Origin of the sequence: Flavobacterium suncheonense GH29-5 = DSM 17707 (assembly GCF_000430025.1) — a bacterium.
GTDB lineage: Bacteria > Bacteroidota > Bacteroidia > Flavobacteriales > Flavobacteriaceae > Flavobacterium > Flavobacterium suncheonense.
The window spans coordinates 1-115,343 of sequence record NZ_KE387020.1; the positions used below are offsets into that span (position 1 = coordinate 1).

The following is a 115,343-nucleotide window of genomic DNA, read 5'->3' on the forward strand; positions in this document are numbered from 1 at the left end:
CCTCCACCCAATGTCATCGTAATAGCTGTCATGGCACTGTTCATACAAACTGTTTGATCAGAGCCTGCTGTAATAGTATGTACTGGATTAACAACTACAGTGTTAGTAATTGCCAAAGGTGTTGTACATCCCACAGGAATATAAGTATACTGCACTCCATCTACCCAAACAATACCTCCTGTCCTTGTGATGACAATTGTATTTGTAGCAACTGTAGTTGTAACTGTTATATATTGAAGTACATCATTAGTACCTGAATTAAAAGTTCCAATTGTTGCCGTACCATCTGAAATATTAACTGCACCTGGATTCGTATCTTTTGCTATACTCACAGTTATATTAGTACCAGCCGGAACAGTATGTTGCAGTGTAATTGTTAAAGTTGTTGCCGAACCGTCAACAAAAGCACAATTAGTTGCATTAGCCGCAGCTCCAGAAGCAGATATTGCACCTGTTGCATTAGCAGGCGTATTACCTCCTGTGGCCGAAAGCCCTAAACCGATTAAAGGGGTTCCACTTGATGCTACCGAAGTACCATTAAATGTTGTATTAGCAACTACAGACGGAACAGTCACTGTTGCTGTACCTGCAGCACTCAATACAACTGTTTGAGCAGCTCCTCCGTTGATATTATATGTCACTGTGGCATTAGGAGTTCCAGTTACATTGAATACAGCATTATTTCCCGAACATATTGGCGTAGTCGATGTTACCGAGGCCGTTGGAGTCGCAGAAATTGTAACTGAAGTAGTTGCATTAATAACCGGACACCCTCCGCCTGGAGTTAAACTGTAGGTAACAGTATATGTCCCCGGTGTACTCGCACCTGTATTAATTGCCCCTGTAGTAGTATTTATAGATAATCCCGCAGGAGTAGCACTATAAGTACCACCCGTATAACTTCCAACGCCGGTAAGTGTTACTGCTTGAGAACCAGCAACATTACAGAACGGTGAGCCGGTATAGCTAATAGATGCTGACGGACAAGGACAGGTAACATTAATCGTTACATTTCTTCTGTACTGACAGCCAAATTCATCCGTTACAGTAAAGGAATATACATATGATCCAGCCGTCGGGAAAGGTCCGATTGTAACATTATTCGCCAAACTGTTACCAACACATGGTCCTGGTGGCGGACATGTTGGTCCCGGATTGTTAACAACAGTACTTGTAGTCGTTTGTGCAGGAACCGCTGGCCCTGAACCGGTAGTTGACCATGTAGCAGTAGTTAAATCTGGTGTAGCCGATTGTAAACTGCCATAACATGAGGCCGGAAAAGTTAAAGACCAGTTCGACAAAACACCATCATCTAAAGTTAAATTATCTTTCACCTGTAACGTCCAGACACCATTCATTGTAGCTCCATTAAAAGCAGAAAACGGATTTGTGGAGTTGTATGTTTGAGAAATATAATAATTTCCCGTTTCGCATGCTCCTCCATAAGTACCACACGTTGAAGTTGCCGTGGTTGTTACTCCTGCAGCAGTCCATGCAACACCTCCTGAATTTACAACGGTATACGTCGCAACACAGCCCGGAACACCGTTATCTGCGGCGTTGGCACAAGTACCAAAATGAGTTCCTCCACCATGCTGGTCGTATACCATCACCGATTGACCGGACGGAGCTATTAAAGTAATCTCCAAATCTCCCGAATAAGAATGTTCCAAATTAAAAGTTAAAGTCGGATAACACCCTGCTGTCACAGTCGAACCAGCTGGAAACAATCCCGAAAAATCAAGACTTGATGTATAACTGGACCCTGATCCGTCTGGTAATGATACCGGACTTGAAACGATCGAAGGTGTTGCCTGTACAATTGTCTGCGAAAGCGCCAATCCGTTTAAGGTAACCGAATCTCCACAGTTTACCGGAATTGGGCCGGTGGTAGTTCCGGCAAAACTTGGTTCCGGCATCACCCTGACGACTCTTGTGACCGAATTGGTACTCAAACAGCCTAACGGATCAGTTGTGGTTATATTATTTCTTACCTTCAATCTAACAATGTAGTATCCACCAGTACTAGGAAAGGTATGTGTAGTGTTAGGGCCTGCCGTAATACTTGATGTTCCATCACCCCAATCCCATTCGTAACGAACAATACTTCCGGATGCAGTTGTTGAATTTGAAGCATTAAACGGAACCGTAAAGGAACCCGGCGACAAAGACGTAGAAGGACATAGGTCTACAGTTGCTGTACTCACCATTGCAGCAACCGGAGGTGTACAAGGTGTCACACATGAAATAGTTGCTGACCATCCTGAATATTGAATTAAAGAATCTGAGGTAAAACGAAATGTTAAACAGCCGTCAGGACTTGACGAGGTTACAACAAACGCTCCCAAAGTTCCCATAAAAGTATCGGCTGCAGCTCCAGAAACTGTATTTCCGTTCCATACCTCTAAATAGTCATATCCATCTTCAGTATCAAAAGAAGTAAATGAAACCCGGATTAAACTTCCCGGAGTTGAAGGACAAAACGTAATTGTACTGGATTGATTGCTGGCATAGTTACCATTTCCGCCTCCGTCTTTAAAAGTTCCGGAACACGTACTAATTGTACCGTTAGCACCGCTAGCCATATTATAAGTCTGTCCAAAACTTATGCAGCTAATCAAAAAGAATACAAAACTTAAAAAGTAGTTATTTCTCATAATTACTTATTTTATAGTTGTTAGTTTATTTTTCAACTTCTGATCAAATGCATATATGTACCACAATTCCTCTTTCGAGTATATGGATTTGACTTTGGATGACAGCGAATTAATAAAATCGGTTCCTTTTTTGTAGTAGTTGTAATAGTCCGGAGCCTGATCTTTATATTTTTCCAACTCTTCATCTGAAATCCTTTTTAAGAATTTCAAATCCTCTGAGGTATACTTTTCTTCCGAAAGTTTACCGGTAAGTTTATGGGACAAATCATAAACCTTCATTTTCAAAGGCATGCGATACCCAGGAGGTAGATTAAATTTACCACTATCACTGTTCAAATCTTGCGTTTGCGCAAAAACGACAGAAGAAAATGAAGTAAACAACAAAGCCAGCAAAAAGTACAAATGCTTCATAAAATTTATTTTAAAAAATTGAGAAAAATATTAATAGCCAAAAAACCGCTTCGAGAATGATTTGAAGCGTTAAGAAGAAATATCGGAAAAGGAATAACTGCCAACATAATTATCCCTTTGTAAAATCAGTTAGAAATGTAACACAAATGTAATGTTGAGCCATACGTTTCGGAAATATTAAAATTATGTTAATTAACAAATATGCAAAAATTTATAAAAAACACAAAAAAATATTTACTTATTTCAAAACAACAAACAACAAAAACAATACAAAGCCAGCAAATACAAGGATTCTGACAAATACAATAGTTATTAACAATATAACAAATTAACCTCATTTTATTAAAAACAAAGCTGTTTCACGGCTGTATTTGTCGTTAAAAGATTTCATTTCACCGACAGAACGATGTATAATTTTTATTAATTATCTTTGCTACAATTATTTCATAAATCAAAACCTTTATAATGATTCATAACGACGATTTGAACGATCAATTAGGAGACGACCATATTGCCACAAGTGCCGAAACTCCTTTGCGTTCTGATGCTTTTGAAATGTCTGATGAAGAGAAAATCAACTCTATCAAAAAAGATGTCGAAAACATACTAAATACACTTGGTTTAGACCTTACAGACGACAGCTTAAAAGGCACACCAAACCGAGTGGCCAAAATGTTTGTAAAAGAAATTTTCGGCGGTTTGCATCCTCATAAAAAACCGGGTTCTTCCACTTTCGAAAACAAATACAAATACGGTGAAATGCTGGTGGAAAAAAACATCACGGTTTATTCTACCTGCGAGCACCACTTACTCCCTATAGTTGGTCGCGCCCATGTGGCATACATTTCCAACGGAACGGTTGTAGGTTTATCCAAGATGAACCGAATTGTCGATTATTATGCCAAACGACCTCAGGTTCAGGAACGTCTGACCATTCAGATTGTTCAGGAATTACAGCGTGTTTTAAACACCGAAGATGTGGCGTGTGTAATCGATGCCAAACACCTTTGCGTCAATTCAAGAGGTATCCGCGATATCGAAAGCAGTACGGTAACGGCAGAATTCGGCGGAAAATTCAAAGAAGACAAAGTACGTCGCGAATTTTTGGATTACATTAAACTGGACACTACCTTTTAAATGACAGAGATTTTGAAGTTTTAATTTTTTTTTAATCTTTCAATCTTTAAATTTTTCAATAATTTTCTATGCAACTATATCAAAATCAACCGTTAAAGATTTACAATTCGCTTTCCGGAGAAAAAGAACTTTTCAAACCCATCCATGAAGGACACGTGGGAATGTACGTCTGTGGACCAACAGTTTACAGCAATGTTCACTTGGGAAACTGCAGGACTTTTATTTCGTTTGATTTGGTATACCGCTACCTGAAACATTTGGGGTACAAAGTGCGCTATGTGCGTAACATTACCGATGTAGGTCATATTGTGGATGACGAAGACGAAGGCGAAGACAAAATCGCCAAAAAAGCACGCGTAGAGCAGATTGAACCGATGGAAGTCGTACAGAAATATTCGGTCGATTTCCATCAGATTATGGAACTGTTCAACAATTATCCGCCAAGCATTGAACCCACAGCAACCGGACATATTATCGAACAGATTGAAATCATCAAGCAAATTATCGATAACGGTTTTGCTTACGTTTCGAACGGTTCGGTATATTTTGATGTGGCAAAGTTTAACGAAGCGCACAATTACGGGAAGTTGAGCGGACGCAACATCGAAGACATGATTTCCAACACCCGGGATTTAGACGGTCAATCCGATAAACTAAACTCGTTGGATTTCGCTTTGTGGAAAAATGCCGAACCGCAGCACATCATGCGTTGGCCTTCTCCGTGGGGCGACGGTTTTCCGGGCTGGCACTTGGAATGTACCGCTATGAGTACCAAGTACTTAGGCAAGCATTTCGACATTCACGGTGGCGGTATGGATTTAAAATTCCCGCACCACGAATGTGAAATCGCCCAAAACGAAGCCTGTACAGGCGAAACTCCGGTAAATTACTGGATGCACGCCAACATGCTCACGCTTAACGGAAAGAAAATGGCGAAATCGACCGGAAACAACATTCTTCCGAGAGAACTTTTTACCGGAAACAATTCGGTTCTGAGTAAAGCCTTTTCGCCTTCTGTGGCCCGTTTTTTTATTTTACAGGCGCACTATCGCAGCATTTTGGATTTTTCCGATGAGGCAATTTTAGCTTCCGAGAAAGGTTTCAACCGATTGATGGAAGCTATTGACAGTTTGGATAATGTTGAAGCTTCAGCAAGTTCTTCCCTAAACATTTCCGACTGGAAACAGTCGTGTTATGATGCCATGAACGACGATTTTAACAGTCCGATTTTAATTGCGCAGTTATTTGAAGGCGTTCGTTATATCAACCTGCTGAGAGAAGGAAAAGAAACCTTAACCGCAAGCGATTTGGAACTTTTCAGAAAGAGTCTTCACACCTTTGTATTTGATGTTTTAGGTTTGCAAAGTGAAAAAGAAACCGCAGCCAACAGCAACAAACTCGAAGGCGTGGTAAACATGCTTATCGGGATGCGTGACGAAGCCCGGGCGAACAAAGACTGGAGTTTGTCCGACGAAATACGCGACAAGCTTTTAGCGTTGGGCATTCAGCTGAAGGACGGAAAAGAAGGTACTTCGTTTACAATTCAGTAAATCATTTACATAACAATAATTTTTACAAAATGATGGAGTACCTTTACTTCATCATTTTTTTTGAAACATGCTGAAACAGATTCTTATTTTTCCGTTTATCGTACTCGTACGGTTTTATCAGGTGGCGATTTCTCCCTTCACTCCGGGCGTTTGCCGCTACTCGCCTACCTGTTCGCATTATACGGTGGAAGCGCTGAAAAAACACGGTTTGTTTAAGGGCGGATGGCTGGCCGTGAAGCGAATCAGCAGTTGTCATCCCTGGGGCGGAAGCGGTTACGACCCTGTTCCGTAAAATTTCTGATTAAATTAACCCTTTTTAGTCGTTGTACTATTTTTCATTTCTTATTTTTACCGAAATAAAGCTTACATTTTTAATATGACACAACCGCTATACTTTGTATGGAATCCTTCTGAGGGAATCGATTTAGGATTTTTCATGATTCGTTTTTACAGTTTAATGTTTATTGTCGCTTTTGGTTTAGGGTGGTACATCATGAAACACATTTACCAGAGAGAAGGCGAATCACTTGAAAAATTAGACTCCTTATTCATTTACACGGTCTTTGCAACGCTTTTAGGTGCACGATTGGGGCATGTTTTCTTTTACGACTGGGATTATTTTAAAGATCATAAACTTGAAATTTTGCTGCCGTTCCGGTTCAGTCCGGAATTTGAATTTACCGGGTTTGCCGGATTAGCCAGTCACGGCGCTGCAATTGCCATTATTCTGGTGATGTTTTATTACAGCAAAAAGATTATCCACCGCCCTATTTTATGGATTTTGGACCGTATTGTGATTCCGGTTTCCAGCGGTGCGATTTTTGTGCGTTTGGGTAATTTTTTCAACTCTGAGATTGTGGGTAAAGAGACCACTTCTTCATTAGGAATCAAGTTTATCCGCGACCAATATAACGCGAGAGAAGCCGTTGAAAAAACAGGCATTTCCGATCCTAAAGCCGCTTACAAAGCCATAGAATCTGATCCGCAGTATGTTAACCTGCTGAATGATGTGGTCGTAAAACATCCTGCACAACTTTACGAAGCGTTTGGCTACGTAATCGTGTTTGCGATTTTATTCTATTTGTACTGGAAAACCAACGCCCGGGAAAAACAGGGTTACCTTTTTGGTCTGTTTCTGGTAATGCTTTGGACTATTCGTTTCCTTGTGGAGTTTGTAAAAGAGAGTCAGGGTGGTTTTGAGAGCGCCTTAGGGCTTTTCTCTACCGGACAATGGCTAAGTTTACCTTTTATTGCAATTGGCGCTTATTTGGTCTCCAGAGCTTTAAAAACAACTACAAAATAAATTACAATTGTTTGTATATTATGAAAGCCGGTCTTGTACCGGCTTTTTTATGGCTTACTTTTTATGACTGATTACTCAAAAGTATCATGAAAAAAAAATTCCTTCAGCTTCCGCACAGAATACCCTGCTGGTAAGAAAATGGCTTCCTACTACTCCTGAAAGCAGAGGAAATCCTTTTCAGGGCTTGTTTGCCTGCAAATAAGCCCTGAAAAGATTGCAACGTATGGCAGAATTACCATTCCAAAAAAGCCCAAACAATACTGTACTGAAAACAAAAAAGCCACCCATTACTGAGTGGCTTTTCTTTATCATTAAAGCAATTATGCGTTTGCTTCTTCATGAAGTCTTTCTACTTCATCCTTGTCTGATTTTGGCATTGAATCTACCAACACCGGTGTCGCTAAGAATAAAGAAGAGTAAGTACCTACTGCAATACCGATTAACATCGCAAAGATAAAGCCTCGGATTGATTCCCCGCCGAATATGAACATGATTAACAATACGATAATCATTGTTAAGGAAGTATTGATGGTTCTTGACAATGTTGTATTAACAGAGTCGTTTACAATCTTGTTGAAATCTCCTTTGGTGTTCCCTGCAATAAACTCACGGATACGGTCGAATACGATTACAGTATCATTCATCGAGTAACCGATAACGGTAAGAATCGCAGCAATGAAGTGCTGGTCCATTTCCATGTGGAACGGCATATACTTGTAAAGCAATGAATAAGTACCCAATACAAAGATAACGTCGTGCGCAACCGCAGCAATCGCTCCTAAAGAGTACTGCCATTTGCGGAAGGATACCGCCAAATACAAGCCTACTACCAGCATGGCACCGATAACCGCCCAAAACGAGTTGGTTTTGATATCGTCGGATACTGTAGCACTTACTTTTGATGAAGACACCACGCCCAGTGTTTTTCCTTCAGCAGTATTGATGAAATCCTCATAAGAAATATTGCTGGCTGTATAGTGTTTTTTCAAACCGTTGTACAATTTCTCGTTCACTTCTTTGTCTACACCAACTCCGTCTTCCAATACTTTGTACTTCGTAATGATACGCATTTGGCTTGAATTACCAAATTCTTTTACCTCTACGTTTACTCCAAACTCTTTGGAAAGTTCTTCTGAAATTTCAGATGGCACAACCGGTTTTTCGAATTTCACCTGGAAGGTTCTACCACCGACAAAATCAACCCCCTGATCCAAACCATTCACAAAGAAGGAAACACAACTTACAATTACAACTAAAGAAGAGATCATATACGTCCATTTTTTAGCTTTCAAAAAGTCGAAATGGAAGTTTGTAAACCAGTTTTTAGTAATGTTAGTAGCAAACATTAGCGATCTTCCGGCTGCAATATCTCTGTCGATAAAGATTCTCGCAATAAAAATTGCCGTGAACAAGGAGGTAAAAATACCTATTAACAAAGTAGTGGCGAAACCTTTAATCGGTCCTGTTCCAAAAATGAATAGAATCAAACCGGTTAAGATGTGCGTTACGTTCGCATCAATAATAGAACGCATTGCTCCATGCCAGCTATATGAAGCCACAACGGAATCCGCTAAGGATTTACCATGGCGCAATTCTTCTTTGGCACGCTCATAGATAATGATGTTCGCGTCTACCGCAGTACCCATTGTCAATACGATACCTGCAATACCCGGCAACGTTAATACAGCTCCTAAGCTTGCTAAAATTCCGAATAAGAACAATAAGTTAACAATCAAAGCAACATTGGCATACCAACCAGCTCTTCCGTAATAGAATACCATCCACAAACATACCAGTGCCAATCCTACTAATGATGACATGATACCGTTATCAATAGCCTGTTGTCCTAATGACGGACCTACTACTTCTTTTTGTACAATTTCCGCAGATGCAGGTAATTTACCGGCTCTTAAGATATTGGCTAAGTCTTTAGTTTCAGAAATCTCAAAAGAACCTGAGATTTCACAACTTCCGCCAGGAATTGGTTTTTCAACACGTGGTGCAGAGTGAACCGTGTTGTCTAAAACGATAGCAATAAAACCTACTGTTTTAGCAACTTCTCCTGTGAAATCTTCCCATTTTCTCGCTCCCGCTGCATTAAACTGAATTGTTACACATGGTTTACCTAACTGGTTGAAATCGTCTTTAGCGTTGGTTACCACACCACCACCTACCGGAGGCACACCGTCACGAGTAGTTTTTAAAGCGAAAAGCTCTACCACATCAGGAGTTTTTGGATTTACTTTACCCCACGCAAAACGGGCAAAACGCTGTTCTGCAGGCAATAAAGCTCTGATATCTTCTCTTTTTAAATAACTGTTAACTTTCGCCGTATCTTTTGGACTGAAATAAGCCAAAACCGGACCACCTTGTTGTCCGCCGCCTTTTACCAATCCTAATAACGGGTTATTTGCAGCAGCTGCAGCAGTTGTAGTATCTTTTGCTGTTGATCCTGTTAATAAGGAATCAATTTGTGAAGTTTTCGGTGCTTCTTTTACGGCAACCGGTTTCTCAGTTTTCTTCAAAGCATCGTTAGCCGCCAAAAGGAAACTCCCGATTTCCTCCATTTTATAGGTTTGCCAGAACTCCAATTGAGCTGTACTCTGAAGTAATTTTGTGATACGGTCTACATCTTTCGCACCCGGTAATTCCACTAAAATTCTTCCGGATTCTCCAATCTTCTGGATGTTTGGCTGTGTAACTCCGAATTTATCGATACGCTCTCTCAATACGTTAAAAGCACTTTCAACAGACTCTTTTACTTTTTGCTTGATAATTGGTTTTACCTGAGCATCGGTCATTTTGGAAGTAATCTCGGTAAGATTTCTGTTGGCAAAAATCTCCGGAGATGATAACTTAGTGGTACCGTTGGAAACTTTATCAAAAGCAATGAAGAACGCATCCAGATAATCCTGATTTCCTTCTCTGTTTTTGGTAGCTTCCGATAATGCCTGGTTGAAAACCGGGTTTTTCGAATTATTCGCTAATCCTTTTAAAACGTCTTTAACCGAAATCTGAAGGGTAACATTAATACCTCCTTCAAGGTCAAGACCTTTGTTAATTTGTTTTTCTCTTACTTCATTAAAAGTATGACCTAAAAACACTTTCTCTCTGCCAATTGAATCCAAATAGGCCAACTCTTTTTTGGAATCGCCACCGGAAGCCGCTTTCGCTTTGCTCTCGATATTATTGGTAACAACTGTGAAGGAAAGCTGGTAAATACTTACCAACGCAAACAAAATTGCAAAAAATTTAATGAGTCCTTTATTCTGCATTATTACTAAAAATTAATTATTTTTTTCAAAAACGAGCAAATATATACTTTACAATACTATTTACCAATTTATTTCTTAATTATATCAAAAAAAAGACTGCATGGAGCAGTCTTCCTTATTATTATGTGATTTGGATTACACCAAAACTGATTTCAAATCACCGTTCATCGCGCGGACTGCATCGGCACTTTTTGCAAATAAGGCTTTTTCGGCATCGTTTAATTTGACATCTACTATAGATTCGATTCCGTTTTTCCCAATGATGCACGGCACGCCTAAACAAATATCATTCTGACCGTATTCGCCTTCCAAAAGCACCGAGCAAGGAATCATTTTACGCTGATCGTTTAAGATACTGTCTACTAGATAGGCTACAGATGCACCCGGAGCATACCATGCTGAAGTCCCCAACAATCCTGTTAAAGTCGCACCGCCTACCATCGTATCGGCAGCCACTTTATCCATTTCTTCCTGAGACAAATAGGTTGAAACCGGAGTTCCACAATATGAAGCCAAACGGGTTAAAGGAATCATGGTTGTATCGCCGTGACCTCCGATTACCATACCATCCACATCGTTAGAAGGCTTGTTTAATGCTTTAGACAAGTAATATTTAAAACGCGAACTGTCTAACGCACCACCCATTCCGATGATACGGTTTTTAGGCAATCCGGTTGCTTTTAACGTTAAATAGGTCATGGTATCCATTGGGTTGGAAACCACAACAATAATAGCATCTGGAGAATGTTTCAGCACATTTTCCGCCACACCTTTCACAATTCCGGCATTGATTCCGATTAATTCTTCACGTGTCATGCCCGGTTTTCTCGGAATACCTGAAGTAATCACTACCACATCGCTTCCTGCCGTTTTAGTATAATCATTTGTTGACCCTACTACACGGGTATTAAATCCTGTGGTAGTGGCGCATTGTGAAATATCCATCGCTTTACCTTCGGCAAAACCTTCTTTGATATCCAACAATACAACTTCGCTTGCAATTCCTCTGTAAGAGATAACATCTGCACAAGTGGCCCCTACATTTCCGGCGCCAACTATTGTTACTTTCATGATTAATATATTTTTTTGGGTTGGTTAATTCGGTTCTAAATATAGGAATTAAAATTCATACTGCACAGAAAAATTGGCATTAACAAATTTCCCAAAGGCAACCACCGGCTGCAGGTAAAATTTCTTAATCTGATAACGGCCTGAAATTTCCCCCATTACATTGGTTTTGGTTTTGTAGATTTCCTCCAGTTTCTTGTTCAGGATTTGCTGTAACGGAATTATATTCTCGATTTCACCCCTTTCCCCTCCTACTTTGTATTTAAAGTTACTGGTATTTACAATAATTCCGGCCATCAGTTCAAAGTTTCCGAATTCTTTCGAACCGTTAACCTGAAACTGCCACGTATCCACTAAACCGTTTAGCCGATTGATTCCAAGACTTCCGTATTGTGTTGGGATACTGATAAAATCAAAACTGATATCCTCTTTAGAATACACCGCCAAAGCAGCCAAATTGACTTTTTTAGCTTCAAGTGATTTAAAATACTGACTGAAATTGTGTTTCAGACCGAAACCGTACACCTGATAATCCCCTCTTTTCAATTTGGTTTTAGTCGAATATTTGGCAATAATTTCGATACCGTAAGGCAAAGCGACGGAACCCTGAAGATACGGGTAAAAAATCGTTTCCTGATTAACCCCTTCGGGTGATTTCAGACGGATTTCTTCCCCATCCAAATCTCCGGCAAGATAGATTTGCGAATCATTACCTAAAGCCGTAGGAACCGTAGCTGAAGTTGCACCTTCAATCTGAAAAAACTGAAAATCGGCATTGTTAACTTTAAAACTCCTATCCCGTTTCGGAACAAAAAAAACATTGGAATGAATCCCCAACGTCACATCCCACAACTTCCTTTTTTTAGGTGATGTCATCCAACCTGAGGCTGCCTGATATACTGCCGCATCCGTTGCAGGCGTGATGTACTGATCCGAAAAGAAAAGGGCATCGTTTAACAGATACCCTAAATCTTCAAATGTTTGTGACGATTGTGCCTGTAACCTGTTTCCAAAAAAAAGACAAGTCAGCAACAATCCCGATATTTTAAACACGTTATGCATCGATTTTTGCATACGCCGCGTTTTTCTCGATAAATTCTCTTCGTGGCGGCACTTCATCTCCCATTAACATGGAGAAAATTCTATCCGCTTCCGCAAGGCTATCGATGGATACCTGACGTAAGGTTCTAAACTCAGGATTCATGGTGGTTTCCCACAACTGTTCCGCGTTCATCTCTCCCAAACCTTTGTAACGCTGGATAGACACTCCGCCCCCCATTCGCTCGGAAATCTCGTCACGCTGTACATCGTTCCAGGCGTACTCTTTTTTGTTTCCTTTCTTCACCATATATAAAGGCGGGGTAGCGATATAAACATAACCGTTTTCAATCAGTTCTTTCATGTAACGGAAAAAGAACGTCAAGATTAAGGTAGAAATGTGACTACCATCGACGTCGGCATCACACATGATTACAACCTTATGATAACGTAGTTTTTCAAGATTTAAAGCTTTACTGTCTTCCTCGGTTCCGATGGTAACACCTAGTGCCGTGAAAATATTGCGGATTTCTTCGTTTTCGAATACTTTGTGATGCATCGCTTTTTCCACATTCAGAATCTTACCACGCAAAGGCATAATCGCCTGGAAATTACGATCACGACCTTGTTTTGCCGTTCCGCCCGCGGAGTCTCCCTCAACAAGGAATACTTCACATTTTGCCGGATCCTGCTCGGAACAATCTGACAATTTACCCGGTAAACCTCCGCCCCCCATAACGGTTTTGCGTTGTACCATTTCACGGGCTTTTTTCGCTGCGTGACGTGCCTGAGCCGCTAAGATTACTTTCTGAACAATGATTTTCGCATCGTTTGGATTTTCTTCCAAATAGTTTTCCAACATCTCGGCAACTGCCTGAGAAACCGGTGAAACCACCTCTCTGTTTCCTAATTTGGTTTTGGTCTGTCCTTCGAATTGCGGTTCAGCCACTTTTACGGAAATAATGGCCGTCAAACCTTCACGGAAGTCGTCTCCGGAGATTTCGAATTTCAGTTTATCCAACAATCCGGAAGCATCGGCATACTTTTTAAGGGTACGGGTTAATCCCATACGGAAACCTTGCAAATGCGTCCCTCCTTCATGAGTGTTGATATTATTTACGTAAGAGAAAATGTTTTCCGAGTAACTGTCGTTGTAAATTAACGCCACTTCTACCGGAATTTCCCCTTTTTCGTTTTCCATGCTGATTACGTGACCGATGATTGGCACACGGTTTCCGTCCAGGAATTTAACGAACTCTTTCAATCCTTCTTTGGAATGAAAGGTTTCACCGAGGAAATTTCCGTCTTTGTCCGTTTCTCTTCGGTCGGTTAAAGTGATGGTGATTCCTTTATTCAGGAACGCTAACTCACGCATACGTGCCGCTAACGTATCATACGAATACTCTAGTGTTTGGGTAAAAATCGTCCCGTCAGGTTTGAACCAAACAGTTGTTCCGCGCTTGTCGGTTTCTCCAACCTGCTTTACCGGATACATCGCTTTTCCTCTTTCGTACTCTTGCTCGTATACTTTGCCTTCTCTGAAAACCGTAGCTTTTAAGTGGTCGGACAAAGCGTTAACACACGATACCCCAACCCCGTGCAAACCTCCGGAAACTTTATAGGAATCTTTGTCGAATTTACCTCCGGCACCGATTTTAGTCATTACAACCTCCAGTGCGGAAACGCCTTCTTTCTTGTGAATATCTACCGGAATTCCACGCCCGTTGTCTTCAACCGTAATGGAATTGTCTTCATTTATCGTTACAAAAATAGTATCACAGTGTCCGGCCAACGCTTCGTCGATGGAGTTGTCCACTACCTCGTAAACCAAGTGGTGAAGCCCTCGCACTCCTGTATCACCAATGTACATTGAAGGACGCATCCTTACGTGCTCCATTCCTTCAAGCGCCTGAATACTGTCTGCCGAATAACTGCTCTTTTTTACTTCTTCGCTCATAATTTATTCTTCTGAATGTATAATTTTTGTCTAACGAGCAAATATATGAAATTGAAGCTGATTTACCATCAAACACAACCCTGATTAGGCGGTAAGTTATCAACAAAATGCTAATGTTTTCCACAAAAAAAGCGCCGGTTGACACCGACGCTTTGAACAAACAAACTAATCACATTGTAAATTATGCGACTGCTTTTTCTGCGGAAACCGCTATGCTGGTATCGGCCTGTACGTGTGCTGCATTGGCACGGCCACTCGGATCTTGATTAACCTGCCATTTCGGAATCCATTTTCGAACGGTTTTCGCAGCGCTTTCCTGAGGGAAATGCTTATGAAAGATCGTTCTGTAGAAAAAGGCTTCTTTGGTGGCCGGTGTGTTGTACGGAAACAGAATTTCCGCTTTGGCAAATTCATCATCGGAAACCTGTGACGCACAATGTTCGATTAAGGCATCAATCCAGTGGTAGCCTACGCCATCGGAAAACTGTTCTTTCTGACGCCATAAGATATGTTCCGGTAAATACGGCTGTTCCAGTGTGTCAAAGGCCTTTCTGAGGATGTATTTTTCGATTCCGTCGTAGGTTTTCGGCATTTTCTCTTTCGGCTGGATTTTGATGGCTAATTCCAAAAAGGCTTTGTCTAAAAATGGCACTCTTGCCTCTAAACCATGCGCCATTGTTGACTTATCCGCACGCAACAAATCAGCGGTGGAAAGGAGTTGGACGCGTTCGATGGTTTCTTTCTGAAAATCGGCTACACTTGGCGCGTTTCGGAAGTACAGATATCCGCCGAAAATCTCATCGGAACCTTCGCCGGAAAGCACTACTTTGATGCCCCTGTCGGTAATCGCCTTGGAAAGGAAATACATCGGAGTGCTCGCACGGATGGACGTTACATCATAGGTTTCCAGATGCCAGATCAATTTTTCCAGAATCTGAATACCCTCTTCTATCGTGAAATGTATTTCGTGGTGTTCAGTGCCCAAGAACTTCGCCACTTCCCGTGCCGCGATAGCGTCCGGAGCAGCGGCATCCAAACCGATGGAAAACGAATGCAGTGGTTCTGCTCCCGTTTCTTTTATCAGGCGTGATGCTATGGAGGAAATCAGAGAAGAATCCAGTCCTCCGGAAAGCAAGACACCAATTGGCACATCGCTCATTAGACGTTTGCGGACGGCTTCAGTTAAGGTTTCCCGAATGACTTGTAAATCCAGTTTTTCAACGGCTAAAGTTTCGTCTTCCCATTTGGGCTGATAGTATTTTACAAAACCGGTTTTCGGCGTGTAATAGTGTCCGGGCGGAAAAGCTTCAAAGGTTTCGCATTGGTCTGCAATGGCTTTCATTTCGGATGCAAAATACAGGCGTCCTGCTGCGTCTTTTCCGTAATACAATGGTTTTACTCCCAGCGGATCACGTCCTGCAATAAAATCATCGCCGTCGATGACCATGAAGGCAAAAATTCCGTCTAACCTACCGCAGAAATCATAACCAAATTCTTCGTAAAGGCGCACAATAACTTCAGAATCGGAAGTGGTGCGGAAAGTATGATGTTTTAAAACGGTTTCCCGCAGTTGTTTATGGTTGTAGATTTCGCCGTTGTGTACCATCCAGGCCGAGGACGTTCCCTGAATGGGTTGTTTGCCGCTTTTTAAATCGACGATGGATAAACGTTCGTGGCTTAGGACATGGCCTTTTTCCGTGAAGTGTAAATCGCTTTCGTCGGGTCCGCGGTGGGACATTCTTTTGGATAGTTGTTGGACTAAAGTCGTATCTAGTTTTTGTTCTGTTTCAAGGATTGCTAAAATTCCGCACATAATCGTTTCATTTGAAGTTTTATTATGAAACAAAATTGCGTTTTAAAGTTTTATATTGAAATCTTAAAATTTATTTTAATTACAATTTTAAATTAATAAATCGCTTTATATGATAACAATGCAATTTCAAAGTAATGTATTTATGGTTTTGGATTACAGATTGTAATTTTCAGCTAAAAACTTTACAAAAAACAACATGGTTTCTCCCTAGCCCTGATAGCAGCGGCACGAAGTAAAGCGGATAGCAGGAAAACGGTATCCAAAGAAGCCTGAACCTTTCGCTCCAAAAAACCCCAAACTTTGACTTGGTGTAATTATTATTTCACTTGTTTGCCTTTTATGAACGTATTGACCGGTTTCACATACGGCACGGCATCAATATCCATAGTCATGATATCCACGTCAAAAATCGTGAAATCGGCCCATTTTCCGGGCTCCAGACTTCCTTTTTCGGTTTCTTCAAAATTGGAATAAGCCGCCCAAATCGTCATCCCTTTGAGTGTTTCTTCGCGCGTTAAGGCATTTTCAGGCTGAAAACCGCCTTCCGGATAGTTTTTCAGATCTTTTCGGGCTACAGCCGCGTAAAAGGTGTACATCGGGTTGACTTCTTCGATAGGGAAATCGGTTCCTAAAGCAATCAGGCCGGCGTGGTTCAGTATTTTTTTATAGGCGTAGGCATTTTTGATGCGCTCCTTTCCTACCCGATCCTGCGCCCAATACATATCCGAAGTCGCGTGTGTGGGCTGAACCGAAGGTATAATACCCAATTTGAAATATTCAAAATCCTGTTCCTGCATGATTTGAGCATGTTCGATTTTCCAACGGCGGTTGGGTTTATCGGCTAAAACGTCTTTGTAAATTTTCAGTAAAACAGAATTTGTCGAATCGCCGATGGCATGAGTGTTCATCTGAAAGTCGGAATCGGCGATTTGCCGTGCGATGACACGAATGTCTTTTATAGGGGAAAGTAACGCTCCGAAGTGTTTGGGCTTATCGGAATAGGGCTGATGCAGACACGCGCCACGCGAACCTAAAGCGCCGTCTCCCATGAATTTGAAGGAACGGACATTCAGCTTATCGGTTTTGTAAATGCCTAATTGCGTGTAATAATCGACGTTTTCTTTGGACGCCATCACCATGGCGTAGATGTTGATGTCCAGCTTGTTTTCTTCCTGAAGCTCATTAATTAAATCAATCGTTTCGCGCTCCAGTCCCGCTTCGTTGATGGTGGTTAAACCGTAATCGAACATTACTTTTTCGGCATCCTGCAGGGCTTTTATCTGCGCTTCTTTGGAGGGTTTCGGAATGCTGTTATACACGAGTTCCATTGGGTTGTCGATAAGAATTCCTGTCAGCTGACCGTTTTTGACTTCCACTACACCGCCTTCCACTTTGGTTTTTACCGTGATTCCGGCCAGCTGCAAAGCTTTGGAATTCGCTAACAACGCATGACCGTCTATTCGGGTGATGGCAACCGGGGTGTTGGGAAAAAGTTTGTCGAGTTGTTCCTTATTCGGAAATTCTTTTACCGTCCAGTCGTTTTGGTCCCAACCTCTTCCCTGGATGTAGTCGAGATTGTTTTCTTTTTGGAAAGCTACAATTTTAGCGATAACTTCATCGAAACTTTTGGTGCCGCGCAAATCGACGCGCTGAAGATTTAAACCGTAGCTGTAAAAATGCGCATGGGCATCAAAAAAACCGGGGTAAATGTATTTTCCGGTGGCATTTATGGTTTTAGGTGATGAAAAGCGTTTTAGAATTACGGAATTTGTTCCGACTTCTAAAATTTTACCGTCCTTTACCGCAAGGGCTTGTGTTACTTCAAAATCTTTATTGACCGTATAGATTTTGGCATTGGTCACGATTAAATCTGCCGGTATTTTCTTTTGAATTTTCTGGGCAAAAGCCGAAGTGGTCAGTAAAACTAAAAGATATATTTTAAAATTCATCGCGTTGGTTTTGAAACGCTAAAGTAGTAATTTACTGAATATCTTCAACGGTAAATTTTGAACCGTTTACTTCCACCACGGCGCCGGTTTCTTTTCCGACTAATTGCGAACCCAAAGGTGATTGCGGGGAAAGTGCCAAAACGGAAATGCCGTCGAGGGTAACTTTCGGAAGCGCTGCGCTGATGAACAGGTGCAAACCGTTGGCTTTTACCAAACTGCCTAATACTATTTTTTTGCTTTCGGCAGTGACATCAATTTTCCCCAAAACTTCTTTCAGATGAATGGCTTCCTGTAATTTGGCACTGAGTTTTTCCTGTTCCAGATGCATCATAGACAAAGCCGTTTCATGTTTGTCTCCAGCTGAACTTTTGGCGTCGTTTTGGGCATCATCGGCCAGACCGGAAATCATATCACGGTAGACATCAATTTTGTCCTGCAATAGGGTTAAATGATAGTGCAGTATTTTCTGTTTGAAAGTCATGTTATAAATAAAAGCGCGAAAGAGTTTCTTCCGCGCTTCAAATTTAGTTTTTATAAATCGATTTAGAAATCAAATTTGTAATTCGCTCCGATTAAAAACTGGAAGCCCTGCACCGGATAATTTAACCAACGCTCGTATTGTTGGTTGGCAATATTGTTCAGCTTTAAGAAACCGGTTAGTCTTTCGTTGTGTTTGTAGCCTAAATGGGCGTTTAAATCGAAATAGCTGTCCAGAGTTACTTTATGTGTAGTGAATGTTGGCGGAAATACTGCTGTTGCGTCCTGAATAATCATTCGGTCTTTACGTTCCCCAACAAAGAAAATATTGGTTCCCGCATACCATTTTTTGGTAATATTCACATCCAGATTCGCGCCAACTTTCATGGACGGTAAATTCCAGGCTTCGTCCTGATCGGTGGTATAAGAATTGAACGTTCCGTTGATTCCGAAGGTTGCGTTTTTTGAAAAATCCATTTTCAGTTCGCCGAAAACGCTGATAGTTGTCAGGTTATCGTAAATCACATCGAATGAGTTTCCGTAGGCATAGCCTTCTTCATTAGTGGTTACTGCTAAAGGATTAGCCGCAAAAAAGACTCTGTCGTCTTCCGCCATATACGAACCTCTTACGTTAAAAGTAACCGTATTGGCTAATTTCCCTTTCAGTCCCACATAAATATCATATTGCTGGTTGGTTGGCGCAATGGCTAAGGTTGGGGAAATGAATTTGTTTTCGTCGACAAAATCGGCAAAGGTGTTTTGTTTTAAGGTTCCTTCGGCTCCGGCGTAGGCAATCATGATGTCGCCCACTAACTTGTACGATGCTTTTACCTGCGGAAAAATGTAAAACTTGTTATCACTTCCTTCGTTGTATTTCCCTACACTGTAGAAAAAACCTGCTCCGGCCTGTACCGATAAATCGTCCTGCTGCAGTAAGATAGCCGGTTGTGCTCCGAAATTCAGGTAAGAATATGAAATATCCCCAGTGTCAAAATAATTTTTCTCGAAACTTCCGCCCACGTAATCCACTACAAAACCGGTTTTGAATTTGAAATTGTCCACCTCAAAATTAATGGCCGGTTTTACGAAAAATCGGTTTTCCTGAGAACCATGCGAATCCCAAAAACGTTTGAACTGTAAAGATGTATCGTCCAAAACACTTTCTTTCATGCCTAATTTTGCACCTAAGGTAAGGGTTTGATACGTCTGTTGTTCATCGATTAACTTTATGGCATCGTCTGTAAAAGTTACGAATTCCGTTGGCAAGCCGTACCAGTTGTACATTTGATGCTTGTAACCCAAATCAGCATTCCAGTCCATGTCGCGGGTTCGGCTTCCGTAGGTTAAATCTAAGGACGTATTGTAATATTTATCGTCTAATTTTACGTCATTGATTCCGCCTTGTGACGACAGATGGCGCAACATTCCGCCCACATAATCGGTACTGCTTAAATTTTCGGTGATGAACAATTCGCCGTTGATGGTTCCGTAGTTTCCAACACCTAAAGTGGCATAATTTTTAAAGATTCGCTCTTTGGCTTCTTTATCCACAGCCGCAGCACGGCCTTTTGCGGGTGTAAAGGTCGAAGCTACCGGAAAAGAGAAAATATTGTACTTGATTTCCTCTTTATCGGTATTGGTTTCGTCTTCAATTACCGGGGTTTCTTTTACTTTAAAGGCATCGGAAATCGTTGGCGTATACGGTTTTACCACATTTACTACTTCGGTTCCTATGTTTTCGTCTCTCTTTTGTGCAAAGTTTTTCACTCCTGCAAAAAGCAACGTCATTACGGTTATATATCTGAAAGTCTTACTCATACTTATTTGTTTAGTAAAAAGGGATAAGGGATAAGTAAAAAGTCCCATTCTGTTATTTACCTGTTCTCTTTTATGATTTCTAATTGGTTATCGAGGAATTGCGTTTCGCTTCTTCTCCTTTGATGAAATCCAGTTCGGTTTGTGCTTCGGCTACTACATCTTCAAACTGCGTGAAATTTTTAATTACACTTTCCAGAATGTACGTGGCCTGGAAGCTGTCTTTCAGTCCGTAGAAATTCTTCGCCATGACGATTAAGCCTTTGGCACCGAAATATTTATAACCGGAATAATCTTTGGCTAACTTCTGAACCACCGTGTTGGACGCTTCGAATTTGCCTTCTTTGTTTTTGAAATAGGCGTCGTAATACAGAGCCTCGGCGGCTAATTCGCCTTTGGCTATTTTCTGCAGTTGGGTGTAGGCTTCTTTCGCTTTTACTTCATCGTTGGTTTTAATCGCGGATCGGGCTACGATGATTTGCGCGTCACTCTTTACTTTGTCATCCGTTTTGGAATTGGCTAATACTTTATCGGCGTAAATTACCGCATTCGGATAATCCTGACCTTCGTAGTAGCACTTCATTAAATTCGATTGGGCAAAGGTTACGTTTTGCGGAAAATCGGCTTCGGTTTCCAGACGTTTCAGCACCGGAATTGCTTTGTCGTAGGTTTTGTTTTTCAGATGGATTTCACTCAAACGCGCCAACGACTGTTCGGTATATTCGCTTCTCGATTTGCTGATTACATATTCGTAATTCGGAATCGCGTTGTTGGCCAAACCGTCTGCAAAATATAACTGTGCCAAGTAGAAATTGGCTTTCAGCGCGTGCAATCCATTCGGAAAATTGGCTAAATAACCGCTGAAACCGGAAATGGCCTGTTTGGCATTGTTCTGCAGATATTGTTTTTCGGCTGCGTTGTAGGTATCGTTATCCAAATCGGCATTAGAAACCTCAACAAAATCGAGTGTTTTTACCCAAGCGGCGTATTCGTCCACTTTGTTTTCATCCATGTAGATTAAACGCGCGGTCGCCACGGCTTCATTGGCTTCTTCCGTTCTCGGATATTTCGCCACCACTTCTTTGAATTTCGTAAGCGCTGAAGCATTGTTATCATTGTTGTAATACACCAATCCCTGACGCAAAATTGCTTTCGAAACATACGAACTCGACTTGTATTCGTTTTTCAGGCGGTCGTAGGTTTCAACAGCTTTGCTTACGTTGTTCTGTGTTACATAAGTGTTTCCTAATTCGTATAAAGCATCGTCTGCATATTGGGATTTCGCGTGCAGTTTCATAAACGAATTCAGGTCTTCGATTTTTTTGTCGTTTTTGCCTACGAAGCCGTACGAAATGGCTTTCTGGAAATGCGCGTAATCGGCATCCACGCTTCTTAATTCAATGGCTTTGTTGTAGGCGTCCATTGCCGGCCAGTATTTGGTGGATACAAAATAACTGTCCGCCATTCTTAAATAAGCATCGGTTAAACGGACATTGTCGTCTTTCGTTGCTGTTACATAATCCAGAAAATGTTTCGCCGCACTTTCGTATTCTTTTAATTTAAAATAAGTATATGCGATGTTGTAATCCGCATTTTTCGCTTCGGGAACGTTTTTCGCTTCTGCGGAACCGGCAAATTGCTTGAAACTGATTAAGGCTTCATTAAACTGATCTAAATTGTATTCGGTTTCGCCTTTCCAGAACGTGGCTCGGGCGGTGAATTTCGCATCTCTCGGCTCGGCGATTGATTTTTTGAACAAGGCTAAGGCTTCCTGATAATTGCCGTCTGTGTACAACTCCAAACCTCTGTAAAAAGCCACTTTCTGATACGCCTGACGGTTTTGCGGATTTTTGTTTTTCTCCAACAACGACAACGCTTCTTTATAGTTTTTAGAAGTGATGTACGAATTAATCAACAGGTTTTCGATTTCCTGTTTGTACGGTGTGTTCGGGTATTTGTTCAGGTAGCCCATCAGCACTTCCGGCACACTTTGGTACGGATTTCCGATTTCGTAGCTCAGTTTGGCGTAATTCAGATAGGCGTCTTCCTGGATTTTGGCTTCAAATTCCATTTCGGAGGCATTTTTGAAGGCATTCAGGGCCTCCTGTTTTTTGTTCAGTTTCAGGTAACTTTCTCCCAAATGGTAATAGGCGTTTTGTGCCACACCATCCTGACCGCCAATGATTTTATTGAATTCACCGATGGCATTTTCATAATCCCCGGCTTTGTAATACGCATAGCCCAACTGATAAAAATCGGTGTTGTTCCACTTCCCTTTTTTACCACGATATTCTTTCAGATACGGCAGCGCTTTGTCGTATTGTTTCAGGTTGAAATAACTCTCCCCGATGATTTTGTTCAGCTCGGATTTTTCTTCGGCGTTGGATTTGGACAATTGCGGAACACCTAAATCGATGGCTTTCTGGAAATTGCCCAATTTGAAATTCATATCCGCCTGAAAATAGGACATTTTCTCTTTATACTTATCCTGATCCTGCACCTGATCGAAATATTGGGTGGCTTCTTTATAATTGTCGGTTTCGTATGCCATGTAACCCAAATAGTATTTGGCCTGTGAACCGTATTCTTTTGAGTTCACCACCTTATTGAAGTATTTATCGGCTTCTTTCTTGTTTTTAGCCGAAAAGAAGCAATATCCTTTCTGAAAATTGAACTTTTCTCTTTCGTCGTTGCTCATTGAGCCTTCATCGACTCTGTCAAAATATTTCAACGCCTGCGGATAGTTTCCCTGATCAAAATAGTAATGGGCTACTTCGATGAACGCTTGGTTTTGTTTTGACGATGTCGGATATTTTTCCACGAAATCCTCCATCATGGCATCGGCTCCGGACTGTTCCAGACGAATGGCACAATTGGCGCTGTAATAAGCGCAATCGGATTTTACCTCATCGCTCGAAGCACTGCTTTTTACCTTATCAAACAAAATCTGAGCGGCCTGATACTGCCTGTCTTTATAGAGTGACACCGCCTTATCAAAGTCTGTAAGTTCGTGCGTATAGATGTTAGATTGTTGTGCGGAAAGATTTATAGCACTCAAAATGAGTGATGTACAAAGAAACCTGTTCAGTTTTCGCATAATTTTGGCTTTTAAACTTTCAAATATATCAAATTCCCGTGGTTAATAACGCGCTGTTTTTGGGGTTTATTATATATGTTTTCAACAAATTTCAGGCCAGAAACGGAAAATTCCAAATAACCATGTTAATCCTTTAAGGAAGAATCTTTCAATCTTTTCAAAACAAAAATAATTTTATTTGAAAAAGTTCGTTGTACTTCTTACTTTTACCAAAATTAAAAGCTACAGTATGTCACAAACGATTCTTTCTCTTAAAGATGTAACGATATTTCAGGAAGGTAACGCCATTTTATCCAATGTTAATCTGGATGTTAAACACGGTGATTTTCTGTACATTATTGGTAAAACCGGTTCCGGAAAGAGTAGTTTGATGAAAACACTGTATGCTGATTTGGATTTAAACAACGGCGAAGGTACCATTGTCGATTACGATTTAAGAACCCTGAAAGAGAAAGATATTCCGTATCTGAGACGTAAATTAGGTATTGTTTTCCAAGATTTTAAATTACTGCCGGACCGCAACGTACACGACAATTTAGAGTTCGTATTAAGAGCTACGGGCTGGTCTGAAAAGGAAGAAATTCAGGTAAAAATCGAAGAAGTTTTAGACAAAGTAGGCATGAAATCGATGACGGGAAAAATGCCGCATCAACTGTCCGGAGGAGAACAACAACGCGTTGCCATCGCCAGAGCTCTACTGAACGACCCGGAATTAATTTTAGCCGACGAACCAACAGGAAATTTAGACCCACAAACCAGCGTGGAGGTTATGGAAGTGCTGAAAAGTATCAACCAGAACGGTAAAACCATCATTATGGCGACGCATGATTATGCTTTAATCATGAAATATCCCGCTAAAACACTGAAATGTGAGAACGGGCAGTTGTTTGAGGTGGTGCAGCGTACGGTGTAATGCTTTCCATTCTGATTCCGACATACAATTACAATGTTTATCCGCTGGTTGAAGAATTAAAAAAACAGGCGGATGCACTACAGATAATGTATGAAATTCTGGTTCAGGATGACCACAGTACTTTATTTTTAAAAGAAAATTCCGAAATCAATACTTTAGTAAATTGTTATTATACATTAAACACTAAAAATCTTGGTAGAGGAAACAATATCAATGCATTACAGTTAAAAGCTAAATTTGAGTATGTTTTAATTCTGGAAGCCGATGCACTTCCTAAAGACGGGAATTACTTAGCAAATTTTATAAAGAACATTTTCCCTACTACGGAAGTGATTTTCGGAGGGGTTGTCTATCCTGAAACAAAGCCCCAGCCTAATCAATTATTGCGATGGAAATACGGTTGTAAACGAGAAAGTATCGCCTTACAAACACGTTTGAAAAAACCATTTCATTTTGTTTTCACCTGGAATTTACTTCTTAAAAAGGAGATTTTAAACCAGAATCCGTTTCCAAACTCAGTCCGGGAATACGGCTATGAAGATGTGGTTTTTCTTAAAAAACTGAAAGAAAAGAAAGTTCACATTCAGCATATTGATAATCCATTGATTCATTATAATCAGGAATCTAATCTTGTTTTTATAAATAAAACAGAAACTGCTATCCGTACATTAAAACAACTCATGGAAAACAAAGAACTAGATAGTGATGATACACGAATAGGGAAAACATTTTTTTTACTGAAACAACTGGGTTTTGATACAATTTTAAGGTTTTTATTTCTAAAATTTCATAATAGAATTCTGTCTAATCTTACTTCGACAAATCCTAGTTTACTTCTACTTGATTTGTATAAATTAGGATATTTGTGTAATCTTGATAATCCGCTTCAATCCAAAAAAAAATAACTGTGAAGGTTTTATTAATAAATAATTTTAGTATTGAAAACAATCCGGGAGGAGTGGAAAACTATCTTTTGGAATTGACTGATTATGCGCAAAGAAGTAACACAGATATCACTTTTAAATGGTTCGGAAAAGGGAATAAGAAAACCCATTGGTTCCAAAAATTGCATAACCGGGAGGTTACAAAAGAAATCATAGCCGAAATCGACTCATTTCAGCCCGATTTGATTCATTGTTTCAGTATTGGAGCACCAATTACTCCTCATTTCATGAATTATGCCAAATCAAAGTCAATTCCTGTTCTTCAATCGTTTCGGGATTATTATTACATCTGCCCCAAAAACTATATGTTAACAGATTCAGGTAAAATTATTGAACGACACGAAAATGCTTTGGAATGTATATTTTATCATCACCCTAGAAGAAACATAGTTTTTGACAGTTTGCTGTATTTAAAACAACAATATCATAAGAGAATCATTAATAAAAACATCTGCTATTTCTTATCTCCTTCTGATAATTTAACCCAATTCATCAGAAAGCATTTTAATGTTCCGGGAAGGACTTTACCTAATCCGGTGCTATTATCCAATCCATCGTTGGAAACAGCCTCCGATTACTTACTTTATGTAGGTCGATTGGATAGGGAGAAAGGCGTATTAACCCTTTTAAAAGCTTTTCAAAATGTTGTTTTAAGATTTCCAAACGAAAAATTGCTAATTGCAGGTTCAGGAGCAGAAAAAGATGTACTTCTGAACTATGTTGAGACGAACAAAATCCCTAATGTTCGTTTCTTAGGAGCACAGAATCGTGACCAACTTAAAAAGTTGTATGCTAAAGCAAAATTCACATTGGTACCCAGTGAGTTTTTAGAATCATATGGCAATGTTATCCTGGAAAGTTTTGCATTTCATAAGACAGTGATTATTAGTTCGCTTTTAGGTTTAGTCGATGAAGTAGCATCCAATCATTGTGGGTTGATTTTTCCCTATGGTGATGACACAGAACTGGCAAAAAAAATGGAACTATTACTGGTCGATAAAACACTGAGGTTTGAACTGGAAACTAATGCCTATTCGTATGTTCAGAACAAATCCTTCAGCAATCATTTTAAGGAACTCAGAGCTATTTATATCCAAATACTAAAAGATAATCAACCAACAGTTTCAATAAATTCTTCAAAATCACGGATGTAGTCCGATTCATCAAAAACATCGGAAGCTACCACCAAACAAACAGCTCCAGAAGAAAAATTTTTGAGCTCCCTCCAGATTCCATTGGGTATAAGCAGGCCTTCAAAAGGTTTATTCAAAACAATTTTTTTTTCTTCTTTACCATCGTTAACAATTACATCAAAACTACCGGAAAGTGCCACTAAGAACTCATGCTGCTCTTTATGGGAATGCCCTCCTCGTTCTGCTCCACCTGGCACATCGTATAAATAATACACCCGTTTCATTGCAAAAGGCAGAATGTCTTTTTCGATGACCGAAAGATTACCTCTCGGATCTTCAATTTTGGGTATTTTTATAATCTTAGTTTTCATTTTTCTAATAATTCCAACCATTGTTGGGCTACTTCATTTTTTTCAAACCGGCTTACACTGCTTTTAGCCTTCTCACAACAACTCTGGTATAGGATTTGGTTTTGAGCAAAGGTATTCATTTTGGAAGTCAAAGCTTCAAAATTTTGATTTTCAACCAAAAATCCGTTTTCACCGTCAATTACCATTTCACTAGGACCTGTTGGACAATTAAAAGCAATTACCGGTTTGCCGAAACTTAACGATTCTAAAATAACTAATGGAAATCCTTCATACTGGCTTGATAGGACCAAAAATTTAGCATTCTTAATATAGAAATAAGCATTCTCTTTAAATCCTAATAAATGAACAAATCCTTCAAGATTATTCTCTTTAATCTGCTTATGTAATTTATGTTCCTTTTCCCCTTTTCCTAAAATCACCAAATGAATCCCCTTTTCCGGTAAAAGCGATTTTTGGTAACTTTCAATCAATTTATCAAACTGTTTGAGTTCGGTCAATCTACCGACAGCAATGCAATATTCAAAAGGAAGCGATAATTCATTGTGATTAAAGTTTACATTTAAAACATCAATAAAATTTGGGATTACTATTGCTTTTTCAAAATGATACTTGGTTTTCAGCTTTTCATACAAACCTTTGGAAACCACAACAACGCTATGGGCTTTTCTGAGCAAAAAGTTTGCAACCCACACTTTATCAGTCAGATAAGTTTCCAGGCGACTACTATGAATCGTGTAGATGAATTTCGTCCGAAAGTAAATAAAAAAAACAAATACCAGTTCCATAAACGGATTTATACGATGGCGAAAATCTACTACGTAGTCAAATTTCTCCTGACTAACATACTTTCGCAGACGAAAATATTTCCGGTATTTTGGATAATGTCCAAGGTTAACCAACTTCCCTTTAAAACTATAGGTGACATTATCTTCCAGTACAATAAGGTGAACGTCAAAATTCAGTGACTGAAACATTGCTGATGTCAAACCCAACATCCTTTCTAAACCGCCTTCGGCCAACTTATATCCTACAAGTGCGATTTTAAGATTCTTTTTTTGGGGGATTACCATTCCGTTCTGACTAGGATTCTTATTTTAGCATAAAAATAGATTTAAAATCCTAATATGCAAAATTTCCCACTGGTTAGTGTCATATGTTTAGCATACAATCACGAAGCGTATGTAGAGGAAGCTCTGGAATCGGTACTTAATCAAAATTATCCTAATATTGAACTTTTAATTGCAGACGATAACAGCCAGGATCGTACAGTTTTCGTTATTGAAAAATGGCTACATAAGCATCCAGAAATCCCATTTTTTCGCAATACTGAAAATTTGGGCAACACCAGAACGTTCAATGCTGTGGCAAAACATGCCAAAGGTGAATTTATTATTGATTTAGCGGCGGATGATGTTTTGTTTTCAGATTGTGTTTCCCGTCAGATTAACACCTTTCAGAACACAACATACACAAATTTAGGGGTTGTGTACGGAAATCTTATACAGATGGATGAAAACGGAACCTATTTAAACGATTATTATACAGAAAAGGACAATCCGGAAAGTGGAAACATTTATAAGATGGTCATCGGCCGTACCACTAAAATCTGTTCCGTTTCTTCCATGGTTAAGAAATCTGTTTTTGACACTGTTGGCTATTATGACGAAGATCTGGCTTATGAAGATCTGGATTTTTGGATTCGGGCTTCGCGAATTTTTGATTTCGAATATATCCCGGAGATTTTAGTCAAAAAAAGAGAACTTACCAGTTCTTTAAGCGCCCATTTTACCAGGAAAAACAATCAAAAGTCCAGACATCTTAACGAATCTTCTTACCTGATTTTAAAAAAAGCAGTCCAATTCAACAAAAACAAAGAGGAGCACAAACTATTATTAAACCGTATTCGGTTTGAACTGTACAAATCCATTGCCACTAGAAACTTTGCATTAGCTGCAAAACTAGTTTTACTGCATTTAAAAGTGAGGTTAAAAAGTTTGTAGATGATATACTTTACCCTATTTTATATTTTTTCGAACGGTTAATTGTTGCTAAGGAAAAGTTTGCGAAAAAACAACAACACCACTATAAGAGAAAGAAAATTTGCTATAAAGTATGCTTTTACTACACCTTCAACCTGTTGTGTTTGCATAAGGAAGTACGATAATACTAAATACGATAGATTGAAAACAACTTCTACCGCAATATATTTTTTTGTCATGGTTTTAACCAAAATCTGATACCCGAAAGCCAAAGTTATCATTCTCAAAAAGTCTCCTGTCAGCTGCCAAATCATTAGAGAGTTCACTTCCTTAAACTCATTAGTTAGCGCAACGCTGATAATAAAATCTTTCAACAAATACACCAAAATCAGCACCACCGTAAAAAGTGGAATTAGAGTTTTAAAATAATACCTGAGTTCTTCTCTGAATTCGGCATCGGTTTTAAGTTCCGCCAATTTTGGCATGTAATACAAAGACAATCCTGAAGTAAAAAACATCATGTAAAATCCTGATATTCTATTGATTGCCTCCCAAATTCCTGCTTTTTCCACCGATTGAAAATCTATAATCAAATTCCGGATCAAGATTAAGGTAACAGGTACAATAACTGCGCTCAAAAGCGCCATTTTGGAAAATTCTCCAATTACGGATAAATACGGTTTACTTATGGTTTTTTCTAATTGGAAGCTGAAATCGGATTTATTCCTGTAAACAAAAAGTGCCGTAATAATAAACATTATCAAATCACAAACGGCAATAGAAATCAAGGCTCCCGTCAACTTGCCATAGTAAATCAGGCTTACCGTCAATACAAAAACGATTACCGAGGACATCATCTGAATAATCACTATGTTTTTAAAACACTGCAATCCGTTGTAAATAGCAATCCAAAATGCATTTAAAACGAATAACGGGAGTAAAAGCCCAAATAATTGTACTGCAAAACTGTACTCAGAAGTTGAAAAAAGATAATTGCTTATCGGATTTGAAAACAATAAAATCATTACTCCTACAAAGACTGAGACCAAAGTCAAAAGCCAGAAAAATGTAGAATAAATTTTCGTAAGGGCTTGCTTATCCTCTTTGTTTTCCACAAATAGACGTACAACCGATGCGTTAATTCCTAAAGATGAAAACGATTTGGATAACGCTGTAAAATTCCGGAAACTTCCCATGAGCGCCATTCCGGAAGGTCCAAGAAGTTGAGCAACAATGTTCACTGAAACCAACCCCAAAATAAAATTAAGACCTACTGAAAGCGAATTCAGTGACAAAACTTTGACTAATTTATTTTGAAAAAGTAATTTCAACTTAAAGATTTCGGATTACTTTAGCAGGATTACCGGCAGCCACAACATTCTCAGGAATCGAACCGGTGACAACTGAATTACTGCCAATCACAGAATTTTCGCCTATTACGGCTCCTTTGAGTATTGTTACATTGTTCCCAATAAAAACATTATTCCCAATACTAACCGGACTTGACGGAGGGTTATGAGCTAATCGTTTATCTAGTTCCAAATAATGAAAATCACTGTCTGCTACTGAAAAATGCAACCCTATTAACACATTGTCCCCAATTGTAATGCTCTTATTTGAAACTATAGAAAAACCATTATTCATACGAACATTGTTTCCAAAAACGATTTTACTGTCTGACGTTCTGGCTTCGATGTAACCATAACCAGAGTAAAAATCCGGAGACAATTCCACTCCAATTCGGACTTCGTCACCAAAAACAATGGTACCTTTTCCTTTTAACAAAGTCGGATAAATAAAAAAAGGTTTTCCTGTAATTCGTACATCGGACAACAAGCGGTATTTAAGAATCCGCATCCGAACTAAAATAAAATGATATAACTTACCTATCATAATTTATACGAATTAACAACTTTGATGATGTGATTCAACTCTTCCTCCGTTAAAGCCGAACTCATCGGCAAACTTAGTACCTCCTGGTGTATTTTTTCCGTAACCGGTAACGCTAAATGATGAAAAGCTTTCATGGCTTCCTGTTTATGCGGAGCCACCGGATAATGAATCTGGGTCTGAATGCCGTTATCGGCTAAATACTTTTGAAGAGCTTCCCGGTTTTCGGTACGGATAACAAACAAATGAAACACGTGATCAGCTGAGCAAACAGGCAATGTTATTTTCTCATTCTTAATTTCAGAAAGATAACGCTTGGCAACTGCTTTTCGCTTTTCGTTTTCCAGATTCAAATACGGCAATTTCACCCGTAAAAAAGCCGCCTGAAGTTCGTCTAATCGGGAATTGAAACCCAAATAACCGTTATAATACTTTTGCTGTGAACCGTAATTGGAAAGCGATTTGATGGTTTGGGCCAATTTTTCATCGTTGGTTACCACCGCTCCTGCATCGCCTAAAGCGCCTAAATTTTTTCCGGGATAGAAGCTAAACGTTCGGGTATGACTTCCTTTGAAAGACAACCCGTGTGCCTGTGCCGCGTCTTCCACAATCAGTAAATTATATTTGTAAGCGATGTTCATAACCGCATCCATATCCGCCAGTTGACCGTACAAATGAACCACCATAATTCCTTTGGTTTTTGCTGTGATTTTTGCCTCAATAAGCTTTGGATTGATGTTGAAAGTGTTGGCGTCCGGTTCAACCAAAACGGGTATCAGTCCGGCATGAATGATGCCTAAAATGGAGGCTATGTAAGTATTGGCCGGAACAATGATTTCATCACCTATCTGAAGATTGCCCATTTCAATATAGGCCTTAAACGTTAAAGTGATGGCATCCAAACCATTTCCTACACCAACACAATATTTTGAACCACAATAAACTGCAAATTCTTCTTCAAAAGCTTTGACTTCATCGCCCAAAATGTACCAGCCTTTTTCAAGAAACAGGTCCATTTTTTCACGAAAGGCCTCCTCATAAGGCTTGTTGATGGCTTTTATGTCTAAAAAAGGAATCATAGCAATACGTTTTCCAATAAAGTATAATTTGACGTTTCCACTTCGTAAAAATCCTGAGTGACCATACCGCATCCGAAACTTTCTTTCCAGTAGGACAATCCTGAATTTACATTTTTTCCCTGATTTTCGTTGGAAATTCCGAAATCAAAATACTTTTTACCGGCAAAAACCTCTGAAATCAACTTATAGTGAAGAAAGTCCAGACTTCCCAATTCATTTTTATCCGAATTGGATGAAATATACTGGGAATGAGCCACATAATCGGTTTCAAAAATAGTGGTTCCTGCCACAATTTTCCCCTGATGGTAAACATTAAACTGACGAATGTCTTCTGGAAATTTTGATTTCAGAAAAGTGATTTCCTCCAAACTGTGCACTGGTGAAACTTTATGTTTCTGGGACAAATTCGGAATAAGGATTTCATTCCAGAATTCTGTAAAATCGTGAGTCTCCTGTACCTCAAGATTATTTTTCACGCCTCGTTTGACTCCTTCTTCACGGTTTTTTGACAGTTTCAGCTCTTGTGACAAATCCAAAACAGCAAACAAATCTCTTCGATACAATTTTGAATTGGCAGCAAAAAGCAGGTATTTTAATTCATCTGACAGCTTCCCGGTATAAAAAAAAGGCAATTCTTTAATGTGTAGCTTTTGTATTCCGGCCTGATTCAAAAACATCAAAATTTCTTTCAGTGCGGCAAGTGTTTCTTTAAATTTTACTTTTCCAGAAGTCACAAGGCTTCCGTATGTAAGGCCCTGATGGGAAAAAACAGTTTTTTCATTTCGGTTGGCCGGCAAGACCGCGATGAGCGAATCTTCATCAAAAACCAATAGGGAAAAATCTTCAAACCGGTCTTTATGATACTCCATAAAATCGCGATGAAACAGAAAAGTAGCATTCTTGGCCTGACCTATAAAATCATTCCAAAACGTATAATCGGAGGGTTGGTATTTTCGAACGGTGTATTTTTTCACAAGGCCTTGATAAACTTCGGAAAAGTACTAATTTTTATTGAAAAGCGAGCAATTATTTGCACACGGCAGTCGGTTTATAATCAAATATTTGCTATTTTTAGCCAAACAAACTACCTGTGAAATCAAAATTACTTTGTTTTTTCTGTCTTTTTCTGCTGTTTTTTTCCGGGGAATCAGCAGCTCAGAATGTTGCTTTATACGAGCAGTTTGCAGGGCGTTATGATTTTACATTTGTGGGAAATACTTTGAATCCGGCTGAAAATGGTGTCGAATGGCCAACCTATATTTTAACCAGTTCTTCCGCTGATTTAAACCTAAATCCTGGCGATAGTGTTTTACGTGCTTATTTATATTGGGCAGGTTCCGGAACCGGAGATTTTGACATCAAATTAAACGGTGTCGATATTACCGCACAACGTACTTTCAGCACACAACAATTAAGTAGTGAAAAATTTTTTTTCAGTGCCTTTTGTGATGTAACAGACCTGGTTCTTGCTACCGGAAATGGTATTTATACCGTATCTGATTTTGATCTGAATCATCTGGTAAATGAATACAACGATAACGGGACCAACTTTGCCGGATGGGCTATTTTAATTGTGTACGAAAACAGCAATCTTCCTTTAAATCAGGTTAGTATTTATGATGGGTTACAAAACGTTCCGACCAGTTTAGAAATCAACCTGACGAACTTATATGTTCTGGACAACCAAAATTCAAAAGCAGGCTTTATCGCTTGGGAAGGCGATGCAGGTTTACCAACTGAAACGTTTATAATCAATGACATATACACATTAAGCAATACGCTTAATCCTGCAGATAATGTTTTTAACGGCACCAACAGTGTAACCAATTCTAGTGATCTTTACAATATGGATTTGGACATTTATCCTCTTGATCCATACATTCAGATTGGCGACACCAGCATGAATTTCAAATTAACTTCCTATCAGGATTTTATTATGATTAACACGGTGGTTATTAAGCTTAACAACCAACTTCCCGATGCCACCGTTTCCATCGACAATTTTACTTTAGAATGCAATTCCCGCGAAATTCCAATCGAATACACCGTTTACAACGTAAACAGCACCGATCCTTTACCGGCCGGAACGCAAATCGGGATTTATGCGGATGGCGAACTGATCGCGACGAATCAAACACCAACTATATTACAAATCGGTGAAAGTGTAACCTTATCGCAAATCGTTACAATTCCAGACAGCATTCCAATCGACTTTACTTTAATGATAATGGCCGATTACGATACTGCCGTTACCGAATTAGTAGAAACCAACAATACAGACACGGAAGCTATTAGTTTGTGGGTTTCACCTGCGTTTAACCAGCCACAGGATATCATTAATTGTAATTTAGGACTAACTGCAGCTTATTTCGACTTTTCGGCTTATGAAGAAAGCATCAAAACCGATGCAACACAATTGGTTTCGTTCCATGAAAGTCAATCGGATGCGGAACTTAATCTGAACCCTATTACAAACGCGTTTAACTATTACGCTGCCACAACACCGCATCAGATTTTTGTCCGCATTGAAGGAGAACACGGGTGTTATTCGGTAACGTCTTTCTTTTTGCGTACGCGAAACTGTCCGCCAATCATTTACAATGCCGTTTCTTCCAATGGTGACGGTTTGAATGACACTTTTTTCATTGAAGGCTTGCGCGATATTTTCGTAAACTTCGAATTGTTCGTATACAACCGCTGGGGACGCTTAATCTGGACCGGAAACAACTCTAAACCCGATTGGGACGGTTATGTAAAAGACGGTATCGGCAATAATCTGGCTCCGGATGGTACTTATTTTTATGTACTAAAACTGAATGATGCCGATTATCCGGATGCGCTAACCGGTTATTTATACCTGAATCATTAACTATTTGCGTTCCAGAGCCGGCAACGACCAGTGAAAAATAACTGCCATTAAACGGATACCGATTATCAGTACAGAGGTTAGCAGGTACAAAATATCTTTCGGAACATTCAACCCTTTCATCGCAAAAAAGAAAATCCCGCCCACTATGCAAATGGTGGCATAAATCTCCTTTCGGAAAATCACCGGAATTTCATTGCAGAGAATATCGCGGATTACCCCGCCGAAACAGGCCGTCATCGTTCCTAAAGCGATACAGATTACCGGGTGAAGACTGGTTTCCATGCCTTTTTCCAGTCCGATTAAAGTAAAAACACCCAATCCGATAGTATCAAACAAAAACATCGAGGTGCGGAAACGATCCAATTTTTTTCGGAAAACAACTGCAAGAAAATAGCCCAGAATGATAACGTAAACGTAGTTGAGATTGAGCATCCACCCTACCGGCGTTCTTCCGATGAGAATATCCCGCAACGTTCCGCCGCCAACCGAGGTTACAAAAGCAATGATAAAAACGCCAAAAGGATCCAGTTTTTTGTTCATGGCCGTAAGCGCGCCGGAAACCGCAAACGCCATAGTACCCAATATGTCGAGCAATTCATACATTACATGTTACGGGTATAGTAGTTATAATCTTTTAAAACAGTTCGGATAAAATCCGTGTCATTTCCGGATTGGTTTTTGATGCCGGTTACCGATTCTATTTTCTCCCGAAGTTTGAAAACCAGCTTGTAATCTTTGTTCTTCACGGCCGCTTCAAAAGTTTCCTTGATGATGCGCGCATCGTTATCGGAAAGTTTAATCACCAGCGGATAAGTAGGCACATAATCATCGTTAACTTCCTGAAGAATCGTATGATTGATGCTGATATCGTTTTTGAGTGAAATCACAGCCGTTCCTGCTGCCATATCGCCCAAACGCTGGTTTTTACTGCTTACCACCATCGCTATGAGTCCGACAATTCCGTTTCCGATACTGATTTCAATAAGGCGGAACAACCAGCGAATCAGATAGTCACCAAATCCGGCCTGATAACCGTCCAATTTGATTACTTTAATTTTCGTGAGTTTCTTGCCGAACGTTTGTCCTTCCCACAAACTCTCCTGAACAAGCGAATAAAAAATCACCGGCAGTCCGAACAGCATGATAACAGCCATGACCGACCACTGATCGGCGTCTTTCATATAATCATTAAGGCCTATCCAGTAGAAAAAAAGGAAGTACACGACAATCAGGTAGGCTATTTTTACCAATAAATCAACAAGTTGCGCCACCAATCGCTCGCCTACCGAAGCAGCCTTGAAATTAATGTTCACATTTTGAGTGGTTGTTATTGATAATTCTGACATATTTTATATTTTAGCCTCTTTATGAGAGAAGTTGCGTTTATAAGACAAAATAAAGAAAAATGGCTTGAATTTGAACGAGCTATTTTTGGCAAAGCTAAAAAAAATCCCGATGAATTGGCGAGTTTGTACATTCATTTGGTGAATGATTTGTCGTATGCGCAAACCTACTACCCTAAAAGCAAAACCACGGTTTATTTAAACTATCTGGCCTCTCAGATTTACCAGAAGATTTACAAAACCAAACGCGAAGAAACCAACCGTATTGTTCATTTCTTTAAAACCGAAGTTCCTTTATTGCTTTTTGAATACCGAAGATATTTGCTTTACGCTTTCATCCTGGCCTTTCTGTGTACCGGAATCGGAGTGCTTTCCGCGCATAACGATGCTACTTTTGTGCGCCTGATTATGGGTGATGAATACGTAAACATGACTTTGGAAAACATCGAAAAAGGAAATCCGGTGGCGGTTTACAAAAGCGGCAGCAATTGGGGAAGTTTTATCGGTATTACCCTGAATAACCTTATTGTTGGAGCCAAATGTTACATCTACGGAATTTTTGCCGGAATAGGAACCTTTCTGGTGATGATTCAGAACTTTATCATGTTGGGATCGTTTCAGTACTTTTTTTACAAGGAAAATGTGTTTTGGGAAAGCGTTCGCGGTATCTGGATTCACGGTGCGATGGAGATTTTCGGTATTGTGATTGAATCGGCGGCGGGTTTTGTGCTGGGTGCCAGCATTTTGTTTCCGAAAACCTATTCCCGCATGCATTCCTTTAAAATCGGATTTAAAAACAGTCTGAAAATATTTTTGAGTACAGTTCCTTTTACCATTGCTGCCGGCTTTCTGGAAGGTTTCATCACCCGTTATTCCATCGATATGCCGCGTGTTTTGAACGTTGCCATTATTTTGGGAACTTTAGCACTCATTTCCTATTACTATCTGGTTTATCCGTTTATTGTTAACCGAAAATTTAAAAAGAATCATGTTCCAACTCTATAAAAAAAGAAACTTCAGCGACTTTGTTGGCGATACGTTTGCGTTTTTCAAAACCTACGGAAAACATTATTACCGCAATTATTTCATCATCAACGGAGGATTTCTGTTGGTGCTTTTGGTGCTGATGTACTTTTTGGGAAAAATATTTTATGAAGGGATTTTTTCTAATCTTTCAGGTGGTGCAAACTACAATACCGACAATTCAGCCGATGTATTCATTAACGAGAATCTGCCTATAATTATCGGACTGGGAATATTTGCAGCTATTGCAGCCCTATTTTTAAGTATTTTGAGTTACGCGTATCCGGTTGCCTATTTGAAATTAATCGAAAAGAAAACGGATTTCACTACCGAAGAAATCATAACTGCTATCAAAAGCAAAGTGGGGAAAATCATTGTTTTCTTTCTAGCATCCATTTTCATCATGTTCCCGATTATGGCTATTGTAATGGGATTGAGTTTCTTATTGGTTTTTATCATCATTGGAATTCCGTTGCTGTTTATCGTGATTCCGGCTTTAATGTGCTGGTTTTCCTTAGCCTTTTACGATTATATATCAACAGATAAAGGTTATTTTGATGCCTTAGGCGGCGGTTTTTCCTTATTAAAACAAAAATTCTGGCCTTGTGTGGGTTCTACGGCTGTAATGTACATGATTATGCAGATTGTGGTGGGTTTTGTTTCGATGATTCCTTATCTGATTGGGATTTTTTCCATGTTCACCACTTTGGAAAATCCTGAAAATGCAGGCAATCTTAATAACGAAGGATATTCTTTTTTCCTGATTATGATGGGGGTAACCATGGTTTTATCGCTGTTGCTGAATTTTATTTTTCAGAACTTCCTCCTTATAAATCAAGGGATTATGTATTACAGCATCCGTGAAGAGAATGAAAACAATACATCAAAAAGCGAAATCGATTTAATCGGTACCCAAGGTGAATAAACTTCTTGTTTCCATAGTATTTTTCTTTACGACAACGGTTTTCGGTCAGGCCGATACGCTTGTTGCGGAACCTCCTGCAGCAGAAAATTTTGAGGTTTATGCAGAGGAAGACGATTTTGTATCAAGGTCGTTCCGTGAAAACTTTCAGAAAGACTACACGTCGGAAGATTTCATCTACGAAACCATCGCGCCGAAAGAAACCTCAAAATGGGACAATTTTAAAGCCTGGCTGCAACATTGGTTAGACCGTATTTTTTCGTTTGGCGGCGAAGGCAATGCAACAGCTTTTGAAATCATTCTGAAAACCTTAGCCGTTCTGGTGGTGCTTTTTGTGGTCTATCTTATTGTGAAAGCAATCATCAACAAGGAAGGCGGCTGGATTTTCGGAAAATCGTCTAAAAAGAAAATCAAAATCGCGGAATTTCAGGAAGAAGACATTCACAACATCGACTTCAAAACTATCATCGAAAAAAGCAAATCGGCGAACAATTACCGCCTTTCCATCCGTTATTATTATTTGTGGTTGCTCAAACGGATGTCCGACAGTCATATCATCGAATGGGATATTGAAAAAACGAATTCCGATTATTTGTATGAGATTCAGCGCAATAGCTTAAAAGAAGAGTTCCAGTACCTTTCCTATATCTACGATTACAGTTGGTATGGCGAATTTACCATCGATGAGGCCTTGTTTCAGAAAGCCGAAAAAGCCTTTATTAAAACCATCAATTCCGTATAATGAACAAAACACTGAAAATATACATTGCTATTTTGGTGCTGATCATCGTCGGAATTATCTTCCTTGATGCCAATCGCCCGAAACCCATTAACTGGACGCCAACCTACGCCGTGCAGGACAAAATTCCTTTCGGCATGTATGTATTGGACAAGGAGATGAAACATCTCTTTCCGGGTGAGAAAATCGAGCGGTTCGGCACCACGCCTTACGAATACTTTCTCGACAAATACAACTACGAAGATTCCACCTATACCGTAAAAGGAAATGTGCTGATTATATCCGAAACCAATCAGCTGGATAAAAGTTCACTGGACGAACTCATTTGGTTTACACAGCACGGAAACTCGGTTTTTCTGAGCATGAAGGATTTTCCGCAGGCATTACAGGACTCATTGGGATTTGAGTTTTCCAATCAGTTTTACATGGGTGACAGCATGCATTTTACGTTAACCGACAAAGCGTTGAAAGGTAAAAAATACGTTTTTGAAAAAGGCTACAGTCTTTCCTATTTCAACAAAATCGATACGCTTACGACTACTGTTTTGGGTCATCAGGAAATGGATACAGTAAAGAATGTAAACTTCATAAAAGTACCTTACGGAAGAGGCCATTTTTATCTGCACACCCAACCGGCCGCTTTTTCCAACTATTATCTGCTGAAGAAAAACAATCCGGAATATGCCGCTAATCTTTTGTCGTACATTCCGAAAGGAAACTTATTCTGGCAGGCTAAAAGTTACAGCGACGACAACATTTCCGGCTCGCCGATGCGTTACATTTTGAGCCAGCCTGCTTTAAAATGGGCTTGGTATCTGTCGCTGATTGCCTTATTTGTTTTCATGATTTTCAACGCCAAACGTCGACAGCGTATTATTCCGGTAAAAGTTCCGTTACAAAACACAACCGTCGATTTCACCAAAACCATTGGAAATTTATACCTTCAGGAAGGCAATCATCATACCATCATCGATAAAAAAATCATTTACTTTCTGGAAAAAATACGAACCGATTATTTAATCGATACCTTTAACTTAGACGAAACTTTCGTGAATCGTCTGCATCAGAAAACCGGAAAGGACAAAACCGATATCGAAAATGTCGTCCGCCTGATCAAACGCCACCGGAACCATCTGGATAGTTCTGAAAAAGACGTCATTGAAATCAGTAAAGCAATAGAAAAAATCGCTCAGAAATAAACAAAGTACTATGGAGACTTTTGACAATAACCACACCCCGGAAACGGAAAACGTAAATTTTGAAACGCGCATCGATTTAGCACCGCTGTTGCAAAGTGTAAACGAAATTAAAGCCGAATTGAGCACCGTAATCGTAGGACAGCAAAAAATGATCGACCAGCTTCTGGTGGCTGTTTTATCCAACGGACACGTCCTTTTGGAAGGAGTTCCCGGTGTCGCCAAAACGATTACCGCCAAATTATTATCCAAAACGCTGGCTTTAGACTTCAGCCGGATTCAGTTTACCCCGGATTTGATGCCGTCTGATATCATCGGAACTTCTATCTTTGATTTGGCAAAATCGAAATTTGAATTTAAAAAAGGACCGGTTTTCTCCAATTTTGTCCTGATTGATGAAATCAACCGTGCTCCGGCCAAAACGCAGGCCGCGCTTTTCGAAGTGATGGAAGAACGCCAGATTACCGTGGACGGTCAGGCTTATAAAATGGATACACCGTATTTGGTAATCGCTACACAAAACCCGATTGAACAAGAAGGAACGTACCGTTTACCGGAAGCGCAGTTAGACCGTTTTCTGTTCAAAATCAGCATCGATTATCCTAATCTGGAAGAGGAAATTCATATTTTGCAGAAGGAAAATGCGTTGCAGGATCGTAACAAGCTGGACAACATCCGACAGATTTTATCGAAAAGCGAAATCGGCACCTACCAAAATCTGGTAAAGCAAATCAAAATCGAGCAGCATTTGGTGGAATACATCGCCAAAATTGTGATGAATACCCGTGAAAATGCTTTCTTGTATTTGGGCGCTTCGCCTCGTGCTTCCATCGCGATTTTAAATGCGGCTAAAGGATTTGCAGCTCTTCGCGGTCGTGATTTCGTTACGCCGGAAGACATTAAAGACGCAGCCGTTCCGGTATTACAGCACCGCGTTATGGTTACTCCGGAGCGTGAAATGGAAGGTATTACGTCTTCCGAAATCATCCGTCAGATTATTGATACCGTTGAAATTCCGCGCTAATGCAGTTTTTTAAGAAATTATACCTGAACAACTTCTTTTTCTATGTGCTCATGGGCATCATAGCAGGCTTTGTTCTGGCTTATTTTTTCCCGAGTTTGTATCGTGTCTGCTGGCTTTTGGTAATCATTTTGATTGCTTTTCTGTCGATTGACATCTTATTGTTGTTCGGAACGAAACAATATGTGAAAGCCAGTCGCCAAATGCCGGAAAAACTGTCTAATGGCGACGAAAACCCGATTACGATAAAAATCAAAAATCATTATTCGTTTACCGTTTTTGCCAAAGTTATTGATGAGATTCCGTTTCAGTTTCAGCTGCGGAATTTTGAGATTCACCGCAAATTGGACGCCAACGGAAAAGACCAGTTTGTCTACCACTTACGGCCAACCGAAAGAGGCGAATACAGTTTCGGAAATCTGAACGTTTACATCGCCTCGCCTTTGCGTTTGGTGTCGCGTCGTTTTAAATTTGCCGAAAGTCAGATGGTGCCCACCTACCCGTCTTACATTCAGTTGCGCAAATACGATTTGATGGCGTTTTCCAATAATTTGATGCAATACGGGTTGAAAAGAATCCGCCGCATCGGGCATACCATGGAATTTGAGCAGATTAAAGAGTATGTTCAGGGCGACGACATCCGTACCTTGAACTGGAAAGCTACTGCCAAACGCAATCAGTTGATGGTAAATCAGTTTCAGGACGAAAAATCGCAAACGGTGTACATGCTGATCGACAAAGGCCGTGTGATGAAAATGCCGTTTAACGGACTGAGTTTACTGGATTATGCTATTAATGCCAGTCTGGTTTTATCGAACGTTATTCTGAAAAAAGGCGATAAAGCCGGAATGCTTTCCTTCTCGAAAAAAGTGGAAAACCGGGTGATGGCCGAACGCCGCCAGTCGCAGATGAACCTGATTCTGGAAAATTTATACAACATCAAAACCGATTTTTTCGAAAGTGATTACAGCCGTTTGTATGTGGATGTAAAGAAAAACATCAACCACCGCAGTCTGATTTTGCTGTACACAAATTTCGAAACACTTGACGGATTGCACAGACAATTGCCTTACCTGAAAGGAATCGCCAAAAACCATTTGCTGGTAGTCGTTTTCTTCAACAATACGGAACTGAACGATTTAATCCACAAAAAAGCAACCACCATTCAGGATATTTACGACCAGACCATCGCCGAAAAATTTGCTTTCGAAAAACGTCTGATTGTAAACGAATTGCGCAAATACGGTATTTATTCTGTCTTGACACAACCGGAAAACCTTACATTGGATACCATCAATAAGTATTTGGAGATTAAAGCGAGAGGAATTTTGTAATCGTTTTCAAATTTTACGTGTAATTTTGCTAGATGAAACAAATCACTTCCGTACAGAATCCGTATATAAAATCGTTGGTACAGCTTCAGGAAAAAGCGAAAACCCGAAAACAAACCGGTACGTTCCTCATTGAAGGACAACGCGAAATCATGCTGGCGCAAAAAGGCGGATATGAACTGGAAACGATTTTGTTCTTACCTGATTTAATATCGGAAACCGAAATCCGTCAGCTCACCCGACAAAACGTTGAGTTAATTGAGATTTCAAAAGAAGTATACCAAAAGTTAGCGTACCGTGATACCACGGAAGGAATTCTCGCCGTTGCCAAAACGAAATCGCTGCAATTATCCGATTTACAGCTTTCGGGAAATCCTTTAATTTTAGTAGCCGAAGCAACCGAAAAACCGGGCAATATCGGCGCCATTTTACGCACGGCCGATGCCGCCAATTTGGACGCGGTGATTATCGCCAATCCGAAAAGCGACCTGTACAACCCAAATATTGTGCGTTCCAGCGTGGGCTGTTTGTTTACCCGACAAATCGCAGTCGGTTCAACCGATGACGTAATCGCCTATCTGAAAGAAAAAAATATTGCGATTTACTGTGCCACCTTACAGGATTCGACGTTGTATCACACCCAGAATTATACTACGCCAACCGCATTAGTCGTTGGAACGGAAGCCACCGGTTTAACCGAAGCCTGGAGAACGGCCAGTTCGCAAAACATCATTATCCCAATGCAGGGCGAAATTGATTCGATGAACGTTTCCGTAGCCGCGGCCATTCTGATTTTTGAAGCCAAAAGACAGCGCGGGTTTTAACCATTATAATTTTTTGAATTATGAATTTTAAATTGTTCCTTCTGGCATTTTTAACCTCTTCCGGTTTATATGCGCAAATGACTGCCAATGAAATTGATGCTTTGGTGGAAAAAACCATGAAAACGTTTGATGTACCGGGCATTGCTGTGGCTGTTGTTAAAGACGGAAAAGTGATTCATTCAAAAGGGTATGGCGTTAAATCGATACTTACCAAACAGAAAGTTGATGAAAATACGTTATTTGGCATTGCTTCTAACAGTAAAGCTTTTACCACCGCCGCTTTAGCAATTTTAGTGGATGAGGGTAAATTAGACTGGGACGACCGCGTTAAAAAACACATTCCCGAATTCAAAATGTACAACGAATATGTAACCGATGAATTCACCATCCGAGATTTACTGACCCACCGCAGCGGTTTAGGTTTAGGCGCCGGCGATTTAATGATTTGGCCCGACGGACACGACTTCACGCCGAAAGACATCATCAACAACATTCATTACCTAAAACCGGTTTCGGATTTCAGAACCAAATACGATTACGACAATCTGCTCTATGTTATTGCCGGCGAAGTCATTGAACGTGTAAGCGGAAAATCGTGGGCCGAATTTGTGGAAACCCGTATAATGAAACCGTTGGAAATGCACAACAGCGTAGGAACTTGGTCGCGTTTAAAAGACACCGCCAACACCATTGTTCCACACGTTCCGATTGACGGCAAACTGAAAGTCATCACCCGTTACAAAAGCCGCATTATGGATGCTGCGGGCGGGATTTATTCCAGCGTGAACGATTTGAGTAAATGGATGATTGTTCAGATGAACAAAGGAAAATACGGCAACAGTCAGCAACTTTTCAGCACCAAACAACACGCCGAAATGTGGTCGCCGCAAACCATTCTGCCGAACCGCACTTCACCGCCATACAATACACTTTTTAAAGCCTACGGATTGGGCTGGCAGTTGCAGGACATCAAAGGAAAATTACAGGTTTCCCACACCGGAGGTTTGGAAGGTATTGTAACCCAAACGATTATGATTCCGGAACTACAACTGGGCATTGTCGTTTTAACCAACCAACAGTCCGGGGCGGCTTTCAACGCGATTTCCAATACAATTAAAGACAGTTATTTAGGCATTGCAAACGAAGATTGGGTAACGAAATATGCCAAACTAATGCAGGCCAACGTTTCCGAAGCAGATAAAGTAACCGGAGAAGTCTGGGCAACGGTAGCCAAAAACAAACAGGACAAAAAATTAAAAATCGACTTCGATAAGCTAACCGGTACTTTCAAAGACAACTGGTTGGGCGAAATTACCATTACCGAAAAGAAAGGCAAGCTGATTTTCACTTCCAAACGTTCTCCAAAACTGACCGGGGAAATCTTCTTTTACAAAGACAATACGTTTGCCGTAAAGTGGTTTAACCGTTATTTTGATGCCGATGCTTTTATGTTCATCACCTACGACAATCTTGGCTATGCAACGAATATCAAAATGAAACCGATTTCGCCGATGACAGATTTCAGTTACGACTTTCAGGATTTGGATTTTAACAGAGCCCGTTAGGTGATTTGATTGTTTGGTGATTTGGTTATTCGATTATTTGGTTATTCGATTATTTGGTGATTTGGTTATTCGATTATTTGGTCATTTGGTCATTTGGTTATTTGGATTTTTGGAAGATTATATTTTAAACGGTTACGAACTTCTATGACTTATATGGTTTCTTTAATAAATAACAATCGCTGTCTTTAAATCTTAATTTCATAACTAACTATTTGGAGATTCACTCAATTTCGCTTATTTTTAGGTACTGAATGAATTACCATGACAGAAATCGATTTAGAAGCTGAAAACAAAGCTATTGCCAAAGAATACAAAGAACTGCTCCGCATCAGTTACCAAACACTTTCCGAAGACGATAAAAAGCTAATCCGAAAAGCTTTTGATGTGGCCGTTGATGCTCATAAAGATCAGCGCCGCAAATCTGGGGAAGCGTATATTTTCCATCCGATTGCCGTAGCCAAAATTGTGGCTTCTGAAATTGGTTTGGGCGCCACTTCCATTGCTGCAGCTTTAATGCACGATGTGGTGGAAGATACCGACATTACGGTGGAAGACATCGAACGAATGTTCAATCCTAAAATCGCGAAAATTGTCGATGGATTGACCAAAATGGCCAAGGTAAAAACCGATCAGGAGATTTCGATGCAGGCGGAAAACTTTCGTAAAATGCTTTTAACCCTGAATGACGATGTCCGCGTAATCCTGATTAAAATTGCCGACCGTCTGCACAACATGCAAACCATGGAAAGCATGGTCGACTACAAACAGGCGAAAATAGCTTCGGAAACGCTTTATATTTATGCGCCGCTCGCCCATCGTTTAGGACTTTACAACATCAAAACCCAACTTGAAGATTTAGGCTTAAAATACACCGAACCTGCTGTTTACAACGATATTGTAAGCAAAATGAAGGAAAGTAAGGAAGAACAGCAGGCGTATATCAAGTCTATCGCGGATGTCCTTAAAAAATCGCTTGATGAGGAAGGTATCGAGTATACCATGAAAGGCCGGCCAAAATCAGTGTATTCCATCCGCAGAAAAATGCTGGCTCAAGGCGTTACTTTCGATGAAGTATACGACAAATTTGCCTTGCGCATCATTTACAAATCCGACGATCCCCACGAAGAAAAATTTCTGGCCTGGAAGATTTATTCGATTGTAACCGATCATTACCGCCCTTCGCCGAGTCGCTTGCGCGATTGGATTTCATCACCAAAATCGACGGGTTATGAAGCATTGCACATTACCGTTATGGGACCGAAAGGACGTTGGGTGGAAATTCAGGTTCGCAGTGAACGCATGGATGAAATTGCCGAAAAAGGATACGCAGCCCACTACAAATACAAACAAGGTGCTACGGAAGAAAACAGTTTAGACGTTTGGTTAAACCAATTAAAAGAAGCCCTGGAAAATGCCGAAAGCAACGCGGTTGATTTTGTGGAAGATTTTAAACTGAACCTGTATTCGAAAGAAATTTACGTTTTCACTCCGAAAGGAGAAATCAAATCGTTGCCGAAAGGCGCGACTACCTTGGATTTTGCCTTCAGTATTCACTCGGAAATAGGCGTAAAAACCAGAGGAACAAGAGTTAATGGTAAATTAGTGCCGCTTAACCACGTTTTGAACAGCGGTGATCAGGTGGAAATTATTACTTCGGCCAATCAAAAACCAACGGCACACTGGCTGGATTATGTTACCACTGCACGGGCCAAAAATAAAATCAAAAACGTTCTCAACGAAAGTACCAAAAAAATTGCCGAAGACGGAAAAGAAATCCTCACCCGAAAACTGCGTCATTTAAAAATAACGCTGAACGAACAAACGGTAAATGAATTGGTTAACTATTTCAAATTACAAACCAGTTTAGACTTATTTTACCGTGCCGGTTTAGGAACCATCGACAACCAGAAACTTAAAGATTTCGCCGCGCAAAAAAGCAATACGCTGGTTAATTTCTTCAAAAAAACTATCAAACGTTCGCCAAGCGCACATCCGGAGCACATCCATAAGGAGGAAATCAGCAAGAATTACGATTTACTGGTTTTCGGTGCCGAGCAGGACAAACTGGATTACAAACTTTCCACCTGCTGTAACCCAATTCCCGGAGACGATGTATTTGGTTTTGTAACGATTAACGAAGGAATTAAGGTGCACCGAAAAGACTGTCCGAACGCCATCAGTTTACAGTCCAACTTTGCGTATCGCATCATTCAGGCGAAATGGATTGACTCGTCTCAGGAAGAATTCAAAGCCACACTAAAAATCACCGGAATGGATACTTTAGGCCTTACCAACGAACTCACTAAAGTGATTTCGAACCAAATGAACGTGAACATCCAGAGTATTTCCCTGAGTGGTGAAGCCGGATTGTTTAACGGTCAGGTTACGGTTATCGTTCAGAACAATGTCATCCTTAAAAAACTGATAGATAATATCAAAAAAATAGACGGAGTCGATAAAGTAATTCGCGTGAATAATTCATAATCTCAATGAAAAAAACATTTACACTGTTAAACATCCTTTTAATAACCCTAACGATTCAAGGCCAAAAAAGAGACGTAAAATACAAATTAGACCCTTTTGGTAAAAAAACCAATAAAAGTTTTATGAGTCTTGCTTCTCAGTATCCGGATAATGCCATGGCTTTCAGAATAACTGCCGATAGCGGCCGGGTGTATCAATTTAATGCTCCAAAGTATGCCGCTTATAAAGTTAATTATGTCAATTTCAGAGAAAAGTTGGAGGATATTACCGGAAGAAAGTTATCCGATTCAACAATTTTCATTATCAATTACAAATATAAAGATGATGTATGCTCTGACTCCTATTCAAATGTTTTAACTGATGAAATGATTGCTTCTAAAAAAAACTATTTCGATATTCATAAAACATTTATCGAAAAAACATATAAAAACACAATGTTTATTTGCTTGTTTGAAACCGGCATAACACTTTCCAAAAAAGGCCACACGGAAGAGGAATATTTTTTTACTGATTTAAACCATTTTTTCAGAAAAAACATCTTTTTAAACACAATTGTTTGCGGTTCTGATGCTATTATCAGACCCGAAGGCTTGGTTTTGGTTCACAATGGAGAAAGCAGACCGGATTGGATAGCTAATCACTTAAATTCAGATATTTGGAATTCTTTGTTTCAAACAAACTAAATAAACTTTCACCTCAAAAAAAATAACCTTATCTTTGCCGGTCTTTCATAGCAAACCTCAATGGAAAATAGTAAGAATCAGGAAATTGTAAAAAACGTATTCACCAAATACCTTGAAGAAAAAGGGCATCGGAAAACACCGGAACGCTACGCCATTCTTCAGGAGATTTATGAAAGTCAGGAGCATTTTGACATTGAATCGTTGTACATTAAAATGAAAAACAAAAACTATCGTGTGAGCCGTGCCACGCTTTACAACACGATAGAATTGCTATTGGAATGCGGTTTGGTGCGTCGTCATCAGTTTGGTCAGAATCAGGCACATTACGAGAAATCGTATTTCGACAAACAACACGACCACATCATTATGAGCGACACCGGCGAAGTAATCGAATTTTGTGACCCGAGAATCCAGACGATTAAACAAACCATCGAAGAAATTTTCGGTATTGAAATCCACAACCATTCGCTTTATTTCTACGCCACCAAAAAACAGGAGTAAACAAAGCCGGTTTTTCGGCTCAACAATAACAACAACTAAAACAACAACAACACAATGACAGTAGACTTACTGCTAGGCCTACAATGGGGCGATGAAGGAAAAGGGAAAATCGTAGACGTTCTAACCTCAAAATACGACATTATTGCTCGTTTTCAGGGCGGACCAAACGCCGGACACACTTTGGAATTTGACGGAATCAAACACGTTTTAAGAACGATTCCTTCCGGTATTTTCCACAAAAATTCCATCAACATCATCGGAAACGGCGTGGTAATTGATCCGGTGGTTTTCCAGAAAGAACTGGAAGGTTTAGAGAAATTCAACATGGATTTAAAATCCAAATTACTGATTTCCAGAAAAGCACACTTAATTTTACCGACACACCGCCTGTTAGACGCCGCTTCGGAAGCTTCTAAAGGAAAAGCGAAAATCGGTTCCACTTTAAAAGGAATCGGGCCAACGTATATGGATAAAACCGGAAGAAACGGAATCCGTGTGGGCGATATCGAATTGACCGATTTCAAAGAACGATACCGAAACCTGGCCGACAAACACGAAGCCATGATTGCCTTCTACGACATAGATTTGCAGTACAACTTAAAAGAAATGGAAGACGAGTTTTTCGCGGCTGTGGAAGTACTGAAAACCCTGAAATTCATTGACAGCGAAGAATATCTGAACAACGCCTTAAAAGAAGGAAAATCCATTTTAGCGGAAGGTGCCCAAGGTTCGTTATTAGACATCGACTTCGGAACGTATCCGTTTGTGACTTCTTCCAACACAACGGCTGCCGGAGCTTGTACCGGATTAGGAATCGCGCCGAACCGTGTAAAAGAAGTTTTCGGAATTTTCAAAGCATATACTACCCGCGTTGGAAGCGGCCCATTCCCTACCGAATTGTTTGACGAAACCGGACAAACCATCGCCAGAGTAGGAAACGAATTCGGTTCGGTAACCGGACGTGCGCGTCGTTGCGGATGGTTGGATTTAGTAGCTTTGAAATATGCCGTCCAGGTAAATGGTGTTACCGAATTGTACATGATGAAAGGCGATGTACTTTCCGGATTCGACACCTTGAAAGTTTGTACCGGCTATAACTATAAAGGTCAAATCATCAACCACTTACCGTATAACATTGAGGAAGAAAATGTTACTCCGGTATATGTGGAGAAAAAAGGCTGGAAAGCCGATTTAACAGGTATGACCAAATACGAAGAACTTCCTGTTGAAATGAAAGAATACGTGGAATTCATCGAAAGCGAAGTGGGTGTGCCAATCCGAATTGTATCGGTTGGACCGGACCGGACACAAACGATTGTAAAATAAATTTTAAAACGCTTTCTTCGGAAGGCGTTTTTTTGTGTATCAGCGAATTATAAATAATTCTTAACAAAAATCATCATTCGCGGATTTTAGTTAAATTTGGGCAAAATTTCAAGCATTGAAGAATCGTATCCTCTTTATATTTTTCACACTTTTCATCAGTTTGTCGTTAACGGCACAGGAAAAGAAAATTATCAAAATTCTCCACTCGGATTTCATCGACATGGACCAAACGGAAATTCCGGGTGCGATTTTGTTTACCGGAAATGTTCAGGTGGAGCACGACGGTGTTTTAATCAGCTGCAACAAGGCGTATCACTTTAAAGATGAAAATTACGTGAAAGCGTTCGGAAACGTGCGTTTAAACCAAGGCGACACCATCACGATGTCAAGTAAATACGCCGAATACAACGGAAATCAAAAATTTGCCTTTGCAACAGGCGATGTGGTTTTGCGTTCACCGGAATCGACTTTAACTACCGACACCATCAACTTCGACCGAGGCATTCAGCAGGCTTATTACAATACTTACGGAACCATCATCAACAAGGAAAATACGCTTCGAAGCAAATCGGGACGTTACTTTGTCAACGAAAAAAAATATCAGTTTACGACTGCCGTAACGGTTACCAATCCGGAATCCACCATTAAAACCAATCATTTGGATTATTATGAAGATTCGGGTCACGCCTATGTTTTCGGGCCATCCACCATCAACAACAAAGGCAACGTAATTTATACGGAAAACGGATTTTACGACACCAAGAACCAAACTTCAAATCTGTCGAAAAACTCCACCATTTACTATCAGAACCGGAAAATTAAAGGCGAAAAAATTTATTATGACGGCAAGCGGAATTTCTCGTCTGCCACCAATAATGTAAAAATCACGGATTCCATCAACCGCATGGTTGTGACCGGTCATTATGCGGAAATGCATCGGGCGAAAGATTCGATGTTTATCACCAAAAAAGCGCTGATTGCGAGTTTTGTGGAAAACGATTCGGTTTACATTCACGCGGAAAAACTGCTGGTAACTGGAAAACAGGGCGAACGCGTGATTCGCGGATTCAAAAATGCCCGGATTTTTAAATCGGACATGAGCGGAAAGTGTGATTCCATTCATTCCGACCAGACCAAAGGCCTGACCCAATTAATCGGAAGACCGGTTTTATGGAGCCAGAAAAGCCAGCTTTCCGGTGATGTGATGCATCTTATCGGAAATAACACCACCGAAAAGCTGGATTCCCTGAAAGTACTGAACAACGCGTTTATCATTCAGAAAGATACTATCGGGAATGGTTTTAATCAGGTTAAGGGCGTGAATCTGTACGGAAAATTTCGGGACAACAAACTTTATGAAGTCGATTTGGTCAAAAACACCGAAATGATTTACTACATGTACGACGATAAAAATGAGTTGGTGGGAATCGACAAAGGAGTGGCCAGCTCCATTCATCTGGAATTGAAAAATAATCAGATACAAACGGTTACCAAATTCGTAAATCCGGAAGGACAGATTTATCCGGAGAATGAATTTCCGGAAAACGCCCGAAAACTAAGAGGATTTATCTGGCGCGGCGATGAAGAAATAAAACGACTGGAAGATATTTTCCCTAAAGAAGAACTAGCGCTGGACGAAAAGGCCCAAATAGAAGCCAAAAAAGACGCTGTTGAAGCCGAAAAGCCAATGGAAATCAAGAAAGAAACCTTGGAATACGGAAAACCTAAGAAAGCCGAAAGTCAAAAGTCGAAAGTCAAAAATCGAAAGTAGAACGTTATTGGCTATTGATATTCTTTTCAGTATCCCGAATAACCAAACATCAAATCCACGAATAACCTACAAAATGCTTAAAGATTTCTATAAATACCAGGCGCAAACCTCCCCTTACCCATTAGGCATGGAAGTGTCTCACGCCAAAGGATCTTATATTTACGACACCAACGGAAAAGCTTATCTGGATTTTGTGGCCGGAGTTTCCGCTTGTACACTTGGTCATCAGCATCCGCGAGTGCGTGAAGCTATTGTAAACCAATTAGACAAGTATGCTCACGTGATGGTGTACGGCGAATACGCACAAGATCCCGCTGTGGAATTGTGTAAACTTTTAGCCGAAAACACACCCGCTCCCTTAGACAAAGTCTATTTGGTTAACTCCGGAACAGAAGCTACAGAAGGTGCTTTAAAATTAGCCCGACGTGTAACCGGAAGGAGCCAATTGATTTCGTGTTATAACGCTTATCACGGCAACACCATGGGCTCAATGAGCGTAATGGGCTTTGAAGAGCGCAAACAGATTTTCAGACCGTTAATTCCCGATGTGGATTTCATCACCTTTAATAATGAAGAGGATTTACTGAAGATTACCGAAAAAACAGCCGGAATCATCATGGAAACGATTCAGGGAGGTGCCGGATTTATCCAACCTCAGAATGATTTCCTTAAAAAAGTTCGCCAGCGTTGTGATGAAGTAGGTGCTTTACTGATATTAGACGAAATTCAGCCCGGATTTGGGCGTACCGGAAAACTGTTCGGTTTCCAAAACTACGACATCGTTCCGGATGTGGTGGTTATGGGAAAAGGCATGGGAGGCGGAATGCCGGTTGGTGCCTTTATGGCAAAATCCGAATACATGGATTTGTTGAGCCATGATCCGAAATTGGGACACATTACCACTTTCGGTGGTCATCCTGTAATCGCAGCAGCCTGTTTAGCCACACTGAAAGAATTGTTAGAAACCGATTTAATGGCTCAGGCTCTGGAAAAAGAACAGTTAATCCGCAAACTGTTAGTGCATCCGCTAATCAAGGAAATTCGCGGCGAAGGCTTAATGCTGGCGCCCATGACAGAAAGTCCTGAAATCACCAACAAGGTCATTTTCAAATGTCAGGAAAAAGGACTGATTCTGTTCTGGCTGCTCTTTGAAGGCTGTGCCATCCGCATTACACCACCTCTAACCCTTTCCAACAAAGAAATCGAAAAAGGTTGTGGCATCATTCTTGAAGCTATGAATGAAGTGATGGAAGAGTTGAAAGCTAACAGCTAAAAGCCGACAGTTGGAATCAATTGTTAATTAAATTGTTTACAACCTACAAACGTTCATCATAAAAAGGCTGTAAAGTCTTAGTAATTTTAATAAGGATAATTTAAACAAAAGGAGTATGTATTTGAGTAACGAGGAAGAGGAAAACAGTTTATCCTTATCAAAGTTCGAATCTATGTTGAAAACCAACAAGGTATTCTTCTTTGACTCCGAAGAGTTTGAAGACATCATTCTTCATTATCTTGACACGGGGCGAATAAACTTAGCCAAAAAGGCTCTGAAATTAGGTTTAGAACAACATCCCAAATCTACCGGTTTGAAGTTGGTTCAGATTGAACTGTTAGTGTTTGAAGACAAACTCGACATGGCCGACCGACTGTGCAACGAGCTATTTGCCATCGAACCGACCAATGAAGAAGTGTACATCCAAAAAGCGAATATCCACTCTAAACGGGACGAGCACGAAAAAGCAATAGAAATGCTGAAAATTGCTTTACGCTATACCGATGATTATGCCGATGTGTATAATCTGATTGGCATGGAATACCTGTTCATGGACGAATTGGAACTGGCGAAAGAGAATTTCATCAAATGTCTGGAGGAAGATGTTGAAGATCATTCCGCACTTTACAATGTCGTGTATTGCTTTGATTTCTTAGACCAGAACAACGAAGCCATTTTGTTTTTGAACAGTTTTATTGACAGAAATCCGTACAGCGAAGTGGCATGGCATCAGTTAGGACGTCAATATTATGCTGTTAAGGATTATGATCAGGCCGTAAGAGCATTCGATTATGCCACGCTTATCGATGAAAATTTCTTAGGCGCCTATCTGGAAAAAGCAAAATCTCTGGAAAAACTGAAAAAATATCAGGAAGCCATCGATTGCTATACTATTACCATGGAATTGGATGATGCTACTTCCTTCGCTTTATTACGCGTGGGGAAATGCCATGAACGATTAGGCAATGCCGAATTGGCGCTGCAGTTTTATCAGAAGACGGTTCATGAAGACCCATTGTTGGACAAAGCCTGGATTGCGATTACCGATTTTTACATCCGTCAGAAGAATTTTCAGAAGGCGTTGTATTATGCTAACAAAGCCATCAGTATCGACAACGAGAACAAGCTGTACTGGAAGCGTTATGCAACCATCAACAAAGCCTTAAACTTTTTCGAAGAAGCCGAATACGGGTATCGAAAAGCGGTGGAATACGGAGATTACGAATTAGACACCTGGCTGTTCTGGACAGACATTTTACAGTTTTTAGGGGAATTTGAAAGTGCGGTACAAACCCTTTTACAAGCGGCAGAGTACTTTCCGGAAGAATACGAAGTTGAATACCGTTTGGCCGGCCTGTATTTTATGCTTCAGGACGACATCAAAGGGAAATTTCATTTGGCCAACGGATTGCGCCTGAACTTTGAAAACAGAACCCTTCTAGAGGAATTGTTTCCTGTAATCTGGAACCGAAAAACCGTGCAGGATTTCATTAAAAAACATAAAAAAGCAGACGAATAGTAAACCAAATACCACGATTTACTAGTATCTTTATGGTCGGTTATTTAACGTAACTGACCATATTTTTTTTTATGAGGAAGCAGAAAAAGAAAAAATTCGGGTTGCTGGGGAAAAATATCAGTTATTCTTTCTCCCGAAAATACTTCACGGAGAAATTTGAAAAAATTGGCGCCGATCGTTTTTCCTATAAAAATTTCGATGTGGAAACGGTAGAAGATTTTAAAAAAATTGTTGCCAAAACCAAGAACCTCAAAGGAATGAACGTAACCATTCCGTATAAAGAAGCCGTTATTCCCTATCTGGACAAGCTTTCCAAAAACGCTGAAAAAATCGGAGCGGTTAACACGATTTCCGTTTCCAAAAAAGGAAAATTAAAAGGCTACAATACAGACTTTTACGGTTTTAAAAAATCACTGAAACCTTTATTACAGCAACACCACCGCAAAGCGTTAATTTTAGGAACCGGTGGCGCCAGTAAAGCCGTGGCATTTGCCCTGCGGAAGCTTAAAATGGAGTATGATTTTGTTTCCCGAAACCCATCGGAATACCAATATTCCTACGACGAACTGAATCAGGAAATTTTCAGCGAATACCAGATTATCATTAACACTACTCCTGTTGGTACATATCCGAATACTGAGGACTGTCCGCCGCTGGACTATTCACTTTTCACAGACAAACACATCGCCTACGATTTAATATACAATCCGGAAGAAACAAAATTCCTGAGATTAGCAAAAGAAAGAAGAGCAATTACAAAAAACGGGTACGACATGCTCGTTTTTCAGGCCGAAAAAGCCTGGGAAATCTGGAACAGATAAACCACTTGCTTTACATTTCATTCCTCTGGCTCACATTTTAACAAATGGCGATTTTTGAGAACGCAATTTTTTCAACAAAAAACAATGTGTATTTAAACAGAAAAAACCGTTTATTTAACCGAATTTCTTTTGATTTTACAGGCTGCTTCACTATCTTTCGGCTCAAATTTGTTAAACTTAAGCATTTATCGCAATGTTAGAAGAAAAGAATGATAACCTGCCTCAGGCAGACGGACAGGAAGAAATTATCCAGGAAGAAACTGTTCAGGACGAAAATCAGTCGGCTGTAGAAGCGATTGAAAACTCGAATGCGGAAGAAAGTGAAGACGACTCCATAGGAGAAGCGCACAATATTCCGATGAAAAATTACGAAGCTATGTCGATGGACGAGCTTACGGACGAACTGAACCGCCTGGTTTCTCAGGAAAAAGCCATGGCCATTCGCAATCACGTGGAAGAAATCCGCAAGGAATTCATGGCAAAATACCATCATTTTATTGATGAAAAGCGCGACGAATACAGTCATGAAAACAACGGCGACACCACCGGTTTTGACTATCATTTTCCGCTGAAAAACAAATTCGATTCCATTTACAACGAATACAGAGATCATAAAAACCAATATTTCAAACAGCTTCAAAACAACTTAAACGCGAATTTAAAAACCCGACTTTCGCTTATTGAAGAGCTGAAAAATCTGGTGGACAACTCGGATGAAACCATTCAGGATGCTTTAAAACACGTAAACGATATCCGTGAGCGCTGGAAAAAAGCCGGTGCCATTCCGCGGGACAAGTACAACCATGTCTGGAACAATTTCCATTTTCACATTGAACGTTTTTACGATCATCTGCATTTAGACCGTGAAGCCCGCGATTTAGACTTCAAACACAATTACGAGCAAAAACAGAAAATTATTGCCCGTGTGGAAGAACTGGTTAACGAAGCGGACGTTTCCAAGGCTTTCCGTGAATTGCAGTCGTTACATAAAATCTGGAAAGAAGAAATCGGACCGGTTTCCAAAGAACACCGCGAAGAGTTATGGAACCGTTTCAGTGAACTGACAAGACAGTTACACGACAAACGCGAAGCCTTATTTGTCAAAGCAAAAGAGTTGGAAGTTGCCAATTTGGCCAAGAAAAAAGAAATTATTGCCCAAATTGATGCCGTATCGCACGAAGAAGTAACGTCACACAGCCAATGGCAGGGGCAAATCGAGAAAATTGAAGCCTTACGCAACGCTTTCTTCCAGGCAGGAAAAGTGCCGATTGAAGTAAACGAAGAAATCTGGGCTGCTTTTAAAGAAGCTGTCCGCAACTTTAACGCGCAGAAAAATGCGTTTTACAAAGACATCAAAAAAGACCAACAGGAAAACCTGAATAAAAAACTTGCTTTAGTGGAAAAAGCCAAATCGCTTATGAACAATGAGGATTTTAATGCCACCACGCCAATCATGAAGCAGATTCAGGAAGACTGGAAGAAAATCGGTCATGTGCCGCGAAAGTATTCTGATGCTGTCTGGAAAGATTTCAAGGAAGCCTGCAACCACTATTTTGACCGATTGCACGCGAAACGCAACGAATCCAGTGCCGAAGAAAACGAAACTTTTGAAAAGAAAAAAGGCTATCTGGAATCCTTAAAAGAGTTTCAGTTGGTTGGTGAGCACAAAACCGATCTGGACGCCATTAAAAAGCACATCGAAACCTGGAAATCTTTCGGAAAAGTGCCGCACAACAAACGTCATATCGAAGGAAAGTTCAACAAGATTTTAGATGCGTTGTTCGATAAATTGAGCTTGTCTAAAAAAGATGCTGAAATGGCGAAATTCTCCAACCGTTTAGGACAATTGGCCGAAGGTGACGAACGTCAGTTGCAAAACGAGCAGTTGTTCATCATGCGTAAAATTGACGAAGTGCAGAATGAAATCTTCCAGTTGGAAAACAACATTCAGTTCATTTCCAATGCCAAAGCCGATAATCCTCTGGTTAAAGAGGTCAACAAAAGTATCGACCGTCACAAAGACGAATTAAAATTGTGGAAAGAAAAACTGAAACAAATCAGAAGTCTGAAACAGGAATAAAAATAAAGCAAAGCAAAAGCCGTAATTTTAATCAAATTACGGCTTTTTTATCCTTTAAATTTAGGTATCATGACAGGTGAAGAATTAAAAAAAATACAAACTCCGTTAAAAGAAAAATACACCAACGACGGTGCTTCCGCTTTGATAACCTTAAAAGCAAAAGGGCGCATTGGAGAAAATGTTTCCTGTAAAATAGAAACCGGATTACAAATTTCAGAAGCAGGACTTCATCCGGCAACAGGTGGAACCGGTCTGCAATTATGCTCCGGAGATATGCTTTTAGAAGCCCTTGTAGCCTGCGCAGGTGTAACCCTAAGTGCCGTGGCAACTTCCTTAGAAATCCCATTAGAGGAATGCATTATCAAAGCTGAAGGCGATTTGGATTTCCGGGGAACTCTGGGTATTTCAAAAGAAGTTCCGGTTGGTTTCAGACAAATACGTTTAATTTTTGAAATCAAATCAAACGAAACCGATGAAAAGATTCAGACGCTGTTGAAACTAACAGAGCGCTATTGTGTCGTTTATCAAACCCTGATTAATGCAACTCCGGTGGACGCTAAAATTATCAATTTATAAACGTTACTTTCTCGTATAATCAAAAATAGCCGGAAATGTTCTCGTAGTAATTGCGGGTTCCGACACGATTTTCTTTTCGTATTTCGGCATAATCTGCACATCGGTATACGTTTCTGTTTTGTATTTTTTATGCTCTACAATGGCCGATATTTTCACGTTTACGTCAATAGCCTGCACATAGTTATCATTTTTCAGCATCACGAAATACTTGCCCTGCAACAAATTGGGCTCGGTAAATCGTTTGTAAGCGGCTATGCCTTTTCCAAAATCATAAGACTTCACAGGTTTACTTTCTAAAAAAAGCTTCTTGTTTTCTTCGTTTACCAAAGCGTATTCCACATCTTCCCCATTTGACGGCAACGCCAAATTGGTTATGGCTCCGGCAGCAATTCCTCCCAACGGTGTGGTAAAATAAGATGCCACGCCCTGCACCGCACCCACAATCATTTTGCGGTTTTGATTCCAGTATTCGTTGCTTTCTTTACCAACACCAATCCAATATGCCCAAGCGATTACTTTCTTGGTTTCGGCTTCGGAGATTTCATTCTTCGGCAAAGTGAAAAATACGCTCGTTGTACTGGAATCGAAAGTGGTTTTGGCATTCACGCGTTGGCTTTTATCCAACACCATTTCTTCGTATTTCTTTTCGTAATAGGCCACTTTTCGGGTTTTCTGTACTTTCAGCGTGTCATAACCCACTACAACCTCTTTCGTTGCGGAATTCCAAACGGTGTCCTGTTCTGTTACCCATTTTACCGAAGTATTGAAAGCAGACAGGTTTTCACTTGCCGGGATACGCTGAATCAGCAAATTCCCTGTTAACGGTTCGTCATGGTCATTTTTGAACTGAAATTTATAAACCGATTTATGAGACACATCAATTGCTTCTTTCTTCACTCTCTTAACGTCCAGAACCTTGAATCTGGTTACATCCGGAAATTCCGAAACCGAAACTTCGCTGATTTTCTTTCCGTTTTCTTCTGTGAAAGTGAATACGATTTTATCACCTTCGTTAAATCCAAACAACAATTCTTCAGTAGTATTTGGCTTTATTCTTAAAGTTTGCTCGGTTACTTTAACGGTTTTTTGGGCAATGATACTGTTTGCAAATAGCAGGAACAGTAGTATGAATTGTTTCATTCTTATTTAATTATTTCGTAAAATCATAATCGCGTTCCACTTTAGCGATGCGCACTTTGAACGCTTTGTACCAATCACTTCGGCCGGTTTCGCGGGCAATCGTGTGTTCCGCATTCATTTTCCAGTTTTTGATGGCTTCCAAATCCTGCCAATAGGAAACGGTTATCCCGATGTCATTCCGGGCCGATTCAACGCCTAAAAAACCGGGTTGTCCGGCAGCTAATTCCACCATTCTTTCTGCGGTTTGCGAATATCCGGCTTCCACTTCCGTTCTTACAGATGTAAAAATCACGGCATAGTAAGGCGTTTCCGGTGTTTTAGCTATCATACTTATCCCTTTTTACTTATCCCTTACAACTTCTTCGCTTCTTCCCAAAACACATCCATTTCCGCTAAAGTCATGTCCGACAACGGTTTTCCGATTTCATTCGCCTTGCTTTCCAGATACATGAATCGTTTCATAAACTTCTTGTTGGTGCGTTCCAGAGCGTCTTCCGGATTCACCTTCAAAAACCGTGCATAATTAATCATCGAGAACAAAACATCGCCAAATTCGGCTTCTATTTTATCCTGATTGGCGGTTGCTACTTCGTGTTGCAGTTCGGACAGTTCTTCCTGTACTTTTTCCCAAACCTGATGCGGTTCTTCCCAGTCGAAACCCACGCCTTTCACTTTGTCCTGAATGCGGCTTGCCTTTACCATGGCCGGCAAACTCTTCGGCACGCCTTCCAGAACGGATTTTTTGCCTTCCTTCAGCTTTAGTTTCTCCCAGTTTTGTTTCACTTCTTCTTCATTTGCCACTACTACATCGCCGTAAATGTGCGGATGACGGTCAATCAGCTTGTCGCAGATCGAATTCGCCACATCGGCTATATCAAATGCCTTTTTCTCGCTTCCGATTTTGGAATAAAAAACGATATGCAGCAACACATCGCCTAACTCTTTTTTGATTTCGTCTAAATCGTTGTCCAGAATCGCATCGCCCAATTCGTACACTTCCTCGATGGTTAAATGGCGTAAACTTTCCAGGGTTTGTTTTTTATCCCACGGACATTTTTCGCGCAAATCGTCCATGATGTCGAGCAGGCGGCTGAATGCGTCTAATTGTTGCTGGCGTGTGTTCATAGTTTCAGAATTTGTGTAAAAATAAGAAATCCCGCCCGAAGGCAGGATTATATTCGAGTTTCTTTTAAAAGAATTACTCTTCTGTATTTTCAACTTCAGCAGCAGCCGGAGCGTCTTTGGAAACCATTCCTTTTGCCTGAAGCATGTTGTACCAGTTTAATACTTTTTTGATATCGGAAGCATAAACTCTGTCCTGGTCATAATCCGGCAACACTTCAGCAAAATACGCTTCTAACTTAGCGTTATCTTCTTTGTGAGAAATAGCAGGACCGTTGTTTTCTTTTTCGGCAATTCTTCTGAAAACTTCAGACAAACGTACTTCACCACTGTTGGTATAAATGGAAATTTCAGATAACAAACTCACGTTACTTCTCATACCTACGGTGATTTTCTTACCGTCAATCAAAGATTCCGCAACGAAACCGGTTCTGGTTTGTAATTTTAAATCGTATAATCCCGGTTTACCTGAAATCGCTAATATTCTTTCTATGCTCATTGTGTGTATTTTTTAAAAGGTAGCAAATATCTAATCTTTCCCTTGAAAAACAAAAATTATCGGCCTTTTTTGGCGGCAAATTTCATTTTATAATCCGGACGGGCTTTCCCTTCCATGATGTTTTGCAATTTCTTGGAGATTAAACGTTTTTTCAGCGAAGATATTCTGTCGGTAAACAAAATGCCTTCGATATGATCGTATTCGTGCTGTATCACTCTGGCAATCAAGCCATCATACACTTCGGTATGTTTGTTGAAATCCTCATCGTAATATTCAATGGTGATTTGCTCATGACGGAACACATCTTCACGCACATCCGGAATGCTCAGACAGCCTTCGTTGAAACCCCACTCTTCGCCTTCTTCTTTTAAAATTTTAGCGTTAATAAACGTTTTCTTAAACGTTTTTAATTGTTCGGCCTCTTCTTTCGACAAATCGTCGCTATCACTGAACGGTTCACAATCGACAATAAAAAGACGAATGGCCAAGCCTACCTGTGGAGCTGCCAAGCCTACACCATGCGCATGATACATGGTTTCATACATGTCGGCAATCACTTGTTTAAGGTTCGGATAATCTTTGGAAACTTCTTCCCCAACCTTACGCAATACCGGATCGCCATATCCTATAATCGGTAAAATCATTTTGTACTTAATTATGCCGCAAAAGTAATCAAAAAACAAACAAATAGACAGCCTTTCAACGGTTTTGACTTTTTTTAAACATAATATGTGAAATGATTCTTAAATTTATAGTTGCTTTTCTTACAAGCCCCTACCTTTGCAGCCGTAAATTTATGTTGTACAAAATCAGAAAATACACGGATAACACCAATTTTGCCAATGCTTTTAAAGCTACTTTTTCCTGTGTTTTGCCGTTACTTATTTTAGCACAGCTTGGTTATTTCCAGGAAGGTTTTGTGGTGGCTCTGGGAGCTTTACTTACCTTTCCGAGCGATGTTCCGGGCAACTTGAATCACAAAATTAAAGGGATACTGATTGCCGTTTTTTTAATCACAGGAACGAATCTTTTATTAGGGCTTATTCAGAATTTCACTTTTATCGTTTATCCGGTTTTACTGCTGCTGGTTTTCTTTTTCTCGATGCTTTCCGTTTACGGACACCGGGCCAATATGATTTCGTTTGTCTGCCTGATTTCGGTTACGCTGGTGTTCAGCCATTCGTATACCGGAATTGAACTTTTGAAACATTGCGGTTACATCCTAACCGGCGGATTGTTTTACCTCTTTGTTTCGCTGTTGTTTTACTTTTTACGACCCCATCGTTACATCGATTTGCAATTGGCCGATTGTTTACGACTGACTTCCAAATACTTAAAACTTCGAGGCGATTTATGGAATATCGATGCCGATCGCGCCAAAATAACCGAAAAGCAACTCGAACTTCAGGTGGAAATCAATGCCATTCACGAGAACATTCGGGAATATCTTATCCGGAATGCCGTCAACTCCAACAATTCCAATCAGAACAGACGGAAACTGATTGTGTTTACCAATTTAGTGGAAATTCTCGAAATCGCGCTGTCGTTTGCCTTCAACCATGAAAACCTTCACCGGAAATTCGACCAACATCCCGATGTCCTGAAAACCTATCAGCATCTGGCGTACACGATCGCTTCAACGCTTAAAAAATTATCCCTGAGTCTGGAAACCGACACGGAATATGTTCCTAACAACGTTTTATTCGACGCGCTGGAAAATCTTGAAAAAGTGATTCGGCAGTATCAGGAGAAAACCGGTAAAAATCAGGAAGCGGAAGGCGTTTTGATGCTCAAAAACATGCAGCACTACGCGCAAAAACAAATCGAAAAAATAAAAGTAATCGAACAGGCACTGACCGGCTCAATGAATCCCGAAGTGCTGAAACGCAAAAACAAAGAAATCGAAAAATTCCTGACACCGCAAAATTACCGCATCGGCACCTTGCTGGAAAACCTCAGCTTTTCGTCTACCACTTTCAGACATTCGCTGCGCTTGTCGATTACGATTTTGATTGGGTTTATCATTGGGAAACTGCTTCCGTTTCAAAACGGTTACTGGATTTTACTGACGATTGTGGTGATTATGCGGCCGGGTTACGGTCTTACCAAACAACGTTCTTTCGAGCGTATCTACGGAACACTTTTAGGCGGAGCGATTGCCTTCGGAGTGATGTATTTCACACAGAATCATTACGTTTTGGGGATATTATCTGTCGTTGCCATGATTTTGGGATACGCTTATTCACAAACCAACTACAAAGTCGGAGCGACCTTTGTGACCGTTTACGTGATTTTTATTTACGGAATGCTTACGCCGAATGTGCTGGAAGTAATCCAATATCGGGTGATTGATACTGTTTTGGGTGCCGCTCTGGCCTTTTTGGCGAATTACTTTTTATGGCCTTCGTGGGAATTTCTCAACCTCAACAAATACCTTGAAAAATCCATAGCTGCCAACCGGGATTACGTGAAGGAAATTACGGTTTATTACAATAAAAAAGGCGAAGTGACCACCGCTTACAAACTGGCGCGAAAACAGGCTTTTATTGAAATCGGGAATTTGATGGCTTCGTTTCAGCGCATGAAGCAGGAACCGAAATCGAAACAAAAAAACATGGCGGAAGTGTACAAACTGGTCGTGCTCAACCATACGTTGCTTTCCTCGGCGGCTTCTTTAGGCACTTATGTCCAGTCGCACAAAACCACAAAAGCTTCGGAAGCGTTTAATATTGTGGCCAATTCCGTGGTTCGGAATCTTAATCTGGTGATTCAGTCGCTTAACAGTAAACACCATTTTTCTTTATCCGAAGACGAAAAAGAACGTCTGGATTTAAGTTTCACCGAGCTGAAAAACATCCGCGCCAGCGAGCTGAAAAACGACGGATTGGAAGACGATGATTTCCGTCAGAAAATGGAAGAAGCCCAACTCGTAATTGATCAGCTGATCTGGCTCATCAATTTATCGGAAAACCTGCTGAAAGTTTCCAAAACACTACAGAAAGAAGCATAAAAAAAAGCACCAAATATGATGCGTTTTCTATCTATTGCAATATGGTTTTGTTTATACGGTCGCTACGTCGCGCAGTTTTAAAACGGTTCCTGTTCTGTATCGGATTTCGTCGGCTAATTGCGGATTGGCGTTTAACGATTGTCCGTACGACGGAATCATTTCTTTCAGTTTTGCCTGCCATTCCGGAGTGGCCAATTCGTCTTTAAAACAACGGCTTAGCAAATCCAACATGATGGAAACCGCTGTAGACGCGCCCGGAGAAGCTCCTAAAAGCACTGCTAACGAACCGTCGGCACAGTTTACCACTTCGGTTCCGAATTCCAAAACGCCTTTTCCGTTTTTGTCTTTTTTGATGACCTGAACGCGTTGTCCGGCATTTTCCAGTGTCCAGTCTTCCGGTTTGGCGTCCGGTAAATATTCTCTTAACGCTTTCATTCGGTCTTCCGACGATTGGAAAACCTGCTCAATCAGATATTTGGTAAGCGGAATATTGTTGATTCCGGCAGAAAGCATCGGTTTAATGTTGTCCAGCTGAATGGATTTCGCCAAATCCAAGTACGAACCGTTCTTTAAGAATTTCGTCGAAAATCCTGCATAAGGCCCGAACAACAAGGCTTTTTTACCGTCAATCATACGGGTATCGATGTGCGGAACTGACATGGGCGGCGCACCCACAGCGGCTTTTCCGTACACTTTTACCTGGTGTTTTGCAATCAATTCTTCATTGGTACATTTCAACCATTGGCCGCTTACCGGGAAACCTCCGTAGCCTTCGCCTTCAGGGATACCTGCTTTTTCCAGCAATAATAACGAACCGCCTCCGGCTCCGATAAATACGAATTTTGTTTTCACGCGTTTTTTTCCTCCGGTTTCCAGATCTTTTACGCGTACGCGCCAGGTGCCATCATCATAGCGGCGAAGTTTTTTCACCTCATGGTTGAAATGCAGCGTTACACCATCCAACGTTTCCAGATACTTGAAAATGCTGCGGGTTAAGGCTCCGAAATTTACATCAGTTCCATATTTCATGGTAGTTGCGGCTACTTTTTTTGCGCCTTTTCTTCCTTCCATGATTAGCGGCGCCCATTCTTTGATGGTTTGCGGATCTTCAGAATATTCCATTTCCTTGAACAAATGGAACTGTTGCAAGGCATCGTAACGCTTTTTAAGGTATTTGGTGTTTTTTTCACCCCATACAAAACTCATGTGCGGCACGTGTTTGATGAAACTTTCCGGATTTTTAAGCAATCCTTTTTCCACCAAATAGGCCCAAAACTGACGGGAAACTTCAAAAGCTTCCACAATTTTCACCGCTTTGGTAGTGTCGATGGAACCGTCTGGTTTTTCAGGCGTGTAGTTCAACTCACAAAACGCGGCGTGACCGGTTCCGGCATTATTCCAGGCATCAGAACTTTCTGCGGCGGCAACGTCCAGACGTTCAAATATTTCGATTTTTAAATTGGGTTGTAGTTCTTTCAGCAGTAATCCTAAGGTGGCACTCATGATACCGGCACCAATCAAAACTACATCTGCTTCAGATTTTTGTGTTGTTGTTTTTGTTGTCATTGCAATGGATTTGAAAGCACAAATTTACGGCTTCCATTGCAAAAATTATCTTAATTTTCAGGGGTTTAGATGCCTTAAAAGCATTTTTAGGGAATTGAAAACGATTTTTAAAACATTTTTCGGGATAGATAATCCTGCAGCATAATTGTTGCGGAAATCTCATCAATCAGCGCTTTATTTTGACGTTGTTTCTTTTTGAGACCACTGTCTATCATGGTCTGGAAAGCCATTTTGGAGGTAAAACGCTCGTCGACACGTTCCATGGGCATATCCGGAAAAGTCTGTTTGAATTTTGCCACGAAAACTTCAATTATCGGTGCGCTTTCCGAAGGCTCGCCGTTCATCTGTTTGGGTTCGCCAATCAGCACTTTTCCGACTTTTTCTTTGCTGAAATACTCCATTAAAAAAGACAAAACGGTTTCCGAAGGAATGGTGGTTAAACCCGAAGCAATAATCTGCATTTCGTCGGTTACGGCGATTCCGGTGCGTTTTAGTCCGTAGTCTATGGCGAGAATTCTTGGCATTTTTTATAAGGTACTAAGTTACAAAGATACTAAGTCGCTAAGGTTTTAAGTAGCAAAAGCCTGTTTTTTTCTTCTTTTTACGAACTTTCCAGACAAACCAGCCCCTTACCCTTTAGCCCCGATGGGAGCGGCACCTTGTAGAGCGGACAGCGGGAACAGGGTTTTTAAACACACCCGAACCCTTCGCTCCAAATGCTTCAACAGGCTCAACCTTATCCCTTATCCCTTATCCCTTATCCCTTATCCCTTTTAACTTATCCCTTTTAACTTCTCCGCAAATCCTTTATCTTTGTGCAAAATCAAATTTTATGAACGCTTTACAAACCATTATTGAACAGGCCTGGGAAAACAGAGCTTTATTACAGGAAGAGAACACGCAAAAAACCATCCGTGAAGTCATTGAGCTTTTAGATGCCGGAAAATTACGTGTAGCCGAACCTAATGAAGGCGGCTGGCAGGTAAACGAATGGGTAAAGAAAGCCGTGGTGATGTATTTCCCGATTCAGAAAATGGAAACTTTGGAAGCGGGGATTTTTGAATACCACGACAAAATGCCTTTAAAACGCAATTATGCCGAAAAAGGAATTCGCGTCGTGCCAAATGCTGTGGCGCGTCACGGTGCTTACATTTCCAGCGGTGTAATTTTGATGCCGAGTTATGTAAACATCGGCGCGTATGTGGATGAAGGAACGATGGTGGACACTTGGGCAACCGTGGGAAGCTGTGCGCAGATTGGCAAAAACGTTCACTTGAGCGGTGGTGTCGGAATTGGCGGGGTTTTAGAACCGTTACAGGCAGCTCCGGTGATTATCGAAGACGGCGCGTTCATCGGTTCGCGTTGCATTGTGGTGGAAGGTGTTCGTGTGGAAACGGAAGCGGTTTTAGGCGCCAACGTTTGTTTGACGGCTTCGACTAAAATTATTGACGTTACCGGTGACACTCCTGTGGAAATGAAAGGTGTGGTTCCGGCGCGTTCGGTGGTGATTCCGGGAAGTTATACGAAGAAGTTTGCCGCGGGAGAATATCAGGTGCCTTGTGCATTGATTATCGGGAAGCGCAAGCCTTCTACGGATTTGAAAACGTCTTTGAATAACGCGTTACGTGAGTACGATGTAGCCGTTTAATAGCTTTTCGATGAAAGTATTGGTGATTCAGCAAAAGATGATTGGGGATGTCCTGGCAAGTACGGTAATTTGTCAGGCCATTAAAGAAATACATCCGGATTGGGAAGTGCATTACATGATTCACTCCAATACCAAACCCGTGGTGGAAAACAATCCTTTCATTGATAAAATTGTCCTTTTTGATTCTCCCAAAAAAAATGCTTTAACGGCATTGATTCGATTTGGAAAACAGTTAAAAAAAGAACATTACGACGCGGTTATCGATGCCTACGGAAAATGGGAAAGTATTTTGCCTGCTTTTTTTTCCGGTGCAAAAATCCGAATCGGTAATAAAAAATGGTACACGAAAATTTTATTTACCCAAACTGTTGTACCGCGTAAAAACATTGAAGGTTCGGCCATTGCACACCGTTTGCAGCTGGCCGAAGCTTTACTGAACACAAAAAGCACGGTTACTTTTCCGAAAATTTTTCTTGCTGAAGAAGAAATTTTTACTGCCCAAAAAAGCATAGAGGAACGACTTTCTCCGGCAATTCCTAAAATTATGATCAGTGTTTTGGGAAGCGGTGCCGACAAAAGTCTTCCTTCAAAGCAAATGGCACAAACATTGGACATTATAGCCCGACAAGGTGAAATGGAATTGCTGTTCAACTTTATGCCTAATCAGGAACATGAGGCCAAAGCAATCTACGATTTGTGTTTGCCGGAAACCCGACAGAAAATTGTTTTCGATTTTTACACCAAAGGCTTGAGAACGTTTCTGGCGGTTTTATCGCAGTGTGATGCTTTAATCGGAAACGAAGGAGGTGCCGTAAATATGGCTAAAGCGTTGAACATTCCAACTTTTACTATTTTTTCGCCCTGGATTAACAAATCTTCCTGGAACATGCTGAGCGATGATCAAAATCATGTTGCCGTACACTTAAACGATTACAATCCGGAGATTTACAATGGAGAACACCCGAAAAAATTTAAAAGTCAGGCTTTGGAATTGTACAAAAAAATAACGCCCGATTTGTATCAGGCGCCTTTAATTTCTTTTGTAAAACGTATTATTTCGTAAATTTTTCGATATACCATTTTACCTGTTCCTCAAGACCCTGCTTAAGGGTTACTTTCGGTTCGTATCCTAACAACCGTCTTGCTTTATCGATTACTGCGGCTGTTTTCTGCTGATCACCTTTTCTGGCCGGCTGATGGTCTATTATCAGCTTTTTGTTCATGATTTCTTCTACGGTTTTAATCCCTTCAGCGGTGGTGTTAACTTCATCTGTGCCTAAATTGATGATTTCACCGTTAACAATAGCTTCCTTTCCGATGATGGCTGCAAGTCCGTCTACAATATCGCCTACATAGGTAAAACTTCTTTCGTGTTTTATACTTCCTTCAAAAAGCGGAAAGGGCTTGTCGTAATATAAATTCTCTATCAGTTTGGTATACAGTTTCTCCGGACGTTCCCTTGGACCAAAAACCGAGTACAGCCTTATGGAACAGGCATTGAGTTTACCCAATCGCTGCATTCCCAAAACCAATTGTTCTCCTGCTAACTTGGTTGTGCCGTAAAAGGATACGGGTTTTGCCGGAGTGTCCTCTCCTACCGTGGCTTCCAAACCGTAAACCGATGAAGTGGCTATATTGACAAAGGATTTAATGCTTTTGTTATACTTAAGTACCGCATCCAGCAAATTCTGGGTGGCATAAATATTATTGTCTACGTATTCCGTTAAAGACGTTGTTGCAGAAATACCCGGCTGGGCTGCTAAGTGAAAAACATAGTCAAATTCCGCTTTAAACACACCGGCTAAATCAGCATTTAAATCGACTGCGTGAATGGCAATTCCTTTTTCGGCCAAATCTTCTGCATTCATTTTCTTTAACGCCACACTGTAATAATCGTTGAAATTATCAATCCCTATTACTTCATGACCCAAAGAAAATAGCTTTTCACACAAATGTGAAGCGATAAATCCGGCAGCTCCAGTTACTAAAATCCTCATCTAATTAGGCTGTTCTTGCTTTTTTATGCCAAAAGGCGTCCATTTAATTTTTTGATCTCTCACTTGTTTTCGAATCGCAAGATTCGCTGCCAGAGATTCCGGCGTTTTATAACCCCGGGCATGATCAAGATGCAAAACAATTGCTTTGTGTCTTATCTGCTTCCCTTTTACACCGTAATTTTCCAGTCGTTCTCCGAATTCCCTGTCGGGGCCGCCGTATTTCATCCGCTCATCATAGCCGTTAATGGCAATCATATCGTCCCGGAAACCAGACGAATTACAATTGTTAAAAGAAGGGGTTGTCGGTGAAATCAAATCCAGCAGTGTGGAGAATTTTTTCTTGGATCCGATTTTCAGAATGTTTGAAAACCCAAGGGAATCAATACTTTTCAACCACTTAACATCAAAACATCTTTCAGTCAGAATGTCTTCTTTCGTGATATGCTTGCTGGTTTTCATCGTAAGTTTACAGTATCCTCCGGATAAAAAATAGCCTCTTTGAGCCTGTTGTGCATGAACTTCCACAAAATCTTTTCTCGGAATGCAGTCGCCGTCCGTCATGATGATGTATTCGTGGGCAGCCTCCACAATGGCAACATTAAGAATTTCCTGTCTTCGGTATCCCAAATCTTCGTGCCATAAATGACGAATCGGAACCGGAAAATTTGCAGCATATCTGTCGATGAGTTCTTTCGTTGATGCTCTGGAACCGTCATCAGCAATGATTAATTCAAAATCTTTATAGGTTTGAATACTGTATCCTATAAGCACTTTTTCCAACCATTCTTCAGCATTGTATGTACTGACAATTACAGATATTTTCATTATTTTGACTGAAAAGTTTTAAATTTCAAAAATAACGCTTTTTTTACAGCCCTGCAATGTATTTGGACTTTATAAAATAATTTTGAAAAATTTCACAACAATTGTGTTTAATCCTTTATTTATTTTACTTTTGTTTTCAGCATAAAATGTAGCGAACCAATAAACCCTGAATGAATTCTTCTTCTGAAAATAAAATTAGTGGACTTGTCATAACACTCAACGAAGAGAAAAATATACAGCCTTTAATTGATAATTTAAGTTTTGCAGACGAAATTATTATTGTTGACTCATTCAGTTCCGACAAAACTGCTGAAATAGCGAAATCCAATCCTTCGGTAAAATTCATTGAAAACAAATTCGAGAATTATTCTGCACAACGGAATTTTGCCATGAGCCTCGCCTCCTATCCCTGGATACTATTCCTTGATGCCGACGAACGGATTCCCGATAATCTGAAAGAAGAAATTATTGCAACGGTAAAAAAACCGGACAGTAAGGACGCGTATTTTTTTTACAGAAAATTTATGTTTAAAAATTCCCCACTTTTGTTCAGCGGCTGGCAAACGGACAAAAACATAAGGCTCTTTAAAAAAGACAAAGCCAATTATGTTCCGGACCGACTGGTACACGAAAAACTGGAAGTAAGGGGTTCGGTCGGAAAGCTAAAAAACCAGTTAATTCATTATTCCTATACGGATTACGAATCGTATAAAGCCAAGATGACGAGCTACGGAAAATTAAAAGCCCAGGAGTTGTTCAGTAAAAACATGAAACCTAATTTCTTTCATTATTATATCAAACCTGCCTACAAATTTTTCCACAGTTATGTAATCCGGTTGGGAATTCTGGACGGAAAAAAAGGACTGACTATCAGCTATCTGAATGCCTACAGTATTTTTGTACGATTCAAAGAGCTGGATAAGCTGTACCGCAAATAATCCTTTACAGGTTGAATCTGGCCTTAAGTTGCCTTTTTCTGTTTATTTTTCGGTTAAAATCCTGTGTTTTATCCCACAGTTCATTAAAAACTTCGTCATACGGTATCCCGTATAATTTTGAGTATTCGTCACTTATCACTTCAATCATTTCTTTTTTTGGTGTTAAATGACTGAGATTCTGCAAGCGTTTTTTTAAATCCAACGATTCGTGGAATTTCATGCGGTTTAAGTCTACCAGATAAAAATGATATTCGCCTTCACCTTCTTTTTTTATCAGTGTGTTTCCCGGAGAATGATCCAAAAATTCCACTCCGTTTTCATGAAGAGAATGGCAAAATCGGGTGAACTGTCTTAATATCAGTTCGTGATTTTCATAATCCGGACAGGTTATTAATTCCCGGAAGGTCAAATCGTACTGAAGATGTTCACTTATATAATAACTTTCACACAACCCCAAATAACTGTAACTCTCATAAAATGCTACAGGCTGCGGTGTTTTTATTCCTTTTTGCAGAAGCAGATTTGCATATTCAAAAGACCTTCTTGCTTTTGACTTTCTGAAATAACGGTAAACCACCTTATTCAGAAATCTAGGCGTTTTAAACGATTTGATATTGAATTCCGATTTCCCTAAACTAAAAACCTTTATAATATTTCTCTTACAATCACCAAACAATCTGCCGGAACCTTTAAAATCTTTGGTTAGTTTAAAGATTTCATTCTTGTAAGCATTGTATTTCTGATGAATGATAAAATTCATGTATTTCGATTTTTTACAAAATAAATCTTTTTTTTAAAAAATAACTAATTAGATTTGCATCCCATAAAAGATTGCAAACTTAACTATTTGATAATGACAGACAAAGCCAATAAATTCACGAAAGAAATCTATCTTGTTTTCCTATTCAATTTGGCTATTATTTTCTTTATTGCGAAACGCTACATGGATTTTCTGGAAAACACTGAAGGTCTTTACACCAAATTGTTTTTGGTTTGCAATACTTTTAGTCATTTTTTCCTGATGGCGCTATTGCCATTTTTGCTGAGCCTATTGGTTTTTAAAGTTTCCAAATCGGTAGCTGCAACCAAGATTACCAATATTACATTGTCAACCCTGCTCATCATTTTTTTAAAAGTTGACACCATCGTTTTCAGTCAATTCCGATACCATTTGTCGCCTATTGTTTTTAAAATGTTTTTCGGAAAAAAATCCGGCGATATTTTTCAGTTTTCACAAAAGAATATCCTGATGGCAGTGCTATTTGTTCTGTTAATTATCGGGGGGCAGATTGCATTATACGCTTTGGCCAGAAAAATTAATTCCGTGCATTTTATCCTGAAGCCAAAACTAGTCTTTCCGGCTTTTCTTATCACACTATTATTCAGTCATTTTTCGTATGCATGGTCCAGCCCTAACCACTACAGACCTGTTACCCAGTTTCGCAATATCTTTCCGGTATATTTTCCGCTGACAGCCGACAGTTTGCTTTCAAGCTGGAATCTGATTGATGAAAATGCCAGCGTAAAAGATTATGGCTTTAAAATTGACAGTGAAAATGCTACGGTTACTTATCCGCTGTCTTCAATTAAAACCGCGAACCAGAATCCCTCAAAAAACATCCTTTTTATTGTGGTAGATTCTTGGCAGTATTCCTGTTTTAATGAAAAAGTTACGCCATTTCTGTATGATTTTTCCAAACAGTGTCAGGTTTTTACCAACCATATGAGCGGATCCAATCGTACAACAGGCGGTATTTTCTCTTTGTTTTATGGAATTCCGGCGACTTATTACGATACGTTTACAGGACAAAAAATAGCTCCAGTTTTATTGGATGAATTGCAAAAAAATAATTACGATTTAGGCATTTACTCCAGTTCTACTTTAGAAAACCCGCCTTTCAATCAAAATGTTTTTTCGAATATAAAAAACCTGCGGTTGTCTTCAAAAGGAGATTCACCATCGGAAAGAGACGGTAACATTACGGAAGAATGGCTTGACAGAATCGACAGAAGAAACCCGGCAAAACCTTTCTTTGGCTTTTTATTTTATGATGCAGCCCATGGCTTTGATCATCCGAATACCTACAATTCTCCGTTTCAGCCTGAATTGAAAACGGTGGATTATTTGGCCATGGACAAAGATTACAACCCCGATCAATTAATAAATCGGTATAAAAATTCGTTGCATTTTGTCGACAGCCAAATCCAGAAAGTGCTGCAACAGTTAAAAGACAAAAACTTACTGGAGTCGACACTCATCGTTATTACGGCAGATCATGGTCAGGAATTCAATGAAAACAAAAAAGGATACTGGCAACACGGCGGAAATTTCTCAAAATATCAGGTTCAGGTACCGATGATGATTTTTGATGCTTCCAAGACTCCTAAAGTTCACGGACACAAAACCCTTCACTATGACATCTCTGCCACTTTGCTTTCGTCTGTTTTTCAGGTTCAAAATCCGCTTTCTGATTACAGTTTCGGCCGCAACATCTATGAAACAAGCAACAGACCTTACTTTATATGTGGTTTTAATGAAAAATATGCAGTAATTGAAGATTCGAAAATTACCACTATTGAACCTTCTGGTATATTTGAAGTTACAGACCACAAATTGAATCCTTTGGATCAGAAACACATCGATTACCGTGCCGTAAGTAACGCATTAACAGAGATGAGTGTGTTTTATTCCAAGCGATAACTTCGGGTTAGTAGTTCTTCCAAAATTTAAGTTTGCGCTTTAACCGCCGCTTTCTTTCAAACTTATCCCAAAGCTTATCTGCTTCTTTTTGAAGTAAGCCGCAAAACAAGGTTTCATCTACCTGATACAGCTTAGCATAAGCAGTTCCCAAAACCGAATTGATCTGTTTATCTGTAGTCAGTTTGGCCAAGTTCTTCGCTCTTTGTTCCAGGGATATGGATTCGTGAAACTTCATTCTGTTCAAATCCACCAAGAAAAAATCGTATTCCCCGTCTGCCCTTTTCCTGAAGAGAGTATTTCCTCCCGTATTATCCATAAATTCAATACCTTCATTGTGAATTTTAAAGTAAAACGCAGCCGACTGACGGATAATTTCTTCTCGGTCAGGAAACTCGGGCTCAAATCGCAAGGTTTGAAACATTCCGTCGATATCCTGTTGCTGTGAAAAATAATAACTTCGCTGTAACCCCAGAGTTTTTTTTTCCAGATAATACGCGAAAGGTTGTGGCGTTCCTATTCCTTTGTTCAGTAAGAGATTGGCGTATTCAAACGATCGCTGTGCTTTGGATTTTCTGAAAAAACCATAAACAATTCCGTTGATAAAGTTAGGGCTTTTAAAAGACTTTACATTTACCTTTAAACCGGCTGCATCAAATGCCCGGATGGCATTTCGCTTTCCGAAACCCACTTGTTCACCGGAAGTTTCAAAATCCTTTAAAATGCTGTCAAACCGGTCTTCAAAGTGCTTATACTCCGGATTAAATACTTTTTCCATTAAATAACGCCAATTACAACTGCAAAAGTAAGTTATTTTATCTATTTCACTTATTTTTACAAAAAAATAAGCCATGTTTAATCACTACCTAATTACACGTTTTAATCTGAAAAATCCCGAATGGGACCGCACTAAGAACAATGAGACTTTATTAGATAACGCGTGGATGAATGAACGTTTACATCTGTTTGAAACGTATTGTTTGCCTTCTGTTACGGGACAAACCAATCAGAATTTTGAATGGCTTCTTTTTTTTGACAGTTCCACCAGTCAGGAGTTCAGAAACCGAATACTGGCTACAACTGAAAAACATACAAATATTAAACTGTTTTTCATTGACGGAATGCCGGAATTTAAAGACAGCATACTGAACTATGTCGTTGAAAACAACAGAAAAGATTATTTAATTACTTCCCGTATAGACAATGATGACTGCATTCACAAAAACTATATTGATGAAATTCAGAAAATGTTCCGCAAACAGGAGTTTTTAGCCATCGATGTTATAAATGGTTACACACTGCAGGTGGAACCTGATTTTATTTTGGGCAAAAAAGATCATATTTTCAATCCGTTCATGAGTTTGATTGAACGCAATGAAAATCCTAAAACCGTTTGGCATTACAGTCATAATATGTGGAAAAAGGAACCCCGGATTATTCATCACAAAGGGGAACGGTTGTGGCTTTCCATCATACACGGGAAAAACAAAGTCAATGAATTTGACGGATACGGGAACATCTGCTGGAATTCAATCCGCGAAAATTTTATTATTGATGAAGCGGTGAGTACACAAATTAGCAACACGCAATTAACGTTCGGGAAATGGTGGTTTTTGAGTCTGCGGAATTTTCTTTATGTAAAAATGGTGCTGCTGAGCAAGCAATTCAAGAAAGCAATAGGACTCTACAAAGTAAAATAGAGTCCTGTTAAAGCTGTTTATTTAAAAAGAAATTTAAACCACTGCCCGAAGTTCTTGAAAAACAAATACATTTTGCCCAGTTTCAGTTTTTCAGAGGCTTGGGTATATTTTTTAACCTCTTCTATATTTCTCGTCGGGAAATAATCTAAGGTTTTCCAACGGTCCGGTTCTATATAGTAGAAATCCTTAAAGTCTTTATAATTCGTTTCGTTTACCTTTAACCATTTGTCCATAAAACTGTCGTTAACATGGGTATTGTGGCTCCAGTTTTTCAGTTTAAAACGCAATTCTTCTTCGGTACGGGAAACCGATTCATGTAATACCAGACTGTCTAAATAAATCACACGCTCGTTGGTTCTGCGAAAAGCTTTATAATTCGGGTAATTGGTCGCGAAAATGGATTTCATCGGTTTGTCTACATACAAAATTCCGTTTTCGGTGTATTTGTAAATAATCAGCCAAAAAGCGGCAATCTGAATTTTATGTTTTTCAGGATTGTCCAGATAATGGTCGTACTTTCTGAGCTGTTTAACAAAACCCTCAAAATCAATAAAATATTCGTCACTGTCCACTTGAATCAGCCAGTTTCCGATTCCCATTTTATCCGAAAGCATTTTGCGCTCCCGGGTATCCATCTGGGTTGTCGTTAAGGACGGTACGTAAAAATTGTCGTAGTAAAGTTCAATTTTATTATCGGTGTCAAATTCCTTTAACCATACATAAAAAGAAGGATCTACGGTAAATTTATTTCCGGACCAAGTCATGGAATTTTCATCAATTGCAATAAAAATTCTGTCTGAAGCTTTGTAAACCGGCGGAATGGCCAGTTTTAAAAGTTCGTAATCGTATGATAATAAAAACCCTACGTGTATTTTTTTCATCTTTCGCGTTTAAAATTTAAACAATCTCTTAATTTTCCGCAACAGGAAATTTCCTTTAACAGCTTTTCCTCTGTAAATCCCTTTATTAAAACCTAAGGCTTTGTAATAATGATGGTCCAATCCGAAAGTTTCGTTCCAATGCCCGTATTTGATTGGTTCTTCCGGAGGGATTACCGGAAAAACATAGTCCTTGTCTGTTAAAATCCGAATCAGATCTTCGTGATTTTCGGGAACCACAAAACAGCTAAGATTTTCATATGCCGCTTTGCCCAACAACACCACATTTTTATTAGCAAATGCTGCTTCAACACCAACTGTAGAACCAAAAACAACGATGATGTCACTGGCGCGGATTAGTGCATAAGTGTCTACCTTATCTTCGGCAGCGATTATTTCCACAGAGGGGATTTTGGCAATTTCGCTATTCAGAAACCGTATCTGTGTGTTATCCTGATTTCTTAAATTCGGATGTACTCTTAAATAAAGTTTTACGTCCGGATGTGCGGTCAAATCTTCACAAATCCGTTTAATTCCTTCATTGTCATCCGGATAAAAATACGGCCCAAACCCTTCAAGCCCTTCGTATTCATCCAATGACGAATTAAAAATAGTGATTACTTTTTTCCCGTTCAGTTCCTTAAAACTTGCCGGTAACCGTCCCTCCTGCTGTTCTTTTGTAAAAGAATGCCAGGCGTCTTCAACACCTTTAATTTTATTGGTAAAGAAACTTGTCCCTTTTTCGTATTTGTCTTCCGCACCGTTTGCCCATAATTCTTCCATTTCGGCACTGATGGTTTCAATGGAATGCGGGATGGACTTATAGCGGAACAAAAACGTATTCAGCTTTCCGCCTTTTTCATGGGTTGCATAGTCAATATTCATTTGCTGACAGGCGCGTAAAAGCGGTCGGTTCTCGATAAATCTTCCGTTGAAAAACACAACAAGGTCGGGTTTTATACGGGATAAGATGGTGGTAAAAACATCGTACAGATAAGCGCCGGTGATTAAGCCTCTTTCCACGAAATTGTGGTAACGCTCCAAATCAGGCTCGTGATCGCGGGTATACGAAACCAGCGATGAAACCGTTGCCAAGCCTAAATCGTACTCTTTATAATGATATTGTTTTAATTCTTTAACCGAAGAAAAATGCAGTCCTTCAAAGGGCTTTTTACTTTTAAACTCTTCAACATCAGCAAATTCCTTATATTTAAGCAGATGAAGGTTTTTGGCATTCACATTGTGTTTTTTCACCACTTTTGCCCCTTTGGAAACGCGGGAATAACAAACCTTACAATGCATTTTCTTATGCAGCGGATTGTAATAGCAAGCCTGAAAGTCGCCTTCACACTGAATCCAGTAAACCGTATTGTTTTGCTCTAACAGCCGTTCAATAATCTCCATTTCCGTCTCTAAATGAGGGGAAGTGTGGTTGGAGGTTTGCACCAAAATTACGGAATTACTTATTTCTAAAAATTTACTCATTATAATTGTTTGACTTAAAAAGACTTAACTTATATTACTGTATGAATACGAATACTCATTTAACTGATTTTGATACTCTTCGTTGATAAGACTCAAATTCGTAGGCGAAGATGTTTGTCCGAACAAACTGTTGCTGAACTGAATCTGAAACAATAATCGCTTGCCTTTTAACAATTCTTTCCCTTTGTGGAATCCTCTTGTATCGACTGCGATGATGCTTCCTTTCTTCCCGGTTATTTCAATAAGATTCTCTTTTCCGTAGATGCTTTCTATCTCTTTGTCTTCAAACCTGCCGTCTCTGTTGACTTCTTTCGGCAAATCGGTATGAGATCCTTTTACATAACAGTGCGGTCCCGTATCAGTGTCTACATCGGTAATATAAAAAAAGAATTTGATAAACTTGATTCGGTCCAAATCGAAATGATACATTTGGGCAGCACCATTCTTCCCTATTCCGTTGAAAGGCGCACTCCACCAAAAAGCAACCAAATCCAAAATAGGTTTGCAGCCAAGGTATTCCTGAGCAAATTTCAATAAAGAGAAATCAAAGATTAACTTTTGCAACGGTTTACATTGTAAAATTTCACTGTTGCTAAACTGATATCTCGGAGAAATTGGGTTAGCACTGTCAAAAATTACTTTCTCGGAAGAATAATCCTGAGCATTTGTTTTCGTATCCAGATATGAAACCGGTGTTTTGGCGGCATATTCATAAATTTCTGCAAGAGCATCTTCATCCAGACAGGCATCAAAAACGTAATAACCGTCTTTTCTGAACTGTTCTAAAGCAGCCTCTCCAGAGTTTTTCAAAATCCCCGATTGAGGAATATTGGCATATTTCCCGATTTTTTCCGCAATTTGTTCGGACAATTCATCGTTACTCCTGCCGTGCGTTAAGACAAATATTTTACGGAAAGCTTTATATCCTTTCCCGCTGAACTTATTACTTTTCTGAAATTCAGCATATTCTTTATCGAAGATACTTTGGTATTTTCTTTTTTTAAAAAATGTGGTAACACTCTTAAGCATAATTTCTCAGTATTAATTCACCGTTATTCAAAATACTCCAATTTCATGGGCATTCCTTTCTCTAAATCCAACTTGGCGGTTTTCCCGATAATCTGATGATAATACTTCGGATGCAACCCAAATCCCGGACGCACGGAACGCAAATTCTTTTCCGTAAACACTTCACCGGCTTTAATAGCTTCGGCAATGTACAGCGAACGGCTGAAATCTTTCCCTTTTGCCTGTTTTTCCGTTAGCGTGTAATCTACCACACCGATGGCTTTTTCCGCTTCGCGAACCGCTTTTACCATTGCGGTAAATTCTTCTTCATTCATCGAAAACGAAGCATCCGGACCGCCAATGGAACGATCTAAAATAAAATGTTTCTCAATGATTTTCGCACCGAAAGCGGTTGCTACTACCGGAACAGTTGCTCCCATGGTATGATCCGACAAACCGCTGATGACGTTATATCGCTCGGCTAAATCTTTTACCATAATCATGTTGGCTTCTTCAATCGGGGCCGGATAACTTGAGGTGCATTTCAGCAAAGCGATATCGTTGTTTCCCATTCGTTTACAAGCGTCCAGAGCCAATTCAATGTCTTCTTTTTCGGCGATTCCGGTGGAAATTATGATGGGTTTTCCTTTGGAAGCAACGTATTCAATTAACGGAATATCGGTAATTTCAAAAGAAGCAATTTTATAGGCCGGACTGTTCAGCGATTCCAAAAAGTCGACCGCTGTTTTGTCAAAAGGAGACGAAAAACAAATCAGGCCTTCTTCTTTGGCTGTCTTATAGATTTCCGCGTGCCATTCCCAGGGTGTATAGGCTTCCTGATATAATGAATGTAGTTTCTTACCGTCCCAAATCGTGCCTTTAATCACAAAATCTTCTTTGTCGGAATCCAGCGTGATGGTATCCGCCGTATACGTTTGCAGTTTTATACAATCAGCACCGGCTCTTTTAGCCGCTCTTACGGTTTCCAACGCGGTTTCAAGACTTCCGTTATGATTGGCCGAAAGTTCTGCTATGATAAAAACGGGCGATGAATCTCCGATGGTGAAATTATCTATTTTCATAACTTTTGATGTAGTGGAAACTGGCAACATTTTCATAATCAACCGTTTCCTTTAACTGATATCCTGCTTTTTCAAAGGCTTTGGCCGAAGCCGGATTATCCAATTTAATATAAGCACTGATGCAAATTTCAGGATTTTTAACCAAAAATGCAGCAGAAGCCTGTGCGATCATTTTAGCGGCATAACCTTTTCCTCTGTGTTTTTCATCTGTTGAAATGCCTATTATTGCTGAAGCCGTAGCTGTTTTCTGAATCCGGACCTGACCTATATTTACATTGTCGTGGTTCTGAAAAACCACCATAAAGCAATTTTCGTCCTTCAGTTTCGAGGCAAACCATTTCACATGATTTTCATACGGAATCGTTTCCGAACTATAGGAGTTACTTCTTACTGTCGGATCATTAGCCCAAGTATAATACAACGCCACATCGGTGTCCAAAGCCTTTCGAAACCAGACATTTGTGTTTATTTTGGAGTGAATGAGTACATCCAGATATTTTCCGTCAAAAAAACAATGTTCGGGCAATCGTGCCTCTTCCCGAAAACCGGATTCGAGCAACACCGGATACAAATGCGGGCGCAAATCGAAAGCGTAGGTGAAAATTTTGTGAAACTTCAGTTCCTCAAACGCTACTTTTTCTATCAGTTTAAGGTAATTGGACCAAAACCCGGCAAAATGTTCTTTTTCAAGTTCGGTTTTCATGATAAAGGAAATCTCCGCATGTTTATCAACCCAATTGATGTGCACCAAACCACCATATCCGACAAACTGATTGTCCTGAAAGAACGAAAACAGAAGCTGTCCCGGTCTCTCCGTTTCAAACAAAGCGGAAACCACAGTGGCAAAATACTGCTCCTGTTTTTCTGCGGTTAACGGTTCCGACTGGCGCAAATGGTACAATTGCTCGTTTCTGATGTTTAAAATAGCATACTTATCTTCATCCCGTATCGGTTCGATATGGAACGTATTCTCCTTGAAAATATTAGTATGCAGACATTTGTACTCGCGCATCGGAAACTAAAATTATAAGGTTCTTCTGAAAACAGGTTTGGCCGGCTCTCCAACTAAGAATTTCTCGTAGCCTGTCTCTAGCGCTTCCTGATAAACTTTCAACGATTCACCGAAAGCTTTGGCAAAGTAATACACATCTTCCTCCGTATGTGAAAAACACGGTACAAAAGCGCCCTGAAACAGCACGCCGCGTTTAATCATTTCCTGCATGAACAAAGTTCTGAAACCTTGACTTACGGCTCCGGATTTGTCTTTAAACACAAAAAACGGCATCCATTCGGCGGCTACCACTTCGATGTAAGCCGATAAATTGCTTTCGGTTACCAGCTGCTGGCACAATTCGGCTAATTTTCTTCCGATTTGATGGTTGTGCGCAATTACATTTTTGTTCTGATATTCTTTTATGGTTGCAATCGCAGCAGCCAATCCGTGGGTTTCCCCGCCGTGCGTAGTGGAAATTAAGAATACTTTTTCTTCGCCTGTATTTCTGATGCCGCCCATTTCCATGATGTCTTTGGTTCCGGTTAAGGCGCAAAACGAAAAACCGTTGGCAATGCCTTTTCCCCAGGTAGCCATGTCCGGTGTGATTCCGTATTTGGTGATGGAACCCGGGAATTCGGTTTTGAAACCGGTTACCATTTCATCGGCTATGAACAACGCACCATTTTCGTGGCACAGCTCAATAGCCTGTTTCAAAAAGTCAGCAACGTTAAAATCGGCAGGAAGATGCGGATAATTGCCTTTTTCAGGCTCTGTAATCACACAGGCAACCTGTCCGGGATGTTTCGCAAAAAGTTCGCGCAACGAATCAATGTTAAACGACTGAAAAGTTACCGACAAATCGCTGATGGCTTCCGGAACTCCTTTGTTACAGGCTGTTTTCCCGATAAACCAATCGTCGTAACTGTAAAAAGGATGATCGACCGGAAAAGCAACCAAATCCCGACCAGTTTTGGCTCGGGCCAATTTCACGGCTGCAGTGGTTACAATCGAACCGTTTTTGGAAAATTTCACCATATCGTGTCCGGGCACTAATGCTAAAAAGGTTTCCGCCATTTCTTTTTCCAAGGCTGACGGACGCTGAAAGTTCACCCCATTCTCCAGTTCATTGCGAACTGCGTCCAAAACCGGCTCGTAAGCGTGACCTAAACTCACACTGGTAAGTCCCATGGAACAATCCAGGTATTCGTTACCGTCTACGTCCCAAATGTGAGAGCCTTTTCCGCGTACGATGGCTGCCGGAGACAAAATCGGGAACTGGTCATCGCCTTTCGAATAAGTGTGACTTCCGCCCGGAATCAGGTTGTGAATCGCATTTCGGTATTCGTCTGATGCTTTGAAATTTGTGATGTTTCGCAGCTGTATTTCGTTAAATTTACTTTTCATATAACCTTCGTTTCTGAGTATAGAATCGTTTATTTTTCTGATTTCACTATTATTGAGCAGATAATCTGCATAAGTAATCCATTTTTCCTGACTGCCTAAGGTAGTAATTAAATGGCTAATTACCTTTAAATCATTGGGTTCATCTACCGTAATTCGCAATGAAGCGTATCTTGCATCCAGCGATAAGGGCTGAATTTTCTGTTTGGCATTTCGTCTGATGTAAGGCGTTACATGTTCTCTGTCGGCGGTCAATTCCGCTTTTTCCCATGCCTGCTGCAGCATTTCAAAACTGAAAACCTCAACATCCAAACCGTCCGGATAACTTTCCTGGGATTGATTGGAATGGTACTCCAGCTGATTTTCAATACAGAAGGCAATCGTCTGGTCGATTAATTCGGCATCGATTAACGGACAATCGGAAGTAATCCGAACCACATACTGCGGTAGCTCCTCACGAACCGCCTGATAAAAACGGTCTAAAACGTCTTCAAGACTGCCTTTGTAACTTGTTACACCATGCGCTTTGGCAATGGCTACAATTAAGTCGGAATCCGTTTCGTTAGTCGTCGCTACTTTCCATTTCCCGACAAGTTTAGATTGCAAAGCGCGCTCTAAATGGTAATCCAAAAGCGTTTTACCCAAAACCGTTTGCAATACTTTTCGGGGCAATCGGGTAGAACCGATTCGGGCTTGTGTTACTCCTACTATTTTCACCAGTTTGCCGGATTTAAAAGGTTTTTATCTTCTATTTCAAGGGCTTCCAGAGCCGAAATCAAATCCGGAACCGGTTGCCAGTTTTTTATACTTGTACAATTATCGCGTAACTGCGATGCATTTTCAACTCCTATCACAACCTCATCGATATAGGGATTCGTTACGGCGTAATTGAGCGCTGCATCTCCCACTGTGCAATTAGCTTCCTTACAAAGCGCCTGCAATTGCGTTAAAGATGGTGACAATGAACGTAATTTTTCAGGTAGCGATTGCGGATTCATAAAATACAATCCCTGCAAAAAGACTGAACGCACATGAATTTCTGTGCCCAATGCTTTCAACTGAGGTAAATATTCCTGAAACTTCCGATCCAGTATACTAAACGGCAATTGCACCATATCCGGAACACATTGCAGATCCAATAATTGCTCCAATTGTTCAGGCTGGTATAATGAATATCCGATTTTAGCAACTTTCCCGTCGGCTTTAAATTCCTGAAGCACAGTCCATAAATCAGGATTTTGAAGTAATACATCTGCGTTATGAGCCAAATAGCCGTAAATACTGTTTTGTTGCAATCGCGATAACGAATCTTCAAAACTTGTCCGCAAAGCATCTGAAGTGGTTAAAATTGGAAATTTAGTGATGATTTCAAATCGGTTTTCGGCTAAAAATCCCAAACGCTCTTCTGCATTTCCGTAAGCGTAAGCGATATCTAATTTGGTAATACCCTGCACCTGAGCCTCCTGCAAAATCTCCTTCAACGCTAAATCTGAAGGAATTCCGCTGGTATTTGAAATTCCGTACTGAATTCCAAACTGAACCGTTCCTAGTGTGAGTTTCAAATTATTATTGGAAATAAGAATTAACTTTATCGATAACAAATTGCTGCTCCTGATCCGTCAAAGTCGGATACATCGGTAAGCTGATACAATGTTTGTAATACGCTTCGGCTTTAGGCATATCGTTTTCATTCCAGCCCAATGCTTTGTAATACGGCATCAAATGACAAGGAATGTAGTGAATCTGTGCAAAAATTTTATGTTCACGAAGATAATTGTACAAGCCCATACGGTCCTCAACTTCAATCACATACAAATGGTACGCATGGCCTTCCACAAAACCGGACTGCCCTTTGATGAAATTTTTTCCCGAAAACGAATCGTTGTATTTTGCCGCTATTTCTTTACGTCTTGCAATACCTTTATCGGCTCTTGAAAGCTGACTGATTCCCAAAGCTGCCTGAAAATCGGTAAAGCGGTAATTATAGCCTAAAGTCTGCATTTCCATATACCAACCCGGATAGGTTGCCGCGGCGTTAACTTCCTGACCCACCGCAAATTCAACGGTATTTTTAAAACTGGCTGTATCCCTTGTAATACCGTGAGTACGAAGTTCTAAAAGTTTTTTATAAAGTTTTTCATCGTTGGTGGTAATCATTCCGCCTTCTCCTGTGGCAATATGTTTTACCGGATGAAATGAAAAAATGGCTAAATCCGCAAAGTTTCCGTTACCGCAGTTTTGCTTTTGGTTCTGACTATCCACAAAATAACCTCCCGGCGCATGACACGCGTCTTCGATGATCCACAAACCGTATTCGTCTGCTAATCTTCTAAACGCCTCCAAATTGACTGCTCTTCCGGCAAAATCAACCGGAATGATGCCTTTGTAGGTTCCTTTAGGAGAAGCTTTCAACAACTCCTCAACAGCTTTAACATCCAGCAGATAAGTATCCGGATCAATATCCGAAAAAACCACTTCTCCACCGCAATAACGAACACAATTCGCCGATGCTGCAAATGTAATCGGAGTGGTAATGACTTTATCGCCTTCTTTTACGTCTAAAGCCAGAGCGGATAAATGCAAAGCAGCAGTTCCGTTAGAAACCGCCACTGAATATTTACAGCCTATATATTCGGAAAATGCTTTCTCAAATTCTAAAATGGTTGGGCCTTGGGTCAGAAAATCTCCTTTGAGGGCTTTGGCAACCGCCTGGATGTCTTCTTCTGTAATATTTTGTTTTCCGTAAGGTATCATGTAAAATTATTTTGGTTCAAAATCAGGGTAAAGGTGCTCTTTAATCTGTTCTCTCATACTGGCAACCGTTTCCCATTCTGTATTTTCTCCTGATGTATAGCTGAACCCCTGCGGAACTATCTTTGCATTAAAATGCTTCTTGTAATCCTCCAGATTCCAGTTGGTAACCTGTGGCAGAATCACATAGTATTTTCCTAAATCGTAAGTAGTGAAGGAATCTGAAGAAGTGATCATCTCTTCGTGCACTTTTTCTCCCGGACGAATTCCAACCACCCTGTGCTCACAATTTGGTGCGATTGCCTGAGCTACATCCAAAATGCGGTATGACGGAATCTTAGGCACAAACAATTCGCCTCCCCAGGCTGTGTCCAACGCATGAAGTACCATATCGACACCACCTTGCAAAGAAATATTGAAGCGGGTCATGTTGACATCGGTAATTGGCAATACGCCTTCTTCTCTCTTTTTCATAAAGAACGGAATTACCGATCCGTTAGAACCCATAACGTTTCCGTAGCGGACAACCGAAAATTTAATATCCTGTTTCCCTTTGATGTTATTGGCCGCAATGAATAATTTATCGGATGTAAGTTTCGTAGCCCCATACAAATTGATGGGAGCACAAGCTTTGTCGGTTGACAATGCTACCACTTTGGTTACACCGGAAGACAGACATGCCTTAATAACGTTTTCCGCACCTCCGATATTGGTTTTCACGCACTCATCCGGATTGTACTCTGCAATATGCACGTGTTTCATTGCTGCAGCGTGAATAACATAGTCTATCCCGTTGAAAGCTCTTTTCAGACGCTCCAAATCCCTAACATCACCGATAAAATAGCGTATTGCCGGATATTCAGACTCAGGAAACTCCTGTGCCATCTGAAACTGTTTCTGCTCGTCACGGGAATAAATCACAAGTCGGCTTACATTGGGCCATTTCTTTAAAATCGTCTTGGTCAATTCTTTGCCTAACGAGCCTGTTCCGCCTGTAATTAATATAGATTTATTATTCAGCATTTTTTATAATTTTTAGTCTACAAATATATAAATTTAAGATTTAGTTGTTAGCCTTAACAGAAGACATCTTTAACATTAAACCGCAGATTTTTCTACAGAACCAATAGTTAAGTATATTTGTAAAAAATATTAAAAATGGATCTTAACACCGAAGTTCACAACGCCTACGAAGTCATTAAAAACGGTGGCATCATTCTCTATCCCACCGACACCGTTTGGGGAATCGGCTGTGACGCTACCAATCCGGAGGCAATTAAAAAGATTTATGCTTTGAAACAGCGCGAAGAAAGCAAAAGCATGATTGTTCTGATGAATTCCGACCGCATGATGTACAACGTGTTCAAAGACATTCCGGAAGTCGCCTGGCAGATTCTGGATTTATCCGAAAAACCAACCACGTTAATCCTAGACAATCCGCGAAATGTAGCCGAAAATATTATTGCCGAAGACAAAACACTCGGGGTTCGCCTGGTTAAAGAACCGTTCTGCTTCAAACTGATGGAGCGTATGAAAAAGCCGTTGGTTTCCACTTCCGCAAATATTTCCGGACAGCCTACACCGAAATCGTTTAAAGAAATCAGTCCTGAAATTTTAAAAGGTGTGGACTATGTGGTAAATTTGCAGCACGATAAAGTTTGCGACAAACCTTCCACGATTATTAAACTAACGTCTGACAGTCAGGTGAAGATTATCCGAAAATAGTGTAGCATCGCAGTCTCAGATTACAGTCAGGACTTTAAACTTCAGCATGAATTACAAAGAAGCATTACAAGATAAAATATTCAAAATCACCACACAGGCAGCCCAAGAACTGAACGTGGAAAGCTACGTCATTGGCGGTTTCGTTCGTGATTTGCTTTTACAACGCAATCACAAAAAAGACATCGACATCGTAGCGGTGGGCAGCGGCATCGAACTCGCTTTAAAAGTATCCGAATTACTGCCGAACAAACCCAAAGTTCAGGTTTTCAAAACCTACGGAACGGCTATGTTGCGCTATCACGACATGGATATTGAGTTTGTGGGTGCCCGAAAAGAAAGTTATCAGTTTGAAAGCCGGAATCCGGTGGTGGAAAACGGGACTTTGGAAGACGATCAGAACCGACGCGATTTCACCATTAATGCCTTGGCGCTTTCGCTGAACGAAAAGAATTTCGGCGATTTGGTCGATCCGTTCAACGGATTGCAGGATTTGGAAAACAAAATCATCCGAACGCCTTTAAATCCTGATATTACGTATTCCGACGACCCGTTACGCATGATGCGTGCAATTCGTTTTGCTTCCCAACTGCATTTTGAAATCGAAGCCGAATCGTTGGAAGCCATTTCCCGAAACAAAGACCGCATTAACATCATTACCGGCGAGCGAATCGTGGATGAACTGAACAAAATACTGATGTCAGACAAACCATCGGTCGGATTTTTACTGTTGTATAAAACCGGTTTGTTAGACATCATTCTGCCGGAACTGACCGCTTTGAACAATGTGGAAGAAGTGGAAGGTCATACGCATAAAAACAATTTCTATCATACTTTAGAAGTAGTCGATAACATCTGTCCGAATACCGATGACGTTTGGCTGCGCTGGGCGGCTTTATTGCACGATATCGGCAAAGCACCAACGAAGAAATACAACAAAAAACAGGGCTGGACGTTTCACGGACATGAATTTCTGGGTGGAAAAATGGCGAAGAAAATCTTTGTCCGTTTGCACATGCCGTTAAACCAAAAGCTGAAATTTGTACAGAAAATGGTAACCATGAGTTCCCGACCTATTGTATTGGCTCAGGAAATCGTGACCGATTCAGCAGTACGTCGTTTGGTTTTTGATGCCGGCGAAGATGTGGAAAGCCTGATGACTTTATGTGAAGCCGACATCACCACTAAAAATCCGAAGAAATTCCAGAAATACCACAACAATTTTAAAATCGTTCGTGAGAAAATTGTAGAAGTGGAAGAACGCGACAGAGTCCGTGTGTTTCAGCCGCCGATTACCGGTGAGGAAATCATGGAATTGTTCAATTTGAAGCCTTCACGGGAAATCGGAATGTTGAAAGAAGCGGTGAAAGAAGCGATTTTAGAAGGGGAAATTCCGAACGAATATCAGGCGGCTTACGATTTTGTTTTAAGAAAAGCAGAAAAAATGGGCCTAAAAAAAGCAACATAAAAACACCTAAGTTTAACTTTTATCCCATTGCTTTTTGACGGTGATAACGGTAACTTTGCGGCAAATACCACGATTTCAAATGAAAAAAGAAAACAAATCTGTAATTATCTGGTTGTTATCCGGTTGTGTATTATTATTCATCATGGTGATGGTTGGCGGTATCACCCGATTGACCAACTCCGGTTTATCGATGACAGATTGGCATTTAATTACCGACACCTTCCCTCCAATGACCGAAGAAAAATGGACACAAGCCTTCGAAGAATACAAAAAATTTCCCGAATATCAGCTTATTAACATTCACAATGATTTTGATCTGGACGATTACAAATTCATCTACTTCTGGGAGTGGTTTCATCGTTTCATTGGTCGTATTATCGGAGTAGTGTTTATAATTCCTTTTGTTTATTTCCTGATCAAAAAACGCTTGTCTTCTGAAACCATCAAAAAATGCATTGTGCTTTTGGGAATGGGTGCATTTCAGGGATTCTTGGGTTGGTTCATGGTAAAAAGCGGTTTAATCGACATGCCGGATGTGAGTCATTTCCGCCTGTCGCTACATCTGACCTTTGCATTTATTACTTTCGCCTACACCCTTTGGGTTGCTTTAGATCTGATGTATCCTGACAGAAATAAAATTATCAAACCGTTGCGAACCATCGCCCGAATTGCCTTAATCGTACTCATCATTCAAATTATTTACGGTGGTTTTGTGGCCGGTTTAAATGCCGGTTTAATTCACAACCATTGGCCGTTAATGAGTGACGGACAGTTTTTCCATGAAAGCATTGCCCTTGAAAAAGATTCGTGGTTGTTACGATTTACAGAAGGAAAAAGCGGGGTTCAGTTCGTACACAGAACTTTCGCCTATGCAGTGGTGGGCACGATCCTGTATCTGTATTTCCGTTCCAAAAAGTATGAACTTAACGAGACACAGAAAAAAGGAATCAATGTCTTAGTGGTGATAGTCTTCATGCAGTTTGCTTTAGGAGTTTTCACTTTGCTGTACCATGTACCGCTTTGGTTGGGATTGGCGCATCAGCTGGTGGCTTTTATGCTGCTTTCGGCCATGGTGTTTAGCTTGCACCGATTGAGTAAATAAATTGTAACAGGACTAAATCAAAACCCTTTCGAAAAGCCAAAATACCGAAACAAGTTCCTGCCGGATTTCAGTAATACCTAAACAATCCTATATTTTCCCTATATTTGAGAGAACTCCAACAGTTTTGTTATGGATTTACTCTGGAAATACCTGAAACCTTACCAATGGTGGGTTGTTTTAACTTTGGTTCTGGCCGGAATTGCTCAAATTTTAGCCCTATATGATCCGATTATTTTTGGGAAGATTATCGACGATTATGCCCTGAATCCGAAACAACAGCATAACGACCAACTGGTAAACGGTGTTTTAAAATTACTCGCCTTAGCCATTGGCATTGCCCTTGCTTCCCGCTTGGTTTCTGCGTTTAAGGATTATGTGTTGCGGATGATTGTACAAAAATTCGGGATGCAGATTTTTAACGACGGACTACGCCAGACCCTGCGATTGCCCTATCAGGAATTTGAAGACCAAAGCAGTGGCGAAATCTTATCCATACTGCAAAAAGTACGTGCCGATACGGAGAAATTTTTATCTTCATTTATCAATATTCTGTTCTCATCGTTGGTGGGTATTGGCTTTTTAATGTGGTATGCCGTCACCAAACATTGGGCACTGATTCCCGTTTTTTTAATTGGCGTTGTGCTTTTAGGTGGATTGACCAGCATTTTAAGCCGTTCCATCAAAACCCTGCAGCGTTCCCTCATTCGGCAAAACCGTCAGATGAGCGGCACCATTACGGAAAGTTTGCGCAACATCGAACTCGTAAAAAGCCTGGGCTTAACCTATCCGGAAATTCGCCGTTTGCGACTGCACACACAGGAAATTTACGACCTGGAGATGGAAAAAGTAAAAAAAATGCGAACCCTCACCTTTCTTCAGGGAAGCATTTTAACCTTGCTGAAACAATCCATCCTGTTTATTTTGCTGTGGTTGATTTTTAAAGACGTTTTATCCGCCGGAGAATTAATTTCCATGCAATTTATTTCTACCGGAATCATTGGTCCTTTGCAGGATTTGGGAAGCATCATTCTTTCGTATCGGGAAGCCGAAACCGCTTTGCACCTTTTCAACGATTTAATGCAGAAAAAACCCGAATTCAGCCCGGAAGAGCCTGTTGATGTGGGCGAAATTGAAAATTTACATTTTAACAACATCGTTTTCCGTCATAAAAATGCCACTCAAAATGCTATTCAGAACATCTCGTTTCAGGCGAAATTAGGCGACACCATAGCCTTTGTCGGCCCGTCCGGTTCTGGGAAATCGACTTTGGTGAAATTGCTGGTGGGTTTGTATCGTCCGGTGGAAGGCGATATTTTGTATGACGGTGTGTCCATCAACGAATTGCGGTACAACAGAATCCGGCGTCAATTGGGTTTTGTAACGCAGGATACGCAATTGTTTTCCGGAACCATACGCGAAAATCTGTTGTTCGTAAAACCCGATGCCACCGAAGAAGAACTGTTAGAATCGATTCGGAAAGCATCTGCCACAAACATAATCAACAACAGCAAAAAAGGACTCGATACGGTTTTAGGCGAAGGCGGAAAAAAATTGTCCGGTGGTGAAAAACAACGTCTTTCCATCGCACGGGCATTACTTCGAAAACCCCGGCTGCTTATTTTTGATGAAGCCACTTCAGCCTTAGATTCCCTTACCGAAGAACAAATTACCAAAACAGTTAAAGAGATTTCCGCCAACAAACAGCAAATCACCATTCTGATTGCGCACCGTCTGTCTACGATTATGCATGCCGACACGATTTTTGTACTGGAAAAAGGCCAAATCTCCGAACAGGGTTCACATACCGAGCTGCTGGATAAAAAAGGTCTGTATTATGCGATGTGGCGTCAGCAAATCGGGGAACGCGAAAAGAGAACCGGCGAAACTATCCTATCCAGTCTTTAAAATCGTTTACTCTTTCCCGGGCGACGATAACCTCATCTTCATGATAGGTTGGTAAAATTACTTTCAGACGGGAGTTGCTGTGGAGCTGGATTTCCCTGATGGCTTTCATCGGCACTATGAATTTTCGGCTTACGCGGTAAAAATCCTTTGGATTGAGTTCGGTTTCGAGTTGTTCTAAGGTTCCGTCCAACAGGTAATTGCGATTGTCTACCGTGTGCAGATACGTACCTTTGTTTTCGCTGTAAAAACATTCCACTTCTTCTACATTGATCAGTTTTAACTGCTGACCGATTTTTACCGTGAATCGTTTTTTATAGTTTTTATCAATCGGATTGACGAGCATCTTCTTAATCATTTCAAAATCCAACGATAAATTCTGCGGCTGACTGCGGGCTTTGAATTTGTTGACCGCGGCTTCCAGATCGTCTTCGTCAATCGGTTTTAAGAGATAATCGATGCTGTTCAGTTTGAAAGCGCGTAAGGCATATTCATCGTATGCGGTTGTAAAAATCACAGCGCTTTTGATGTCTATTTTCTCAAAAATTTCAAACGACAAACCGTCGGACAATTGTATGTCCAGAAAAATCAAATCCGGATGCGGATGGTGCTGAAACCAGTCCAGCGCTTCTTCTACCGAATGCAGCATGGTGTTTACCGTCAATCCTAATTTTTCCACTTTGCGCTGCAACAGACGGGCGGCCGGTTTTTCGTCTTCGATGATGATGATGTTCATTTTTTAAGAGGCTAAGGTACTAAGGTTACGAAATAAATTAGTATTGAAAACTGAAACTACTACTGAAAACTGTAACTAAAATTACTCCCATCTGTCCTGCTGCTGACGTTCCTTCTCCATGAATTCTTTGATTTTCTTTTCTTCCCAGTCTTTGCCGAAAATTAGGTGATGCCCGAAAACGCTGACCGCATGCGCCAACAAACCGATTCCCCAAAAGAAAGCCGTAAAGAAGTTTTCAAACTGAAAATAACTTTCGCCCGGTTTTAAATTGCTGATGTTCAGAAATACTATCATGATGTTTACCAATACATAAGCCATCAGATGGGAATAAAAACCTTTTAATCGTTTTACCCTTTTCTTGGCGTCTTCATAGCGCTCGTCGAAATGGTCGTTATAGTTTTCCATGATCTTCATTTTTAAATTTTTCTTTCTGGCGTTCTTCTTCCTCCAGGAATTCTTTCAGTTTGCGTTCTTCCCAATCCTTGCCGAAAAAAGGCATATAATTGAAAACCCGCAATCCGTGCATGGCTACCCCGATTCCCCATCCCAGCATCGGCCAAAAAAACCATAAGTGTTCCGGTGAGGTGAGCAGGTTAATCACCAGAAAAAATATATTGACTAAGATATAAACCGTTAAGTGTCCGTAGAATCCTTTGATTTCGTCCACTCTTTTTTTCGCTCTTTCAAATTGCTCGCGATTATTTGGTTTTGCTTCCATGTTTTTAGTGTTTACCTCCAGTTTTGTTTCGTTTTGTCTTTGTTGAGTATTTCCCGGATTTTGCGTTCTTCCCATCTCGATCCGTAGCTGAAAACTCCGAAACCGTGCATAAAAAGTCCCATTCCCCAGCCTATCATCGGAAACCAGAACCACTGAAATTTAGGCGAAAAGTTAAGGTTAATAAAAATCAAAACCGGAATGACCACGCAATAGGAAATCAGACTTCCGTAAAAACCCTTTATGGCTTCCACCCTTTTCTTCGCTCTGTAATAAGCCGAATCGTCAGCTGTTTTATGTGCTGTATGCATGATGCCTACCTGCTTGGTTAATAGTGGTAAAGCTACCATGAATTCGGTTTCGGTTTGCTGAATACTTACTTTCCGCTCGGTAAGAATCGCGTACCGGTTGATAATATTCTGTAAACCAACTCCTTGCCGATCTTTTAAAACTTCTTTTTTCTGCAAATCGTTTTGAACCACCAGACAGTTGTTCCGTTCAAAAATCCTTATTCTTAGTGGTTTTTTTTCGCTTACCACATTGTGCTTCACCGTATTTTCCAAAAGCAGTTGCAACGACAACGGTACTACTTTCGCTTCCGGATTGTTTACGGTTTCGGGCAATTCGTAAAAAATACTGTTCTCGAACCGCATCTTTAAAAGGTTCATGTACGTTTTGGCGAAAGCGAGTTCTTCTTCAATGCTTACCAGTTCTTTGTCGCGCTGTTCCAACACATACCGGTAAATTTTAGACAGGGATGACGTGAATTTCTGCGCGCTGTCCGGATTTTCTTCAATCAGAGAACTTAACACATTCAGGCTGTTGAACAAAAAATGCGGATCAATCTGGTTTTTTAAACTTTCAAATTTAGCCGAAGCGGTTCCTGCAATGATTTTCTGCTCTTTAACCCTGTTTTCCTGATACGAACGATAGAAATACGCCGCATGAACAAACAGACTGACAATAATCGTTATAATTGCTGATACAATGTAATTCGAAGCGTGTTCATGCTGTAAAAACACATCGATGCTTTTCGCGTTTACGATTACTTCTTCGAAAAACCTCAACAGGAAAATCACGCAAACGGTTACAACGAGCGAGAGGGAAAAACTCAGCGCAATCCGTTTTACGGAAAACCGGTTTTTTATGAATATTTTATCTAAAAAGACAAACAAAAAGGCATTCACCAGGTACAAACTTACCGTATACAACAAGGTATACTGAAGGTTTAACAGTAAATTGTTGTCCCATTGAATGCTTCCTCCCGTGAGCCATCTTAAAAAAAGTAAGACGAAGAAAATACCCAACCCAAGGGTGACAGAACGCAGAAAGTGTCTTAAAAATATATTCATAAAAATTAATTATACTTTGACTCTTGCAATAGCGGATGCAATAAAGCCAACTCCCATTCCCACAAGGGTTCCAACAGCAGTGTTCTGCACATACATTCCGATTCCGATTCCTACAAACATACAGCCGATGAAAATCGCACCGGCAATTTTGTTTCTATTCTGATTTTGTGTTTCCATTTTTATCGTTTTTTAGTGATTCCTGAATTATTTTCCGCAAGTAGCCAAAACTTCTTTAGCTCTGTCTAATCCCCAATTCGGGTGAAACGGTGTTTCTGGTTTAAATTTAGCAAAAAGTTCGATAGAACGTTCAATTTCCTTACACATTGGTTTGGTATCCGTTCCCCAGTATTTGGCGCCTCCGATTTCAAACTCGGCTTTCGAGAACACCACACGCGGGTTTTCTGGCGCTATGACTTGTGCTTTGTAATACTGTTCCATGGCTTTTGAGGAATACTTCATCCCGTTGGCCATCGGATCCTGAACAATCCAGGCGGTATAAATTAACGCCTGAACCACCATTAATTCCGGATTGTTCGGGCTGATGGCCGTTGCATCGTCTAAAGCAATTTGCGCCTTATCCAAATACGCAGGGTTTTTGGTTTTATCCTGAGATTTGAACGCTTCAATAGTATTTACCAGTGCCACATAGTAATTCGGCAGCCAATTGTCTTTTTCCACCGAAGCAATTCTTTCAAAAATAGCAGTGGCTTCAGCTACTTTATTTTCTTTCCATAACCCTAAGGCTTTCTCCATTCCCTGTTCGTACTTTGACGGACCTTGTGCGAAAGCTAATCCGCAGATGAATACTACTAATGATGTGATAACTTTTGTCATGATAATTCGTTTTTAAGTTGATTACTATTTGCTTTACGATTGATTTTTAACTGATGATTGAAATTTCTTTTAATTTATACTCCAAAGATATTTCAGTTGGTGCACCTTATAAATTAATGTTTACTGAACTGTTGAATTTTTAGGATGAACCGTATTACAAATTATCCAGCTGATTTTTAGACTTATCCTTGCTTATCGTCCAGAAAAAACCGATGAAGAAGAAACGGTCGGCCGGCTGTGTGATGGCCTGGCGCTGGAATTGTCCGCTTAAATCAGGAGAATTGGCGTATTGGTAACCGAAAACATTGTCGCTTCCCAAAACATTTGATACCGAAAAATACAAGATTTTCTGCGGGGACAACAAATACGCCCAACTGAGGCTCAAACTGTTGTACTCTTTTGTTTTTCCGTTCATAAAAGCGGTTTCGTTCGGATTGTTGTACGGACGACCCGTGGCAAAACTGTTGGTCACGCTCAATTGTGATTTCCATTTGTCAATCCAGTATTTTCCAACTACCGAAAGCGTGTGGCTGGCTACAAAATTCGGTGTTACTTCGGCTTTGTAATTTTTATAATCCCTTTTGCTGTCGATGTACGAATACGACACCCAGTAATCTAAATTTTTCACCGATTTGCTGTCGCGCCAAAACACATCCAAACCTTTGGCAAAACCGTAACCGTTATTGTTGTAAATACTGTTAAACATGGCCATTTCGGAATCGTATTTCACCAAATCCGAATACTTTTTATAGAACAATTCGGTGCGTAAAGTCTTGCCGTTGCTGCCATACATATAGTTTAAAATATAGTGTGACGTTTTTTCATAATCGAAATCGGAATGATACTTCAGGTACTCCAGTTTCGGATTCTGATGAAAATCGCCATAGGCTAACGAAACCTGTCCGTTTTTGCTGGTTTTATACGCCAGTGAAATCCTCGGATCAATGGAGCTTTTGTTGATTAAATCGCTGTTCATGGCTCTTACGCCCACTTTTGCCGCAAAATTTTTGGAAAAGAAGATGTCCGATTCTGCATAGGCTGCTCCGATGTTGTTCCGGAAACCGCTTTGGTAAACTCCGATGTTGTATTCATTATAGTTTTCGTCAAAATCTGTGATGAAATAATCGCCGCCAAAAGTCAAATGAACGCGGCTTGAGAACTTTTTGGTCAGTTTCAGTTTCAGGTGCGATGCATTTTCGCGGTTGTGAAGTTTGTCCAATTCCAAACCGATTTTGTTCTGACTGTAGCCAAAGCTGATTCCCGTCTGAACGCTCCAACCTGACCCAAAATTTCCTTTGTAGGACGAATTCAGATAAAAATTATTGTTTTGCGTGTCAACCCGAATTGGTTCCGGAGCATTAATATCTTTTTGGTTCAAATCGAAAGCTGCATAATCAAAGGCCGCATACAATTTGAACAATCCATTCTCAAAATGCCTTCTGAAAACCGTTTCGCCGGATAGGGACTGATACGGTTTGTTCCAGTCTACATGCTGCTTGATGATTTTCTGATACGGTTCTAAATTGATATACGACAAATTAAAAGTTAAGGAACTTTTCTCCCATTTTTGCGTATTGCCCAAACCTAATCCAACGGTCATGAACGACAGGTCGGTTTGCTCCTGTTCGGCTTCGTTGATGGTATTCAGCAGCAAAACACTCGAAAGCGCATCGCCAAATTCTGCCGAATAACCGCCTGTGGAAAATGTCATTCCGCTAAACAGAAAAGGGGAAAAACGGCCGCGTGTAGGCAAATTGTTCGCGGTTGCGCCGTACGGTTGTGCCACGCGAATCCCGTCGATATAGGTTTGCGTTTCATCGGATTCCCCGCCACGGACGAACAATCTTCCGCTTTCACCGACAATCTGTGCGCCCGGCAACGTCTGCAAAGCACCTACAATATCCCCGGCGGCTCCGGCTGTCGTTACGATGTCCAGAGGTTTTAACGCGGCAGCTTTTGAATTATCGCCTGCTTTAAAATTTCCGGCTGTAATTACTACCGCATCGAGTGTGTTGACACTTTCTTTCAGCTTCCATTCCTGTGGCTGGTACGTTTCAATTTCGATGGGAATTCGGGTGGTTTCAAAACTCAGGTAGGTGATTACCAAAGTCTGGTGGCCTTTCTCTGTTGTGGTAAAGGAAAAATCGCCGTTACTATCAGAAGTTGCTCCGTCGTAGGCGCCTTCAATAAAGACATTCGCACCTTCAATCGGCTTGCCTTTATGAGTGATTACTTTTCCGGAAATTGTAGTTTGTGCTACCGCAACGGTTCCGCATAAGACTACTAAAAATGTAAATAACTTGTTCATTTGGGTTGCATTTGATGGAGCAAATTTCCACCAGAATTATTTCTGAAAATAATAAAGCATACCGAACCGTAGATTTTAAAGGATGAACTGTGAGCCATTAAAACAATGGATAACTCATGAAACCTATTTTTGTATATTTGAACTTCTTAAAATATTTCCTTATGAAAAAACTAGCATTCCTTCTGCTGTTGAGTGTGTCAGCTTTTGCTCAAGAAAATCAAACAACATACGATGAAAAACTTGCTAAGGAAGTAGGTGCCGATCAGTACGGTATGAAGACCTATGTTTTCTGTATTTTGAAAACAGGCAGCAACACCACAGCTACCAAAGAAGAACGCAACAAGTATTTTGAAGGTCATATGGAAAACATCAACCGTTTGGCTAAAGAAGGGAAATTAGTGGTAGCCGGACCGTTTATGAAAAACGACCGAAACTATCGGGGGATTTTCATTTTTAACTGCTCTACCGTGGAAGAAGCGCAAAAATTAGTGGCAACCGATCCGGCTGTGGCAGCCAAAATCTTTGAAGCCGAACTTACACCTTGGTACTGCAGTGCGGCCCTGATGAAAGTTTCCGAAATACACGACAAAATTTCCAAAACCAAGATTTAATGAACATTGAAGAACTTCAGCGCTTGTGCAAAGCACTTCCCCATGCAACGGAAGACATCAAATGGGGCAATGATTTGTGTTTCTGCATCGGAGAAAAAATGTTCTGCGTTATCGGACTGAACCAATCGCCCACTTCAGCCTCATTTAAAGTTACTGACGAAGAATTTGAGGAACTTTCCGCGAGACAAGGATTCCAGCCTGCGCCTTATGTTGCGCGTTACAAGTGGGTTTTGGTGCACGATACCAATACGTTGTCTGCTAAAGAATGGCAGCATTACGTAACGCAATCGTACACGCTGGTAAAAGCCAAACTCCCGGCCAAAGTAAGGAAAGAAATCGACGGCGAAAAAAAATAAATTACTTCCCGAATTTGGAATTTTAACATTTTTTGACCACTTTTTGGTTTTGCAGCAGTTATTTTTGTACCTCATCTGAATTACAATTCCATGTCTAAAACTGCATTAATTCGCAAAAACTATAAACTGATTAAATTTCAAAAACTAAGCATTGTTTCGGCATTGATTGGTTTTTTATGTGCTTTCATGTCGGTATCCTTAAAACGGCTGACTGAACATTACGAAGAAATTCTGTTTCACAAAGCCAGTTTAAATTGGGTGTTTTTCCTGATTTTCCCGCTGGTTGGTTTATCGGTAATTTACTTTTTGCGTTCGTATTTGTTTAAAAAGAAAGAAAACAAAGGCATAAAGGAAATTTTTGAAGCCCGCGATTCGAAAGCCAAAAAGCTTCCGGTTTACAAAATTCCTTCACATTTTTTCAACGGATTGCTTACGGTAGCTTTTGGCGGTTCTACCGGAATTGAAGTGTCAACCGTTGTGGCATCTGCTGCGATTGGTTCGGTGGCACAACAGAAAGAAAACCTGTTCAAACGACACAAAACCGAACTAATCTGTGCCGGGATTGCTGCCGGAATAACCGCGCTGTTCAGCAGTCCGGTTGCCGGGATTTTGTTTTCCTTCGAAGTGATTTCCCGAAAAGTAACCAAAACTTTTGCGTTAACGACTGTTTTGGCGGTTGCGGTTGCGTATAGCTTTATTTTGGTTTTGGATGAACAACCACTGTTTCAGGTTTCCGTTTCAAACTGGCATTTGTATGCGCTTCCTTATTTTCTGCTGTTGGGTGTTTTAGCCGGTGTGAATTCTGTCTATCTGACCAAGGCCGTTATTTACATTAAAAAGAAGTTTGCAGCCATTGAAAAACATTCCGTAAAAATTATTACCGGTTCGGTTATTATCAGTACTTCGCTTTTAGTTTTGCCACAATTATACGGGGAAGGTTATCACGCCGTAAAAACGATTTTCACGAATCCGGATTCGATTGTTTTGACCACTTCTTTTACAATAACGATGTTGGGGATTTTGTTTTTAAAACCCATCATTACATCGGTTACTTTAGCATCCGGAGGCGATGGCGGCGTTTTTGCGCCGAGCATGTTTATCGGGGCATTTTTAGGTTTGCTTACCGCTTTGGTACTGAATACGTTTTTCGAGGCCAATGTCATCCCGCTCAATTTCATGATTATCGGAATGGCCGCCATGTTGAGCGCGAGTATTCACGCACCTTTTACCGCATTATTCCTCATCTGCGGACTGGTTAACGATTATACTTTGTTTTTCCCAATTCTTGTGGTTTGTCTGGTTTCCAAAACGACCGCAAAATTAATTTATCCGTATACTGTTTACACTTTTCAGCCCAACACCGTAAAGTAACATGCCAACCAAAAAAATAAAACGCGGTTATCGCACCACCCGATACATTCTTTACAAAGAAACCCTTGTTGATTTTAAAGAACATTTCTGGGCTTTTGTGGGCGCTTTTGTGGGGATGGGGATTATCGCTTATTTGCAGTACAACGCCTTTCCGAAGGAAGATTTTGTTTTTCTGATTGGATCGTTCGGAGCGTCGTGTGTTTTGGTGTATGGCGTGATTCAAAGCCCTTTGGCACAACCGCGAAACCTTATCGGCGGGCATTGCATCTCGGCATTAGCCGGAGTGACTGCGGTAAAATTATTTCCGGAAACTATCTGGTTAGCTTCCGCGATTGCTGTAGCCTCTGCCATTGTATTGATGCAGATTACCAAAACGCTTCATCCGCCCGGTGGTGCAACAGCTTTAATTGCCGTAACAGGATCTCCCGCCATTTTAAAACTTGGCTATTGGTACGTTTTAACTCCTGTTTTGAGTGGTGCGCTGATTCTTTTTGTAGTAGCCCTGATTTTCAACAACATCACCACAAACAGACAATATCCGACCAATAAAAAATTTACGAAATTCAAAACAAAATTTTTAAAACAGATTACATTCGACAAAAAGAATTCCATCTGATTTTCATAAATTGCGGTTCATTTAAAACACACAACTAAACTTCATGCGAAAATCAAAAGCCTTTTGGACGGGCACATTGGGAGTAGCGCTTTTTGTTTTTACAACTTTCTTAGGCGGTCTGTTAGATCCGAAATACAGCCATACTTCACAATTTATCAGTGAATTGTATGCCGATAATGCGGGCCACGCAGATTTTTTACGCTTCTTTGGTTATATCCCAAGCGGAATTCTGTTCTCCCTTTTTTCTGTTTTTGCCATTATGGAAACCCCAAAGTCTACTTTAAGAACAGTTGGTTTTTTAGGCATTGGGATTGGTTATGGAGTGGGCACCATTATTTGCGGCTTTTTCAATTGTGATACAGACTGCAACCCTTATTTCATCAACCCGAGTTCGTCGCAAATCATTCATAATTTTGTAGGTTTCATCACGTATACGATTTGTCCTCCGGCTATTTTTCTGCTTGGCTTTTCTGCCCGAAAATGGCGCAAAGGGAATATGCTTTCCAATATTAGTTTTGCCCTTTCACTGCTGAGTTTTTGTTTTTTCGGATTGCTGAATGCCAATTTACACTCACCCTACAAAGGACTGATTCAACGGGTACTTGAAGGCAGCATTCTGCTGTGGATTTTGTATTGTTCCTATTATCTTTTAAAACTCAAACGAACGCCGTAATGCTGTCTATCAATAAAATACACCACATTGCCATTATCACTTCCGATTACGAAAAATCGAAACACTTCTACACACAGATTTTAGGGCTGGAAATTGTTCGGGAAGTGTATCGGGAAGCGCGGCAATCGTATAAACTCGACTTGGCTTTAAACGGCGTTTACGTTATCGAACTGTTTTCTTTTCCCAATCCTCCGAAACGGGTTTCCAGACCGGAAGCAGCCGGATTGCGTCATTTGGCCTTTGAAGTAAACGACATCGAAAAGACAAGAGCTTTCATCCTGTCCAACGGAATCGAAGCCGAAGCCATCCGCACCGACGAATACACCGGAAAAGCGTTTTTCTTCCTTGCCGATCCGGACGGTTTGCCTATCGAATTCTATGCGAGCTGATTAAAATCTTATCAACAATTCGCAAATCCGGAGTCGAAATTCACAATTAAATTTTACCTTTGACCTTTCCAAAAATTACAGAATCATGGTTTATAAATTTAGAGTGATTTTAGATGCTGAAGAAGATATTTTCCGCGACATTGCCATCCTTGAAGACGATACTTTAGAAGATTTGCACAACGCCATCGTAAACGCGTTTGGTTTTGACGGAACGGAAATGGCTTCGTTTTACACCTGTGATGATGCCTGGACACAAGAGGATGAAATTCCGATGTTCGATACGGGCGATGTTCCCGGTGAACTGAAAACCATGGCCGATTATCCGCTTTCTTCTATTCTGGATGAAAATGCGACCAAGATTATTTACGTATACGATTTCTTCAACATGTGGACGTTTTTCGTGGAATTAGCCGCTGTAGAAGCTGAAGAACCCGGAGTTTCCTATCCGGAATTGCTGTTTGCCCACGGTGAATTACCGGCCGATGCCCCAACCAAAGATTTCAATTCCCCAATTGTATCCAAAGACGATATGTACGGAGAATTTGAAGACGATTTCGACGACGAAGACTTCGACATGTTTGACGGAGACGACTCGTTTGAGGATTTTGGCTATGAGGATAATAACTGGAATTAATTTGAAGTAGCAAGGGACAAGAAATACTCGACAACAACTTGGAGCCAAGATTTAAGAATGTTCTTTTTTCTTGGTTCTTTTATCTAAAAATACTGCAAAAAAATGATTAATCTATTCAACACCCACATCGACAACTTATCCATCCACCGCGTTGGAAACAAAAGCCGTAACGAAGCGATTTTCCTTTCGGAGCAACCGTATGGTCTTAACGATGAGATCATGCCGCTTTTAAAGGAGTTTTTCTTTAAACCGTTCCGTGACAAAGAGGAAAACTATTATCAGTTTGCCCACGATGTGGATTTGGATTACAACGAAATGTACAATTTTGCCAACGAGATTTTTGCGAATCCGGGCAGTGTACATGAAGTTTCAAAGAAAATAACCAAACACCTGTTTGAGCAGTCCAATCATCCGCACATTAAAAACGGAGAGGTTTATGTGACGTATTTGACTAACGTTTCCATCGACAATAATGTGGTAGATGCTATCGGGGTTTTCAAAAGCGAATTGAAGGCTGATTTTCTGCAGTTTGAAGAGAAAGATGCCAACCTGGAAATGATTCTGCAACAGGGAATTAATCTTAACAAACTGGACAAAGGCTGTTTAATCTTCAACTACAAAAAAGAAGAAGGTTATAAAATTCTGACGGTGGACAGCAACCGTTACGATGCCCGTTACTGGTTAGAGCATTTCCTATCTGTGGATGCGTTTCAGGATGAGAATTTCATCACTAAAAAGTATTTGAAATTCTGTCAGGACTTTGCCAAAGAAGTGGTGTTGCCGGCTGAAGACAAAAAAGAAGAAGTAATGTTCATGAACCGCGCGGTAAATCACTTCGCGAAAAACGACAACTTCGAAGAATCGTTGTTTTTAAACGAAGTAATTGACAATCCGGACTTGATTTCCGAATTCAAAAATTATAAAGTAGACAAAGGCGAAAAATACAGCATTGAAGATTTAACCACCTTCCCTATTGCCAACGCTGCCGTTTCCGATGCCCGCAAAAAAATGAAAAACGTTATTGAACTGGACACCAACATTCAGATCAAACTGGATTTCATCAACCCGGAAAGTGCTGAAAAATTTGTGGAAAAAGGCTGGGACGAAGAAAAACAGATGTATTACTATCTGGTGTATTTCAACAAAGAAAACAAGTCATAATGCTGATTTTCAACAAAATAACCAATCCCCAAACAGCAATGTCTGGGGATTTTTTCTTAACTTTAACGGTTTATTTCAATAATTGATACCAACCAAAATCCTAATACTTCAACTTTGCCCCATATCACATCAGTGAAGCCGGACTCACTTTAAAAACGGGGCAAAACCGAAAAGCCTTACGAGTAGGACTAATTTAATTTTCAGTATTATGCCTAAATATGTAATTGAAAGAGAAATTCCCGGAGCCGGAAACCTTACTCCCGAACAGTTGAAAGGTATTTCTGAGACTTCCTGTAATGTATTGCGTAAAATGGGTTCGGAAATCCAATGGCAACACAGTTACGTAACCGGAGACAAAATTTACTGCGTGTACATTGCCCCAAACGAAGAAATGATTCGGGAACATGCCCGACAAGGTGGTTTCCCGGCCAACTCGGTTAGCAAAGTAGCAACCGTTATCGATCCCACAACCTCGGAATGATTTAAAAACGTATTATTCACAAGGTCTTCGGACCTTTTTTATTTGCCGTTTACAACAATATCCTCTAAATTACGTTTCATTTCCATTCAGTGCCCGATTATGCCGAAACGTTTACTTTTTTTATCGCTGATTTTCTTTTTTATCGGTCAGACTACTGTCGGTCAGGTAACCCGAATTCCCAGAGATACCACAAAGGTTTACAGTTATATCGAGAGGTATTCCAAAAAGAGGAAATTTACCCAATTCATTCACCGTTTAATTTTCAAACCTACGCAGAAAACAACGGCGAAACGTAAAAAACAAACGCGTCCGCAAACCAACGAATTTGCCAGTTTTGAGTGTAAAATCATCCGAAACATCGAAATCGAAACGTTAGATCCTTTTGGCTATGCCGTCGATAACCCAAATAAAAAACCCAAAAACTGGGCGGAACGAACCGGTAACAACCTCCATATCAAAACCCGGAAATGGACCGTCCGGAATTACCTGCTGTTTAAAAAAAATGACGAACTGGACTCGCTGTTGGTAAAAGAATCCGAACGTTTACTGCAGCAACAGCGTTATATCCGCAACGTTACCATCAAACCGGTTGCCGTAAAAGGGAGCAAAGATTCTGTAGATATTTCCATAAAAGTATTGGATTCCTGGAGTTTGATTCCCACCGGTTCTATTTCCGATACAAAGGGCAATCTGGAAATAACGGAACGCAATTTTCTGGGAATAGGCCATGAGTTTGAAAACAACTTTAAGCAGCGTTTTACCGACAGCGAAAATGCTTACGGCATGCGTTATACCATTCCAAACTTTAAAAACACCTTCATTTCTTCCACGTTTTTATATGATATTGATTTTGACGACAACTACCTGAAAGGCATAAGCGTAGACCGTTCATTTTTCTCACCCTATACGCGATGGGCCGCCGGAATTGGCTTCCAACAACGCTTTTACAGGGATTCTCTTTCTGACAATCTCGGCAACAAACAACTGGCTAATTTGAAATTCGAAACGCAGGATTATTGGGCCGGACATTCGTTTCGCATCTTTAAAGGAAGAACGGAAGACAACCGCATTTCCAACTTGGTGACCACATTTCGGTTTGCCGACGTTCGCTTTCTGGAAAAACCCGAGCCGGAATTGGATCCGATTCAGTATTTTTCCGGTAACAAACTGTATCTGACAAGCATTGGGATTACCTCACGGAAGTATGTCGAAACCAAATACCTTTTTAACAACGGCATTCCGGAATACGTTCAAATCGGTAAAAATTACTCTGTAACCAGTGGATTCAGAGATAAAAACGATGTCAAAAAAATGTATCTGGGCGGACGCTTTTCCTTTGGAGGTTTTTACTCATGGGGCTATTTTGGCAGCGGTATCGAAATGGGAAGTTTCTTCAGTGCGGGAAAATCCGAACAAACCGCTATCCGACTGGAAGCCAATTACTTTACAGACCTGTTCGAATTGGGAAGATGGAAGTTCCGACAGTTTGTGATGCCACAACTGGTTATTGGCCACAACCGCCTGCCGATAAAAAACGATTTGCTCAATCTTAGTGAAACCAATGGTATTCAGGGTTTTAACGAAACGCAAACCGGAACCAGAAAGTTATTAATTGGACTCCAGACCCAAACTTATGTGCCCGGTCAGCTGTACGGCTTTCGTATGAGTCCTTTTTTGAATACAACCTTTGGAATGTTAGGGGATGACACAACACCGCTTTTATCCAGTCGTTTGTATTCCAAATTCGGAATCGGAGTGTTAATCAGTAACGATTATCTGGTATTTAACAGCTTTCAGATTTCGTTTGCCTATTATCCGACCATACCCGGAAGCGGCGATAACCTGTTCAAAACCAATACGTTCAAAAACAGTGACATTCAACTTCCGGACTTTCAGATCGGAAAACCTTACGTAGTTCCGTTTCAGTAAGTAACAAAACCTGAAGTCGTTCGTCCTATTAGTATCAATCAAAAACAAAAGCCCTTGGAAACCATTTTAAAAATCGACAATCTTAATAAAGAGTTCGGAAAAGTACACGCGGTAAAAAACGTGTCCTTCGAAATCAAAAAAGGCAATGTTTACGGGATTTTAGGCCCTAACGGAAGCGGAAAATCGACCACTCTGGGCATTATACTGAATGTGGTAAACCGGACTTCGGGAAACTATCAGTGGTTTGACGGCCAAATGGACACGCACCATGCCCTGAAAAAAGTAGGCGCCATCATCGAAAGACCCAACTTCTACCCTTACATGACCGCGGAAGAAAACCTGCAACTGGTGTGCAACATCAAAGGCATTCATTACGACAAAGTAGAGGAAAAACTGGCTGTTGTGGGATTACTGGAACGAAAAGGCAGCAAATTCCGGACGTTTTCGCTTGGGATGAAACAGCGTTTAGCCATTGCTTCGGCACTTTTAAACGACCCTGAAATTCTCATTTTAGACGAACCCACCAACGGTCTGGATCCGCAGGGCATCCGTCAAATCCGCGACATTATCAAACATATTGCTTCTTTGGGAACCACGATTTTGCTGGCTTCCCATTTATTGGATGAAGTGGAAAAAGTTTGTTCGCATGTGGTTGTTTTGCGCAAGGGTGAAATGCTTTACTCCGGAACCGTAGACGGGATGATTGCCAACGAAGGATTCTTCGAACTGCAGGCCGACAACAATGCTGAATTGCGAAGCCTCCTTTCCAATCATAACGCTGTAGAAAAAATAGAGGAAGAAGACGGCAAATTGTTCGTTTATCTGAAATCGCCGTGGGAAGCCGCCGAAGTAAATCGTTATCTTTTTCAGCATAACATTTGCCTAAATCACCTGGTTAAACGCAAACACAGCCTTGAAGAGCAGTTTTTACAGTTGACCAATCATCAATAATCATCAATCAATCCACACTAACCAACATGAAACGTCTTTTAACTATAGAACTGCAAAAACTCTGGAAAAACCGATCCAGTAAAGTGTTAATCATCGCTTATTTTGTTTTGCTTTCTTTCATCGCTTTAATTGCCTCGATAAAATTTGAATTCGGCACGTTCAAACTTCATATTGCAGAACAGGGAATTTTTAACTTCCCGTTCATTTGGCATTTCAACACGTACATTGCGGCGCTTTTAAAACTGTTTTTAGCCATAGTAATTGTATCGATGATGGCCAACGAATACAGCTACGGCACCCTGAAACAAAACCTAATCGACGGGTTAAGCAAGAAAGAATTTATTAAATCGAAATTCCTGACCGTTATTTTATTTGCTTTAGGTTCGACGGTTTTCGTTTTTATCATGTCGCTGATTTTGGGGTACAGTTTTTCCTCGTATGATGAAATTGGCATTGTTTTTTCGGATCTGGAATACCTCTTGGCTTATTTCGTGAAACTAACGGCTTTCTTCTCTTTCTGCTTATTCCTTGGGATTTTGGTGAAACGTTCGGCTTTTGCCCTTGGGTTCCTTTTTGTCTGGAACATTTTTGAAGCGATAGTAATCGGACTGTTCCGCTGGAAATTTGACGTTCCGGAAGGCACTTATGAAAAAATCGGAATGTTTTTACCGTTAGAATCGATGAGCAACCTGATTAAAGAGCCCATTACAAGACTTTCCGTTATTAAAAGTGCCGGAGAAATGATTGGCGGGGAGAAATTTGTAAAAGATTACGATGTTCATTTCCACTCCGTTTTAATTGTTGTCGTTTGGACCGTTATTTTTGTATTCTTATCGTATAAAATTCTTCAAAAAAGAGACTTATAGTATCTTTATAGTATCTTTGCTGATACTATGCGTGAATACAAAAAATATTGCCCTCTACTGTTTTTGCTGATATTTTCACAGATTTTATCGGCACAGAATATCCTTATAGACAACTCCAAAACACCCGAGCAACTGGTACAGCAATTATTCTCGGGAGGAAGTTGTGTTCAGCCAACCAACATTACCATTAACGGTTATAATTTTGGTTCGGGAGAAAAAAGTTTCGCCTGGTTTGAAAGCAACGGTTCCGGATTTCCGTTGGAAAACGGCCTTATCATTTCTACCGGAAAAGCCAGTTCGGCAGTTGGTCCGAATACTTCTTTATTAAGCGAAGGCCCGACGTCCTGGGGCGGTGATAACGATCTGGAAGCCGCTATCGGAGAATCCAACACGATTAACGCAACCGTGGTGGAATTTGATTTTGTGGCGGTAACCAATTACATGAGTTTCAATTATATTTTCTCTTCGGAGCAATATTTATCCAATCCCGGATCCAACCAATGCAATTATTCGGATGGTTTTGCCTTCTTACTGAAAAAAATCGGAAATCCGAGTTATCAGAATTTAGCAGTTGTACCAGGAACAAACATTCCGGTAAAGGTGACGACTGTTAGAGGTGCGGGAACAATTTGTCCGCCAGCTAATACGCAATATTTTGATGCGTTCAACGGCAGTATGCATCCCACAAACTTTAACGGTCAAACGAAAGTTTTACTGGCCGAAGCCGATATTACACCCGGGGCTTCCTATCATATCAAAATGGTGATTGCCGATCAGGGAAACAATCTTTACGATTCAGCCATTTTTATTGGCGGCAGTACTTTCAACAATGATTTTGCCATGGGAGACGACCGTTTAATTGCTGACGGCAACCCGTTATGCCCGGGAGAAACCCTAACTGTTACTCCGGATTACACGGTTCCGGGCACTTTAAGTTACTCTTGGTTTAAAAACGATGTTCCGATTCCGGGTTATATCAACGTAAGTAATCCGACGTATACCATTACTGCTCCGGGCGTTTACAACATAAAAGCAGATATCGGCAGTTGTATTGTAAACGGTTACATTAATGTGGAATATGCTTCAGTTACAGCCCTGCCCACAACACTCTCGAAATGTGACGACAACAGTGATAACATCGCCATTTTTAATTTAACGGCTGCCAGCACTGCCATAACGGGTAACGACAATACGATGCAAGTAACCGGTTTTTATCACAATCTGACGGATGCCCAAAACCAGCAAAATGCCATTGCAAATCCTGGTTCGTATTCCAATGCTGCCGGAAATAATATTGTGGCACGGATTAAGAATGTTTTCGACTGTGTGGATTATGCAAACATCACACTCCAGGTACAAAGCAGTTCTCCTTTAAATCCGATAAATACCGTTAAAGTTTGTGACGGCGATGATGATCAGGACGGTTTCTATCAGTTTGATTTAAATGAGATTACACAGGCGATTGAAGATGCTAATACCTTGCCCGCCGGTTCGTCTATTCAGTATTTTACTTCTTTAGCGGATGCGGCTGCCCTGACCAATCCGTTAAGCAGTCCTTTTTCTAATACGGACGATTATACGCAAACCATTTATGCTCAGGTAATCAGCAGTGGTTCCTGTTATGAAATCCTTCCGGTTACTTTACAGGTAAATACTTTCTCACCGGATAATTTTGACAATGAAACGGTTGGAATTTGTGAAAGTACCACCACCCTTCTAGATGCCGGAAGCGGTTTTACAACGTACTTGTGGAATACTACCCCAACAACAACCACACAAACCATTACGGTTAACACCGCAGGAAGCTACACCGTAACAGTCACAAATTCAGAGGGTTGTAAAGCCATCAGAACTTTTACGGTTGTTAGTTCTGAAGCGCCAACCATTACCCACATAGAAGTTGTCAGTTTTTCCGGAAACGGGAATTCCATTACGGTTTACACTTCCGGAAACGGAAATTATGAATATTCATTGGACAATATAGTGTTTCAGGACATCAATGTCTTTACCGGTGTTTCCGCTGGGGAATATACGGTTTATGTGCGTGATAAGAACGGTTGCGGTATGGCACCTCCGGAAGTTGTTTACGTTCTGGATTATCCTAATTTTTTCACGCCCAACGGTGACGGCTACAACGACCGTTGGTTCATCAAGAATTTAGATATTGATTTCCCTAATGCGGAATTGTATATTTTCAATCGGTACGGCAAACTGTTAAAACAACTCGCTCCTTCCGGAAATGGTTGGGACGGACAAATCGGAAATAATCAATTGCCTTCCGATGATTACTGGTTTTTGCTTAAACTTGAAAACGGCAGGACCGTCAGAGGCCATTTTTCTTTGAAACGATAATGTACAGGAAAAGCCTAAACATAAAAAAAACCACTCGAATTGAGTGGTTTTTTTATTTATCTGCTATTGCAATTAATCAATTTTGTAACGTTTTCTGTCGTTCTCGTTCAGGTAGATTTTACGCAAACGAAGTGATTTTGGTGTTACCTCAACATATTCGTCTTTCTGAATGTATTCTAACGCTTCCTCTAAAGAGAATTTGATAGCCGGAACAATTCTGGTTTTATCATCCGCTCCAGCCGAACGGAAGTTGGTTAACTGTTTCGTTTTGGTGATGTTGATTACCATATCATCTCCACGAGAGTTCTCCCCTACTACCTGACCTTCGTAAACATCTTCATTCGGATCTACAAAGAATTTACCTCTTTCCTGCAATTTGTTGATAGAGTAAGGAATTGCTTTTCCGTTTTCCATGGAAATTAACGAACCATTGATACGACCCGCAATTTCTCCTTTGTACGGTTGGTATTCCAAGAAACGGTGAGACATGATCGCTTCACCGGCAGTAGCGGTTAACAACTGGTTTCTCAAACCGATGATCCCTCTGGAAGGAATGTTGAATTTGATAATCATACGTTCACCTCTTGGTTCCATGCTTAGCATTTCCCCTTTACGAACGGTTACGAATTCCACGGCTCTACCGGATACGTTTTCCGGCAAATCAATAGTTAATTCCTCAATTGGCTCACATTTTACACCGTCAATTTCTTTGATGATTACCTGTGGCTGACCAATTTGTAACTCGTATCCTTCACGACGCATGGTTTCAATTAAAACCGATAAGTGCAATACACCACGTCCGAAAACCATGAATTTATCAGCAGAATCGGTTTCATTAACACGTAAGGCTAAGTTTTTCTCCAACTCTTTCATTAAACGGTCTTTTACGTGACGAGACGTAACAAACTTACCTTCTTTACCAAAGAACGGCGAATCGTTAATCGTGAACAGCATGCTCATGGTTGGCTCGTCAATAGCAATGGATGCTAATGCTTCCGGGTTTTCGAAATCTGCAACCGTATCACCGATTTCAAAACCTTCTAAACCAACAATCGCACAAATATCTCCGGCTTTTACACTTTCTACTTTTTTACGACCTAAACCGTCAAAAGTGTGTAATTCTTTAATTTTAGATTTGATGATTTTCCCGTCGCGTTTTACCAACGAAATGTTCTGACCTTCTTTCAGTTCGCCTCTTTGCAAACGACCGATGGCGATACGTCCAGTAAACGATGAGAAATCCAAAGAAGTAATCAGCATCTGAGGGGTTCCTTCCGATACTTTTGGCGCCGGAATGTGTTCCAATACCATATCCAATAACGGCTCGATGTTTTCCGTTTGGTTTTTCCAGTCGGTAGACATCCAGTTGTTTTTAGCGGAACCGTAAACGGTTGGGAAGTCCAACTGCCACTCTTCTGCTCCTAATTCGAACATTAAGTCGAATACTTTTTCATGTACTTCTTCCGGAGTACAGTTTTCTTTGTCCACTTTATTTACCACCACACATGGTTTTAACCCTAAATCGATCGCTTTCTGCAATACGAAACGGGTTTGCGGCATCGGACCTTCAAAAGCATCCACTAACAATAAAACACCGTCGGCCATGTTTAACACACGCTCAACTTCACCACCGAAATCGGCGTGACCCGGAGTATCGATAATATTAATTTTGGTTCCTTTGTAAGTAACGGAAACGTTCTTGGAAACGATAGTAATTCCACGCTCTCTCTCAAGATCGTTGTTGTCTAATATTAAATCGCCAGTGTTCTCGTTGTCACGGAACAATTGGCAATGATACATGATTTTGTCTACCAGAGTAGTTTTACCGTGGTCTACGTGGGCAATAATCGCGATGTTTCTAATTGAAGTCATATACTAATTTTGAAGGTGCAAAAGTACAACTATTTTTTGGATTAAAAAGACTAATTATGAAGTAGTTAGCAAATTTTAATCATTGAACAATACAAAAAAAGCCCTCAGAATGAGAGCTTTAGTATTTTGCAGGAAACGCACTACTATAAAGAAGCTACGTGTCTTGTTAATTTAGATTTTAAGTTCGAAGCTTTGTTAGCGTGAATGATGTTTTTCTTCGCTAATTTGTCAATCATAGAGATAACTGTAGATAATTTTGCAGCTGCCTCAGATTTGTCAGTCGCTAAACGGATCGCTTTGATAGCGTTACGTGTAGTTTTGTGTTGGTATCTGTTTAATACTCTTTTTTTCTCGTTGCTTCTAATTCTTTTTAAAGCTGACTTATGATTTGCCATTGTAATCTTTTTTTAATTGTAATAATTATTTTAAACTATTAGTTAAAAAAGAAAAACCTCCCACAATTGTAAACAATCACTTTGGTTTTAACTAATAAAATAAAAACCCGAGACACTGAATTTTTATTTCATAAAACTATTTCACAACTAATCTTGTAGCCCGTAGGGGAATCGAACCCCTCTTACCAGGATGAAAACCTGGCGTCCTAACCGATAGACGAACGGGCCAAAACCTTGTAACCCAATTTCAATAAAGTAGCCCGTAGGGGAATCGAACCCCTCTTACCAGGATGAAAACCTGGCGTCCTAACCGATAGACGAACGGGCCTTCTTTTTTCTTTATTGCGGTTGCAAAAATACAACTAATTTCTATTCCTGCAACACTTCAAACAAAAAAAATATCTTTTTTTAATAGGCCTTAGCAAAAAGCACTCTTCCGGAGGACGGTTTACCTGTAAACACACAGCTTCCCGCTTCTTCTTTTCGGTCCAGAGCGATACAGCGAATGGTCGCTTTTGTAAGTTCTTTTATCTTTTCTTCAGTCTCCGGCGTACCATCCCAATGTGCGGAAATGAAACCGGTTTTATTTTCTAAAACGTCCTGGAATTCTTCAAACGAATTTACTTCTGTGATGTGTGCATTTCTGTATTCCAAAGCCTTGCTAAACAAGTCGCTCTGAATTTGCTCCAATAAATTCTGCAAATAGGTTACAATTCCGTCTTTCGAAACCGTTTCTTTGCTTAATGTATCGCGGCGGGCCACTTCATAGGTTCCGTTTTCCAAATCATTCGGACCAATCGCCAGACGCACCGGAACCCCTTTCAGTTCCCACTCGGCAAACTTAAAGCCTGGTTTTTGGGTATCTCTGTTATCGTATTTCACAGAAACACCGACTTTACGCAAGTCTTTCATCAACTCATTTACCTGAGCCGAAATCGCATCCAGTTGCTCATCGGTTCTGTGAATCGGTACGATTACCACCTGGATTGGTGCTAAATTCGGAGGCAACACCAAACCGTTATCATCGGAATGTGTCATCACTAACGCTCCCATCAAACGGGTGGAAACTCCCCAAGATGTTCCCCAAACGTGTTCCTGTTTTCCTTCTTTATTGGCAAATTTCACGTCAAAAGCTTTGGCAAAATTCTGCCCTAAGAAGTGCGAGGTTCCAGCCTGAAGTGCTTTTCCGTCCTGCATCAACGCTTCGATACAATAGGTCTCTTCCGCGCCGGCAAAACGCTCGGTTTCGGTTTTCACCCCTTTCACTACCGGAATCGCCATGAAATTTTCCACAAAATCCGCATAGACATTCATCATTTGTACGGATTCTTCAATAGCTTCCTGTTTCGTCGCGTGAGCGGTGTGCCCTTCCTGCCATAAAAATTCCGCTGTACGCAGGAACAAACGGGTACGCATTTCCCAACGCACCACATTCGCCCATTGATTAATCAACAACGGTAAATCTCTGTAGGATTGCACCCAACCTTTATAAGTAGACCAGATAATCGCCTCACTGGTCGGACGCACGATTAATTCTTCTTCTAATTTCGCATTCGGATCTACGATAAGTTTGCCTTTGTTTTCCTCATCGGTTTTTAAACGGTAATGCGTAACAATAGCACATTCTTTAGCGAATCCTTCGGCGTTTTTTTCTTCAGCCTCAAACATACTCTTGGGCACGAACAAGGGGAAATACGCATTACTGTGACCGGTTTCTTTAAACATACGGTCTAATTCTTTCTGCATTTTTTCCCAGATTGCATAGCCGTACGGTTTGATTACCATACAACCTCTTACGCCTGAGTTTTCCGCTAAATCTGCTTTCACGACCAATTCATTATACCATTTGGAATAATCTTCTGATCTTTTTGTTAAGTTTTTACTCATTTTAAATACTTTGGCACAAATATTGTTTAACTTATCTTTGATAAAATAGTTCGACAAAACTAACTATTTTTGTTATGTCCAACAATAAAAAAACCAGCGATATGAAAACTAATTACCTATCCGGCCGAAAATTATCCATTTATACACTATTTGGATTAGTAGGACTTTTGGCTTCTTCCTGTGGTTCGTACCAGAATTCATCGTACTATGACAATGATGGTGTTTACGGTTCCGACAGACCCCGAACAGAAACGGTAAACAAATACAGCGAAGAAAATATGGCACAGGCCAATAAATACAAAGAATTTTTCGGTTCCTACCGCGATGAATATCCAGAAAACAACGAAGTCTTTACAGATGTGGAAGGCTATACTTCTCAAAATAACGATTCTACAAAAGTAGCCAATAAAAGCTATGCCGGATGGGGTGAAAACTCCGATAACGTTACAATCAATGTTTACTCCAATGATTATTGGGGCGGATGGTACACGCCTTACTGGGGGTGGAATTCCTGGTACTCCCCAAGATGGAGCTGGGGATGGGGCTGGAACTCTTACTACGGAAGTTACTGGAATGTTGGATGGGGATGGAACTATCCTTACTACGGATGGGGTTGGTACTCACCTTATTACTACGGATATTACGGTCCGGGATGGAGCTGGTACAATCATTACCATGGTTACTACAGAGATGTAGCATACAATGGCGGAACAAGAGGACGATACTATAACGGCAATGGCAACTATTACAGAAACGCCGGCAACGGAAGAAGTTCTGCCATAGGTGCTCCGCGTAGTGCACAGCCGAGAAGTACTTTTGCTAACCCGAGAAGCAGTCAATACCAAAACGATACGCCAAGACCAACCTTTTCTAATCCTCGCGGAAGTGAAGGCAATCAGGGTTCCGGTTCGCCTAGAATAAATACTCCGAGAAGCAACGAACCTAAAAGCACTCCCAGAACTTACAGTGAACCCAGAAGTTCTTCTCCCAGAAGTTACAGTGAACCTAGAAGTTCTTCACCAAGAAGTTACAGCGCTCCAAGTTCCGGTGGATATTCCAGCCCTAGAAGTTCTGGTTCTTCCGGTGGCGGAAGTTATGGCGGCGGTCGCTCAGGCGGCAGAAGATAACATATATTTTTCCCAAGTCTGACTTTTTAAGACTTGGGATTTTTATTGTACCATTGAAAAAAAACACACATCATGAAAAAATACTTACTTTCAGCATTAATACTGGTTTCAGGAGGCAGCGCCATCGCTCAGCAAACCACTCCTTCAGATGCCTTGCGCTATGCCGTTACCGATTTAAACGGAACAGCGCGTTTTAGAGGATTAAGCGGTGCTTTTGGAGCAGTAGGCGGCGATTTATCGGCTATCAACATCAACCCTGCCGGTTCTGCTATTTTCAATTACAATTCCGCGACGGGAACGCTTGGTGTTTTTAATAGTAAGAACAATTCCAACTATTTCGGAACGACTTCATCTGATTCCGAAAGTATCTTCGACATCAATCAGTTAGGGGCTGTATTTGTTTTTAAAGACAGTGGTAAAAGCGACTGGAAAAAAATTGCCGTAGCCTTTAATTACGAAGTAAATAACAATTTTGACAACAGTTATTACTCCAGAGGAACCAATCCAACTACCTCAATAGGGAATTACTTTTTAAACTTTGCCAATTTCGGAAACAACGGAAATATATTTCCTATAGATTTGATGGAAACCCAAGCGGGAGAAACCGTTTCAGACCTTTACAGCTATTTGGCTTCACTATCCAATGGTTTTGCAGCGCAGCAAGCTATGTTGGGATATCGGGCTTTTCTTTATGATTACAATGACGGAACAGGCACAACACCTAACACTCCTCCTTTTTACCAATCGAATATTCCTCCGGGTAGTTTCTATCAGGAAAACAGTGTGGTAACGGAAGGCTATAACGGAAAAATCACAGCCAACGTGGCGGCACAATATCAGGACAAATTATACATTGGACTTAATCTGAATGCTCATTTTACCGATTTCCGGAAAAGTTCATCCGTTTACGAACGCAACAGCAACAACCCTGCTCTTGGTGTACAGGAAATTCGGTTTGACAACGATTTGTATACCTATGGTGGCGGATTCTCGTTCAACTTAGGGGTGATTGCTAAATTTTCAGATTCGTTCCGGGGTGGTTTGGCTTATGAATCGCCTACCTGGTAC

The 115,343-nt window shown here is 40.5% G+C and carries 101 protein-coding genes and 2 tRNA genes (1 of these 103 running past the window's edge); 52 read left to right on the plus strand and 51 right to left on the minus strand.

Translation table 11 applies throughout. From position 1 onward, the window contains the following. Together G498_RS0110180 and G498_RS0110185 are read right to left on the minus strand one after the other, a co-directional pair. On the minus strand, window positions 1–2,657 hold a 2,657-nt coding region (locus G498_RS0110180; RefSeq protein ID WP_154656454.1), incomplete at its 3' end, for a proprotein convertase P-domain-containing protein. A gap of 6 nt (window positions 2,658–2,663) precedes the next feature. Beyond that, window positions 2,664–3,068 carry a hypothetical protein gene (locus G498_RS0110185; RefSeq protein ID WP_026981048.1) on the minus strand — a complete coding sequence of 135 codons (405 nt, stop codon included), beginning with the start codon at window positions 3,066–3,068 and terminating at the stop codon, window positions 2,664–2,666. 465 nt (window positions 3,069–3,533) lie between these two features. Between G498_RS0110185 and folE the strand changes: the two genes are divergently transcribed. The 4 genes from folE (at window position 3,534) to lgt (ending at window position 7,058) form a co-directional block, all read left to right on the plus strand. Then, on the plus strand, window positions 3,534–4,205 hold the full coding sequence (folE, locus tag G498_RS0110190) for a GTP cyclohydrolase I FolE (protein WP_026981049.1): 672 nt from the start codon (window positions 3,534–3,536) through the stop codon (window positions 4,203–4,205). A gap of 68 nt (window positions 4,206–4,273) precedes the next feature. Then, the gene (gene cysS / locus G498_RS0110195) at window positions 4,274–5,755 is read left to right on the plus strand and encodes a cysteine--tRNA ligase (RefSeq protein WP_026981050.1); all 1,482 of its coding nucleotides are present in this window, start codon (window positions 4,274–4,276) and stop codon (window positions 5,753–5,755) included. A gap of 67 nt (window positions 5,756–5,822) precedes the next feature. Beyond that, window positions 5,823–6,047, plus strand: a complete 225-nt coding sequence (gene yidD / locus G498_RS0110200; protein WP_026981051.1) for a membrane protein insertion efficiency factor YidD — start codon at window positions 5,823–5,825, stop codon at window positions 6,045–6,047. 84 nt (window positions 6,048–6,131) lie between these two features. Then, window positions 6,132–7,058, plus strand: coding sequence for a prolipoprotein diacylglyceryl transferase (gene lgt / locus G498_RS0110205; RefSeq protein ID WP_026981052.1), 927 nt, complete (start codon window positions 6,132–6,134; stop codon window positions 7,056–7,058). A 320-nt stretch (window positions 7,059–7,378) separates the two neighbouring features. On the opposite strand, the gene secDF is transcribed toward lgt, so the two are convergent. From secDF to G498_RS0110250, 9 genes are all read right to left on the minus strand, one after another. Then, complete coding sequence (gene secDF, locus G498_RS0110210) at window positions 7,379–10,333, minus strand: protein translocase subunit SecDF (protein ID WP_026981053.1); 2,955 nt, start codon at window positions 10,331–10,333, stop codon at window positions 7,379–7,381. A 135-nt stretch (window positions 10,334–10,468) separates the two neighbouring features. Beyond that, window positions 10,469–11,404 (minus strand): malate dehydrogenase, encoded by a 936-nt coding sequence (locus G498_RS0110215; protein WP_026981054.1) that lies wholly within the window; start codon window positions 11,402–11,404, stop codon window positions 10,469–10,471. A gap of 48 nt (window positions 11,405–11,452) precedes the next feature. Further along, entirely contained in the window at window positions 11,453–12,475 is a 1,023-nt protein-coding gene (locus tag G498_RS0110220) for a DUF6588 family protein (protein ID WP_240470442.1), read from the minus strand. Beyond that, the gene (gene gyrB, locus G498_RS0110225) at window positions 12,456–14,396 is read right to left on the minus strand and encodes a DNA topoisomerase (ATP-hydrolyzing) subunit B (RefSeq protein WP_026981056.1); all 1,941 of its coding nucleotides are present in this window, start codon (window positions 14,394–14,396) and stop codon (window positions 12,456–12,458) included. Before gyrB ends, G498_RS0110220 begins: the two co-directional genes overlap by 20 nt. 181 nt (window positions 14,397–14,577) lie before the next feature. Further along, the gene (gene asnB, locus G498_RS0110230; protein ID WP_026981057.1) at window positions 14,578–16,209 is read right to left on the minus strand and encodes an asparagine synthase B; all 1,632 of its coding nucleotides are present in this window, start codon (window positions 16,207–16,209) and stop codon (window positions 14,578–14,580) included. Window positions 16,210–16,526: 317 nt separating this feature from the next. Continuing rightward, the gene (locus G498_RS0110235; protein ID WP_026981058.1) at window positions 16,527–18,158 is read right to left on the minus strand and encodes an amidohydrolase; all 1,632 of its coding nucleotides are present in this window, start codon (window positions 18,156–18,158) and stop codon (window positions 16,527–16,529) included. A gap of 31 nt (window positions 18,159–18,189) precedes the next feature. Continuing rightward, window positions 18,190–18,639 carry a hypothetical protein gene (locus G498_RS0110240; protein WP_026981059.1) on the minus strand — a complete coding sequence of 150 codons (450 nt, stop codon included), beginning with the start codon at window positions 18,637–18,639 and terminating at the stop codon, window positions 18,190–18,192. Window positions 18,640–18,701: 62 nt separating this feature from the next. Further along, a complete protein-coding gene (locus G498_RS0110245) occupies window positions 18,702–20,453 on the minus strand; it encodes a TonB-dependent receptor (protein ID WP_026981060.1) in 1,752 nt (583 codons plus the stop codon). 79 nt (window positions 20,454–20,532) lie between these two features. Continuing rightward, window positions 20,533–23,547, minus strand: a complete 3,015-nt coding sequence (locus G498_RS0110250; protein WP_026981061.1) for a tetratricopeptide repeat protein — start codon at window positions 23,545–23,547, stop codon at window positions 20,533–20,535. Between the two features lie 229 nt (window positions 23,548–23,776). On the opposite strand from G498_RS0110250, the gene G498_RS0110255 reads away from it, so the two are divergent. From G498_RS0110255 to G498_RS0110265, 3 genes are read left to right on the plus strand one after another with little or no spacing between them, the layout of a single operon-like run. Beyond that, on the plus strand, window positions 23,777–24,460 hold the full coding sequence (locus tag G498_RS0110255; protein WP_026981062.1) for a cell division ATP-binding protein FtsE: 684 nt from the start codon (window positions 23,777–23,779) through the stop codon (window positions 24,458–24,460). Further along, complete coding sequence (locus G498_RS0110260; RefSeq protein ID WP_026981063.1) at window positions 24,460–25,365, plus strand: glycosyltransferase family 2 protein; 906 nt, start codon at window positions 24,460–24,462, stop codon at window positions 25,363–25,365. Before G498_RS0110255 ends, G498_RS0110260 begins: the two co-directional genes overlap by 1 nt. A 2-nt stretch (window positions 25,366–25,367) precedes the next feature. Further along, window positions 25,368–26,558 (plus strand): glycosyltransferase family 4 protein, encoded by a 1,191-nt coding sequence (locus tag G498_RS0110265; protein ID WP_035744020.1) that lies wholly within the window; start codon window positions 25,368–25,370, stop codon window positions 26,556–26,558. Here the strand turns inward: G498_RS0110265 and G498_RS0110270 are convergent. Together G498_RS0110270 and G498_RS15470 are read right to left on the minus strand one after the other, a co-directional pair. Next, a complete protein-coding gene (locus G498_RS0110270; RefSeq protein ID WP_026981065.1) occupies window positions 26,516–26,908 on the minus strand; it encodes a sugar 3,4-ketoisomerase in 393 nt (130 codons plus the stop codon). The genes G498_RS0110265 and G498_RS0110270 overlap by 43 nt on opposite strands. Continuing rightward, window positions 26,905–27,978 (minus strand): glycosyltransferase, encoded by a 1,074-nt coding sequence (locus G498_RS15470; protein ID WP_051269852.1) that lies wholly within the window; start codon window positions 27,976–27,978, stop codon window positions 26,905–26,907. Before G498_RS15470 ends, G498_RS0110270 begins: the two co-directional genes overlap by 4 nt. 54 nt (window positions 27,979–28,032) lie before the next feature. On the opposite strand from G498_RS15470, the gene G498_RS0110280 reads away from it, so the two are divergent. After that, window positions 28,033–28,908 carry a glycosyltransferase family 2 protein gene (locus G498_RS0110280; RefSeq protein WP_026981066.1) on the plus strand — a complete coding sequence of 292 codons (876 nt, stop codon included), beginning with the start codon at window positions 28,033–28,035 and terminating at the stop codon, window positions 28,906–28,908. A 38-nt stretch (window positions 28,909–28,946) separates the two neighbouring features. On the opposite strand, the gene G498_RS0110285 is transcribed toward G498_RS0110280, so the two are convergent. From G498_RS0110285 to G498_RS0110300, 4 genes are read right to left on the minus strand one after another with little or no spacing between them, the layout of a single operon-like run. Beyond that, a complete protein-coding gene (locus G498_RS0110285) occupies window positions 28,947–30,182 on the minus strand; it encodes an O-antigen translocase (RefSeq protein ID WP_026981067.1) in 1,236 nt (411 codons plus the stop codon). 37 nt (window positions 30,183–30,219) lie between these two features. After that, window positions 30,220–30,780: an acyltransferase gene (locus tag G498_RS0110290; RefSeq protein WP_035744024.1), complete on the minus strand. Its 561-nt coding sequence runs from the start codon at window positions 30,778–30,780 to the stop codon at window positions 30,220–30,222. After that, complete coding sequence (locus G498_RS0110295; protein WP_026981069.1) at window positions 30,777–31,856, minus strand: DegT/DnrJ/EryC1/StrS family aminotransferase; 1,080 nt, start codon at window positions 31,854–31,856, stop codon at window positions 30,777–30,779. Before G498_RS0110295 ends, G498_RS0110290 begins: the two co-directional genes overlap by 4 nt. After that, a complete protein-coding gene (locus G498_RS0110300; RefSeq protein ID WP_026981070.1) occupies window positions 31,853–32,830 on the minus strand; it encodes a hypothetical protein in 978 nt (325 codons plus the stop codon). The genes G498_RS0110295 and G498_RS0110300 overlap by 4 nt, the downstream gene beginning before the upstream one ends. 116 nt (window positions 32,831–32,946) lie before the next feature. On the opposite strand from G498_RS0110300, the gene G498_RS0110305 reads away from it, so the two are divergent. Then, on the plus strand, window positions 32,947–34,725 hold the full coding sequence (locus tag G498_RS0110305) for a T9SS type B sorting domain-containing protein (protein ID WP_240470443.1): 1,779 nt from the start codon (window positions 32,947–32,949) through the stop codon (window positions 34,723–34,725). Here the strand turns inward: G498_RS0110305 and G498_RS0110310 are convergent, their stop codons facing one another. Beyond that, the gene (locus G498_RS0110310) at window positions 34,726–35,328 is read right to left on the minus strand and encodes a trimeric intracellular cation channel family protein (protein ID WP_026981072.1); all 603 of its coding nucleotides are present in this window, start codon (window positions 35,326–35,328) and stop codon (window positions 34,726–34,728) included. Further along, window positions 35,328–36,071 (minus strand): RDD family protein, encoded by a 744-nt coding sequence (locus G498_RS0110315; protein WP_026981073.1) that lies wholly within the window; start codon window positions 36,069–36,071, stop codon window positions 35,328–35,330. The genes G498_RS0110310 and G498_RS0110315 overlap by 1 nt, the downstream gene beginning before the upstream one ends. A gap of 21 nt (window positions 36,072–36,092) precedes the next feature. Between G498_RS0110315 and G498_RS0110320 the strand changes: the two genes are divergently transcribed. The 18 genes from G498_RS0110320 to G498_RS0110410 all read left to right on the plus strand — a co-directional run bounded on the left by G498_RS0110320 (window position 36,093) and on the right by G498_RS0110410 (window position 57,723). Beyond that, window positions 36,093–37,073: a stage II sporulation protein M gene (locus G498_RS0110320; protein WP_026981074.1), complete on the plus strand. Its 981-nt coding sequence runs from the start codon at window positions 36,093–36,095 to the stop codon at window positions 37,071–37,073. Beyond that, complete coding sequence (locus G498_RS0110325) at window positions 37,057–38,016, plus strand: hypothetical protein (RefSeq protein ID WP_026981075.1); 960 nt, start codon at window positions 37,057–37,059, stop codon at window positions 38,014–38,016. The genes G498_RS0110320 and G498_RS0110325 overlap by 17 nt, the downstream gene beginning before the upstream one ends. Next, on the plus strand, window positions 38,009–38,755 hold the full coding sequence (locus tag G498_RS0110330) for a hypothetical protein (RefSeq protein WP_026981076.1): 747 nt from the start codon (window positions 38,009–38,011) through the stop codon (window positions 38,753–38,755). Before G498_RS0110325 ends, G498_RS0110330 begins: the two co-directional genes overlap by 8 nt. Next, window positions 38,755–39,951, plus strand: coding sequence for a DUF4350 domain-containing protein (locus G498_RS0110335; protein WP_026981077.1), 1,197 nt, complete (start codon window positions 38,755–38,757; stop codon window positions 39,949–39,951). Before G498_RS0110330 ends, G498_RS0110335 begins: the two co-directional genes overlap by 1 nt. Window positions 39,952–39,961: 10 nt before the next feature. Beyond that, window positions 39,962–40,972, plus strand: a complete 1,011-nt coding sequence (locus tag G498_RS0110340) for an AAA family ATPase (protein WP_026981078.1) — start codon at window positions 39,962–39,964, stop codon at window positions 40,970–40,972. Then, window positions 40,972–42,303: a DUF58 domain-containing protein gene (locus G498_RS0110345; protein ID WP_026981079.1), complete on the plus strand. Its 1,332-nt coding sequence runs from the start codon at window positions 40,972–40,974 to the stop codon at window positions 42,301–42,303. Before G498_RS0110340 ends, G498_RS0110345 begins: the two co-directional genes overlap by 1 nt. A 32-nt stretch (window positions 42,304–42,335) precedes the next feature. Beyond that, window positions 42,336–43,124, plus strand: coding sequence for a TrmH family RNA methyltransferase (locus G498_RS0110350; RefSeq protein WP_026981080.1), 789 nt, complete (start codon window positions 42,336–42,338; stop codon window positions 43,122–43,124). 20 nt (window positions 43,125–43,144) lie between these two features. Further along, window positions 43,145–44,689, plus strand: coding sequence for a serine hydrolase (locus G498_RS0110355; RefSeq protein WP_026981081.1), 1,545 nt, complete (start codon window positions 43,145–43,147; stop codon window positions 44,687–44,689). Window positions 44,690–44,950: 261 nt separating this feature from the next. Further along, the gene (locus tag G498_RS0110360; protein WP_026981082.1) at window positions 44,951–47,173 is read left to right on the plus strand and encodes a RelA/SpoT family protein; all 2,223 of its coding nucleotides are present in this window, start codon (window positions 44,951–44,953) and stop codon (window positions 47,171–47,173) included. Window positions 47,174–47,178: 5 nt separating this feature from the next. Next, the gene (locus G498_RS0110365; RefSeq protein WP_026981083.1) at window positions 47,179–47,856 is read left to right on the plus strand and encodes a hypothetical protein; all 678 of its coding nucleotides are present in this window, start codon (window positions 47,179–47,181) and stop codon (window positions 47,854–47,856) included. A 60-nt stretch (window positions 47,857–47,916) separates the two neighbouring features. Beyond that, window positions 47,917–48,357, plus strand: a complete 441-nt coding sequence (locus G498_RS0110370) for a Fur family transcriptional regulator (protein ID WP_026981084.1) — start codon at window positions 47,917–47,919, stop codon at window positions 48,355–48,357. Between the two features lie 54 nt (window positions 48,358–48,411). After that, window positions 48,412–49,683, plus strand: coding sequence for an adenylosuccinate synthase (locus tag G498_RS0110375; protein WP_026981085.1), 1,272 nt, complete (start codon window positions 48,412–48,414; stop codon window positions 49,681–49,683). 115 nt (window positions 49,684–49,798) lie between these two features. Next, the gene (locus G498_RS0110380) at window positions 49,799–51,454 is read left to right on the plus strand and encodes an OstA-like protein (RefSeq protein WP_026981086.1); all 1,656 of its coding nucleotides are present in this window, start codon (window positions 49,799–49,801) and stop codon (window positions 51,452–51,454) included. A 73-nt stretch (window positions 51,455–51,527) separates the two neighbouring features. Continuing rightward, complete coding sequence (locus G498_RS0110385) at window positions 51,528–52,727, plus strand: aspartate aminotransferase family protein (RefSeq protein ID WP_026981087.1); 1,200 nt, start codon at window positions 51,528–51,530, stop codon at window positions 52,725–52,727. A gap of 115 nt (window positions 52,728–52,842) precedes the next feature. Beyond that, entirely contained in the window at window positions 52,843–54,246 is a 1,404-nt protein-coding gene (locus tag G498_RS0110390; protein WP_026981088.1) for a tetratricopeptide repeat protein, read from the plus strand. A 71-nt stretch (window positions 54,247–54,317) separates the two neighbouring features. After that, a complete protein-coding gene (locus G498_RS0110395; protein ID WP_026981089.1) occupies window positions 54,318–55,067 on the plus strand; it encodes a shikimate dehydrogenase family protein in 750 nt (249 codons plus the stop codon). A 193-nt stretch (window positions 55,068–55,260) separates the two neighbouring features. Further along, window positions 55,261–57,147, plus strand: a complete 1,887-nt coding sequence (locus G498_RS0110405; RefSeq protein ID WP_026981090.1) for a DUF349 domain-containing protein — start codon at window positions 55,261–55,263, stop codon at window positions 57,145–57,147. Window positions 57,148–57,216: 69 nt separating this feature from the next. Next, window positions 57,217–57,723: an OsmC family protein gene (locus G498_RS0110410; protein WP_026981091.1), complete on the plus strand. Its 507-nt coding sequence runs from the start codon at window positions 57,217–57,219 to the stop codon at window positions 57,721–57,723. Between the two features lie 3 nt (window positions 57,724–57,726). On the opposite strand, the gene G498_RS0110415 is transcribed toward G498_RS0110410, so the two are convergent. The 5 genes from G498_RS0110415 to def form a co-directional block, all read right to left on the minus strand. Next, complete coding sequence (locus tag G498_RS0110415; RefSeq protein WP_026981092.1) at window positions 57,727–58,863, minus strand: hypothetical protein; 1,137 nt, start codon at window positions 58,861–58,863, stop codon at window positions 57,727–57,729. Window positions 58,864–58,873: 10 nt separating this feature from the next. Further along, the gene (locus G498_RS0110420; protein ID WP_026981093.1) at window positions 58,874–59,191 is read right to left on the minus strand and encodes an antibiotic biosynthesis monooxygenase family protein; all 318 of its coding nucleotides are present in this window, start codon (window positions 59,189–59,191) and stop codon (window positions 58,874–58,876) included. Between the two features lie 23 nt (window positions 59,192–59,214). Next, window positions 59,215–59,988, minus strand: coding sequence for a nucleoside triphosphate pyrophosphohydrolase (mazG, locus tag G498_RS0110425; protein ID WP_026981094.1), 774 nt, complete (start codon window positions 59,986–59,988; stop codon window positions 59,215–59,217). A gap of 73 nt (window positions 59,989–60,061) precedes the next feature. After that, window positions 60,062–60,484, minus strand: coding sequence for a DUF5606 family protein (locus G498_RS0110430; RefSeq protein WP_026981095.1), 423 nt, complete (start codon window positions 60,482–60,484; stop codon window positions 60,062–60,064). Between the two features lie 56 nt (window positions 60,485–60,540). Next, window positions 60,541–61,128: a peptide deformylase gene (gene def / locus G498_RS0110435; RefSeq protein ID WP_026981096.1), complete on the minus strand. Its 588-nt coding sequence runs from the start codon at window positions 61,126–61,128 to the stop codon at window positions 60,541–60,543. Window positions 61,129–61,280: 152 nt separating this feature from the next. Between def and G498_RS0110440 the strand changes: the two genes are divergently transcribed. Continuing rightward, window positions 61,281–63,494: an FUSC family protein gene (locus G498_RS0110440; RefSeq protein WP_026981097.1), complete on the plus strand. Its 2,214-nt coding sequence runs from the start codon at window positions 61,281–61,283 to the stop codon at window positions 63,492–63,494. Window positions 63,495–63,545: 51 nt separating this feature from the next. Here the strand turns inward: G498_RS0110440 and G498_RS0110445 are convergent, their stop codons facing one another. Both G498_RS0110445 and ruvX read right to left on the minus strand, forming a co-directional pair. Next, the gene (locus G498_RS0110445; protein WP_026981098.1) at window positions 63,546–65,060 is read right to left on the minus strand and encodes a malate:quinone oxidoreductase; all 1,515 of its coding nucleotides are present in this window, start codon (window positions 65,058–65,060) and stop codon (window positions 63,546–63,548) included. 107 nt (window positions 65,061–65,167) lie between these two features. Beyond that, a complete protein-coding gene (gene ruvX / locus G498_RS0110450) occupies window positions 65,168–65,584 on the minus strand; it encodes a Holliday junction resolvase RuvX (protein WP_026981099.1) in 417 nt (138 codons plus the stop codon). A gap of 308 nt (window positions 65,585–65,892) precedes the next feature. Here ruvX and G498_RS0110455 point away from each other — a divergent pair, with 308 nt between their 5' ends. Beyond that, a complete protein-coding gene (locus tag G498_RS0110455; protein ID WP_026981100.1) occupies window positions 65,893–66,708 on the plus strand; it encodes a 2,3,4,5-tetrahydropyridine-2,6-dicarboxylate N-succinyltransferase in 816 nt (271 codons plus the stop codon). Window positions 66,709–66,718: 10 nt separating this feature from the next. Beyond that, a complete protein-coding gene (locus G498_RS0110460; RefSeq protein WP_026981101.1) occupies window positions 66,719–67,771 on the plus strand; it encodes a glycosyltransferase family 9 protein in 1,053 nt (350 codons plus the stop codon). Here the strand turns inward: G498_RS0110460 and G498_RS0110465 are convergent. Both G498_RS0110465 and G498_RS0110470 read right to left on the minus strand, forming a co-directional pair. Continuing rightward, window positions 67,761–68,705: an NAD-dependent epimerase/dehydratase family protein gene (locus G498_RS0110465; RefSeq protein WP_026981102.1), complete on the minus strand. Its 945-nt coding sequence runs from the start codon at window positions 68,703–68,705 to the stop codon at window positions 67,761–67,763. The genes G498_RS0110460 and G498_RS0110465 overlap by 11 nt on opposite strands. Continuing rightward, window positions 68,706–69,530 carry a glycosyltransferase family 2 protein gene (locus G498_RS0110470; protein ID WP_026981103.1) on the minus strand — a complete coding sequence of 275 codons (825 nt, stop codon included), beginning with the start codon at window positions 69,528–69,530 and terminating at the stop codon, window positions 68,706–68,708. It lies immediately after the preceding gene. Between the two features lie 170 nt (window positions 69,531–69,700). Here G498_RS0110470 and G498_RS0110475 point away from each other — a divergent pair, with 170 nt between their 5' ends. Then, entirely contained in the window at window positions 69,701–70,468 is a 768-nt protein-coding gene (locus tag G498_RS0110475) for a glycosyltransferase family 2 protein (protein WP_026981104.1), read from the plus strand. Between the two features lie 4 nt (window positions 70,469–70,472). On the opposite strand, the gene G498_RS0110480 is transcribed toward G498_RS0110475, so the two are convergent. Further along, window positions 70,473–71,228: a lipopolysaccharide kinase InaA family protein gene (locus G498_RS0110480; protein WP_026981105.1), complete on the minus strand. Its 756-nt coding sequence runs from the start codon at window positions 71,226–71,228 to the stop codon at window positions 70,473–70,475. Window positions 71,229–71,321: 93 nt separating this feature from the next. Between G498_RS0110480 and G498_RS0110485 the strand changes: the two genes are divergently transcribed. Further along, window positions 71,322–73,169 carry a DUF3413 domain-containing protein gene (locus G498_RS0110485; protein ID WP_026981106.1) on the plus strand — a complete coding sequence of 616 codons (1,848 nt, stop codon included), beginning with the start codon at window positions 71,322–71,324 and terminating at the stop codon, window positions 73,167–73,169. A 7-nt stretch (window positions 73,170–73,176) separates the two neighbouring features. Here G498_RS0110485 and G498_RS0110490 read toward each other — a convergent pair whose 3' ends face one another. Further along, entirely contained in the window at window positions 73,177–73,944 is a 768-nt protein-coding gene (locus G498_RS0110490; protein ID WP_026981107.1) for a hypothetical protein, read from the minus strand. Window positions 73,945–74,017: 73 nt separating this feature from the next. On the opposite strand from G498_RS0110490, the gene G498_RS0110495 reads away from it, so the two are divergent. Continuing rightward, on the plus strand, window positions 74,018–74,866 hold the full coding sequence (locus G498_RS0110495) for a glycosyltransferase (protein ID WP_026981108.1): 849 nt from the start codon (window positions 74,018–74,020) through the stop codon (window positions 74,864–74,866). 17 nt (window positions 74,867–74,883) lie between these two features. On the opposite strand, the gene G498_RS0110500 is transcribed toward G498_RS0110495, so the two are convergent. Genes G498_RS0110500 through pseB form a run of 9 tightly spaced genes read right to left on the minus strand, consistent with a single transcriptional unit; the run spans window position 74,884 to window position 85,488 of the window. Continuing rightward, window positions 74,884–75,747: a hypothetical protein gene (locus G498_RS0110500; RefSeq protein ID WP_026981109.1), complete on the minus strand. Its 864-nt coding sequence runs from the start codon at window positions 75,745–75,747 to the stop codon at window positions 74,884–74,886. Window positions 75,748–75,756: 9 nt separating this feature from the next. After that, the gene (locus G498_RS0110505) at window positions 75,757–77,229 is read right to left on the minus strand and encodes a capsular polysaccharide export protein, LipB/KpsS family (RefSeq protein WP_026981110.1); all 1,473 of its coding nucleotides are present in this window, start codon (window positions 77,227–77,229) and stop codon (window positions 75,757–75,759) included. A gap of 24 nt (window positions 77,230–77,253) precedes the next feature. After that, window positions 77,254–78,258, minus strand: a complete 1,005-nt coding sequence (locus G498_RS15475; RefSeq protein WP_051269855.1) for a phytanoyl-CoA dioxygenase family protein — start codon at window positions 78,256–78,258, stop codon at window positions 77,254–77,256. Window positions 78,259–78,281: 23 nt separating this feature from the next. Beyond that, window positions 78,282–79,319 (minus strand): pseudaminic acid synthase, encoded by a 1,038-nt coding sequence (pseI, locus tag G498_RS0110515; protein ID WP_026981111.1) that lies wholly within the window; start codon window positions 79,317–79,319, stop codon window positions 78,282–78,284. Further along, window positions 79,306–80,331, minus strand: a complete 1,026-nt coding sequence (locus G498_RS15630) for a GNAT family N-acetyltransferase (protein WP_081694229.1) — start codon at window positions 80,329–80,331, stop codon at window positions 79,306–79,308. Before G498_RS15630 ends, pseI begins: the two co-directional genes overlap by 14 nt. A gap of 12 nt (window positions 80,332–80,343) precedes the next feature. Next, window positions 80,344–82,431, minus strand: coding sequence for a glutamate-1-semialdehyde 2,1-aminomutase (locus G498_RS0110530; protein ID WP_081694230.1), 2,088 nt, complete (start codon window positions 82,429–82,431; stop codon window positions 80,344–80,346). Continuing rightward, a complete protein-coding gene (locus G498_RS0110535; RefSeq protein WP_026981113.1) occupies window positions 82,428–83,276 on the minus strand; it encodes an aldo/keto reductase in 849 nt (282 codons plus the stop codon). Before G498_RS0110535 ends, G498_RS0110530 begins: the two co-directional genes overlap by 4 nt. A gap of 4 nt (window positions 83,277–83,280) precedes the next feature. Next, entirely contained in the window at window positions 83,281–84,468 is a 1,188-nt protein-coding gene (gene pseC, locus G498_RS0110540) for a UDP-4-amino-4,6-dideoxy-N-acetyl-beta-L-altrosamine transaminase (protein WP_026981114.1), read from the minus strand. A 6-nt stretch (window positions 84,469–84,474) separates the two neighbouring features. Beyond that, the gene (pseB, locus tag G498_RS0110545) at window positions 84,475–85,488 is read right to left on the minus strand and encodes a UDP-N-acetylglucosamine 4,6-dehydratase (inverting) (RefSeq protein WP_026981115.1); all 1,014 of its coding nucleotides are present in this window, start codon (window positions 85,486–85,488) and stop codon (window positions 84,475–84,477) included. Between the two features lie 135 nt (window positions 85,489–85,623). Here pseB and G498_RS0110550 point away from each other — a divergent pair, with 135 nt between their 5' ends. The 4 genes from G498_RS0110550 to G498_RS0110565 all read left to right on the plus strand — a co-directional run bounded on the left by G498_RS0110550 (window position 85,624) and on the right by G498_RS0110565 (window position 90,662). Next, window positions 85,624–86,190 (plus strand): L-threonylcarbamoyladenylate synthase, encoded by a 567-nt coding sequence (locus G498_RS0110550; protein WP_026981116.1) that lies wholly within the window; start codon window positions 85,624–85,626, stop codon window positions 86,188–86,190. A 46-nt stretch (window positions 86,191–86,236) separates the two neighbouring features. After that, entirely contained in the window at window positions 86,237–87,655 is a 1,419-nt protein-coding gene (locus G498_RS0110555; RefSeq protein WP_026981117.1) for a CCA tRNA nucleotidyltransferase, read from the plus strand. 79 nt (window positions 87,656–87,734) lie between these two features. Continuing rightward, the gene (locus tag G498_RS0110560; protein ID WP_026981118.1) at window positions 87,735–88,757 is read left to right on the plus strand and encodes a COX15/CtaA family protein; all 1,023 of its coding nucleotides are present in this window, start codon (window positions 87,735–87,737) and stop codon (window positions 88,755–88,757) included. Window positions 88,758–88,886: 129 nt separating this feature from the next. Continuing rightward, window positions 88,887–90,662: an ABC transporter ATP-binding protein gene (locus G498_RS0110565; RefSeq protein ID WP_026981119.1), complete on the plus strand. Its 1,776-nt coding sequence runs from the start codon at window positions 88,887–88,889 to the stop codon at window positions 90,660–90,662. On the opposite strand, the gene G498_RS0110570 is transcribed toward G498_RS0110565, so the two are convergent. From G498_RS0110570 to G498_RS0110605, 7 genes are all read right to left on the minus strand, one after another. Continuing rightward, complete coding sequence (locus G498_RS0110570; RefSeq protein ID WP_026981120.1) at window positions 90,643–91,395, minus strand: LytR/AlgR family response regulator transcription factor; 753 nt, start codon at window positions 91,393–91,395, stop codon at window positions 90,643–90,645. The genes G498_RS0110565 and G498_RS0110570 overlap by 20 nt on opposite strands. A gap of 81 nt (window positions 91,396–91,476) precedes the next feature. Continuing rightward, window positions 91,477–91,800 carry a 2TM domain-containing protein gene (locus G498_RS0110575; protein ID WP_026981121.1) on the minus strand — a complete coding sequence of 108 codons (324 nt, stop codon included), beginning with the start codon at window positions 91,798–91,800 and terminating at the stop codon, window positions 91,477–91,479. Further along, on the minus strand, window positions 91,787–92,113 hold the full coding sequence (locus G498_RS0110580; RefSeq protein WP_026981122.1) for a 2TM domain-containing protein: 327 nt from the start codon (window positions 92,111–92,113) through the stop codon (window positions 91,787–91,789). The genes G498_RS0110575 and G498_RS0110580 overlap by 14 nt, the downstream gene beginning before the upstream one ends. A gap of 11 nt (window positions 92,114–92,124) precedes the next feature. Continuing rightward, on the minus strand, window positions 92,125–93,462 hold the full coding sequence (locus G498_RS0110585) for a histidine kinase (RefSeq protein ID WP_026981123.1): 1,338 nt from the start codon (window positions 93,460–93,462) through the stop codon (window positions 92,125–92,127). Window positions 93,463–93,471: 9 nt separating this feature from the next. Further along, the gene (locus G498_RS15890; protein ID WP_165569392.1) at window positions 93,472–93,639 is read right to left on the minus strand and encodes a hypothetical protein; all 168 of its coding nucleotides are present in this window, start codon (window positions 93,637–93,639) and stop codon (window positions 93,472–93,474) included. Between the two features lie 27 nt (window positions 93,640–93,666). Continuing rightward, window positions 93,667–94,296, minus strand: a complete 630-nt coding sequence (locus G498_RS0110595; RefSeq protein WP_026981124.1) for a tetratricopeptide repeat protein — start codon at window positions 94,294–94,296, stop codon at window positions 93,667–93,669. A 154-nt stretch (window positions 94,297–94,450) separates the two neighbouring features. Further along, window positions 94,451–96,604: a TonB-dependent receptor gene (locus G498_RS0110605; RefSeq protein ID WP_026981125.1), complete on the minus strand. Its 2,154-nt coding sequence runs from the start codon at window positions 96,602–96,604 to the stop codon at window positions 94,451–94,453. Between the two features lie 161 nt (window positions 96,605–96,765). On the opposite strand from G498_RS0110605, the gene G498_RS0110610 reads away from it, so the two are divergent. From G498_RS0110610 to G498_RS0110670, 13 genes are all read left to right on the plus strand, one after another. After that, window positions 96,766–97,215: a YciI family protein gene (locus tag G498_RS0110610; RefSeq protein WP_026981126.1), complete on the plus strand. Its 450-nt coding sequence runs from the start codon at window positions 96,766–96,768 to the stop codon at window positions 97,213–97,215. After that, window positions 97,215–97,571 (plus strand): MmcQ/YjbR family DNA-binding protein, encoded by a 357-nt coding sequence (locus tag G498_RS0110615; RefSeq protein ID WP_026981127.1) that lies wholly within the window; start codon window positions 97,215–97,217, stop codon window positions 97,569–97,571. The genes G498_RS0110610 and G498_RS0110615 overlap by 1 nt, the downstream gene beginning before the upstream one ends. Before the next feature lie 90 nt (window positions 97,572–97,661). Continuing rightward, on the plus strand, window positions 97,662–98,942 hold the full coding sequence (locus G498_RS0110620; protein ID WP_026981128.1) for a chloride channel protein: 1,281 nt from the start codon (window positions 97,662–97,664) through the stop codon (window positions 98,940–98,942). Window position 98,943: 1 nt separating this feature from the next. After that, window positions 98,944–99,558, plus strand: a complete 615-nt coding sequence (locus G498_RS0110625; protein WP_026981129.1) for an HPP family protein — start codon at window positions 98,944–98,946, stop codon at window positions 99,556–99,558. A gap of 43 nt (window positions 99,559–99,601) precedes the next feature. Further along, window positions 99,602–100,231, plus strand: a complete 630-nt coding sequence (locus tag G498_RS0110630; RefSeq protein ID WP_026981130.1) for a DUF998 domain-containing protein — start codon at window positions 99,602–99,604, stop codon at window positions 100,229–100,231. Continuing rightward, on the plus strand, window positions 100,231–100,620 hold the full coding sequence (gene gloA2, locus G498_RS0110635) for an SMU1112c/YaeR family gloxylase I-like metalloprotein (RefSeq protein WP_026981131.1): 390 nt from the start codon (window positions 100,231–100,233) through the stop codon (window positions 100,618–100,620). The genes G498_RS0110630 and gloA2 overlap by 1 nt, the downstream gene beginning before the upstream one ends. 85 nt (window positions 100,621–100,705) lie before the next feature. Then, window positions 100,706–101,254, plus strand: a complete 549-nt coding sequence (locus G498_RS0110640; protein WP_026981132.1) for an IS1096 element passenger TnpR family protein — start codon at window positions 100,706–100,708, stop codon at window positions 101,252–101,254. A gap of 102 nt (window positions 101,255–101,356) precedes the next feature. Then, complete coding sequence (locus G498_RS0110645) at window positions 101,357–102,415, plus strand: nucleoid-associated protein (RefSeq protein ID WP_026981133.1); 1,059 nt, start codon at window positions 101,357–101,359, stop codon at window positions 102,413–102,415. Window positions 102,416–102,623: 208 nt separating this feature from the next. After that, window positions 102,624–102,896 (plus strand): DUF4242 domain-containing protein, encoded by a 273-nt coding sequence (locus G498_RS0110650; protein WP_026981134.1) that lies wholly within the window; start codon window positions 102,624–102,626, stop codon window positions 102,894–102,896. A 99-nt stretch (window positions 102,897–102,995) separates the two neighbouring features. Beyond that, window positions 102,996–104,825, plus strand: coding sequence for a BamA/TamA family outer membrane protein (locus tag G498_RS0110655; protein ID WP_026981135.1), 1,830 nt, complete (start codon window positions 102,996–102,998; stop codon window positions 104,823–104,825). 54 nt (window positions 104,826–104,879) lie between these two features. After that, window positions 104,880–105,776, plus strand: coding sequence for an ABC transporter ATP-binding protein (locus G498_RS0110660; protein WP_026981136.1), 897 nt, complete (start codon window positions 104,880–104,882; stop codon window positions 105,774–105,776). Between the two features lie 26 nt (window positions 105,777–105,802). Continuing rightward, entirely contained in the window at window positions 105,803–106,642 is an 840-nt protein-coding gene (locus G498_RS0110665) for an ABC transporter permease (RefSeq protein WP_026981137.1), read from the plus strand. Window positions 106,643–106,669: 27 nt separating this feature from the next. Next, window positions 106,670–108,994, plus strand: a complete 2,325-nt coding sequence (locus tag G498_RS0110670) for a T9SS type B sorting domain-containing protein (protein ID WP_026981138.1) — start codon at window positions 106,670–106,672, stop codon at window positions 108,992–108,994. 72 nt (window positions 108,995–109,066) lie between these two features. Here G498_RS0110670 and typA read toward each other — a convergent pair whose 3' ends face one another. The 5 genes from typA to proS form a co-directional block, all read right to left on the minus strand. Then, window positions 109,067–110,866 (minus strand): translational GTPase TypA, encoded by a 1,800-nt coding sequence (typA, locus tag G498_RS0110675; RefSeq protein WP_026981139.1) that lies wholly within the window; start codon window positions 110,864–110,866, stop codon window positions 109,067–109,069. Window positions 110,867–111,009: 143 nt separating this feature from the next. Continuing rightward, window positions 111,010–111,261 (minus strand): 30S ribosomal protein S20, encoded by a 252-nt coding sequence (rpsT, locus tag G498_RS0110680; RefSeq protein ID WP_026981140.1) that lies wholly within the window; start codon window positions 111,259–111,261, stop codon window positions 111,010–111,012. Window positions 111,262–111,417: 156 nt separating this feature from the next. Continuing rightward, window positions 111,418–111,489, minus strand: a tRNA-Glu gene (locus G498_RS0110685). A gap of 28 nt (window positions 111,490–111,517) precedes the next feature. Beyond that, window positions 111,518–111,589, minus strand: a tRNA-Glu gene (locus G498_RS0110690). 80 nt (window positions 111,590–111,669) lie between these two features. Further along, window positions 111,670–113,148: a proline--tRNA ligase gene (proS, locus tag G498_RS0110695; protein WP_026981141.1), complete on the minus strand. Its 1,479-nt coding sequence runs from the start codon at window positions 113,146–113,148 to the stop codon at window positions 111,670–111,672. 101 nt (window positions 113,149–113,249) lie between these two features. Between proS and G498_RS0110700 the strand changes: the two genes are divergently transcribed. Beyond that, window positions 113,250–114,275 carry a hypothetical protein gene (locus tag G498_RS0110700; protein ID WP_131387670.1) on the plus strand — a complete coding sequence of 342 codons (1,026 nt, stop codon included), beginning with the start codon at window positions 113,250–113,252 and terminating at the stop codon, window positions 114,273–114,275. A 72-nt stretch (window positions 114,276–114,347) separates the two neighbouring features. Continuing rightward, on the plus strand, window positions 114,348–115,343 hold the 5' portion of the coding sequence (locus G498_RS0110705) for an OmpP1/FadL family transporter (RefSeq protein WP_026981143.1). The gene runs 564 nt beyond the window's last position; the window shows 996 of its 1,560 coding nt (coding positions 1–996); the start codon lies at window positions 114,348–114,350; its stop codon lies off the right edge, out of view.

Excerpts from the sequence above, each read along its gene's own strand:
- G498_RS0110310 (WP_026981072.1), bottom strand. The coding sequence starts at position 35,328 with ATGTATGAATTGCTCGACATATTGGGTACTATGGCGTTTGCGGTTTCC.
- G498_RS0110630 (WP_026981130.1), top strand. The coding sequence starts at position 99,602 with ATGCGAAAATCAAAAGCCTTTTGGACGGGCACATTGGGAGTAGCGCTT.
- G498_RS0110460 (WP_026981101.1), top strand. The coding sequence starts at position 66,719 with ATGAAAGTATTGGTGATTCAGCAAAAGATGATTGGGGATGTCCTGGCA.
- G498_RS0110645 (WP_026981133.1), top strand. The coding sequence starts at position 101,357 with ATGATTAATCTATTCAACACCCACATCGACAACTTATCCATCCACCGC.
- G498_RS0110220 (WP_240470442.1), bottom strand. The coding sequence starts at position 12,475 with ATGCAAAAATCGATGCATAACGTGTTTAAAATATCGGGATTGTTGCTG.
- G498_RS0110505 (WP_026981110.1), bottom strand. The coding sequence starts at position 77,229 with ATGAGTAAATTTTTAGAAATAAGTAATTCCGTAATTTTGGTGCAAACC.
- gyrB (WP_026981056.1), bottom strand. The coding sequence starts at position 14,396 with ATGAGCGAAGAAGTAAAAAAGAGCAGTTATTCGGCAGACAGTATTCAG.
- G498_RS0110260 (WP_026981063.1), top strand. The coding sequence starts at position 24,460 with ATGCTTTCCATTCTGATTCCGACATACAATTACAATGTTTATCCGCTG.
- G498_RS0110440 (WP_026981097.1), top strand. The coding sequence starts at position 61,281 with ATGTTGTACAAAATCAGAAAATACACGGATAACACCAATTTTGCCAAT.
- G498_RS0110640 (WP_026981132.1), top strand. The coding sequence starts at position 100,706 with ATGGTTTATAAATTTAGAGTGATTTTAGATGCTGAAGAAGATATTTTC.
- rpsT (WP_026981140.1), bottom strand. The coding sequence starts at position 111,261 with ATGGCAAATCATAAGTCAGCTTTAAAAAGAATTAGAAGCAACGAGAAA.
- G498_RS0110360 (WP_026981082.1), top strand. The coding sequence starts at position 44,951 with ATGACAGAAATCGATTTAGAAGCTGAAAACAAAGCTATTGCCAAAGAA.
- G498_RS15630 (WP_081694229.1), bottom strand. The coding sequence starts at position 80,331 with ATGCGCGAGTACAAATGTCTGCATACTAATATTTTCAAGGAGAATACG.
- G498_RS0110495 (WP_026981108.1), top strand. The coding sequence starts at position 74,018 with ATGTTTAATCACTACCTAATTACACGTTTTAATCTGAAAAATCCCGAA.
- proS (WP_026981141.1), bottom strand. The coding sequence starts at position 113,148 with ATGAGTAAAAACTTAACAAAAAGATCAGAAGATTATTCCAAATGGTAT.
- G498_RS0110620 (WP_026981128.1), top strand. The coding sequence starts at position 97,662 with ATGTCTAAAACTGCATTAATTCGCAAAAACTATAAACTGATTAAATTT.
- G498_RS0110375 (WP_026981085.1), top strand. The coding sequence starts at position 48,412 with ATGACAGTAGACTTACTGCTAGGCCTACAATGGGGCGATGAAGGAAAA.
- G498_RS0110605 (WP_026981125.1), bottom strand. The coding sequence starts at position 96,604 with ATGAACAAGTTATTTACATTTTTAGTAGTCTTATGCGGAACCGTTGCG.
- G498_RS0110575 (WP_026981121.1), bottom strand. The coding sequence starts at position 91,800 with ATGGAAAACTATAACGACCATTTCGACGAGCGCTATGAAGACGCCAAG.
- G498_RS0110555 (WP_026981117.1), top strand. The coding sequence starts at position 86,237 with ATGAATTACAAAGAAGCATTACAAGATAAAATATTCAAAATCACCACA.
- asnB (WP_026981057.1), bottom strand. The coding sequence starts at position 16,209 with ATGTGCGGAATTTTAGCAATCCTTGAAACAGAACAAAAACTAGATACG.
- G498_RS0110350 (WP_026981080.1), top strand. The coding sequence starts at position 42,336 with ATGAAACAAATCACTTCCGTACAGAATCCGTATATAAAATCGTTGGTA.
- G498_RS15470 (WP_051269852.1), bottom strand. The coding sequence starts at position 27,978 with ATGGTAATCCCCCAAAAAAAGAATCTTAAAATCGCACTTGTAGGATAT.
- G498_RS0110370 (WP_026981084.1), top strand. The coding sequence starts at position 47,917 with ATGGAAAATAGTAAGAATCAGGAAATTGTAAAAAACGTATTCACCAAA.
- typA (WP_026981139.1), bottom strand. The coding sequence starts at position 110,866 with ATGACTTCAATTAGAAACATCGCGATTATTGCCCACGTAGACCACGGT.
- G498_RS0110345 (WP_026981079.1), top strand. The coding sequence starts at position 40,972 with ATGCAGTTTTTTAAGAAATTATACCTGAACAACTTCTTTTTCTATGTG.
- G498_RS0110405 (WP_026981090.1), top strand. The coding sequence starts at position 55,261 with ATGTTAGAAGAAAAGAATGATAACCTGCCTCAGGCAGACGGACAGGAA.
- mazG (WP_026981094.1), bottom strand. The coding sequence starts at position 59,988 with ATGAACACACGCCAGCAACAATTAGACGCATTCAGCCGCCTGCTCGAC.
- pseI (WP_026981111.1), bottom strand. The coding sequence starts at position 79,319 with ATGAAAATAGATAATTTCACCATCGGAGATTCATCGCCCGTTTTTATC.
- G498_RS0110365 (WP_026981083.1), top strand. The coding sequence starts at position 47,179 with ATGAAAAAAACATTTACACTGTTAAACATCCTTTTAATAACCCTAACG.
- G498_RS0110270 (WP_026981065.1), bottom strand. The coding sequence starts at position 26,908 with ATGAAAACTAAGATTATAAAAATACCCAAAATTGAAGATCCGAGAGGT.
- G498_RS0110340 (WP_026981078.1), top strand. The coding sequence starts at position 39,962 with ATGGAGACTTTTGACAATAACCACACCCCGGAAACGGAAAACGTAAAT.
- G498_RS0110185 (WP_026981048.1), bottom strand. The coding sequence starts at position 3,068 with ATGAAGCATTTGTACTTTTTGCTGGCTTTGTTGTTTACTTCATTTTCT.
- G498_RS0110335 (WP_026981077.1), top strand. The coding sequence starts at position 38,755 with ATGAACAAAACACTGAAAATATACATTGCTATTTTGGTGCTGATCATC.
- gloA2 (WP_026981131.1), top strand. The coding sequence starts at position 100,231 with ATGCTGTCTATCAATAAAATACACCACATTGCCATTATCACTTCCGAT.
- G498_RS0110665 (WP_026981137.1), top strand. The coding sequence starts at position 105,803 with ATGAAACGTCTTTTAACTATAGAACTGCAAAAACTCTGGAAAAACCGA.
- G498_RS0110295 (WP_026981069.1), bottom strand. The coding sequence starts at position 31,856 with ATGATTCCTTTTTTAGACATAAAAGCCATCAACAAGCCTTATGAGGAG.
- G498_RS0110500 (WP_026981109.1), bottom strand. The coding sequence starts at position 75,747 with ATGAAAAAAATACACGTAGGGTTTTTATTATCATACGATTACGAACTT.
- G498_RS0110355 (WP_026981081.1), top strand. The coding sequence starts at position 43,145 with ATGAATTTTAAATTGTTCCTTCTGGCATTTTTAACCTCTTCCGGTTTA.
- G498_RS0110320 (WP_026981074.1), top strand. The coding sequence starts at position 36,093 with ATGAGAGAAGTTGCGTTTATAAGACAAAATAAAGAAAAATGGCTTGAA.
- G498_RS0110670 (WP_026981138.1), top strand. The coding sequence starts at position 106,670 with ATGCGTGAATACAAAAAATATTGCCCTCTACTGTTTTTGCTGATATTT.
- G498_RS0110215 (WP_026981054.1), bottom strand. The coding sequence starts at position 11,404 with ATGAAAGTAACAATAGTTGGCGCCGGAAATGTAGGGGCCACTTGTGCA.
- G498_RS0110650 (WP_026981134.1), top strand. The coding sequence starts at position 102,624 with ATGCCTAAATATGTAATTGAAAGAGAAATTCCCGGAGCCGGAAACCTT.
- G498_RS0110655 (WP_026981135.1), top strand. The coding sequence starts at position 102,996 with ATGCCGAAACGTTTACTTTTTTTATCGCTGATTTTCTTTTTTATCGGT.
- G498_RS0110390 (WP_026981088.1), top strand. The coding sequence starts at position 52,843 with ATGTATTTGAGTAACGAGGAAGAGGAAAACAGTTTATCCTTATCAAAG.
- G498_RS0110245 (WP_026981060.1), bottom strand. The coding sequence starts at position 20,453 with ATGAGTAAGACTTTCAGATATATAACCGTAATGACGTTGCTTTTTGCA.
- G498_RS0110240 (WP_026981059.1), bottom strand. The coding sequence starts at position 18,639 with ATGACTTTCAAACAGAAAATACTGCACTATCATTTAACCCTATTGCAG.
- G498_RS0110585 (WP_026981123.1), bottom strand. The coding sequence starts at position 93,462 with ATGAATATATTTTTAAGACACTTTCTGCGTTCTGTCACCCTTGGGTTG.
- G498_RS0110325 (WP_026981075.1), top strand. The coding sequence starts at position 37,057 with ATGTTCCAACTCTATAAAAAAAGAAACTTCAGCGACTTTGTTGGCGAT.
- G498_RS0110430 (WP_026981095.1), bottom strand. The coding sequence starts at position 60,484 with ATGAGCATAGAAAGAATATTAGCGATTTCAGGTAAACCGGGATTATAC.
- G498_RS0110610 (WP_026981126.1), top strand. The coding sequence starts at position 96,766 with ATGAAAAAACTAGCATTCCTTCTGCTGTTGAGTGTGTCAGCTTTTGCT.
- G498_RS0110595 (WP_026981124.1), bottom strand. The coding sequence starts at position 94,296 with ATGACAAAAGTTATCACATCATTAGTAGTATTCATCTGCGGATTAGCT.
- lgt (WP_026981052.1), top strand. The coding sequence starts at position 6,132 with ATGACACAACCGCTATACTTTGTATGGAATCCTTCTGAGGGAATCGAT.
- G498_RS0110490 (WP_026981107.1), bottom strand. The coding sequence starts at position 73,944 with ATGGAAAAAGTATTTAATCCGGAGTATAAGCACTTTGAAGACCGGTTT.
- G498_RS0110280 (WP_026981066.1), top strand. The coding sequence starts at position 28,033 with ATGCAAAATTTCCCACTGGTTAGTGTCATATGTTTAGCATACAATCAC.
- G498_RS0110700 (WP_131387670.1), top strand. The coding sequence starts at position 113,250 with ATGAAAACTAATTACCTATCCGGCCGAAAATTATCCATTTATACACTA.
- G498_RS0110385 (WP_026981087.1), top strand. The coding sequence starts at position 51,528 with ATGCTTAAAGATTTCTATAAATACCAGGCGCAAACCTCCCCTTACCCA.
- G498_RS0110580 (WP_026981122.1), bottom strand. The coding sequence starts at position 92,113 with ATGGAAGCAAAACCAAATAATCGCGAGCAATTTGAAAGAGCGAAAAAA.
- G498_RS0110315 (WP_026981073.1), bottom strand. The coding sequence starts at position 36,071 with ATGTCAGAATTATCAATAACAACCACTCAAAATGTGAACATTAATTTC.
- ruvX (WP_026981099.1), bottom strand. The coding sequence starts at position 65,584 with ATGCCAAGAATTCTCGCCATAGACTACGGACTAAAACGCACCGGAATC.
- G498_RS0110235 (WP_026981058.1), bottom strand. The coding sequence starts at position 18,158 with ATGAATTTTAAAATATATCTTTTAGTTTTACTGACCACTTCGGCTTTT.
- G498_RS0110455 (WP_026981100.1), top strand. The coding sequence starts at position 65,893 with ATGAACGCTTTACAAACCATTATTGAACAGGCCTGGGAAAACAGAGCT.
- G498_RS0110290 (WP_035744024.1), bottom strand. The coding sequence starts at position 30,780 with ATGATAGGTAAGTTATATCATTTTATTTTAGTTCGGATGCGGATTCTT.
- G498_RS0110560 (WP_026981118.1), top strand. The coding sequence starts at position 87,735 with ATGAAAAAAGAAAACAAATCTGTAATTATCTGGTTGTTATCCGGTTGT.
- pseB (WP_026981115.1), bottom strand. The coding sequence starts at position 85,488 with ATGCTGAATAATAAATCTATATTAATTACAGGCGGAACAGGCTCGTTA.
- G498_RS15475 (WP_051269855.1), bottom strand. The coding sequence starts at position 78,258 with ATGCTTAAGAGTGTTACCACATTTTTTAAAAAAAGAAAATACCAAAGT.
- def (WP_026981096.1), bottom strand. The coding sequence starts at position 61,128 with ATGATTTTACCGATTATAGGATATGGCGATCCGGTATTGCGTAAGGTT.
- G498_RS15890 (WP_165569392.1), bottom strand. The coding sequence starts at position 93,639 with ATGGAAACACAAAATCAGAATAGAAACAAAATTGCCGGTGCGATTTTC.
- G498_RS0110250 (WP_026981061.1), bottom strand. The coding sequence starts at position 23,547 with ATGCGAAAACTGAACAGGTTTCTTTGTACATCACTCATTTTGAGTGCT.
- G498_RS0110255 (WP_026981062.1), top strand. The coding sequence starts at position 23,777 with ATGTCACAAACGATTCTTTCTCTTAAAGATGTAACGATATTTCAGGAA.
- G498_RS0110475 (WP_026981104.1), top strand. The coding sequence starts at position 69,701 with ATGAATTCTTCTTCTGAAAATAAAATTAGTGGACTTGTCATAACACTC.
- G498_RS0110465 (WP_026981102.1), bottom strand. The coding sequence starts at position 68,705 with ATGAGGATTTTAGTAACTGGAGCTGCCGGATTTATCGCTTCACATTTG.
- G498_RS0110625 (WP_026981129.1), top strand. The coding sequence starts at position 98,944 with ATGCCAACCAAAAAAATAAAACGCGGTTATCGCACCACCCGATACATT.
- folE (WP_026981049.1), top strand. The coding sequence starts at position 3,534 with ATGATTCATAACGACGATTTGAACGATCAATTAGGAGACGACCATATT.
- G498_RS0110470 (WP_026981103.1), bottom strand. The coding sequence starts at position 69,530 with ATGAAAATATCTGTAATTGTCAGTACATACAATGCTGAAGAATGGTTG.
- G498_RS0110485 (WP_026981106.1), top strand. The coding sequence starts at position 71,322 with ATGACAGACAAAGCCAATAAATTCACGAAAGAAATCTATCTTGTTTTC.
- secDF (WP_026981053.1), bottom strand. The coding sequence starts at position 10,333 with ATGCAGAATAAAGGACTCATTAAATTTTTTGCAATTTTGTTTGCGTTG.
- G498_RS0110550 (WP_026981116.1), top strand. The coding sequence starts at position 85,624 with ATGGATCTTAACACCGAAGTTCACAACGCCTACGAAGTCATTAAAAAC.
- G498_RS0110410 (WP_026981091.1), top strand. The coding sequence starts at position 57,217 with ATGACAGGTGAAGAATTAAAAAAAATACAAACTCCGTTAAAAGAAAAA.
- G498_RS0110415 (WP_026981092.1), bottom strand. The coding sequence starts at position 58,863 with ATGAAACAATTCATACTACTGTTCCTGCTATTTGCAAACAGTATCATT.
- G498_RS0110395 (WP_026981089.1), top strand. The coding sequence starts at position 54,318 with ATGAGGAAGCAGAAAAAGAAAAAATTCGGGTTGCTGGGGAAAAATATC.
- G498_RS0110420 (WP_026981093.1), bottom strand. The coding sequence starts at position 59,191 with ATGATAGCTAAAACACCGGAAACGCCTTACTATGCCGTGATTTTTACA.
- G498_RS0110565 (WP_026981119.1), top strand. The coding sequence starts at position 88,887 with ATGGATTTACTCTGGAAATACCTGAAACCTTACCAATGGTGGGTTGTT.
- yidD (WP_026981051.1), top strand. The coding sequence starts at position 5,823 with ATGCTGAAACAGATTCTTATTTTTCCGTTTATCGTACTCGTACGGTTT.
- G498_RS0110445 (WP_026981098.1), bottom strand. The coding sequence starts at position 65,060 with ATGACAACAAAAACAACAACACAAAAATCTGAAGCAGATGTAGTTTTG.
- pseC (WP_026981114.1), bottom strand. The coding sequence starts at position 84,468 with ATGATACCTTACGGAAAACAAAATATTACAGAAGAAGACATCCAGGCG.
- G498_RS0110480 (WP_026981105.1), bottom strand. The coding sequence starts at position 71,228 with ATGAATTTTATCATTCATCAGAAATACAATGCTTACAAGAATGAAATC.
- G498_RS0110615 (WP_026981127.1), top strand. The coding sequence starts at position 97,215 with ATGAACATTGAAGAACTTCAGCGCTTGTGCAAAGCACTTCCCCATGCA.
- G498_RS0110570 (WP_026981120.1), bottom strand. The coding sequence starts at position 91,395 with ATGAACATCATCATCATCGAAGACGAAAAACCGGCCGCCCGTCTGTTG.
- cysS (WP_026981050.1), top strand. The coding sequence starts at position 4,274 with ATGCAACTATATCAAAATCAACCGTTAAAGATTTACAATTCGCTTTCC.